The organism is Marinobacter sp. THAF197a (assembly GCF_009363275.1).
Taxonomy (GTDB): Bacteria; Pseudomonadota; Gammaproteobacteria; order Pseudomonadales; family Oleiphilaceae; genus Marinobacter.
The window spans coordinates 2,639,968-2,755,310 of sequence record NZ_CP045324.1; the positions used below are offsets into that span (position 1 = coordinate 2,639,968).

Genomic DNA, 115,343 nt, shown 5'->3' on the forward strand with positions numbered 1-115,343 from the left:
CGGCCAGGCCTTTCTCGGTGCCGTTCTGCACCGAAGTTATGACCTGATTATCCTGGACTGGCAAATTCCAGACATGACCGGTATCGACGTGCTGGAGAATGTGCGCGCCCAGCTGGACTGGCCCATTCCGGCCATTTTCCTGACCCAGCGGGACAGCGAGGCCGACATCGTCCGGGCGCTGGATGCCGGCGCCGACGACTACCTGTCTAAACCGGCCCGGGCGGCCGAGCTCACCGCCAGGATCAATGCCCTGGCCCGCCGCAGCAACCCTGACAGTGACAAAGAAGTGCTGGTTTACGGTCCGTTTGAAGTCAACACCCGGCAACGAGTCATCCTGCTGCACGGTGAACCGCTTACCCTGACCGACAAGGACTTCGACCTCACCTTGTTCCTGTTTCAGAACCAGGGCCGGCTCCTGACCCGCGAGATGCTGCTGGAACGCGTGTGGGGCCTTGCCCGGGATATCAACACCCGGACCGTTGATACCCACATGAGCCGATTACGCCGCCGGCTGGGTGTAAATCCGGAGAACGGATTCCGCATCAAGACCATTTACCAGCGCGGCTATCGCCTGGAAGCGATCAAAGCCACTGAAGCTGACGAGCCCCGGGAAGACAGTGCAACCAATGCTTGACCGAAAACGCCAAAGCGTCACAGGTTTGCTCCTGTTGATTGTAACCAGCCTGCTGCCCGGCGTGGCTGCCGCCGAGATATCGGTTGCCCGGGGCTCTTCCTCCGCCGCGCCCGCTCAGCAATCGGAAAGCGCCCAGGAATGGGTGTATACGCTCCGCTCCGGTGAGACACTCAGCGACATCGGCCAGTCCCTGCTGATGGACCGGGTAACCATTGGCCAGGTGCTGCAATACAATAACCTGCCCGGTAACGCCAGGCTGTCTGCCGGGGAACAAATTCGCATTCCTCTGGCCTGGTTGAAGCGCCAGCCCGAGCCCGCCAGGGTTAGCTCCGCCAGCGGTAATGTTATTCACGTATCGGGCACCACCGGCCAGAAAACGTCACTGACCGAAAATTCTGTCATCCGGGTGGGCGATGAAGTGATCTCCTCTGCCGGCACCGCCACCATTGTCCTGGCCGATGGTTCGGAACTGCGCATGGCGCCCAATTCCAGGCTCATCTTCAATCGCCTCACCCAGTACGGCAAGGCCGGAATGGCAGATACCCGTGTTCGCCTTCAACGGGGCGAGGTGCATACCCGAGTAAAACCGGTGCTGGAAGATGGTGCCCGGTTCGAAATCGAAACCCCATCAGCGGTCGCCGCTGTTCGAGGTACCGTGTTTTCCATGCAGACATCCGCCTCTGGCAGCAGCGTTCAGGTAACCGAGGGCGTGGTTGATTTCGGCCAGCCGGGCCAGGTACGCCGGATTCCTGCAGGCTATGGCGCCAGCGTGTCCACCGCGAGCGCCACCCCCATGAACATCCGCCGGCTACCACCGGCCCCGGTGCTCAACCCCATCACTCCGGTTCTCACACAGCTACCGGCTGAACTCAGCTGGCAGCAGGACGGCGCCAACCGGTATCGCGTCGATATCTTCGAAGAGGATGGCGGCACCTGGCTACAAAGTCGGGAAATGCCTGGCCATCGCTTTGACATTAGCCAACTGGACAACGGGCGCTACGAACTCCACCTGGCCGCACTGGATCGTCAGGGCATCACCGGAATGCCGGCCATCACGTCGATCGAAGTTGACCTGCAGGCACGAACACCTGATCTGCTTTCGCCAGAACCCGGTGAGAGCGTGAATGACGACATGCCAGAGTTCCAATGGCGCCTGAACGGTACCAACGAAGTTGCTCGGGTTGAAATCGCAGAAGATGAAGAATTCCGACGGCTGATTACCTCCAGTGAATGGGCGCCAGACAACCGAGCCCTCCCCTCCCGACCCCTAAGCCCCGGCCAGTACTACTGGCGAGTGGTCAGCGAGGCCGGCGGTAACTCCGTGGCCGCGTCCCAGCCCCGGTCACTGGTTGTGAACGGCACTTTGCCGCCGGTACGAATCATCAGCATCAACTACCTGGACAACCAGGTGCGCGTGTTCTGGGAGAAGGTGGATACCGCAAAAGACTATCGCCTCCAACTAGCGGAAGAGCCCGGATTCAACAACATTATCAAGGAAGCAAACGTGGCAGATACCACAGCGGCCTTGCGTCTGATTCCCGGAAGAAGGTATTTTGTGCGCGTCAAAGCTCTTTCTGATGGTCCGCTGGCAAGCCGATGGGGCCCGGGGAGGGAGCTTTACCTGGATTAAATACCTCCACAACAAGAACGAACCGCACGGCCCATGAGAAGGGATTGGTTAACCTTAAAGACGACACCCTGGTCTCTGGGCTTGCTGCTCACAGGCATCCTGCTATTACTCCAGATAACCACCCTGGAAGAGCGCATCAATTTCTGGCTTTACGACAAAGCCATCACCACCTGGTCCGCGCCCGTTGATGACCGCCTGGCTCTGGTGGGCATCGATGAACACAGCCTGGACGCGCTCGGGCGCTGGCCCTGGGACCGAAACCTCCATGCCCGGCTGATTGACCAGCTTGCCGATGCCGGCGCGGAAGTCATTGTGCTGGACATCCTGTTTCCTGAACCCTCCCCCAGCGACCAGGCCCTTGCAGACGCCATGGAGCGCCATGGCCGGGTTGTGCTGCCCATACACTACTCACCGGCAACACCAACACAACGGATGGCCGAACAACTGCCCGCACCGCTGCTGGAAAAGACAGCTTCTGCACTCGGGCACGTGCATGTTGAGCTGGAAGACGATGGCGTGGCCCGCGGCCTGTACCTTTACAACAGCCTGGGCAATCATCGCTGGCCCGCGCTGGCACTGGCGGCACAGGATCGGGTCAACCCCAGTGGCCACGCACCGGATGCGCCTGCCTATACCAACGTCCGCAGCGAATTCCGCTTTGTGCCACTGGCCGGCGGAGCAGATACAATCCCTGCCCATTCCTACGTCGATGTGCTGAACGGCGCCGTGCCCCTGGAGACCTTCGCTGGCAAGACCGTCTTCATAGGAGCCACGGCGGTCGGTTTTGGCGATATTCTTAGTACACCGTTTTCCGGCCTGGGCAGGCCCATGAGTGGCGTTGAGTTCCACGCCAACGTTTATTCCGCCAGTCGCCAGGACACACTGATCTCCTCCGCACCTGGCTGGGCCTCCATTGCACTGACACTGGTGATCCTCCTTGGCCTGGCCAACTCCCTGCCGAGACTCAAGCCCGCAGCGACCGTCCTCGCCTGTAGCACAGGTTTTGTCCTGGTGTTGATCACCTACTTTGTGGTCCTACGCAGCTTGCATTACCACCTGTCAGCCGCCAATGCCCTATTGTTGCCCATGATTGCTCTGCCGGTGGCCAGCGGTCTTCGGCTTGCGATGGCCAACCGCTTCCTGAACCGTCAACTGGATGACTTGGCCAGAACACCGCAACTTGCCTTGCCAGACCCCTCACGCAGGCACCCTCACCAACTTCTTGAACACCTGAGCGCGCTACTCCAGCCCCAGGGTTGGCTGCTGGCGGAAGGCAGAGACCTGCTGGCAGTCAAAGGCATGACACTGGCCGATGTCCCGACCAACATCCAAGTCGGGCAATGGAGTCATCATGGTAACCAGAGCTGGATACGCCTTATTCGCGGCGGCAGCGGGTACCTGCTCGGGCTCACCCTCCCGGATGACCTGAGCCGGGAAGTTATCCAGCTGTACTTGCAGAACCTTAAATTGGAAGACCCAAGCGCGCCCGCCCTTGAGCCGGGCGCCCAGGAGAACCTGTCCCGGCGTATTGAAAAAGTCCGAACCGCCACCGAGCGCCTCAGCCAGATGCAGGCATTCATCAGCCATAGCTTCGAGCGCATGCCAGACGGCATAATCGTAACGGATGAGCTGGGTGTTATCCGCTTCGCCAACCGGCACATTGAAGCCTGGTTCCGGGAGCCCATGCCGAGCCTCAGCGGATTACCCTTGACGCGCCTGCTGGAAGGCCATGACCCAAGGGACGCGGCGCCCTGGTATGAAACCGTGTCTGAGACGTTGACCCTTCGGCAAAGCCGAACCGTTGACCTCAAAATTCACAACAAGGACTTCCTGATTCACCTGGCTCCGTTCGCATTGCCAGACAGCAATCAATTCGGAATCATCGCCAACATCTCGGACATTTCCGAGCTTCGGGAGCAGCAGCGGCAGCACCGGGAAGCCATCGACTTTATTTCTCACGATGTTCGCTCTCCGCTGGTGTCTCAGTTGGCATTGATTGAGCAACTGAAACGAGACCCTAGCCATATTGATGAGCGCCAGCTTGAACAACTGGGCAGACTGGCCCGGCGCAGCTACCACCTGGCGGAAGAATTTGTGCAGCTGGCGCGGGCCGAGCAGCTGACGGAAACCCGGTTCTACGAGTGTGAGTTTCTGGCTATCGCAGAAAACGCACGGGACAGTGTGTGTGAGCAGGCACAGGAAAAGCAGATCAGCCTGCAGGTGATCGGCACCGAAGACCTCTGGCTGAAGGGGAATGCGGAATTGCTGGAGCGGGCAGTCATCAACCTGATGACCAATGCCGTTCAATACAGCCCGCCGGGATCTGCGATCACCGTTCAGGTATACCGCGCTGGCCACCTGGCATGCCTCGCCATCGCCGATGAGGGTAGCGGGATAGATCCGGCAGAACTACCGATGCTGTTCGATCGCTACCACCGGCAGAAACGCAGTGAGCTGGCAGGCACCCACGGCACCGGGCTGGGCCTGTCGTTCGTGAAAACCGTTGTTGAAAAACATCGGGGCGACATCTCTGTTGAATCCACCGCAGGCGAAGGCACCACTTTCATACTGAAACTGCCCATTGCCGACCCGATGCCGTGACTTGCTCACGCCCCTCAGGACCGAATGGTCTTGCTGACAGGCGCTGAGGGCTCGCTGACCAGACCCTGCTTATCTTGCACCTGGATCGTGAAGTACCAGGTACCGGAATCCAGATTGTCCACCGTGTAGCTCATCTCCGGGTAGACGTCGGCCTCGCCAATGATCACCTCACCAGACAGATTTTCGACGTCCTGGCCGTACCGGATCACATACTTGTCGAGCTCGCCCATGGCAATACCGTCGCCATTGACTCGGGTAGAGGGTGCTGACCAACTCAGGACAGCTGCACGGGCCGGCTCAGGCTGCACACCCGAAGGGCCTGACCCAACATTACCGGAGGTATTGGAGCCCGAGGTATTTGCACTACTCCCGGCATCGGAGCCACCTCCACCACACCCGGTGAGCAGAATCCCTAGTAAAAACGCGGCCGTCCATGCCTTTGACAATTTGATGACGCGTTTCATTGGCTATTTGCACCATTATTCCGTCGACTTTGTGAAATTCTATAAAATCGGATCGGATGATGATGCGAATGACGTCATTTTTGAAGTTAGAAAATTGTCATTTTTTTGACTTTACAGTTGGTGAAAAATTGTGCATCCGATCAGGCAAAACGCCAAACGCGGATCGTATAAGAGATGAGTTCAGGAGGTTATCGGGCGCGGAAAACGAAAAAGGCCGGCTAAAAAGCCGGCCTTTTTCTGATTGGTAGCGGGGGCTGGATTCGAACCAACGACCTTCGGGTTATGAGCCCGACGAGCTACCAGACTGCTCCACCCCGCATCAAAACTTTTAACGAAATCTTTTGTTTACCGGGGTTGCCCCGATCAACGTGGCGCGAATATTACAGCGCACCACCCAGCCTGTCAATCCATATTTTCAAACAGGTCGGTGGGATAACTCAATTCGGGAGCCACACTCTCGCTACCCGGCTGAAAGAAACCTGCGGAATCGATTGCCTCCTGAACCGGCCGAAAAGATCGGCGATGCTCCGGCGTTGCCCCCAGGCGCATCAGCGCTTCCAGGTGCACCGGCGTGGGGTACCCCTTGTGTTGCGCCAGGCCGTAACCCGGGTAAGTTTGCTCCAACAGCGCCATTTCCCGGTCACGGGTCACCTTGGCAATGATCGACGCCGCGCTGATGGCCGGGTGCCGACTATCCCCTTTTACCACCGGTTCTGAGGGCCAGCGCCAGTTCGGGCAGCGGTTGCCGTCTACCAGCACGTATTCCGGTGCTATGGAAAGGCCATCCACCGCTCGCTTCATGGCCAGCATCGTCGCCTGGTAGATGTTCAATTGATCGATCTCGCCAGGCTCACAGCGCCCCAGACACCAAGCCGCGGCCTTCTCAACGATCTCGTCATAAAGCGCCAGGCGCCGCTTCTCAGTGAGCTTCTTGGAATCCGCCAGGCCCTGAATAGGACGCTCCGGGTCCAGGATAACCGCTGCGGTAACGACAGCACCGATCAAGGGCCCCCGGCCAACCTCATCCACACCTGCAAGGCGCCAGCCTTGATAACGGCACTCAAACGGTGGGAGCTCTTTGCCAGCCATCAGCCCTGGCGCTCCAGCAACTCGGAAATCGCCATGGCAGCCCGTTCATCGGCATTCTGTTTAAGCGACTGGTGAAGGTCGGAAAAGGCTTGCTTCAGGTCGGCCCGCTCCTGCTCGTTTTCCAGCCGCTCAAGCACAGCAGCACCCAAACTTTCAGGGGTGGCATCGTCCTGCAACAGTTCCGGCACTAATGGTTTCTGGGCGAGCAGGTTCGGTAACGCCACCCAGGGCACTTTTACCAGCCGCGACAACAGCTTGTAACTGAAGTTGCTCAGTCGGTAGCCCACCACCATTGGCTTTTTGAGCAACATCGCTTCGAGGGTCGCGGTACCCGAGGCAAGCAGCACCACATCACTGGCAGCCATCACCTCCCGGGAGCGGCCACGAACCAGGGTGACCGGCAACTTGACTTCCAAGGACTCCACCAACCCCTGAACCTGCCGTTCCCGGTCCCGGTTTACACAGGGAATCACCAACTGGATATCTGGCCTGCGGGCCTGTAGCCATCGGGATGCCTCCAGGAACAGCGTTCCAAGGCGCTCCACCTCCCCACCCCGACTACCAGGCAAAACAGCCAGCACCGGCTTGTCTTGCTCAAGCCCAAGGCTCTCCCGGGCGGAACCGGTATCCGGTTCCATGGGAATACGATCAGCCAGCGGGTGCCCCACAAACGCGACCGGCACCTGGTGCTCTTCGTAGAAACGGGCTTCAAAGGGAAACAGCGTGAGCATCAGGTCCACAGACTTGGCAATCTTGAAAATACGCTTCTGCCGCCACGCCCAGACCGAAGGACTTACATAGTGAACAGAAGGAATACCCGCCTCCCGACACCGCCTCTCGATAGCCAGGGTGAAATCCGGAGAATCAATGCCAATCACGACATCCGGCGGCGTAGCGAAAAAATAGTCCAGCAAGCGGGCGCGGATACTGAACAATTCGCGAATACGCCCCAACACTTCCACCAACCCCATAACGGATAACCGCTCCATGGGGACCAGGGAATGAAAGCCTTCGGCGATCATTTCATCACCGCCAATACCGACAAAGCGGGCATTCGGATAGCGTTTCCGGAGAGACCGGATCAGCCCGGCACCGAGGATATCCCCCGATGCCTCACCGGCGATAATGGCAATGGTCAACTTGCGGGAACTGACCATGTCAGCCTGTGCGTGCGTCACCGGCAGCCTCCTGCCGGATCAGCGGATGATGCCGCGATCCGCTCCCCGGAGCGAGTCGATCAGCGGGCGAACCTCTGGCACGTCAGCAAAGCTGCTCTCAAGCTCTTCCAGTGCCTGCTCTGTGGTCAGGCCCTGACGGTAGATCACCTTATAGGCCCGGCGTAAGGTCAACAAAACTTCCTTGCTGAAACCCCGGCGCTTAAGACCCTCCACGTTCATGCCGTGGGGCTGGGCTGATTGCCCGCTGGCCATGACATAAGCGGGGATATCCTTGAGCACGATACTGCCACCGGCCGCCATGCTGTGAGGCCCGATATGGCAGAACTGATGCACCATGGTGCCGCCGCCGAGGATGGCGTAATCACCCACGGTAACGTGACCCGCCAGGGTGGCACAGTTCGCCAGAATGGTGTTGTCTCCAACGCAGCAGTCGTGGGCAACATGCACGTAGGCCATCAGCAGGTTGCCATTGCCAATGCGGGTTTCGCCCCGATCCTGGATGGTTCCGCGGTGGATGGTGCAGTTCTCGCGGATAACGTTGTTGTCGCCGATCACCAGTGTGGTTGGCTCACCGGCGTACTTCTTGTCCTGACACTCTTCCCCGATACTGGAGAACTGAAAAATACGGTTATTGCGACCGATAGCCGTCGGGCCCTTGATCACCACATGGGAAAGGATCTCGGTGCCCTCACCGATTTCCACTCCCGGGCCAATGTAACTCCAGGGACCTACCGTAACGTTATCCGCCAGTTTGGCTGACGGGTCCACAATCGCCTGAGGATGGACACCCGACCAGTCATTTGTCGCCATCAAACTTCTCTCTCAGCGGTCAATATTTCTGCAACGCACGCGACTTCTCCGTCCACCAATGCGCGGCATTCGAATTTCCAGATACCACGCTTGCCAGACACAAACTCGGATTCCATATCCAGGCGGTCTCCCGGCAGCACGGGACGCTTGAAGCGTACTTTACTGGAGCCAGCCAAGTATTGTATCACGCCATCAGACGGTTTCCGTTCCACGGTCACAAAACCGAGAATTCCGGAAAGTTGCGCCATGGCCTCAATAATCAGCACCCCGGGCATAATCGGGTTGTCCGGGAAATGCCCGGTGAAGAAAGGCTCATTGAAGGAGATATTCTTGTATCCCTTAATCGACTTTCCTTTTTCGACTTCGGTTACCCGGTCCACCAGCAGAAACGGATAGCGATGCGGCAAATACTCCAGAATTTCATCGATCTTCATCATCTTGCTTGGCCTCAGCCCTTTAGCTTCTTTTCCAGTTCCTTGATCCGCCTCGCCAGAATATCCAACTGCCTGAAGCGTACCGCATTCTTTCGCCATTGCCGGTTGGTATCTGCGCTGGTACCCGACGAATACACCCCGGGCTCTGCAATGTCCCCTGTGACCATCGTCATTCCAGTCAGTTGAACCTGATCCGTAATTTCCAGATGGCCGGCAACACCAGCGGCGCCTCCAAACACACAATGCCGACCAATCTTTGTACTGCCGGCGATACCCACTTTCGCGGCCATGGCGCTGTGGTCGCCAATGCGCACGTTGTGCGCAACCTGAACCAGGTTATCGATCTTTACACCATTGCCAATCACTGTGTCGTCAACCGCACCCCGATCGATCGTGGTATTGGCACCAATCTCTACATCATCTCCGAGCACCACGCCCCCAACCTGGGCAATGCGGTGCCACACACCACGCTCGTTGGCAAACCCAAAGCCATCTGAACCGATGACCGCTCCGCTGAGAACATGACAACGCTGCCCGAGCACCACATCATGGGCCAAGGTAGCTCGCGGGCGCAGGACTGACTGATCACCGATCCGGGAACGGGCTCCGATGAAACAACCGGCCCCTATGACAACCTGATCACCGATTTGCGCATCCGCTTCAATCACCACGTGCGGGCCGACACAGGCAGAGTCCGCAATCGTTGCCGAGGGATCAACCACGGCGGTAGGGTGAATACCGACAACCGGTGCAGGCGTGGCGTCAAACCAGTGACTGATGCGAGCGTAGCCCAGGTAGGGGTTGTCCAGTAACAGGACATTGGTCGGAGCATCGGCAGCATTAGCCGGCGACACAATCACCGCAGACGCCTTGGTCTGCCCCAGATACTTGGCATAGGCGGGATTAGCCAGAAAACTCATCTGCCCGGGGCCCGCAGCCTGCAGCGTTGCCAAACCGGAAATGGCTGTGTCCGGATTCCCCCTCAGCTCCGCTCCCAACGCCTCGGCCAGTTCCTGCAAACGAAAGGATTTTTGCACCATTGAACCTTCTCCCGATGCGTTAGTAACACGGCCTGGTCAGGTTTATCGGTTAAGCTTCTCGAGCAATTCCGAGGTCAGGTTCATCTCCGGCTTAACGTAGACAACCGCTTCGCTCGGCAGAATCAAGTCAAGATTATGCTCTTCCAGCAACTCTTTGACGGCCGCGTCTACTTCAGGGCGAGCGTTCTCCAGAAACTGCTGTTTGCGCTGCGCAACGGTCTGGTCCAGGCGCTGCTTGAGGAAGTTGAACTCCTGTACTTTCTCCTGGAACTCACCGGTTAGCTTGTTGCGCTCGCTTTCATTCATCATAGCGCCGTCTTTCTCGATCCGGTCCTTCAGCCTGCGGGCCTGTTCCTGGGCCTCACGAACCTTGGCTTCTTCGCCAGCAAAATCCTGCTGAAGTTTCTCACTGAACGACTGGGCGTCGTTGGACGAAAACAACGCCTGGCGCAGGTCAACCACGCCAATTCTGGTCTCCGCTGCGAGCTGCAGTGAGAATGCCATCAGAGTTGCGCCAACAATGGCAGATAGACGTTTCATCGGGAATCTCCTGTGTTTCATCCTTTGTTTTTCTGTTTACTGCAATCAGAAGGTTTGCCCCAGCGAGAACTGGAACACCTGAGTATCATCGCCCGGCTTGTCATTAAGCGGTTTCGCCAGGCTGAAAGCAAGCGGACCCACTGCGGTAATCCACTGGAAGCTCACACCAGCCGAGGTCCTAACCTCCTTCAGTTCCGGGTCGAAGCCGCGATCGGTATCGAACACCTGGCCTGCGTCAAGGAAGAAGGAAGTGCGCATGGAACGGGTGTCGCCCGCAAAAGGTGTCGGGAAAATCAGCTCCAGGCCGGCTTCAGTCAGCAGGTTGCCACCGAAGGGATCCGGACTGGAGAAATCAAACTCTGCCGGCTCAGCACGATTACCAAGGGAGTTTGCCCGGTAACCGCGCACCGAACCATAGCCACCCGAGTAGAAATGCTCAAAGAACGGCATCTGGGTACGGTCGCCATAGCCATCCCCGTAGCCCACCTCGGTGCGGGCCCTGACCACCCACCGCTGCGTATCTACCAGCGGGAAGTAAAAATCTGTTCTGTGGGTGGCCTTATAGAACGTGAGGTCACTTCCGGGCACCGCCACATCCAGCGACAGAGAATGACTATAACCGCGAGTAGGCAGTACGCCGCGGTTCAGTGTGCTGCGCCGCCAGCTGCCGAACAGGAAATAGTTGGTAAACGAATCACCTTCGTCGGCGATGAAGTCACGCACCTCAACCGACGAAAAGATGCCAGGTTTGAGATTGGATTGGGTGACACCCACACCGAAATTGAGCCGGGTGATGGCATCTGTCGGATACCCGAAGGTTAATCTGGCGCCATATTCATCCAGCAAGTAGGAGGAGATATCCTGCTCTTCAAAATCGGTTTCTCTGGCAAACAAACTGAAACCACGGCTGACACCGTCGACAGTGTAGTAGGGATCCAGATAGGAAATATTGGCGCTTTTAACAGAATCGCTGACGTTTACACCAAACGACACCCGCTTACCTGTACCGAAGAAGTTGTTCTCGGAAACTGCAGCACCAAGGATCACACCGGAGTTCTGGGAAAAACCAATCGACGCTGACAAGCTGCCCGTCGGCTGTTCACGGACACTGTAATTCACATCCACCAGATCATCGGTTCCAGGTACTGGGACGGTTTCAACGTCTACCGTCTGGAAGAAGCCCAGTCGCTCCAATCGGGTTTTTGAGAATTCAATGCGGTCAGATGACGCAACGCCCCCTTCCATCTGGGTCATTTCCTGACGCAACACTTCATCCTTGGTGGAGATGTTGCCCTCAAAATTCACACGCCTGACGTAAGCGCGCTTGCCCGGTTCGATAAAGAAGGTCACCGCCGCTGTATTGTCTTCGCCGGGTTCAGGGACCGCATTGACGTTGGCAAAGGCATAGCCTTCGCGCCCCAGGCGGAACGACAACGCCTCGGAGATGGAGGTCATCTGGGCGCGGGAGAACACATCTCCCTCCTTAACCGGGATCAGCTTGCGCAGCTCTTCTTCTTCGACGATCAGGTTGCCGCGAAGGCGAATGTCCGAAATCGTGTACTGGGGGCCCTCATCCAGGGAGATGGCGATGAATACCTGCTGCTTGTCCGGTGAAATGGACACCTGACTGGATTCTACGGTGAAATCCAGATAACCGCGGTCAAGATAAAATGAGCGCAACGATTCCAGGTCACCGCTCAGGCGCTCCCGGGCATACTTGTCTTTGTTGGTAATGGAATTCCACCAGCTGCTGGTGCGCAACTCAAACAGGCTGATCAGCTCTTCATCACTGAAATCCTGATTTCCAACAATATTAATGTGCTTGATTGAGGCAACAGTGCCTTCGTTGATATCGAGACGAACCGCTACCCGGTTTCTGGGAAGTTCTTCAGCCGTGGCCCGCACTCGAGCGTTATAGCGACCCTGTGCGATGTACGAGCGCAGGATCTCAAGCTCCAGCCGTTCGAGGGTCGCTCTACGGAACACCTGACCTTCTTCCAGCCCGGCGCCCGCCAGCGCATCCATCAACATATCAGTTTCAATGTTCTTGTTGCCTTCGATCTCGATGGACGAAATGGAAGGGCGCTCCTTGACCGACAGAATGAGTACACCGCTGTCACGGCTGGCTTCGATATCGGTAAACAGACCGGTCCTGAACAACTCCTTGATGGCATTGGCCAGACGAGTCTCGTCAATCTGCTCGCCAATGTTTACCGGAAAAGCCGAGAAGACGGAGCCCGCTGAAACCCGCTGAAGGCCTTCTACCTCGATATCCGCTACCGTGAATTCATCCGCCAGCACAGGCTTGATACCAGTTGCGGTAATGGCTAGGCCAACGGCTACAGCTAGAAGGGAACGTCTCATTCAGTTATATCGCCTGGTTAATGTGCGGTAAGGAGCCCGCAATTCTCACAACCGCATCAGGTCGTTGTAAAGAGCAAACACCATTAAAGTCAGAATCAAAGCCATACCAATTCGTAATCCAAGTGCCTGAACCTGCTCAGATACAGGCTTTCGGCGTATGGCCTCGATGGTGTAATACACGATGTGGCCACCATCCAATACAGGAATCGGCAAAAGATTCAGCACCCCGAGGCTGACACTCAGGTAGGCCAGAAAACGGATAAAATCTTCAAACCCGGAACTGACACTGGCCTCAGCCACCCGGGCAATGGTAATCGGCCCACTCAGATTGGTGGGCGACAACAGGCCCGTGACCATTTTCTTGATGGCCACCAGCGTCAGTCGGGTATCCGCCCAGGTTTCATGCACCGCATTCGGAATGGCTGCAAAGGGGCCGTAACGAACTTCACGCAGCAACTCGTCTGGCCAGGTGATCGCTTCGACACCTGCACCCACGAAGCCAATTTCCTGGCCATCGTCGAGGGTTCGGGTAGCCGGGCGAACGGTAAGCTCCAGGGGCGTCCCATCACGCTCTATGGACAGCTCAAGGTCGGTTTCAGGCGCATTCCTGATGTAGTCCACCAGGGCAAACCAGTCGGCCACCGGCTCGCCGTCCACGGCAACAATACGATCGCCGCTCCGAAGCCCTGCGATAGCAGCCCGGCCATCGCTGGTGACCTGCCCCAACACAGCCGGCACCGCCGGTCGCCACGGCGTGATACCGAATTCTGCCAGGGGGTTGGGCGTATCATTGCTCAGACGCCAGCCATTCAGGGCTCCGTCGACTGTGCCCCTTGATCCGTTCTGTGACACCTCAAGTGTCACCAGGCCATGCTCTCCGGTTCGCTCCAACAGGCGCATGTTAATATCACGCCAGGACGTCACCCGGTGACCATCCACAGCATGGATTTCCATGCCCTGCTGCAACCCTGCCCTGTCGGCCACACTGCCGGGCGTCACATCCCCTACCACCGGCGCAACGGTTGTTACACCCACTACGCTCAGCAACCAGTAGGCGAATATGGCAAACAGGAAATTCGCCAGCGGGCCGGCAGCTGCGATGGCAATTCTCTGGGACGGCGGCTTGGAGGTAAAGGCCTGATCTTTCAGCCCCTCCGGTACGGGGCCTTCCCGCTCATCGAGCATCTTGACGTAGCCGCCCAACGGGATCGCCGCCACCGCAAACTCGGTACCGTGGCGATCGTACCAGGAAAACAAGGGTTTACCGAAGCCCACAGAAAATCTGAGCACCTTGACCCCGCACCGCCGGGCCACCCAGAAGTGACCATACTCGTGCAGGGTCACCAGGATTCCCAGTGTTAACGCAAGTGCCAGAACGGTTTGAATAATCTGCATAGAGTTTCCGGTTTGAGGCCGTCGGCCAAGATGAACATTCCCGCAGGACTCAGACAGACAGCAGACTTATCTGTTCCCTGGCCCGGCTGCGAGCCTCGGCATCCTTCGCAAATATGGTATCGAAGTCGCTCGCCGGAACGACCGGCGTCGCCGCCAAAGTCCGCTCTATGATAACGGGGATATCGGCGAAGCACAGCTTACCGTCCAGAAACGCCTCCACTGCCACCTCGTTGGCGGCATTCAGCACCGCTGGTGCCGTGCCACCACTGGCAAAAGCCTCGGCGGCCAGCCGCAGGCAGGGGAAGCGCTGGAGATCCGGTCGTTCAAAATGGAATTTACCAATGGCAAACAGGTCCAGAGGTGCAACCCCCGCTTCGATACGCTCGGGCCAGGCCAGCCCGTTGGCAATTGGCGTACGCATGTCCGGGCTTCCAAGTTGGGCAAGAACGGAACCGTCCGCGTACTCCACCATGGAATGAATAATACTCTCCGGATGAACGTGAACCTCAACCCGGTCTGGCGTGGTATTGAACAGCCAGCAGGCTTCAATCAGTTCCAGCCCTTTGTTCATCAGCGTGGCGGAATCGACCGAAATCTTCTGGCCCATCGACCAGTTCGGGTGCGCACAGGCCTGAGACGGAGTAACGCTGCGGAGCTCTTCTGCTGCCAGGGTTCGAAACGGCCCACCAGAGGCGGTCAGCAGGATCCGGGTAATACCGGCGGCCTTCGGATCCCGAATTTTGTCTGCTGGCATACACTGGAAAATGGCGTTGTGCTCAGAGTCGATGGGCAGCAACTCCGAGCCTGAGGCGATTACCGCGTCCATAAACAACTGGCCAGACATCACCAACGCTTCCTTGTTGGCCAGCAGTACCCGTTTCCCGGCCCGCACCGCCGATAAGGTTGGCGCCAGGCCCGCAGCGCCAACAATGGCAGCCATGACTGTATCGGCATCGCTGGCAGCAGCCACGGTACAAAGGCCTGCCTCTCCCCCGAGCACCTGGATGTCCGGGCAATCGGCCAGCAACTCCCTGAGCTCGTCCGCAGCGCACTCACTGGCCATGACAGCAACCTTGGGGCGAAACTCCCGGCACAGGGTTGCCAGCTCCCATGCACGCGTGCCCGCTGTCAGCGCGTAGACCGAGAACCGGCCCGGGTGTCGGCGAATCACATCCAGGGTGCTGAGCCCGATAGAGCCCGTTGCCCCCAATACGGTAATGCAACGTGTTGTCATAGTTACCAGTGACCGGTGGTCAACCAACCCAGCAGGGTGATTATCAGGGCAAACACAGGAATGGCGGCGGTCAGGCTATCGATGCGATCCATGATCCCGCCATGGCCGGGCAGCAACTGACTGCTGTCCTTGATCCCCCGGAATCGCTTGAGCATGCTTTCAAGAAGGTCGCCCAGCACCGACACAAAACCGGTGACCAATGTGGCAACGATCAACAGAGCCATTTGAACAGGCGTGGCGGCAGCCAGCAGACTGGCAACAACGGCGAGCAAGGCGACCGCCGCCAGACCTCCCCACACACCGGCCCAGGACTTACCAGGGCTGACCCGGGGCGCCAGCTTGGCCTTGCCGAACGCTCTGCCCGCAAAATAGGCGCCAATATCAGCCACCCAGACCACAAGAAATATGTAGAGAATCGCCAGACGGTTATCTGCCAGGTCACCGAACTGAAAACCTCCGGTTCGCAGGTGGTTCAACCCCACCCAGGCCGGAATCAGCACCAGCAGGCCCATCACCGCCCGCACGGGCACGGCACCCCAGGAATCCGATCCAGCCGGATACCGGCGCACCAGCCAGAAGCACACCAGCCACCAAATCACGGCAAGCCAGAGCACAGCCACCGAAGGCACGTTCAGCAGCCCATAGAGTAACGCCGCAACAACAGCGGCGTAGATCACCCGACCCGGCTGCGCCTCAATGCCAGACATATTCGCCCATTCCCAGGCACCCAGGGTAATGATCGCGCCGGTGAACAGGGCAAACCCCAGGGGCGACGTAAAAAAGATGCCGCCAATCGCGATGGGAGCAAGAATAAGAGCTGTGATGATGCGGGTTTTTAACACGGTATAAGTCGCTGTATCGTTATTGTTGTGAAGCTCGCGCCGCAATCTGGTCGTCGGTTTGCCCGAAACGACGCTGGCGACGGCTGTAGGCTTCCAGTGCCTTGCGCATTTCCTCAGCCTTGAAATCCGGCCAGTAAACGCTGGAAAAGTAGAACTCGGTATAGGCCAGGTGCCACAACAGGAAGTTGCTGATGCGCTGCTCGCCGGCGGTACGGATCATCAGGTCCGGCATCGGCAGGTCGCCGATACTGAGGTGCTGCTGGATCAGGTCGTCGGTAATGTCTGACGGTTCAAGTTGACCAATCCGAACCTGCTCTGCCACTTTTCGGGTTGCCTGGGTTATGTCCCAGTGGCCCCCGTAGTTCGCCGCAATCACCAGAGTCATCGCTGTGTTGTCGCGGGTCAGGGCCTCGGCTTTGTCCATATGTTCCTGGAGCGCCGGATTGAAAGCCGAGCGATCGCCGATTATGCGCAAGCGGATATTGTTGCGATGGAGCTTCCGGACCTCGCGCTCAAGGGCAATCAGGAAAAGCCTCATCAAAGCCGACACTTCGTCTTTCGGGCGACGCCAGTTCTCGCTGGAGAAAGCGAACAGAGTGAGCACCTCCACCCCCTCCCTGGCGCAGGTTTCCACCACGGCCTTTACCGCATCCACACCAGCCTTGTGACCAGCCACTCCCTTGAGCCGATGAGCCTTGGCCCAGCGGTTATTGCCATCCATGATAATGGCCACATGCCGGGGACAGTTGTCTGCCATCACCGGAATTTCTGCGGTTATTTGTGCCGTCATGAAACCCTCTGTGCGGCGGAGCATCCACCCCGCCGCGTGCTTTCTACTGAATGGACCCGGCGATCAGACCGCCATCAGGTCCTCTTCCTTCGCCTTCAGCATCTTGTCGACTTCAGCGATGTACTTGTCAGTCAGTTTCTGGACTTCGTCTTCGCCCCGGCGCTGATCGTCCTCACTGATCTCTTTTTCCTTGAGCAGGTCTTTGATCATGCTGTTGGCATCGCGGCGAGCGTTACGGATGGACACCCGACCATGCTCTGCATCCGCTTTCGCCTGCTTGACCATTTCCTTACGGGTTTCTTCGGTCAGCATCGGCATGGGCACACGAATCACATCACCGCTGGTAGACGGATTCAGTCCCAGATCCGACGTCATGATGGCCTTTTCGATGGTGGGAACCAGATTCTTCTCCCACGGGGCAACCATCAGGGTGCGATTGTCTTCAACGTTAACGCTGGCAATCTGCTTCAACGGCGTTTCCTGACCGTAGTAGTTCACCATCACACTGTCCAGAATCGCAGGGTGGGCACGGCCGGTGCGAATCTTGTTGAAAGCCGAGTGCAGAGCCTCCAGGCTCTTCTTCATCTTCTTCTCGGCATCTGCTTTGATATCGTTAATCACGTCAGCATCCTCGAAACGTTCGTCTGGTTATAGTGCAGTATCCGGCCATCTTTCCGCAGCCGGCAACCAATTATTCAATCAATGTGCCTTCTTTCTCGCCGGTCACAATGCGGGTCAGTACGCCGGGCTGGCTCATGTTGAACACCCGCAGCGGCATACCGTGATCCCGGGCCAGGCAGATAGCCGTGAGGTCCATCACCCCGAGCTTTTTGTCCAGAACCTCATCGTAGGTCAGGTAATCGTATTTTACAGCGCTGGGGTCAAGATGGGGATCCGCATTGTAGACACCGTCAACCTTGGTGGCCTTCAGCACGGCATCGGCCTCGATCTCGATACCCCGCAGGCAAGCGGCGGAGTCTGTGGTGAAGAACGGGTTACCGGTACCGGCACTGAAAATAACCACGTCACCCTCTTTCAGGTCACGTACTGCGCGCCGGCGGTCATAGTGCTCAACAATGCCGCTCATTGGAATGGCAGACATCACACGGGTCCGGATATTGGAACGCTCAAGCGCATCACGCATGGCCAGACCATTCATGACCGTGGCCAGCATACCCATGTGATCCCCCGTCACACGGTCAAGGCCTGCAGCACTTAGCGCTGCACCCCGGAACAGGTTACCACCACCAATCACCAACCCCACTTGTACGCCAATGCCGACCAGGGCACCGATTTCAAGCGCCATGCGATCAAGAACTTTGGGATCAATACCGAAATCGTGATCGCCCATCAGGGCCTCGCCACTGAGCTTCAGCAGAACACGCTTGTATCTGGGCTGGTTTTTTGAAGATGTCGGCATGGTGATCCCCTTATCGTCTGTTGGCTATCCGGCGCAAACCCGTTGCAGGCTTGTATCTGACATACTCCTCGCAAAAGGGGTATCTCAGATACAAGCCCGCCACGAAAGCCGGGCGTACCCGACTGACGTGGCAGACTCAGGTAAGCGCTGCCACCTTGCGTGACAGCGCTCAGAAGAGGATCAGGCCTTGCCTGTGCCAGCGGCCGCAGCCACTTCAGCAGCAAAATCCACTTCTTCTTTCTCGATGCCTTCACCCACTTCCAGGCGAACGAAACCGACCAGCTCGCCACCGGCAGCTTTGATCAGGTCGCCCACTTTCTGGTCAGGGTTCTTGACGAACGGCTGCTCAATCAGGCTGTTCTCAGCCAGGAACTTCTTGATGCGGCCACCCATCATCTTTTCGATGATCTCAGCAGGCTTGCCTTCCATATCCGGCTGCGCCTTGATGATCTCTTTCTCTTTTTCCAGCTCTTCAGCCGGCATGTCGTCGGGCTTGCCAACGCGCGGGTTAACAGCAGCCACGTGCATCGCGATGTCGCGAGCCAGCTCTTCGTTACCAGCGGTCAGGGCCACAACAGAGGCAATCTTGTTGTTGCTGTGAACGTAACCGCCCACAACCGGACCTTCTACCTTGATGATGCGACGAACAGTGATGTTCTCGCCGATCTTCTGAACCAGCGCCTCACGCTTGGCTTCCAGATCGCCAGCCATCAGGGCCGCAACGTCGGTTTCGCCTTTTTCGAAAGCAACGTTCAGAACGTCGTTGGCGAAGCCCATGAAGTTGTCGTCACGAGCAACGAAGTCTGTCTCGGAGTTCACTTCCAGAATGTAGGCAACGGTGTTGTCGTCAGACACCTTAACCAGAGAAACACCTTCAGCAGCGGTACGGCCGGCTTTCTTGGCGGCTTTCAGACCGGAAGACTTGCGCAGCTCTTCGATTGCGGCGTCAACGTCACCACCAGCTTCAACCAGTGCCTTCTTGCATTCCATCATGCCAAGGCCGGTACGCTCACGCAGCTCTTTGACCATTGCAGCGGTAATTGCAGCCATGTTCAGTCCTCTTAATCGTTTCCGAATTCGGTGGGGAGGTATGCCCGGTTTAACGAGCGGGCATACCTTACAACTCAAACGTGAAGTTTAAGTGTTACTCGGCAGCCGGAGCGGCGCCCGCAGCGTCTTCGCTGACTTCAACAAACTCGTCAGCGCCAGCGCCTGCAGACTGGGAAGCTTCCAGGCAGGTATCGGCAACAGCCTTCACGTAGATCTGGATGGCGCGGATGGCGTCATCGTTACCCGGGATTACGTAATCAACGCCGTCCGGATCGCTGTTGGTATCAACAACACCGATAACAGGAATACCCAGCTTGTTGGCTTCCTTGATAGCGATACGCTCGTGATCCACGTCGATAACGAACAGCGCGTCAGGCAGGCCGCCCATATCCTTGATACCACCGATGGAGCGCTCGAGCTTGTCCATTTCACGGGTACGCTCAAGGGCTTCTTTCTTGGTCAGCTTGTCGAAAGTACCGTCTTTGCTCTGGGCTTCCAGATCACGGTAGCGGCGGATAGACTGACGGATGGTCTTGTAGTTGGTCAGCATGCCACCCAACCAGCGATGGTTAACGTAGGGCTGGCCGGAACGCTGAGCTTCTTCCTTGATGATCTTGGACGCAGCACGCTTGGTGCCAACGAACAGGATCTTGTTCTTGCTTTCTGCCAGCTGCTGAATCACATTCAGCGCTTCGTTCATGGCAGGAACAGTCTGCTCAAGGTTGATGATATGAATCTTGTTGCGGGCACCGAAAATGTACTTACCCATTTTCGGGTTCCAGTAACGGGTCTGGTGACCAAAGTGAGCACCTGCTTTGAGCAGGTCACGCATATTTACCTGAGCCATGATATTTACCTTTTAGCTTCGGGTTAGTCCTCCACGCGTCCGATTGCCCCAACCAGCCTCCTCTAACAGGAGCCGGCACCCTGGGACAACGTGCTGACACGTGTGTGAATTTGCCGGATTCGTTTCCGGCGGGCGCGTTTATACCATAAAGCGACACCGGGGTGCCATTATTTTTAGCGCAACCCTATAGTCACGATAGCAGGCAGCTCGCCTTGTACCTGACCCCTCAGCCCCTTAAAATGCCTGTTTGATGCAAATCAACAGGTATAGCGATGCAAGTATCCATCAAGACTCCCGAAGAAATTGAAAAAATGCGCGTGGCCGGCCGGCTGGCGGCCGAAGTTCTGGAAATGCTGGACGAACACGTAAAGCCCGGAATTTCTACCGAGGAGCTCAACAGCATCGCCCACGATTACATCGTCAACAAACAGCAGGCTATTCCGGCGCCGCTCAACTACAAGGGTTTCCCGAAATCCATCTGTACGTCGGTCAACCATGTGATCTGTCACGGCATCCCAACCGAAAAGAAAATTCTGAAAGACGGCGACATCATTAACATCGACGTCACCGTTATAAAGGATGAGTACCACGGCGACACCAGCAAGATGTGGGTTGTCGGCAAACCCAAGCCCGGTACCGAACGCCTGATCCAGATCACTCAGGAGTGTCTGTACAAAGGTATTGAACTGGTCAAACCCGGCACCCGCCTGGGCGACATTGGCCACGTCATCCAGCAGCATGCCGAGAAGCATCGTTATTCCGTGGTGAGAGACTACTGCGGCCATGGCATTGGCAAGGTGTTCCACGAGGAGCCGCAGGTCATGCATTACGGCAAGCCCGGCACCGGTATGGAACTGCAGGAAGGCATGACCTTCACCATCGAACCGATGATCAACCAGGGCAAATACCAAACCAAGCTGATGGCCGATGGCTGGACCGTGGTCACCAAGGACCACAAGCTGTCTGCCCAGTGGGAACACACCATCCTGGTGACCGCTGACGGCTATGAAGTGCTGACCAAACGATCGGAAGAGTCATTCTAAGTGGACCGAAGCGAGCTGGAATCCCGTATCAGCAACGACACCTCACCGGTATTTGCCGCCAGGGAACTGTTACGGGAAAGCTATAATGCTGACGCCGAAGCTTTCCGCCAGGGTGCCGATGTAAGAGCCCTGGTTCATGCCAGGGCCAACACCATAGACAAAGTGCTCCGGCTGATCTGGAATCGGTACCCGTTTTCCCGCTCCTCCGACATTGCCCTGGTCGCCGTCGGCGGCTACGGGCGCGGCGAACTACACCCCCACTCAGACATAGACCTGCTTATCCTGACCCGCCACGGTATAGAAGAGGCCTGGCAGGATGACCTGGGCGCCTTCGTTACCCTGCTCTGGGACCTCAAGCTGGATATCGGCCACAGCGTGCGCAGCATGGAAGAGTGCCTATCCTCGGCCCGGCAGGACATCACCATCCTGACCAACCTGCTGGAGACCCGAACCATCGCCGGCCCCGATGGACTGCGGGCAGAGCTCAGTGAGCTGGTCTATTCCGATGAGGTCAGCTCGGATCGTGACTACTTCCTGGCCAAGCGGGAAGAGCAGCAACAGCGCCACAAAAAATACGGCGACACCGAATACAACCTGGAGCCTAACGTTAAAGGTTCCCCCGGCGCACTTCGGGACATCCAGACCATCGGCTGGATCACCAAACGCCACTTCGGCCTGCAGAACATTGCCGACCTCACCCGCTTCAGTATTCTGACCGAAGAAGAACACCAGATCCTGCACCAGGGCGAAACCTTCCTGTGGCAATTGCGTTATGGCCTGCAACTGATTGCCGACCGCAATGAAAACCGGCTGCTGTTCGACCACCAACGTGCGCTCGCGGAAATGCTCGGCTACAAAGATGAAGGCAAACGGCTGGGCGTCGAGCTGATGATGCAGTCCTACTACCGCACCGTACTGGCCCTGGCGGAGCTGGCTGACGTTATCCTGCAGTACTACGACGAAGCCATTATCGGCGAGGGCAGTGAAGACGAAATCCGCCCACTGAACAAACGCTTCCAGATTCGCAACCTGTATATAGAAGCCATCAACAACCAGGTGTTCGCCTACGCCCCGTACGCCATCATGGAAATCTTCGTGCTGATGGCCCAGCACCCTGAAATCAAGGGTATCCGGGCAACCACCATCCGCTCGTTAAGGGCCCATCGGCACCTGATTGACGACGCCTTCCGGTCAGATCTGGCAGTCACCACCCTGTTCATGGAACTGTTGCGCACGCCACACGCGCTGGACCAGACTCTGTCTGCCATGAAAAAGTACAACGTACTGGGCCGCTACTTGCCGGAGTTTGGCCAGATCATCGGCCAGATGCAGCACGACCTCTTTCATATATACACGGTCGATGCCCACACCATGCGCGTGATCCGCAATATGGCGCGGCTGAACAGCACCGACGTGCGCAACGAATACCCCCTGGCGTCACGCCTGATTCATCGGTTGCCCAAACTGGAAACGCTGTTTATTGCTGGCCTTTATCACGATGTGGCCAAGGGCCGTGGCGGTGACCACTCAGAACTGGGCGCCATTGACGCAGAAGCCTTCTGTGAACGCCACCACTTGAGTGAGCGGGACACCCAACTGGTGTCATGGCTGGTGGAAAACCACCTGCTGATGTCGATGACCGCCCAGCGCAAGGACATTTCAGACCCGGACATCATCCAGGCCTTTGCCCGCGCCATGCCCAGCCAGGCCCATCTGGATTACCTGTACATTCTGACGGTGTGCGATATCAGCGCCACCAATCCAAAACTCTGGAACACCTGGCGCGCATCATTGCTGCGCCAGCTTTACATTGAAGCCAAGCGCGCCCTGCGCCGTGGCACCGACACACCAGTAGACCGCCAGGCCTGGATACGCGCCACCAGGGAAGAAGCCCGTCAGATCCTGCACGCACAGAATATGACCGATGAGCAGATTGATCCTATCTGGGAAACCGTAGACGAGGATTACTTCCTGCAGGATTCCACCGTAGATATTGCCTGGCAGACGGCAGCCATCATTCGCCACGGCGACAACCCGGACCCATTGGTGCTGATTCGTGACACCCGGGGCGGGCCGACGGACGGTTACTCACAGATCATTATCTACATGAAAGACCGGGTTGCCCTCTTTGCGGCAACCACGGCGGTGCTGGAACAGCTGAACCTGAACATCGTGGATGCCCGCATCAACTCCAGCGAAGGCCCCCACTCGATCAGCTCTTACGTGGTATTGGATGAACAGGGTCAGCCACTGGGCGTTGATCCGGCCCGCAAGGAAAGAGTGCGCAAGCGTCTGATCGAAGAACTCGATGACCCGGAAGACTACCCGGACATTATCCACCGGCGCACACCCCGGCAGCTGAAGCACTTCGCTTTCCCAACCGAAGTGACCTTCTCCAATGACACCATCAATCAACGCACCGTGATGGAAGTCATCACCCCGGACCGCCCCGGCCTTCTGGCCCGCATTGGCCAGGTGCTGCTGGAACATCGTGTGCGACTGACCAACGCCAAGATTGCCACCCTGGGCGAGCGCGTAGAAGACGTATTCTTCATCACCGACGAACATGGCGAGCCGCTGCGCGACCCGGGCGTGTGCCAGGCCCTGCAACAGGACCTTTGCCAAATGCTGGACGATATTGAATGAACCTGAATCTCGAAAGACTTCACCCTTACCCGTTTGAAAAGCTGGCCAAACTGAAAGCCGGCATCACCGTGCCGGACCACCTGAAGCCAATATCACTCGGCATTGGCGAACCCAAGCACCCGTCACCGGCGTTTGTGAAGCAGGTGATCGCCGACAACCTGGACAAACTGGCTAACTACCCCACCACCAAAGGTATCGATGAGTTGCGCGAAGCCATCGCCCACTGGGCCAGCAAGCGCTTCCAGCTGGCCGAAGGCAGTCTGGACCCGGCTCACAACGTGGTTCCGGTCAACGGCACCCGTGAAGCTATTTTCGCCCTGGTTCAGGCGGTGGTGGATGCCAGTAAACCGGCTACTGTTGTCAGCCCGAACCCGTTCTACCAAATTTACGAGGGGGCTGCGTTCCTGGCCGGCGCAGACCCCGTCTACCTGCCCTGCGATGCCAGCAACGGCTTTATTCCGGATTTCGACGCGGTGCCGGAATCGGTCTGGAAAGACTGCCAGATTCTTTTCCTGTGCTCCCCGGGCAACCCCAGCGGCGCAGTCATCCCCCGGGAAACCCTGGTAAAGGTTATCGAACTGGCCGACCGTCATGATTTTCTGGTCGCCTCCGATGAATGCTATTCCGAACTCTACCCGGACGAAGCCAACCCGCCCGAAGGCCTGCTGCAAACATGTGCGGCCATCGGTCGTCACGACTTCAAGCGCTGCGTTGTGTTCCACAGCCTGTCCAAGCGCAGCAACCTGCCCGGCCTGCGCTCCGGCTTTGTGGCCGGTGATGCCGAGGTACTGGCCGGCTACCTGAAGTACCGTACCTACCACGGCTGCGCCATGCCTGTTCACAACCAGCTGGCCAGCATTGCCGCCTGGAGTGATGAAGACCACGTGCGCGAAAACCGCGCCGCCTACCGGGCCAAGTTCGAAGCGGTGGTGCCCATCCTGCGCGAAGTGATGAACGTGGACTTCCCGGATGCCGGTTTCTATCTATGGCCGGAAACGCCGATGGATGATGAAACCTTCGCCAAGGAGCTGTCCGCACAACAGAACGTGCACGTGCTGCCGGGCCGTTACCTGTCCCGAACGGTAGATGGCCACAACCCAGGTGAGAACCGAGTGCGCATGGCGCTGGTAGCACCACTGGAGGAGTGTGTGGAAGCAGCCCGGCGAATCGTCGATTTTGTAAAAGGTTTCAAAGCATGAAGTTATATGGCATCAAAAACTGCGATACCGTCAAAAAGGCTCGCAAGTGGCTGGACGACAACGGCATCGCCTACGAATTCCACGACTTCAAGAAAGACGGCCTGACCAGCGAGAAGCTGAGCCAGTGGGAGCAGGCCATAGGCTGGGAAACCCTGATCAACAAACGGGGTACCACCTGGCGAAAACTTCCGGACGAGGTTCGTGATAACATTAGCGCCCAAAGTGCCCACCAGCTCATGCTGGAGAACACCTCCATCATCAAACGCCCTGTGGCTGAGCGGGGCGACGGAGTGACTGTGGGCTTTAACGCAGAAGAATGGGCTGTTTGGATTAACTGATTTTTTAGCCACGGACACTCACAGACGCTCACGGACAAGTGATTAAGAATTCTTGTTTTTGTCCGTGCAGGTCCGTGAGTGTCCGTGGCAAACATTTTTTCAATTATTGAGCACAGGAGCAGATCAGATGAGTTTTGCATTTGGCATTGGCATCGGCACCCAGAATAACCAGGGCGAGTGGCTGGAGGTGTATTACCAGCAGCCGATCATGACCCCAGGCAAAGACCTGATCGACGTGGTTGAAACCGCGCTGGACTACAAAGGCGGTAACCAGGCCATTGATGTTAAAGCCGAGCAACTGACCAGGTTTGCCAACGCCCTACGCCAGCTGGGCCAGACCGACCAGGCGAAACTGGCGGAAAAAGCGGCCGAGAGCAAACGCCCTGTGGTTGTTACCGTGCTGGCTACCGACGATACCGCCTCCAGCACCCCGGAAGTGTATCTGAAGCTGCACCTGATCTCCCACCGCCTGGCCAAGCCCCACAGTGTAAAGCTGGACGGCATTTTCGGCCTGCTGCCGAACCTGGCCTGGACCAACGAAGGCGCCATCGACCTGAACGAACTGCCAGAGCGCCAGCTGCAGGCCCGCATTGAAGGCCGCACCCTGGAAGTGAAATCGGTCGACAAGTTCCCGCAGATGACCGACTACGTCGTACCCAAGGGCGTGCGTATCGCTGACACCGCCCGTGTTCGTCTGGGCGCCTATGTAGGCGAAGGCACCACCGTGATGCACGAAGGCTTTATCAACTTCAACGCCGGCACCGAAGGCACCAGCATGATCGAAGGCCGCATTTCTGCCGGCGTGATGATCGGCAAGGGCTCTGACCTGGGCGGTGGCTGCTCCACCATGGGCACTCTGTCTGGTGGTGGCAACATCATTATCTCCGTGGGCGAAAACTGCCTGCTCGGCGCCAACGCCGGCATCGGCATTCCCCTGGGCGATCGTTGCACCGTTGAAGCTGGCCTGTACATCACCTCTGGTACCAAGGTGAACCTGCTGGATGACAACAACAAACAGGTAGAAGTCATCAAGGCCCGCGACCTGGCCGGCAAGAACGACCTGTTGTTCCGTCGCAACAGCCTGACCGGCGCCGTTGAGTGCAAGACCAACAAGTCCGCTATTGAACTGAATGAAGAACTGCACGCGAATAACTAAGGGCCGCAGCATGTCACTATCCCCCACCCTTGAACTCGCCATGGACCTCATTCGCCGCCGCTCGGTTACACCGGACGACGCTGGCTGCCAGGAGCTGATGATGTCCCGCCTGGCGCCGCTGGGCTTTGCAGGCGAGAACCTGCGGTTTGGTGATACCGACAACCTCTGGGCCCGCAAGGGCTCAGACGGCCCGGTACTGGCGTTTGCCGGCCACACCGATGTGGTGCCAACCGGCCCGGAGAAAAACTGGGCGCACCCGCCGTTTGACCCTGTCATCAAAGATGGCTATCTGTATGGCCGGGGCGCAGCAGACATGAAGGGCAGCCTGGCGGCCTTCATCACCGCCTGCGAACGCTTTGTGGCGAACAACCCTGAGCACCGAGGCTCCATTGCCCTCTTGATCACCAGCGATGAAGAAGGCCCCGCCCAGGACGGCACGGTGAAAGTGGTGGAAACCCTGGAAGCCCGCAACGAAAAGATGGACTGGTGCCTGATTGGCGAGCCTTCCAGCACCCATCAGGTGGGCGATGTCATCAAGAACGGCCGCCGGGGCTCCCTGCACGGCTACCTGACAGTACACGGCGTACAAGGCCACGTGGCCTACCCACACCTGGCAGAGAACCCCGTACACACGGTGGCGCCGGCGCTGGATGCACTGGCCAGGGAATTCTGGGACAACGGCAACGACTTCTTCCCGCCGACCACGTTCCAGATCACCCGGATTGAATCCGGCGTGGGCAGCAACATCATTCCCGGCGAGTGCCTGGTGCACTTCAATTTCCGCTACTGCACGGAAAACACCGCAGAAAGCCTGGAAGAACGTGTAGTGGCCATTCTTGACCGGCACCAGCTCAAGTATGATTTGCAGTGGCACCTCAGCGGCCGCCCCTTCCTGACGGACAAGGGTGCCCTGGTTGCCGCCAGCCAGAACGCCATCCGCTCCGTCACCGGCCGCGAGACCGAGCTGTCCACCTCCGGCGGCACCTCTGATGGTCGCTTCATCGCACCGACTGGAGCACAGGTCGTAGAACTCGGCCCCATCAACGCCACCATCCACAAAGTGGACGAATGCGTGAAAGCCGACGACCTGGATACCCTCTCCGAAATCTACGAACAGATACTGGAAGAACTGCTGGGCTAACTCTGAGGGGGCAGACCCCAGCGCGTCAGTGGGCCCTAAGGCCGCGCTGGGGTCTGACCCCGGACTTCAAGCCATACACCAAACTCAATAATGCGGAGGCGGAGTCTCATCCTCCTCCGCCTTGATGTTCGAGGGCGAAATATCCTTCAACTGCTTGTGCAGCACCTTCTTGGCATCCCACAGCTCCCGAATATCCATCTCCTGCTTCGCCACCTGCTCACTCAGGGTATTGATCACATCGTCCTGGAACGCAAGTCGCATTTCCAGCTCTGCAAGCCTGTCTTCCAGTGTCTTTTTGCTCATGAGATTTGGTCAGCCCTTTCGGTAATCTGGTATGATGCCGCCTTTTACCGCCAACATTGAACATTGGCGGCGTTCATTGGCCGGGCATGCCATGTTACCCGATGTCTGGCTTTTTATCGTTAGTGTTAACCCATGGAGAATATTCAGCCAATGCGTAATCCAGCCAAAGCGATCCGTCTTTCCCTTATGATCGCCATTCCGGCACCCCTGGTACTGTTTCTGCTGCTGTCTGTCACACCGCAATTCCTGGCCGCGCTGAGCGCTGGCAACCTCGCCGAGGCACTGGGCAGTGTTGGTGGCCTTGCAGCGTACCTGATTGCCTTTGTTATTTTTGCCATCACCGGTTTTCTGGCCATCGCGCTTGCCACCAAGCAGCCCTCCGCAGCGCCGGCTTCCAGAAGCCAGAGCCGCCCGGCACGCAACAGTCGCCAGAACAACGTTTATGATGACGAAGAAGACGATTTTGACGACACCACACCGGAAGGTGACGAAGAAGGCACCGTCAAGTGGTTCAACGTCAAGAAAGGCTTTGGCTTCATCGTCCGCGACAGCGGCGACGAGATCTTCGTACATTTCCGCGCCATTCGCGGTCGTGGTCGCCGCGTATTGCGCCAGGGCCAACTGGTTCGGTTCAACGTTGTGGAAGCCGACAAAGGGCTGCAAGCAGACAACGTGTCTATCCTGAGCGAGTGATTTCGTAGCTCAAGATACGAAAAAGGCAGCCTCCAGGGGCTGCCTTTTTACGTTCTGCTAGTCGGTTCAGTTCCAGACCACCAATTGCTCGCCCCGGTGGTCCAGGCGCCACCACTTCTCATCTTCCACCGGATCGCCTTCTTTCCAGTCACCGGTGCTGCACCGTATCTCCCCTTCCATGGCCCGCCAGGCACTGCGGGCGCAGTCCAGGTCACTGTTCCAGGGCAGGTCATCCCCCTCCATCAGCACAGAGGTAAACCTCTTTCCAAAGGCGCCGGGATACAGGGTGATCTGCAAACGGGTACCGTTGAACCACGCACTGCCCTTCACTACCGAAGTGACATCCGAATCGTCCAGCTGAACGTCATCCAGCTGGTTCTCCAGCCAACCGGATATGGCCGCCGGCTCCAGATCACGAATATAAATTTCCAGGTCCTGCACCCAAGGTATCTCCCTGCTGTTGTTCACAATTCAGCACATAGTGAACCGGCCCGGGCCTGGCTGCAACCCATCGTTCCAGTTCCTGGCGAAGATCCTCCACCAATAACCGACGCAGGGTGCCGGAACGCTTACGTTCGTGCCAAACCACCTCAGCAGCAGCCTGCTCAAGATCCAGTTGTTGTATCTGCAGCTCTACCCGCTCAGCACACTCACCCCGGGCGAGGGCCACCAGGGACTGACGCCGAAGGGTGTCGTGCTCTGCCGCCAGAGCCACCGCCTCCAGCGGTCCCCGGCTGGCAAACAGGTCAAGCCTGGCGGCTGCCCGGTGCAACCATTCGAGCATACCGCCGGGCGTTGCTATGCTTCGGGTTTGGCGGGACGCCGCATACTCCATCGCTGCCGGCGACAATTGCAGGTTCCAGCGCTTTTCGATGGCTGGCTGGTGTGCTGTCAAGATCGCTCTTCTCTGCGCCTCACTAACACCCGGCATCGCCATGGCTTCCAACTCCCGGCCCAATATGGCGGTCAGCCGGTTGCTGTCTGTTCGTCCTTTATCCCTGTCGTTTGATGCCAGCATCAGGATTGGCCCCTGCCATCCTGTCACCAGTTCGCGCACAGCGCCATCCGGCATGCTCATCAGTTCCAGTAGGTCGAGCGGTGCCACATTGTCCAGAATCATCGCTGGCCACGGTGCGACTCCGTCCCCGCCTGGCGGGACCACCGGCTGATCGGACGCCATCACCTCTGCCTGGCGTCGCAAGTCCATCTGCACCCAAGAGAATCCCGGCGTCGCCAGCAACATCCTCAGCCAGGCGGTTTTCCCGCTACCACGGGGGCCTGCTACCCAGATCAACCCATTCCGGTTTGCGGATAAAGCCACCACAACGTCCTCAGCCAGCTGCAACCAGGCTGGATCAGTCACCGTAACGGGGCTGAAAGGTTGGTCGGGGGAAACCGGAGGCGTGCAGGCCTCACCCTCCGCACTCGGCCAGTGGCTGACCAGTTCCAACACCGCCACATAGGCTTTGTCTTGCAGGCGCTCGGCAAGGTGAACCAGCCCGTGCAACAGCACAGGCCAGTCCAGCCAGGGCTGATCGGTCGCTTCACGGGTGCTGGAAATCCAGTAGATAAGCTGGGAAGACAGGTCCCCATCGCCACGAACTTCGGCAACAATGGGTTGTTCACCCTGGATGGTGCGAATCAGTTCGTCCAGGTCCACACCCTGCCGTTTCAGAAACGAAACGGCCTCAGGAACGGCATCGAGCAATGCCAACAGGTAGTCTTCAACCGTAATCACCGAACCACCGCGGCTGGCAACATTGTTGCGGGCCTGCAAGAGCGCAGTCTGACACTGGGGCGCAAGGCACCCTTGCCAATCATCCATCGGCATTCTCCTTCCTTGGGTTTGGGGCAGCATCATCCTGATGCATAGTTTGAACAGCGACGGATTTTAGGGGGAAGAGCGACCAACAGCAACGGTTAGCCGCCCGTTTTGCTGATTCGGCCTCACTATGTTCAGGTTGGGGTTGGGGCTGGGGCCGACGCCCAGGCATGCCAATCACAGGGCCAGGCTCTGCCCGACCCTGTGATCCTGATCACTCAGCGTGATTGGGTGACAGGGTGACCGCAAACGCCGGTGAAGCCCACCCTGGAACAGGCTCATCATTGCTGCTCAGCGGCACGCCGCCATGCACCACCGTCTCGGCATCACCATAGTGCATCCAGGTGACGGTTGGCACCTGGCCAACCGGTGGCTTGCTGTAGTCACACACACCGTTCGGGAAAATCTCCGCAACCTTCTGGGCAAAGTTCTCAGAGGTGAAAATACCCTGGAGCAGATTGGCGGGATAATCCGCAGGGTCAACCGGCTTGAGCTGACACTTGTTATTCAGGGTGCGAATATCATCTCCGGCCACTGTTCTTGGGGTACCAAACCGGGTTTGCACCAGCAGTGCCTGGGTCTCAACAATCGGGTCTGTGATCGGCGCCAACAGATCGGTCACCAGCGAGGGCAAGCCAAGGGCGCCAAGATCCAGGCCACACACCTGTCCGGTGGCCACGTCCAGGATCTCACCCATCTCTGCTGGCAATCGGTTGGTCGGCAAGTATTCCAGGCCGGGCAGAACCGGGTCCGGGTACAACAGGCCACCGGTGAGCGGCAGAATCACACCCCATTCGGCGGTAGCGCCCGACAACGACAGGCAGCGATCACGGGCGAAGCCGGGCCGATTGCGAATCACTTTCTCCGGCAGGCTATCCTGGCGCTCATCCGCCTCGATGCCCGCCAGCCACTGGTCCATGGTCAACAGGGCCTCGGTGGTAAACACGGTATCCCCGGCGATCGGGAAGGCGCCATACCAGATCACATGGTTGAGCGAATGGCCCTGAACCTCCTCAATGCGGGCACGGGTTTGCCAGGAGTGGAAGGCATCGTGGGCAAAGCCGGGATCTGGGCCTCGCAAGTCAATCATCGGCACACCGGCAAGATTCTCTGCAGTGTTGATGGCGCCGGTGCGATAGGCATTGGTGATGGCCTGGATATCGCCCAGGGTACGCTCTGGCTGATATTTGATGTCCACGTTGAAGCCACCAATCTCCCGGTTCAGATCCAGGAACTGGGAACCGGTAATCAACCCTTCCTGCAATGCTCTGAGGCCGTACTGAACCCCTTCGTTATCCAGCGGAATGCCGGCAAAACCCCGCCCCAAAAGCTGTTCATTCTCAGACCACACCTCCGGTGGCCGCTCGCCAAACTGGTTGACCATGTAATCGATCAACCCGCAGCGCAGGCCGCCCGGTCGTTCCTCCGGATTATAGACTTCAACGCCGTCTTTCAGGCGCCGGCAATCCTCCTGATCCGGGTAGGCCGCCGGGAAGAAGGCCAGGTCTGAAACCACTGGATTGATGGGCAGGTGCCCGTAGATAAAGGGCCACTGGGTTGGCAACAGGCCGTTGGTCAGCAGATCCGTCATGAAGGAGAAGAACCCTTCCGGACCCTCCGGCATCTGCAGCCCAAGGTAGTTGCTGATCAGGTTGTAGTCGGCAAACTGGGTAGCGGTGGTCCAGACATCCGGATAGGAACACTGAACAATCAACCCCTGATAGATACCGGGGTAGGCATTGGCAATGTGTTGCTGGGCAATCGCCCCACCAGAGCAGCCAGTGCCAATGGTGTAACGGACCGGGCCATAGTTCTCGATGATGTGCTCCTTGGCCATCATCAAGGACTCGGCAGCAGTAACCAGGTTCACGTTATGGCCAAGGTTGGCCTGGGCGGTGGACAAGGTTACAAAACCCCGGGCCAGCGCCACCGAAACACTGTCACCCAACAACAGTTCGTTGCCGTTGGTCGCGCCGGAGATATCGCCATTGGGGGGGCTGCCCATACCGTAACTCACCCCCACGTTACCGCCGTGATGAACCAGTACTTTCCCGTTCCACTGCTCCTGGGGATTCAGAGCGGTCCAGTCGTTTCCAGGCTGGAACAATGACATTACCTGGTAACGGTCGCGGTTCATGACACCGGTTTCCACACGAACGATGAACGGCATTTCAACGCCTTCGTCGGTGGTCACGGTGGCGATGTCGTCATCGGCGGGCGGGTTTTCCGGGTCGTAAGGCAAAAAAGCATCCGGCAGGCCGGGGTCTTGCGGATCAAACTCGGTGAACAATCGGGTAAAGCGCTCCGCAGGAACATATTTGAAGCGGTATTCCGCAGGCTGGTTGCATTGCTCGTCCATCGCAGCGGCGTTGGTGCAGGTCCAGGGTTGAACCTGGGGACCAGAGAATACCGGCCCACCTTTCGGGTGGTTAGTGATGGTCTTCACCAGCCGGCTACTGCGATTATCCAGCAGCACTTCCAGCGTGTTGTCGCCCAACGCCAGGCCGGTAACAAGGCCACGCAACTGACCAGCTTCCATCAAGGTAAACTGCCCGGTTACATCCTGGCCGTTCAGCAAAACACGGGCACCATCGGGATTGGCGACCTCGATGTCGATCAGGGCATCGCCACCGCTGATCAGATCGGCGCGATTGGACAGAACCCGCACCTCGCCCTCACCTGTTGGCAGACCTTTGTTGCCATCAGACTGACCGGGCGGCGTAGTGCCCGGAACCGTCGGCCCCGGGCCCTGGGCATTGGTATTATCGGAAGCGTTCTCTGAACCGGAACCCCCGCACCCCACCAAACCCAGCATAACGGCTGCAACCAGAGCGTTTCTGGAGAACATAACGACCACCTCATTTGTTGTTGTTTTAGTAACAGAGCGTTACTTAGTGCAACAAATGATAAGCGAGTGTTATGTTTCAGGGCCTTGGTCAAATCGCCCGGGGCCTGCGTCAAAAATGTGAATCAAGTCTCACTTTAGTCTGACCAGTGGACTCCATGGCTTCACCAGGTACCGGTGTTTTCCATACTGGCCCAGGGCTCCTGCGCCGGCAGTGCATCGCCCTTCTGCAGCAGTTCAATCGAGATATTATCCGGCGTGCGGATAAAGGCCATATGGCCATCCCGAGGCGGGCGATTGATAGTAACGCCGTTGGCCTGCAGCTTTTCGCACAGCGCATAAATGTTGTCCACCCGGAACGCCAGGTGCCCGAAATTCCGGCCGCCGGTGTACTCCTCCGGGTCCCAGTTATGGGTGAGCTCAATCATTGGCGCCTTGTCCTCACGGGCACGGGCTTCGTCTTCCGGGGCCGCCAGGAACACCAGGGTGAAACGGCCCTTCTCACTGTCTTTGCGGGAAATCTCCACCATGCCCAACAGGTCGCAGAAAAAGTGAAGGGTGTCGTCCAGATTGCTGACCCGAATCATCGTGTGCAGGTATTGCATATAGGGCTCCTGTGGTTTCGTGGCTCTCAAACACGCCCAGTTTACGTTATTCTCAGGCCATGACGACAAACGCAGAAACCGAAACCCTGCTCAACCTGCAGATACCAGCCATCCGGCATCTCGCCTGGCTGTGCACGGCACCCCAACTCCTGGCCGCCCCCGTGAGCTTTGAGCCACTGCAGTGGCTGCCCGATGATTACCGCGACAAACTCAAACACTGGGACAAGCACCCAGACACCATGCCAGCAAGACTCGCGGCCACCACCGAGCGCCGCCTTGGCCATTACTTTGAGCGTTTATACGAAGTGCTCCTAGTCGATCTGCTGGGTTGGGAACTGCTGCTGAAGAATCAGCAGATCAAGGCCGGCAACCGAACCATCGGTGAGCTGGATTTTCTGGTGCGGAATCCACACACCCGGTGCGTGGAACACCATGAAATTGCCATCAAATACTATCTGGGCGTCAACGAAGGCCCCGGAATGACCAAGTGGTACGGGCCAAACGCCAAGGACCGCCTGGACCTTAAAGTAGACAGAATGCTCAGCCACCAGAGCCTAATGGCGCAGCGAGTGGAAGCGCAGGCGCTGTTCGCAGATCTGGGGATTTCAGAGCCGATTATTCCGCGAGTGTTTCTGCCGGGGTATCTGTTCTATCCCGGTGATGAGGTGGAACTTCCGGACTATGTGCCGGCGGGCCATAGGCAGGGGCAATGGTGCTATGCCCGGGATTTGGTGAACTCGGATCTGACGGACTGGGTGCCCCTGAAAAAGCCACATTGGATTGGGCCTTGGAGACAGGATGAGCAGCCCGACACTGAGGCGGCGCGGGAGGCGGTGGCGTTTGTGGAGGCTAAGGGCGTGCCGGTGTTGTTCGCGCGGGTGGAGTGGCAGCCTGCGCTTGGGTGTTGGGTTGAGAGGGAGCGGTGGTTTGTGGTGCCGGGGAAGTGGCCTGCGCAATAGCGCCAGGCCAGAGGCCCGTACCCAAGCTGCGACTCCCTCAAATTATTGGCCGCTGCGAGAGCATCAAATAGGCCAAGCCTCGGCCGGGCGTAGTTTGCGGTATTCATCCATCGAAATCTTGCCCAGTTGCGGCGTAAGTTTGCAGCGGCGCTTATCCCACGGATACTCCACCTGGCGCTTCAACCACTCAGCACCCTCGCCTTTTTTCCAGGCTTCCAGATCCAAGTCTCGCCAGAACCGGGGATTACGCCCAATGCGCTCGTCATGCTCCGCAGTGACCGGGTCCAGATGTCGGAACGGCTCCAGCCTTGGCACATTCGGCAAGGGCTGGGAGGTATCCATGTATCGTTGAAGCATGTCCCACAGCGCCATCACCTCGGTTTTCTCTGCTTCGATGTTACTCAGAGAGGTTTTATTGAATTGCTTCTGGGTGTAACGATGTACGAACATCAGCCGGTAAAAGATACCGCCCCGCTGCACTACCCGTTCTACATAGGCATCGAACTCCACAAACGGGGCCTCAAAAGAACGCCCCTTGCCCAGGGCGAACTTTACCTGCCCGGTGACCCTATTGAACTCGCTGCAGCCGTCTCCCAAAGTCTCGTCCAACTTCTTTTCCAGCGTTTTCTCGAAAGGTTTCAGGAGGGCTCCAACAACGTTTGTCATAAGCCAGTTGGTGGTAGGGGGGATGATCCAAAATGAAAAGAATATCCAAGCTGGCACCAATATTAATAATAGCGATATAAACCAATAGGCACTTAAGTCAAGCTGCTTTGGAATGGTAACAAGCCCCCACCCCAATAACGCCAAACCGCCGACTAATACCAGTAGTGCCCACGCAAATGGCAACAACAATACCAAAATCTTAAGCCCCATTTTCTCGTTAAGAAAACGCAAGCGCTGGTGATCCCACCACCAGTGTTCCTTATAAAACTCCGGATCCTCGCGCTCACTGCACTGGACTGTATCAATATCCTCCACGGTTCGGTGGTACGGGTTAAGGTTGGCGTAGGCACCATACGGCTGAAGCTCGTCCCCAACTCGTTCCCGTTTAGCCCGGGTTTCGGGTAGCTCCACCGCCTGATCAGACCGATAGGCGGTCGAACCGTAATTTTGTGTCTCCATCGGCATGGTCATATAGGAACCTTTCCAGCCATCACTGCCTTATACAACACTGGCGGTTTCAGGCCTTTGTTGGCGATAAGTCAGCATATCTACTTTGCCCAGTTGCGGTGTGAGCTTGCACTGCCGGCGGCTCCAGGGGTGTTGCCTTTGGCTCCTCAACAGCTCCGCACCCTTTCCCTTCTGCCAGTCCTCCAGATCCAGGTCTCGCCAGTAGCGGGGGTTACGGCCAGTAGTCTGGTCGTACTTGGCGGTCACCGGGTCCAAGTGGCGAAACGGCTCCAACCGGGGCATGTCTGGCAGGGGCTGGGTGACGTCCATGTAGCGTTGCAGCATGTCCCACAGGGCCAGCACCTCGGTTTTCTCTGCTTCAATGTTACTCAGGGAGGTTTTGTTGAATTGCTTCTGGGTGTAACGATGCACGAACATCAGCCGGTAGAAGATACCGCCCCGCTGGACCACTCGCTCCACGTAGGCATCGAACTCCACAAACGGGGCCTCAAAAGAACGCCCCTTGCCCAAGGCGAACTTTACCTGCCCGGTGACCCGGTTAAACTCGCTGCAGCCATCTTCTAGGGTTTCGTCTAACTTCTTTTCCAGAGTTTTCTCGAAAGGCTTGATAATCAATCCAACGCCATTAATCATCAGCCAATTGGTGGTGGGGGGGATGATCCAAAAAGAAAAGAATATCCATGCTGAACCCAGAATTATAAGTGTTAAAACCACAGCAGTCGCCGGCAAAATAGGTATCAGGAAAGTCCCAATACTCCAACTGATAAGCACCAAGCCACCAATAAGTACCAACAACGCCCAAATGAATGGAACAATCAGTATTAACGCCTTTAATCCGAGCTTCTCATTAAGAAAGCGAAGCCGCTGGTGGTCCCACCACCAGTTTTCCTTATAGAACTCTGGATCGTCCCGTTCACTGCACAGGACCGTATCAATATCCTCCACGGTTCGGTGGTACGGGTTAAGGTTGGCGTAAGCACCATACGGCTGGAGTTCGTCGCCAATTCGCGTTCGTTCTTTTGGCGATTTCGGCAAGGGCCCGATGTCCGTCGCCCTGAACGCCGTGTCGGCCACTCCAGACAGCTGTTTCTGTTCAGTCATCCATGTCACTAAAATCGGCCAAGCCTCCGCCGGTCGTAGTTTTCGGTATTCCTCCATCGAAATCTTGCCCAGCTGCGGCGTAAGTTTGCAACGGCGCTTATCCCACGGATACTCCACCTGGCGCTTCAACCACTCAGCACCTTCGCCTTTTTTCCAGGCTTCCAGATCCAAGTCTCGCCAGAACCGAGGATTACGCCCGACTCGCTGGTCATGTTCCGCCGTGACCGGGTCCAGATGTCGGAACGGCTCCAGCCTTGGCACATCCGGCAAGGGCTGCGAAGGATCCATGTAGCGTTGGAGCATGTCCCACAGCGCCATTACCTCCTCTTTCGATGGCTCGACCCGGCTTAGTGACGTCTGGCTGAATTGTTTGGCGGTATAGCGATGCACGAACATCAGGCGATAAAAGATACCGCCGGCTTCAATGACTCGCTCCACGTAGGCATCGAACTCCTCAAAGGGTGCTGTCAGTTTCTTGCCGCCCGGCATTGCAAAGCTCACTTCACCCGTTTCACGACTGAAGTAGCTTTCTCCGGCTTCGAGGCCTCGGTCCAGGAGCTTACCGAGGAACTTGTCAAAGGGTCTGAGTAGCAGGGCGAAAGCGCCCATCACCCAGGGCATAGTTTTTATGAGGATATATAAAGAAAGAGGTATCCAAATTATCGCCGAACCTAAAACCACTACCATCCGAATTAAATCCATTGCATCCTCCGTCATTATAATCGAAAGGTATACAATAGAAATTCCACCGCCGGCTAAAACCACTCCTCCCCATGTATACGGTATTAGGAGAAGTAATATCGAAAGGCCGATAAACGCTTTTCCATTAAGAAACCGAATCCGACGCACGTCCCACCACCAATCACCAGCGTAAAACGCTTCCGGATATCTCTGGTCCTGATGTTGAACGGCCCCCAAATCCTCACAAACCCGGTAATAGGGCTCAATACCTGCGTAGTCACCAACCGGTTGCAAATCTTGGCCAAGGCGCCGTCTTTTGTTTCGAGGCTCAGGGAGCAACGGGAATTCATCCTTTCTCTCAACTGCTTTCAAGATCGCCCTCGCCCCCTATGACCCCACCATCCCATGAACAGATCCAAGCCAGCCAAAGCTCACTCAACTCGCTCCAAATTGAGTTTGCTATTACTGAGGTTGGACACCAGTACTGTGGAAATCAGAATAAAGGGTATCGCAACAAAATAAGTCGGAAAGCCGGCATCACCAAAGATATTGATCAAGGCCACAATCGCAACGACGGCCGCCCCTATCGTCAACGCAAATACCGAGAGTTTTGCGTTGCGCTCTGAATTTGCGTCAGGCGTGATCTTCAGCATGGCGTCGCATTCGCTGCAGGGGAGTGGTTCCGATCTTCCAAGCTGCGCCAGGTCCTTTTGTGACAGTGCAATGGTGTTGTTACAGGCATTACAGATTGCATCTATAGCCGTGGTCATAATGTCGTCCTTGATAATGATTTAGTCCTTAATCATAGGCTCGATGCCTGCGGCACTCGATCCTCTTCACTGTACACCTCCGCAAATACCTCATAAGGCAATCGCCCTGGGTTTGCTTTCTGCTTCTGGCGTACCTTTTCACTCAGCCGCTTCAGTTCGTCACTCGGTTTTGCCCACTTCGCCTCCGGTAGCGGCTCAGACCAGCGTTGGGCGGCCTCCGGGGTTGCCCGGCGGTTCAAGCGTTTCAGTTTGCGAACTTCCCACTCGGTCAGGTGGTTGGGTAAGGTCCATAGGGTCAACAGGTGGTAGCAGTACCAAAAGAACGGGTAATACCAACTCACCTCACCTTCACGTCGGCGGCGACGCATGCGGTCCCGAGCATTGTAGAAGGTATGGACGCCTTCCCAAGGCGGATCGCCGGGCTTTTGCAGTTCCAGCGGGTCTTGAATCTCTGCCAGGCTGTTCACTTCGTATTCCATGTAAGCGCGCAGCGCTTCCCAGGTGCTTATGGCCAGAGGTAGCCCCGCCGACATCAGCTCAAGTCTTGTGCCTTTGCCAGTCTTCGGATCCGTACCACCAAAGCCGAAGCCGAACTGCCGCTGAACACCATACTGGGTACCCCCCTGGGCCTGAACCACCCAGGCTTGCAACGCTTCCCAAGGCACGATCACAGGTGTATCCGAATCCGACGGCACCAGGCAGACTTCCCGGCGCTGGCGATTGAAGCGGGTGGGCACTACACCCCGGAGTTTGAAGTGAGCTTGCAGGGTAGGGAAAAGGGCTATCAGCAAGATAACGATACCAAATCCAGTTGCGTATTTAAGACCTTCAGAAAAAGCCAGAGCCACAATACCAATAGCATCCAGAATGCCCTCGCCCCAAACCAAACCACCAAAAAAACTAAGTACCGGGAGAGCAATGCATAAGGAGACAACCACAAACATCGGCATGGCCAAAGTTAACTGCCAACCAAACACGTTTGGCGTAAACGCTCCGAGTTCCAGGTATTCATCCGTGACCTCCGCCACAATATGGCTGTGATCAACGGGGGGCAATCCGGTGGGCAACGGAAGTGGCGAAAGATAGGTTACCTTGCCGCTTTTGAACGTTTCCGAGCTTCCGGCTCTGAGTGTCGTTATATCCGCTACTTTCTTCATGCAACTGCCTCAATGGGAACAAGTGGCCAATCGAGTTCCCACCACACCCGGAAAGAGTGGCCTTACACGACACAGGCTGTTTCAGGTCGACTTTGGCGATAGGTGGGCATATCCACACTGCCCAATTGCGGAGTGACTCTGCATTGCCTGCGGCCCCAAGCATACTGCCGCTGGTTTCTCAACAGCTCCGCACCCTTTCCCTTCTGCCAGTCCTCCAGATCCAGGTCTCGCCAGTAGCGGGGGTTACGACCAGTAGTCTGGTCGTACTTGGCGGTCACCGGGTCCAAGTGGCGAAACGGCTCCAACCGGGGCATGTCTGGCAGGGGCTGGGTGACGTCCATGTAGCGTTGCAACATATCCCACAGGGCCAGCACCTCGGTTTTCTCTGCTTCAATGTTGCTCAGGGAGGTTTTGTTGAATTGCTTCTGGGTGTAACGATGCACGAACATCAGCCGGTAGAAGATACCGCCCCGCTGGACTACTCGCTCCACGTAGGCATCGAACTCCACAAACGGGGCCTCAAAAGAACGCCCCTTGCCCAAGGCGAACTTTACCTGCCCGGTGACCCGGTTGAACTCGCTGCAGCCGTCTTCTAGGGTTTCGTCCAACCACTTTTCCAGAGTTTTCTCGAAAGGTTTCAGGAGGGCTCCAACAACGTTTGTCATAAGCCAGTTGGTGGTATGGGGGGTGACTCGGAGCGCGAAAAACCACCATCCAGCCCACGAAGCTAGCAATAAAACAACAAAAATAACCGGTGGTAGATCCCCCCTCAGTTCATTTACAAAAACATATCCAATTCCGAAACTGCCACCAATAAGAAGAGTGAAAATCCAAGTAAATGGGAGCACCAACATCAAAAACTTAAGCCCCATTTTCTCGTTAAGAAAACGTAAGCGCTGGTGATCCCACCACCAGTTCTCCTTATAGAACTCCGGATCCTCGCGCTCACTGTACTGGACCGTATCAATATCCTCCACGGTTCGGTGGTAGGGGTTAAGGTTGGCGTAAGTACCATACGGCTGAAGCTCGTCCCCAAATCGTTCCCGTTTAGCCCTGGTTTCGGGTAGCTCCACCACCTGATCAGATCGATAGGCAGTCGAAGCATATTCTTGTGTCTCTATCGGTATGGTCATACAGAAACTTCCTTAAGGAACCAGTAGGGTACCAATGGCTCGGAATGCGGATTAAAAACACTGCGGGACTTATCCGGTGCCCCGCCATGGCGGGTGTCATTATAGGGTTCGTAATTCTCCATCACAGGCGTTGGAAAGACCACAGGTCCCTGTTCTGTACCAACCACAGCCTGCAATCCAACCCGTATCGTTGTACTGACTTCTTCCTGATATCCAAAACTCTGGAATCTGCTGCTCTGGAGCTCCCGTTTAACCAGAAAACGCACGGCGGATTCATGAGGCAGGGACTGCCTCGCGACAATTTGTGTAAGGGGAGTAGTCGACAACATGACTTCCTGCTCCACTGTGCCAACCGCTACGTTGGAGGTTTCGGTACGGCTGTTCATGTACGCCACTTCCTGTACCACAATCTTGAAAGGCTGGGTTGGCTGGTCTGGACGGCACTCCTGGAGCACCTTCAACCGACTGACCACTGGAGTTTGTAAAGTGATGACATAATCATCCGGCTCTGGCGGATGGTCCGGGTTAGTCAACGCTGGGTCCGGGTCGACATCCCCATATCTTTGCGCGGAAATATTGACGGGGGAAAGTAATGTTAACAACTGCCCGTAATAGGCCAAATCGTCCAGGTTCACCAAGGAGTCCTGCGGGTGCGTCCCTAATGGCCCCTGTTTCAGCACCCTTTCGAAGAGGTCGTCTGTTACACTTCCCGCATACAGTGACCCGCCCAAAGCCACGCTCATTCCGAGGACGGCCCACCCCCAACCCGGAATCGCCAGCAGCCCGCCTATCAATGGTGCTGACAGGAAGATCAAACCACCAGCGACCGCTATTCCATGCCCACTCGCAGCATCAAGATCCCCCCGGGCTAGGCTGATCCTCATATCCCAATAGCTCAACCCAACTGCCACTCCTCCGGCTACGAAACTCGCAAGGCCAACCGTTCTGACAAGGGTGCTTGCTCCTACTGTTGCGAGCCTTTTCCCAATTAGCGGCACCCTCTTCATATCAAAGAGTGGACGACTGGAAACCCTATACAACTTAGACGAACTAGCCTGCTCAATTCCGGCTATTTCATGGATTACGGTGCTTAATTTCATAGACGCCGCCAGCAAATCGACAAAGGCGCCAAAGACCTTTGAAGCAGGCAAAGCGATTGACTGATCAGAACTTATTAATTTAATAAGCGCACGACTCTCCAAAAACACATTAAATACCGCCAATGCCACCAATCCACTAGACACGCCCGGGCCATCCACCACCGCCCCAACACGCTTGGCGAGGTCCACCTTCAATACACTAAGCTTCCTTGCCTCCGGGTGTCCGGCAGGCACCACGTAGACCCAAGTATTGCCAGCGATTTTCTTGATAGCTTCTTCCAGCTCACCAGAGGCACGGGCAGGGCTGGTGGAACCCTGGACCTGTCCAGACCGATCCACAAGATCCGCATAGAGGTAATCATTGGCGCGAGTGAGCAGCCCACCCTGGCTGCGGTCGAAGTCGGTCAGGCCGCGGCGAATGCCGTCACCCTCCACGCCAATAATGGTGTGCTTGGTAGGGTCTACGTCGCCTCGACGCATCAGATCCACCCCCCCCAGACCGGGGTCAGAAAGGATGGCATTGGCAGAAGCGGCCTGCATGATCCTGTGGACCTGGATGGCCTCCACGCTACCGTCTTCCATCAGCCTTCTGCAGGCGGTCAGTACTGAGGCACTCCACTCCCCCAGCACCCCACTTACCAGTGCCCCAACACGCCCTGCATCCTTAACCTCCCCGGCGACTTGCTCGCCAGTGGACTCCTCGTCGTACTGGAACTGTTTCTCAGTATACGCCAGGGCCTGGAGGTTGAGGCGGGCCAGGTGCTGATCGTTAATCTCCGTCTGGTCTCTGGCGAGCGACCGAAGTTGTTCGTAGGGAGATGACTGCGTGCCTTCCTCCCCTGTTGCGGCGGCGATTCCCGGCGACCACTTTGCCAACATTGATTCGTCCGATAGCCACTTTGCCAGAGCGCCAGGGATCCCCTGATCATCATCCACCCCCTGTGCTTTGAGTACCCCTGGGATTTGCTGCAGTACATTCAAGTTGTCCGCGCACAGCAAAAAGGCTTCACAAGCGGCTACATCCGGGCTTTGCAGATAATCGTCGAACACCGAGTTGAATGACGAGCTCTTCATCAATTTCTTCAGGCGGCGCGTCTGGTCTTCTATGTTCCGAACAGCGTGATTCCTTTCGGCCGTTTCCAGAATGTCATCCAGCTGTTCCCGGTTGATAGCGTTCCGGTAGTTCGCAAGGTCTCCACTCTGACCACTCGGCGCCGGGTCGAATACTGCCTGACGGATTAGCATTGCGGAATGGACCAGGGGTTTATCCTTTATAGCAATATCGATGGCATCCAGATAATGCATGGCCAAGTGCAACTGGGCCAAGGCGTGGCGGAACAGGAAAAAAGGGTCCGGGATGGCCACACAAACGACCCCCTTCTGCGAGCGAAGATGCTGCAAAAGATCCGCTCCAGGTGGGCAGGTAAGGTCAAGAATGTTCGCCACCTCACCCTCGTCGCTGTCATCCACCGGCTCTGGTGCAGTAGCATCCAGTGCGAGTTCGAGCGGGTTCTTCATCAATTGTTCAGTGTAAGCAATCGGGTCTTCTACTTCGCTTCGAGAGGCGGCGCGCCGGGCCGACTCCCTCGCCTGCTTTTCGTTGCTCTCTAATAACTTCGAGAGCTTGCTGCATAGTTCTTCTTCACCCGGCCCTTCAAAACTGAGCACGAAGTCGCAGGGATTCTCTATCATCAGTTCAATGCCCAGATCCCTGTGCCTGAGCTCAGGGGCATCCTCAACACGTGATGCAGGAAATCCGGTTTCAAAGCTCAGTGAATCAACCGATGTGACAGCCCAGGCGTGACCCACACCCGTCGTCCTTGCATTACGAGTCGCTGCACTCTCTTCAAGTTTTTGGATGTAGGCCCAATCCCACTGGATTTCACTGTAGGCCACGCGGAAATCGTGCATCACCGCTTGCCCCTGGAGAAACACCGGAACAAGCACATCATCCAACCACTGCCCGGCTGATGGGCGCACCATTCTCAAGTCAGATTCTGGGTCACCAACCTCCGCCCGCACTGCCTGAAGATCAATATCGCTGAATTGGGAGTTCTGACTGATCTCTAATTCTCGCCAGAGCTTGTCTTCGCGGAAAATATAAAGAAAGCCAGGCCGCAACAGTGCTACGCCTTTCCCTTGATAAACGGGGGCATTGGAGCCGCGTCTAACAGGCAAGTTGCTGGCGATCTCTGCCAGGGGCTTAATCCTTACGAGGGTATTATCCTGGTAATCTTCACGCTCGATGTTAGATCTTGCGTGCTTCAGGAGAGGAATCGAGATCGTGCCGCCATCGCGCTTGGGCACAGTCAGCACGAGATCCTTGGGGTCGGTATCGTCGTAATCTGCTGTTCGTAGAATCGAGCGATCCCGGGATTCATCTGAAAAATCCACAGTATCCGTCATACAGTTTCCTCCCCATCAGTCCCTTTAATCGCTTCCACAGAATCTCGCTCAAGATGCCCACCAATCACATCAATGATCAGTTTTCGATCAGAGCCCGGTAACTGATCAAACTCCTCTTGGTCAGGAGAGGCAGATTTGCGCTGGCCGACCATGGCCAGTTCGGGGGGCTGTGGCGTTGCCGCCCCATCTTTGCCAACAAGATTTGGTAGTTCCGGATTAGCAGAACTTTGCCCAGCCCCACTCCCCGGGCTGCCCCCGGAATTTATCTTGATCCCCGGCCCAGCCAAGGTAACCCCGCTCGGGTCCAGCTTGATAAAGCTACCACCACCAGAAATCGTCAGCTCCGCCCCGGCATCCAGCACCACTTTCGCACCGGCTTTGTGATGAACTTCTGTGCCGGCTTCCGAGGCCATGGTGCGGCCGGTCTTCTGGTGGAAACTGCCGGCGATGGTCTGGCTGCAATCGGCGCCGACGGAGGCTCGGCTTTCACCATCGGTGGTGCAGTGGTCTGCCGCTTTCACATGGCTGAACTGGTGGTTGTCCACCGTCAGGTGGCTATCGTTCTTGATGACTTCGGTGCGGTTGTTTTCCGTCAGCAGGTCCAGGTCTTTCTGGGCGTGGACGTAGATCTGTTCCTGGTCCGCTTCGTCTTCAAAGCGCAGTTCGTTGCTGCCCTCACCCTTGTGGGTTTTGGTTTTTAATGTGGTCCGGGTTTTGTGTTCCGGCAGCGCGTAGGGCGGTGTGTTGGTGGCGTGGTAAGTCCTGCCAGTAATAATAGGCTGGTCCGGGTCGCCGTCCAGGAAGCTAACAATCACTTCGTTGCCGATTCTAGGCAAGGCCATGAAACCGTACTGGCCGCCGGCCCAGCCCTGGGCTACGCGTAACCAGGCGCTGGAGTGTTCGTCGTTCTTGGAGTAGCGATCCCACGGGAATCTTACTTTCACCCGGCCGTACTGGTCGCAATGGATCTCTTCACCCTCGGGGCCGGTGACGATGGCCATCTGGGGGCCGTCCATCATGGGTTTATGTTCACACAGAGGCCGCCAGGTTTTGTCGGCCGGGATGGCGGTGAAGTCGTTGTGGTAGCTGGTGGGTTCGCTGCCACCCTCTTCTTCCATGGCCTGGGGCTGTTTGCCGGTGTGGGTGATGGCGGTCAGCAGCCATTCCCGGTTCAGGCTCTGGCTGTCGTGGTCCTGCAGCTCCACTTTGGCGCCGGGGGTGAAGTCCGGGCGGTTGCTTTCGCCCTGGGCCAGGGAGGCGTCGTTTCTCAGGGCGTCCAGTCTGGCCTGGGTGAAGGGCTGGCCACTGGCGTCGGCCTTGTAGCGACCGGGGTAGTCGTAGTGTTGGTAGTCTTCTCGGTGGTTCACACCGCCCGCGCTGTGCTCGTGCATCAGGGCGTAGGCGGGGTTCTTGAAGGTGTAGTCCTTCATGGCCACGGAGGCGGCTTTGATGCGTTCTTCGTAGGCGAAGCTGAACACGCAAGCCTGTTTGCTACTGCCGCCGGCCTGGGTGTTGCAGGGCACCGGGTCCAGCTTGGGGGCGTCGCCATGGTGGTCGGCGATGATCAGGGCCGGTTGTTCTTCGCCATCCACGCTGCCGTGCTGGTAACGGTAGTGCCAGCCTTCTTCGGCGGCCAGTCGTTCAATGAACTGCAGGTCGCTTTCCCGGTGCTGGACGCAGTATTCCCGTTCCTCAGGGGGGCGTTTGAAGTCAAAGACCGTATCAATAATGCCCCGCTCTTCGAGCAAGGTGCGCACGATGGCGTCGGTACTCTGGGTCTGGAAGATGCGGCTGTTGTGCATCAGGCCCAGGCGCCAGGCCGGGGGCTGGATGACCACTTCATAGGCGGTGCGGCGGTGGCCGGTGTTGCCGCGGACGAATTCGTTGACCACACCGGCAAAGCGCCGCAGGGGTTGGCCATCTTGCCAAACAACCAGGTCCACCGGCTGTTCCAGAACGTCAGCAGCGGCCACATCGGGGTCGGTGCTCGCCAGTTCTAACCGGCCATGAAACAAGGAAGACAGCTGTTCGGCCAGCTTAAAGCCAACTACCGAAAAGTGATCTGAGGGGAATTCGCCTACACGGGCGGTGAACTGCAATCCGCTTGCCTGGGGCATGACTTCGGTCCCTGAAGAATAGTGGTTTGTAACTGACTCATCCTGAGCCCGACCGATTATAACCGCACAGTCGTGGATTACAAACCACCGTTCCTTGCGCTACTCCTCAACAAAATCATAATTCCTGATCAGATGGCAGACCGCCGAACACGGTAGGTTTTCATCTCAAGCTGCTCTGCGGTGTCATCCAACCCCACCTGGCCACCAAACTGTTCCAGAAGCCCCTCAAGTACCTCACCCTGTTCTTCGTCACCTCGGTGTCCGAACACAATCGCCAGCGGATTAGGGCAATAGGATTGCTCCCACAACCGATACACCTCATTGCCATAGCTACGGTACCCAGACGTTGTATACCACTTCCAGTTCTCATCCTTACGGCTCACCTGGTTCAGCTTGGCCAGATCCGCTACAGACAATACCGGCCCGGGCGCGTCTTCTTTCTTGAGGTATCCGGCAAGGCTGTCTGCCAGTTTCAGAACCCGGGGTTTCTCGCAACCGTACGATTTGCTGCGGCTGATCACATAGAGATAGTCGCCAGGCTCGTTCGCGCCCTGCTCTTCATTGGTTTCCTTCGAATCGGCGCCGTTTTCAACCTTCGGGCCATGGTCGACCTCTTCGAGGCGAATGGTCTCGATGCCGGAAACATTGAAAGGCAGGGATGACTCCTCCGGTGTTTCAGTCAGGCCGGCCAGAAACTCGTGGATAGACTCCTGATCTGCGCGCCCTCTCCCAGCAACCACATGAGAGGGTACATCCGCGAAAATGGTCACTGTGCTGTAGTCAGAACTGACCACACTGTCCAACAGCGCGGCCTGCTTTAACCGACGTTCCAGATAAGGCCGCTCCGCCTCGCTATATCCGGGTTTGTCCGGAACCATCGGGTAGCTTTGCAGATAACCGTAGGGGCCTTGCAGAAGCAGATAGCTGAAATACCGGTCATCCCATACGGATCTGAGTTCCTTTAACGGTAAACCAGAGTCTGATCGAATCTCCTGAAAAAACTCTCCCATCCCGTTAAAAACGGCGGGGGTCAGCACATCATCCCCGGCGCCCGCTGCGGACAACGCTATCTCAACCCACTCAACCGCCCTGCCTGACTCCTGCCATTGGTAAGAACGACTGCCCGATTCTGCAAGCTGCAATACTGCCGATGTCTCAACCCGCCCCAGTAACGATCTCGCCATCAACTGGCCGGTCGCACCATTCTCAACACCATGGAACCAATACTGATTGTCCTGCCGATACCCAACTCCCTGAATACCCGCCAGCAACAACCGGTTGTTCTCACCCTCAGCGACCCCAGTCAGGGCCCCCAACGGGAGATCAAGCTCCGGATAAAACATCTCTCCGCCCGCAGCGCGCCGGGCCACGATACCCTCACTTCCAACCAGGATAACACTGCCGTCAGACAAAAGGCGCCCACCGAAATAACCCACCTTGCTGGCGCTTTTGATGCTATTCCAGCTCTTTCCGCCGTCAGGGCTCTGCATTACCGTGCCTTCTGCTCCAAAGGCCAGAGCCTCACTACCACCTAAGCCTATTACGCCCAATAGTGGCTTGTGCCCCTCACGAAACACCTGCCAGTCGGCGCCCCACTCCGAACGGGAAAGAATGTCACTGCCATCGGTAACAATCAGTTGATGCCCGCTCTCCAGAATGGCCACTCCGTTGAGGTCTGAGCCGTATGACCTCGCCGCCAGACGCTCCCGCGTCCAGTTTTCACCACCATCAAGCGTCGTGAGAATAAAGCGGTTGGGCCCAACGATAATGCCCTTGCCGTGACTATCGAAAGCCACGTCCATCAGCGCCTGATCAGCATCTATCTGCTGGTCCAGTTGAAGAGATTCCCAGGTGTCGCCCCCATTATCCGTTCGCAACACCGTGCCATCATGGCCAACGGCCCAACCAGTCTGATCAGACACAAAGCTAACCGCAGTCAAAGTGCTATTCACCCCGGAACTGACCACTCGCCAGGAACTACCGTTGTCATCCGAAACCCTAATCGCACCAGATTCACCCACTGCCACGATGCGGGAACCCGCACGATCAAGATCAATGAATACCTGCGAAGGAAACACCTCGGACGTTGCAGCCAGCCTGCTGTCAGACGCACCCCGCTGGTCATCGCCAGACGCATCCGTATTGTCACTGTTACTGCAACCACCCAATACCCCAAGCGCCAGCAGGCCTGCGGCAAACACTCCGATAGAGCGGATTTTCAACATGATACCTTTGTCCTCAAACCGTCCGTGTTCCTGCACAGCCTCAAACCATGCTTTTTCATCAGCGCACCCGCGAAGTCGACAGGGAGTCCAGGGTTATGTCGCCCTCACTGATGAGCGTTCCATTTTCGTAGTGCTTGCGAATCACAGACATACCGCCGTAACCCACTTCAATCCACTCCCCGTGGGGCTCGCCGTCGCGATAGCTGCGTTTCTTCAACATCTGGCCAACGCTGGAGAACTCGTAGTGAACGCCTTCCGGTTTCCCGAGCCGGTAATTGCCCTGGCGTACGATACGCCCGTTTTCGGTCGTTTCCAGATAGTCGCCATCCGGCTCGTCTTTGTAAAAGTTAGCCACCACGCGATGGCCATATCCGTCGCTGAAATCGGCCGGTCCATGTTTCTGTCCATTTTCATAATGGATGACATCTGAGCGCTCTCCGGTCTCGTCAAAGCGCTCGTAACGGCCGTGGCGTTTGCCGGCACGATAGTTCACTTTCTCGGTTATGCCATTGCTCTGTAGCGTTAGCCACGGGCCTGTTTTCAGGCCATTCTCGTAACGCCCTTCTTCGCGGGCACCACCACTGCCCTCCCGGAGGGAATCGCCATGTTTTTCCCCGTCCTTGTAGTGTTCCCGCACCAGGGTCGACCATTGCCGGGTCAGGAGCAGACCCTGTAGCCCTTTGTCATCCTGCTCCCGCCGGGCGATGAGCTCACCACTCTCGCTGTATTCTTCCTCAAGCTGCCAATCACCCACCTTGTGTTTAAGCTTGACCAGCCGCTCACCGTCGCCATATTGCTCATCCCGGGACTCAACAAGCCGGCCGTTGTCATCCAGAACGCGCATCACCTTGCGAGACAGACTACCGTCCATTCGGTAGTAAAGATCTTCACCCACCGGCTGAGACCGGAACTTACTGGCAATATACACACGCTTGGGTGTGCCGTCGGGGTAGTAGGTTTTCTGCAAACCCAGCCGGTTACCCTCGTGGTAATGCTCCTCACTGGCCAGAATTCCATCTCGATAGGTTTCCAGCACCCCCTGATATTTGCCATCCAAGAAGGTGGCTTTCCGGATCAGGTGGCCCTGTTCATCCAGCTCCCGGTAATTCCCTTCCCTGGCACCATTCACGTAGTGGGCCTCTTTGGTCAGCTGCCCATCTTTATACTCGGCATAATCGCCATGGCGCCGATAATTCCGGATGGAATAGCGACGGGTTACCCGGCCTGCCTCGTCATATTCGGTGTAGTCTCCATCGGCGATGCCGCCGCCATAATAATCAAGCGAGCGCTCAAGCTGGCCGTTCGGGTGATAAGCCTTGTAGGTACCGTGAAGCACCGGGTAATTGTTGCCGCAGTCGCAGATCTGGTCACGAACCACGTAACTGGCCTGCACTGAAACCTGCCCATCAGCGTAATATTCCACCACATCACCCAACAGGTCCTTGCGGTTAAAATCCGGCGTGGGTGAGAGGCCTTCCAGCGCAACCTGGCCGTCAGCGTAGAAGAGTTTGACCTGATAAAACTCATCCACCTTGGGAAGTGGCAGCTCAAGGTAACTCGCCTTCCGGTGCCAGGGATTGGCAGGGTCGTAGTAATCGCCATTTTCAGCAAACCATACCCGTTGGTCGGCTTGCACAATCAGCGGCATACAGAGCAATACAATAAACAACAGCTTTCTGGTCATGGTCTCATCCTGAGTTATTGACCGGTTGAATCAAGGCAGTGGCGGGAACTGCACAGACACCTGCCTGGCCTCCCGCTCCATACTCACGGGGTAACGGACCTCAGCGATTTCGCCCCAGAAACGGAGATCCATGCCATCACCATCCCAACCTTCCGAAGGGTTCCCTGAGTAGGCAGGAGACAGGGGCTCCAGAACTTTACCGTCCCGGTTGTAGGCGATCAAAGGCAGCTCTCTTAGATTGAATCGCTGCTGGATCTGCTTGAGAGTCTGGTGTTGGGACTTGCTCAGCCTCAGGGTGCTGGGATCTACCCGGAATAACTGACCGCTATCAGGAACGGTCCCCCTGTGCAGCACTACCTTGGTTATTCAGTCAACATTGACGTCAATCTCAAGGTCGTAGAAATATTTCAGGCCATGCTCGGTAACCAACTCACGGCCGGGCTGATCGTTATAGGCGCCGGATGCAAACAGTAGTTGCGACGTTCCATAGCTTTGCTCGGCAGAAAAACGGACAGGGCTGCCCTGGTACATTGGTTCGCCAGCCACAGAAATGTCGCAGCGCCCGGCGCCCTCACCAGGAACCACGGCACTGAGCCTGTTCTGACGAACGCCTTCGAGTACCACCTCATCCAACTCAAATGATGAAAACTCCAGCACCGGCTCCCGGTACTGCTCCAGAGTTCGCTCACCAACCACCGGCCCGCCATCTAACGTGGGGAGCGCGTTCGGGGCTACAAACGTACGCTGCTCCACCTCACGGTCGTACACATAAACCTGAACGCCTTCAATGGGCTGGCCACCCTCTGCCCCCAACTCATAGATCCAGTCACCGTAGCGCTCTTCCATAGGGGAGGTTATGAGTGTGTCGGTGGCTGAATGCGCAAATTGCTCGGCCCTGGCCCAGTGATCACCCTCATCCGAGGTTTCCAGAAAGGCATTCCGCAGAGGTTCAATCGCCGTATGAGTCAGCCGCAGGCTGAACGTCGGCAGAAAGTCGCCTTCGGCATTCACAGGAAAGGCGCCAATCAACGGAAAGCTGGTGGGTAGCGCCCCCCCGGGCTCATGGGCCCGAACCAGGAGCCCATCGGGATCCCAACTTTCAACAGAAAGCGTCAGCCCAAGGCTCTCGATGTGGCGGGATGGGGTTTCCGGCGTCAGCACAAAGCTGTGCAGCTCTCCGGGCACGATAACCGTGGCATCCACCTCCACCGAGGCAATCGCATCCAACTGATCGCGCGTTAACTCACTGGCGATAAACGGCACACGGCGATGGTCTGCGCTGTCAATCGAATACAGAGTGTAACGCGGATCACGCGGTACCGAATCGATCACTGGTTCACCCTCGGCATTCAGCAGCCGGACGGCACTCGCAGGCTCAAACTCAACGGCTGCGAAATGATAATGCTCAATCTGGAAATCCAGACCCAGGCGACCATCAACTTCCTCATTGCCGAACCAGAGCAGCGACCTCTCCAACTGTTCAAAGGATTCTTCGGGCGTGGCCAGGCCAAACGGCGGCAGGTAATAGGTTTCGAACTCCGGATCGGTGGTATCGACAACCCGGCTATCCAGCGCCCCCAGTGCCCGGTACCATGCTTGCCCCGCCTTGAATCGCGGCTCTATACCGGTCTGGGTCAACGTCATCGTGCTTTTCAACGCCAGGTGCTGGTCGGCGTATTCAAATACCCCACTGATTCGCGCAGCAGCGCGCCTCGGCCACCCGGTCAGGCGCTCAAGCTCCATAAAGCCCTCGATTTCAACGGCAGCAGAGTCAGTGGCTCCCTCCGTTGTCACCGAACGGAACTTCAAAGAAACGGTGTCGTCATTCACATGGCTGATTTCGTATTGCACCGCTGGCAGCGACTGACCGCCCATATCGCGTGCCGGCACCTGCCAGCTCACGCCTACTCGGGGCTTACCCGAAGGAAAAGCTGGCTGGTAGGTGTGCATCACGCTGAGATCGCGGCTCAGCATATCCCGAACGGGTTCAGGCAACCGGGAATCTTCCGTGAGCTCGGCCAGGGCGGCGTCATTCACGTAATTGGTTTCAAGTACCTGACCATCGCTGGCAACCCGTTCAACAATCCCGGCCTTGAGCAATGCCGCCATAGACTGCAGCCGGTCACTGTATTCCGGAATCTGCTCGGTATCGAGACCGAGTCGATCCTGCTCCCAAAGCTGGGTATGCAAAGAGCGGGATTGCAACTCAACCACATCGTTGTCTACCGCCAGTACGTCACTGCGCAGCAGGCTTTCCATTCGGACACGAGTCGGCTCCCTGCGAAACCCGCTGGGCGTTTGCAGTTCGGCGGTTTGTTCGAGAATAAAATGGCGGCTGTCGCCCGGCTCGGGCTTAAAGGCAAGGCTGTCGCCGGTGAACCAGAACATTCCGGCCAAACCTAACGACAGTAACAAAGCTACTGCGACGAACATCCTCATCGTCTCTGTCCCCTCCGTGGGTCATCAGTCAGTCAATGCGGCGGGATTATAGGGGCTGCCTCCACAGAACTCAATGCAACAGGCTCGCAATGGGGTCAGACCCCAAGACATTTCACCCCATCAAATGTTCTGGGGTCTGACCCCAACTTAGTTGGAGAGCCAGACGCTTTGGTAGGGTTTTAGGGTGATGACTCCGGCGAGGTCGTCGATGGCCATACCGGAAAGCAAATCGGTCCACTGGTCGGTGCCGATGAGGTTGATGTCGGTGAGGGCCACTTGCTGCACTTCGTCGCTTATGTTGTGGATGCAGAAGATGGATTGTTCCCGGCGCATGCTCTGGCGCCAGAAGCCGAACAGCTGCAGGCCCAGGTGCAGGGTGAACTGGGTGGCATTGGGGTGGAAGGCGGGTTGGGCGCGGCGGATGGCGATCAGGCGTTTGAGTTCAGTGAAGGCTTTGCTGTGGTGGCTGAGTGGGTCCGCCAGGGCGGCTTCCACGGTATCCAGCTGCCACTGGCCTCGGTTAATAGAGCGGAAGCGGCCGGTGTGTTCTACCCGGGCGTGGTCGTTTTCCGTGGCCAGCAGGCTGTGAATATAGAACGCGGGAATACCTTCCAGCGCCAGCATGATGGTGTGGGCACACAGGAATCGCTGTAACTGCCAGTGGTCTGCGCCACCCTCGGCGGTGCCTTTGAGGGCATCCCACAAGGCAATGTTCATTTCGTAGGGCTGGTCCCGGCCGTCGGCGGTGCGCCGGTAGGATACCTTGCCGCCAAAGGATTCCATGGTGTTGATCAGTCGCTGCTTTTCGTCCTCGTCCAACAGGCCGTCAGTGGGCCGCAAGCCAACGCCGTCGTGGGAGGCAATGAAGTTCAGGTAGGTGGTGCCCATCTGCGCCGGCGGCATGCTCATCAGCCAGGTTTTCAGGTGCCGGCAATTGCCGGTGACCAGGGTATTGATCAGCAGTGGCGGTAACGAGAAGTTGTAGATTGCATGGGCTTCGTTGGCGTTGCCGAAATAAGTCAGGTTCTCCCGGTTGGGCACGTTGGTTTCGGTGATCACCACCGCATCTGGCGTGTGGTGCTCAATCAGCAGGCGCAGAATCTTGATCAGCTCGTGGGTCTGCTGCAGGTGAATGCAGGGCGTGCCCGGTTCTTTCCACAAGAACGCCACCGCATCCAGCCGGAAGATCCTGACCCCACGCTCCAGGTAATAGTGGATAATCCGGGCAAACTCGATCAGCACTTCCGGGTTGGCGAAATTCAGGTCCACCTGGTCTTCGCTGAAGGTACACCACACATGGCGCTCACCGTCATCGGTCTGCACCGGCGTCAGCAATGGCGAGGTGCGGGGCCGCACCACCATGCTTAAATCGTCTTTCGGGTTGCCCTCAAAGAAGTAATCCTTGCCCGGTCCCACGCGCTTGCGAAAGTTCTCGAACCAGCGGCTGCGGGCCGACATGTGGTTGATCACCAGGTCTGCCATCAGTTTGTAGTCCGCGGCGATGGCCTCGATGTCTTCCCAGCCACCGTGAGACTCGTTCACCGCCAGGTAATCCATCACCGAGAAGCCGTCGTCCGAGCTGTAGGGAAAAAACGGCAGGATATGCACAGCGCTGATGGCATCCCGCAGGCTGTCATCCAGAAACCGCTTCAAAGTCACCAATGGCTTCTCACCTGGCTGCTGAACGGTATCGGCGTAGGTGATCAGGACAATGTCCGATGGGTCCCAATGGTTCTGGTGCGCCGGCGGGGCCTCGGCATCGGGCGCCAGTGCCATCGCATCCATCAACTGCTCTGCCACAAAGGCACAGTCCACCGCCGGGTAGACCACTTCCAGCATGGCCACCAGTTTGCTGTTCAGGGTCTGGCTCATGGCCGGAACTCCTGGTTATCCAGTTCCACCGCTTCCAGCAACTGCTCCCGGATATCCGGAATGGCACTGGTTACCCGGTTCCAGCTCGGGATGAACGGCGTGTCCATGGGATTGTCTAGGAAATAGGCGCCGGCGCGCATCACGTTCTGGGCGAACAGCTCCACCGCCTTCTCTTCCTTGTGACGATCGAAACTCAGGCCGTTAATGATGGCGTCGTTCTGGTAGGTCTCCACAAAATCCAGGGCAATACGGAAGTAGCTGGCCTTGATGGTGCGGAACTTCTCGTTGGAGAAAATCTCACCGTTAGTGGCCAGCTTTCGGAACAGCGCCTTCGAAATATCCACACTCATCTTGGACAGGCCACGGCTGGCGTCTTCCGGCGACAGCTCCTGATGCTTGTGGTCATAAACATCCGCCACATCCACCTGACACAGGCGGTTGGTGGCGTAGTTGCGCTTCATTTCAGACAGTACGCCGATTTCCAGACCCCAGTCGCTGGGAATGCGCAGGTCGTTGATCACATCGGTGCGGAAAGAGAACTCGCCCGCCAGCGGGTAGCGGTAGCTGTCCAGGTAATCCAGAAAATCGTTCGGCCCACACACTTTTTTGAGGGCGCGAATCAGGGGCGTGACCAGCAGGCGGCTGACCCGGCCATTCATGCTGCCGTCCGCCACCCGGGCATAATAGCCTTTGCAGAACATGTAGTTAAAACCGGGGTTGGCCACCGGGTAGATCAGGCGCGCGAGCAAATCCCGGGAATAGGTCAGGATGTCGCAATCATGCAGGGCCACGGATTTACTCACACCCGAGGCCAGCACGTAGCCAAAGCAATACCACACATTGCGGCCCTTCCCCATCTCCGTGGGTGCCAGGCCCTGCTCCCGCAATTTCATATCCAGTGCCCGCAACCGGGGGCCATCGTTCCAGAGCACCTTGAACGGCTGCGGCAGCTCGGAAAAATACTCCAGAGCATGGCGGTACTGGGCTTCATCGGCACGGTCCAAACCGATCACAATCTCATCCAAATACGGAACCTTGGTCAGCTCCTGGACGATGTTTTTAAGCGCAGGCCCTTCCAGCTCCGAGTACAAAGACGGCAACACCAAAGACATAGGCCGGGCTTTACGGAAGCTCATCAGGTCCGCTTCAACATCCTCCACGGGGCGTCGCACAAGGTTGTGCAGGGTGGTGATAATGCCATTCTGGTAAAAGTCGCCCATGGCGGCTCCTCCTTTACTGGTAGCCGTACTCGAATAGCAAGTTGAGCACGCATTCATTCCAACCCTCCGGGCCGGGCTTGAGGGAGCGCACGGCGTGCCGGGACGACGGCAACTGAACCTGGTCACTGTTCACCCCGCGAATCACCACCGGTACGTCGGCGGCCTCCAGCATGCACTGGTCGTTGGGACTATCGCCCAGAGCGATGCTCACAATGGGTGCTTCGCCATAGTGCTCCTGATAACGCTTCAGCAAGAACCGGGCCCCCTCGGCTTTATCAAACGCCCCCATGGCATGCCAAAACCGCCCTCCCTGCACCAACCGCAAACCTTCAAGCTCAAGCGCCGCGCGGAATTGCGCCAGCTCTTCCCCGGTGCCATCCCACAACAAAGGCACCGTCGCCAGCCGCTGTTTGGCGCGGGTCGCTTCCGCCACCGACAACCGGGTTAGAGCCGCCACCTCCGCTGCAGACAGGTCATCGAAGCTCCGAAACCGTGCACCTGATTTTCTTTGCACCAAAAGAGTGCAGACAACCTCCTCATAAGATCTGCCAACATGGACTACTTCTTCCTCGGCATTGCCCAGACAGCCGGCAGGGATCACCACCGCCGCGCCGTTTTCAGCGATAAACGGCGCCCGCAAGCCCATCATGTTTTGCAACTCACCAATCTCCGCCGCAGTTTTGCTGGAATTGAAAATCAACGGAATGCCATTGGCCCCCAATCGCGCCATCGCCGGCTTCGCCGCCCGCCAGCTATAGCTGTCGTGATCCAGCAAGGTGCCATCCAGATCCGTAAAAACAATCAACCGTGGTTGCATTTCCCCACCCCGCTCTGCAATGTAACTGGGGTCAGACCCCAAGACATTTGATGCGGTGAAATGTTCTGGGGTCTGACCCCAAATTAGATTCAAGAACCAGGCCAGACTATGAGCACGAATGCTTTCAAGGTGGAACACCGTTATCTGGAATTGCCGGACAGCTTTTATACGCGGGTGAAGCCGACGCCTTTGTCGCAGCCGGCTATGGTGTGCTTTAACCACAAATTGGCAGAGCAGATGGGGTTTCATGTTCAGGATGAAGCTGAGTGGGCCAGTGTGGGTGCCGGGGCGGAACTGCTGGAAGGCATGGACCCGGTAGCGATGAAGTACACCGGGCACCAGTTTGGTGTGTACAACCCGGAACTGGGCGATGGCCGGGGCTTGTTACTGTGGGAAACCGTGGCGCCAGACGGCACCCGCTGGGACTGGCACCTGAAGGGGGCAGGCACCACGCCCTACTCCCGCTTTGGCGATGGCCGGGCGGTGCTGCGCTCCACCATTCGCGAATACCTGTGCTCGGAAGCCATGCACGGTCTTGGCATTCCGACCACCCGCGCCCTGTTTATGATCAGCGCGAAAGACCCGGTGCGCCGGGAATCCATCGAAACCGCCGCTGCGCTGATGCGAGTGGCGCAAAGTCATATCCGTTTCGGCCACTTCGAATTCGCCGCCCACCATGAAGGCCCCGAGGCACTGAAAACCCTGCTGGAACACGTGATCACCCTGCACTTCCCGCACCTGATCAGCTTACCGGAAGAACAGCGCTATCAACGCTGGTTTGAAGAGGTGGTCGAGCGCACCGCCCGGCTGATCGCTGACTGGCAGGCGGTGGGCTTCTGCCACGGCGTGATGAACAGCGACAACATGTCCATCATCGGCGACACCTTCGACTACGGCCCCTACGCCTTCCTGGACGATTTCGACGCCGGCTTCATCTGCAACCACACTGACGAGGGCGGCCGTTACGCCTACAACCGGCAGCCGCAGACTGGCTTTGTGAACTGCCAGTACCTGGCCAACGCCCTGCTGCCAATCCTGGATGAGGACCACGTGCGCCGTGGACTGCGCCGGTACGAAACCACCTACAACGAACATTTCAAAAACAACATGAGGGCGAAACTGGGGCTGGAGGAAACCGACGACTCAGACATGAGCCTGATTATGGACACCTTCAGCATGCTGCACGAACACCGGGTAGACTACACACGCTTTTTCCGGGGCATCTCCAACCTGCACCGCCACGGCAACGCCCCGGTGCGGGATCTGTTTGCAGACCGAAGCGTGGCCGACGAATGGCTCGAACGCTACGAGGCCCGCCTGCAAACCGAAACCCGCGCCCACGACGAACGGGAATACGCCATGCGCCAGGTGAACCCCAAATACATCCTGCGCAACTACCTGGCCCAGCAAGTCATCATGGAAGCCCAGAACGGCGACTGCGCGCCCCTGAAAGCGCTACTAAAGGTACTGGAGCACCCGTTCGACGACCAACCCGAGCACGAACACTACGCGACCTTACCGCCAGACTGGGGCAAACACCTCAACATCAGCTGCTCCTCCTGAAGTTGGGGTCAGACCCCAGAACATTTGGTGGGGTGAAATGTCTTGGGGTCTGACCCCAATTTGGCTCGGCGGGTCATTAAAGCTCGCTCACTTGGCCATTGGGGTTTAATTCCGCATAATCCCGGTTCTTGTATTCCACTCAGCTCCGGACGGCCGTTCATGCCTCAGAGTTTTATCCTGAAGTTCCTTCAAGGCTTTCAAGTTTATCGAAACCCCCGGGTTATCGGCATGCTGTTCCTTGGCTTCTCCGCTGGGCTTCCGTTGCTGTTGGTGGGGGGTACGTTTACGGCGTGGCTTCGGGATCTGGGCGTTGAACTTGCCACCATTGGCTTTCTCAGCTGGGTGGGCATGGCCCATTCGATCAAGGTGTTGTGGGCACCGATTGTTGATCGCACCAGTATTCCGTTTCTCACCCGTTGGCTCGGGTGGCGGCGTAGCTGGATGCTGGTTTCCCAGATCAGCATTGCCGGCGCATTACTGGGCATGGCATTGACGGACCCAACCCAGCAACAGTGGCTGGTGGCCCTCTGGGCCGTGGTCGCCGCGTTCGGTTCCGCCACCCAGGACATTTCAGTGGATGCCTACCGGGTGGAAGCCGCGGAGCCCCATGAACAAGGCGGCATGGCCGCCAGCTACGTGACCGGTTACCGAGTTGCCATGCTTATGGCCAGTGCCGGCGCCCTGCATATTGCCGCCGTCGGCAGCTGGTCCCTCGCTTACGGCACCATGGCCCTGCTCATGGGCGTTGGCATGGTAACCACACTGATCAGTACAGAACCAAAACACCGCCAGTCTGCCGCAGTGTTTGCCATGGAGGCGCGGGTTATCGGGTACCTGGACCGCACCAAACACAGCGGTGCCCGCAAGAACATCACCGCCTGGCTGATCGGCGCGTTTGTCTGCCCGTTCGCGGATTTCTTTCAACGTTATGGCAAAGCGGCATTGGTGATTCTGCTATTCATCGCCACCTTCCGCATCAGTGACATCTTTATGGGGGTGATGGCCAATCCGTTCTATCTGGACCTGGGCTTTACCAAGTCTCAGATCGCCAACATCGCCGCCGCGTTTGGCTTGATCATGACCCTGAGCGGGGCCGCAGTCGGCGGCGCACTGGTAGCACGTTTTGGCATTGCCCGAATGTTGTTGTTCACCGCGTTTATGGCCCCGGCCACCAACCTCACCTTCGCCGGCCTGGCCATCATTGGCCCCCAACAACCGGGGCTTGTGGCCGCCATTATTGCCGACAACGTCACCGGCGGCATGGCCATCTCGGTGTTTATTGCGTACCTGTCCAGCCTTACCAACACCGCCTATACCGCCACCCAGTACGCGTTGTTCAGCTCATTGATGACGCTGCCCGGGCAGTTTGCAGCGGGCTTTACCGGATTACTTGCCGAGCACGTGGGCTGGGTGGGGTTCTTTCTGATCACCGCCGGAACTGGCGCTCCGGCCATTATCCTGGCAGCCTTGCTTTTCCGCATTGCTCACCCGGATAAGCCGGCACGAGTTGAGGAGGAAACTCCGCCAGGTCAGACAGCTCCCTAGCCATACAGGGCCCGCCAGGACTCAATCACGGAAGTTATTAAACTGCAGCGGAATATCCAGCTCCGCCTCGCGCAGCATGGCAATGACTTCTTGCAGGTCGTCCCGTTTCTTGCCGGTTACCCGCACCTTGTCGCCTTGAATGCTGGCCTGAACCTTCATTTTCTGGTCTTTGATCATCTTCACGATCTTCTTGGCCATATCGGTTTCGATACCCTGCTTCAGGGAAAAATGCTGTTTCACCAGCTTGCCGGCCTTGCTCTCACCGTCTTCCGCCAGGGCCCGGGTGTCAATGTTGCGTTTGGCGAAGGCCATGCGCAGCAGATCAATCAGTTGCTCCAGCTGGAATTCCTGCTCGGCGCTGACGGTAATGCGTTTGTCTTCCAGCTCGATATCCGCCTGCACGTTTTTGAAGTCCCAGCGGTTACCCAGATCACGCTTGGCCTGATCCACCGCGTTGGTGACTTCGTGCATTTCAATTTCTGAAACAATGTCAAAAGAAGGCATGGTCGTTATTCTCCAAAGGCCACACGGGGGTATACTGTGGCGACATTAAAAATACCGGATGTTCCGAAACCGCCAAAGCATACCAAGAGCCGCGGCGAACCGCATCTGACAATGGACTGGTAAGAAGTAGACAAACGATGCCAAACCTGGACCTACCCATACTCGTAGTAGACGACGCCAAATTCAGCAGTATGGTGGTCGGCCGCACCCTGCGAAATGCCGGTTACCGCGATATACGCATTGCCAACAACGCGCCAGACGCCCTGAAGCTGATGGAACAGCGGCAGGTCAGCGTGCTGATTGCCGACTGGCTGATGCCTGAAATGGACGGGCTGCAACTGACTGACCACGTGCGCCAGCAGGATGAGCAGGACAACCACTACACCTACGTGATCCTGCTCACCGCCCGTGAAAGCGTGGAAGCACTGTCGGAAGCTTTCGACCGGGGCGTGGATGATTTTATCTACAAGTCAGACATGACCAAGCAGCTGATCCCCCGAATCTTTGCCGCCGACCGAATGGCCGACCGCCAGAACACCTTGCTGCGGGCCAACGCACTGCTGGTCGAAAACAACCGGGAGCTGGAATCGACCAACATCATCGACCTGGAAACCGGCCTGTGCAACAGCAAGTATGCCCGCCAGCGCCTGCAGAAAACCTTGCGGCACGCGGAATCCCGAGGCGGTTCCACCTCCTACGTGATGTGCGGCATTCGAAACTGGCAAGACCTGAAACGCAAGCACCCACCCAGCGTGATGAGCGAACTGGCCACCGGCATCGCCCGCCGCCTGAGTACCCTGATTCGCCCCATAGACGCCCTGTGCCGCGTAGGCGACAACCAGTTTGCCATCGTCTCCTACTTCCCGAACAGCGACCACTGCTCCACCACCGCGTTCCGGCGAATTTTTGATGGTATCAACCACAAGGCCCTGAAAACCACCGCTGGCTTTATCTCCGTGGAAGCCGGCATGGTCCTGTGCCGCGCCGACGCCCAGGACGGCACGCCCTCGGTGCAGGATATGGAACGGGCGGCGGTGCAAGGCCTGGTTGACGCCTACGAAACCCGCCGCTTTACCGAAACCAAACCCGAGATACGGGAAGGTGTGTAGCCCTCACAAACGGTAACAACGGGACACAGATCACAAACAGACAGGAAGGGCGCGAGGGCTTATTCTGAAACTGTGGAATCAAGCAGTATCCGCCCATGGCGGAGGAGCCGAGTAGTAACTCCGCCGTATTATGGCCCCTGACTCCACAGGATTAACGAATTTTTCAGGCACTTTCGTTCTTTCCGAAGTAATTTCGAGCCAGCTCTTGTGAGCTGGCTTTTTTATTTAGGGGTCTGTCCCCGTATGGGGACTGACCCACTTTTGCCCGTCCCTGCCCCAATACTCGAGCCCATGGGTCCAAGGTGGGTCAGTCCCCATGCGGGGACAGACCCTTAGGGACAGCCCTTGGGAGTCCCTAATCCAACCACGAGTGGGATTGGGTAAAAGTGGGTCAGTCCCCGTTCGGGGACAGACCCTTAGGGACAGCCCTTGGGAGTCCCTAGTCCAACCACGAGTGGGATTGTGTAAAAGTGGGTCAGACCCCTTTGGGGTCAGACCCTGTGAGACCCCGGCGATAATCCCCAGGCGTCTTCCCGGCAGCCGCCTTAAACTTCCGATGGAACGATGTGGTCTCGCTGTACCCCAACCGCAGCGCGATGTCGGGAATACTCATCTCGGTATTCCGCAAATAGTCCTCCGCCATCTGCTGGCGCACATCATCCAGTAGTTTCTGGTAGGAAACACCTTCCTGGCTCAGTTTGCGTTGCAGGGTGCGGCTGGTCATGCCCAGGTCTTCGGCGATCATGTCTTGCCGGGTCACGCCGCTGGCCAGTTGTTTCTGGATGCCCTGTTTCACCCTGGAAGTCAGATCGGTATCGGTATCCAGCAGCGCCAACTGGGAAAGCGCATGGGCTTCAAGGGTCTTGCGCAGCAGCGGATCTGGCTGACGAAGGCGGGTGGCCAGTAACTCCTGAGGCATGGTCACCACATTCTCTGGTGCCTCGAACTCAACCGGGCAGCCCCAGCGCTCCTGATAATCGCCCTCATAGTCAGGGCCTGGCGAGGAGCGTTTCAGGGCAACCCGGATTGGAGAAGCCTCATCACTATCCGCCAGCCAGCGAGCGTAGTTGATCCAGGAAGCGAACACGTTATCCACCACCTGGGGCCACACCACCGGATCGGTAAAATTGCAGGTCCACACCAACGACACTTCATTCCCCTTCATCCGAAGGCCCGTGGTGCCCATGTCCCCCACCAGCTTTTCATAGGGCGCAATCCGGGTGACCGCCTCCCCCAGCGTGGCACAGCTCATGGTGATGTAGCCAAGCACACTGTAGGAACCGGGCTGAACGAAATCACCGGTTTCCAGGCCAAGGATGGGATTGCCGGATGCTTCGGCCAACAGGTGAATAAACGTCTGCAACTGCTCGCCCGTCAGGCGGCCGTCATCGGTATCAAGGATATTCGGCTCAAGGCCGGCTTTGCTGAACAGCTCTGAGGTACTGATGCCCTTGGCATCGGCATAGCGAACGTATTGGCGCAGGGCGGCGACAGAGGCGGTTCCAAGAGGGGTCATGAGACTGCTTTGGTTGTTGATTTTATGCAGCGAGTATAACCGAAAATGGGTAGGGCTGGGGTGTTATAGGGTCTGTCCCCGAACGGGGACTGACCCACCTTTGCCCGTCCGTAGCACTAAACACGAACCCATGGGTCCAAAATGGGTCAGTCCCCATTCGGGGACAGACCCTTGGGACAGACCCCTAGGACAGAGCCTACAGCTTCCGCCCTTTCCCAGCCGCAATCCGCAACCGCAGCGCGTTCAGCTTGATGAAGCCTTCGGCGTCTTTCTGATCATACGCACCCTGGTCTTCCTCAAAGGTGGCAATCTTTTCGTCGAACAGGGAGTCGTCAGACTTCCGGCCAACTACGTCCACGTTGCCTTTGTAGAGTTTCAGGCGAACGGTGCCGTTCACGTAGGTTTGGGTCTGGTCGATCAGTGCCTGCAGGGCTTCGCGCTCCGGGGACCACCAGTAGCCGTTGTAGATGACCTCGGCGTAGCGGGGCATCAGGCTGTCTTTCAGGTGGGCCACTTCGCGGTCCAGGGTGATGGACTCAATGGCGCGGTGAGCACGCAGCATGATGGTGCCGCCCGGGGTTTCGTAGCAGCCGCGGGACTTCATGCCCACGTAACGGTTCTCTACGATGTCCAGACGGCCAATACCGTTGGCGCCGGCCACTTTGTTAAGGGTTTCCAACACTTCGTGGGGCTTCATTTCCTGGCCATCAACGGCAACAATGTCGCCCTTCTTGTAGGTCAGTTCCACGTAAGTCGGCTTGTCCGGCGCGGCTTCCGGAGACACGCTCCAACGCCACATGTCTTCCTCGGCTTCCGCCCAGGGGTCTTCCAGGTTCATGCCTTCGTAGGAAATGTGCAGCAGGTTGGCATCCATGGAGTACGGGCTCTTGCCCTTCTTCATTTCCACCGGAATGTTGCGCTCTTCGCAGTACTTCAGCAGTTTTTCGCGGGAGTTCAGATCCCACTCACGCCAGGGAGCAATTACCTTAACGCCCGGCTTCAGCGCGTAGGCACCCAGCTCAAAACGCACCTGGTCGTTACCCTTACCGGTAGCGCCATGGGAAATCGCATCCGCGCCGGTTTCGTTGGCAATGTCGATCAAACGCTTGGCAATCAGCGGGCGGGCGATGGAAGTACCCAGCAGGTATTCGCCCTCATAGATGGTATTGGCGCGGAACATCGGGAACACGTAGTCGCGCACAAATTCTTCGCGCAGGTCCTCAATGTAGATTTCCTTAACGCCCAACGCTTCCGCCTTGGCGCGCGCCGGCTCAACTTCCTCGCCCTGGCCGATGTCGGCGGTGAAGGTCACCACCTCACAGTTATAGGTGTCCTGTAACCACCGAACGATCACGGAAGTATCCAGGCCACCGGAATAAGCCAGCACCACCTTTTTGATATCAGACATGCCCATGCTCCAGACTGAACAGAATGGATGTGTTGAAAAGAAGGTGCGTATTGTACGGGAGTGCGGGGGGAATGGCTATTGGGCGGAAGAAGTCTGGAAAATGCGCTGCAGCTCGCCGTTATCACGCATGTGTTGCAGCGCTTCTTTTAAAAGACGAGCGTGTTCCGGGTTGCCGCTGTCTGGTGACATATACAGCCGGGCCTTTTGGCCCTTTACATGCTCCTGCAGACGGAACTCTTCTGCAGGAAAGCCGTAAGCGTCAATCGTCATCGCGATGTTGTGATCGCTGGCAAGCACCGCAGATATCCGCCCCAGCATCAGCATTTCAATGGCTTGCCGAATGTTATAAACCGGCACTTTCATCACAGCCTCATCCGCTTTGAACGACTCACCAAGATAGGTACCCCGCACATAGCCAACACGCTTGCCGGCCAGGCCATCCAGGGTCAGGGGGAAATCGGTGTCACGCATCGCCATCAGCATCAGGTTGAGCTGAAGTATGGTATCGACGGGAAAAGCGTTCTCGTCCAGGTCTGGACTTTGAAACAGAAAGGCAAATTCCGCGCGCCCCCTGAGCAGATCAAGGATTACCCGCCGCAGAGGAAGCAACTGCGCACTCACGGGCACACCCGAGAGTTCTGACAACCGGTCCATAAGCGTAATCAGGCTGCCTTGCAACTCGCCCTTGTCGTCCTGAAAGCCCCAGGGCCAGACATCTGGAATCGCAAAGATAGCCGGCGAGGTGGCAGGAACGCTCTCACCTGAAGCAACTTCATCATTAGCGCTAACGTGGGCCGCTGCAACCAGAAAGGCAACCAACAACCCACGAAAGAACGCCATATGCTTGACCAACGCTAAGTTCAGACCGCCTGCTGCTGGTTCACCACCTCATCACGAATGCCATCCCACCCGTCTTTCACAGAACGCAGCAGGTTCAGCACTTCATCCAGCTTGGCAACGTCATTCTTGGCGCTGGCTTCAAGCAGGGTGCGTTCCATGTAGTCGTAAAGAGCTTCGAGACGAGTAGCCAGCTCACCGCCTTTTTCGAAATCCAGGAACGCCCGCAGGCCGCCGATGATTTCGATGGCCTTATTGAGCAACTGCCCCTTAGCCGCGTAATCCTTCGCCTGAATCTTGGACTTGGCCATATTGATGCGCTCGATGGCCCCGTTATACAGCAGCTGAATCAGCTTGTGCGGGTCTGCATCGGTGATGCTGGTTTGGGTATTAACGCGCTGATACGCCTGTAAACCGTTCATATATAACCTCGTTTCACCGTTGTCCGGTATGCCATGGTTGGCTGGCCAACCATCAGTATAGCTGAATTAATCGTTCTGCCGGTTCGGCGCCAGGGCCGCCAGCTGCTGAGTCACGTAATCCCGGGTATTATTGAGCTGGGAGATCAGGGAATCTGCCGCGCTGAACTGGGCCACCAGGCGGGCCTGATAGCTCTCAACCCGCAAATCCAGCTTGATTCTGTCTTCCTGAATGCGCTCCAAATCCCGGTTCAGGGCATCAGTCCGGGAGCTCAAGGCACCCTCTGCACCCAGAATGCTGGTAATCGTATCTACCGCACGTTCACTCACGCCTTCAATAAACTTCACCGAGCCGCGATTACCAACGTCACCGCCGGTAATGCGCACCTGCAGACCAGCGGCATCACCACCAGCATTGTTTGCCAGGAACAGCACCTGGCCATCGCCCTGGGCAGTCTGGCCGTTAATGGTGCCTTGGACATCCTGGCCGGCGGTGCCGGTGGCGGTGTTCAGCCCCGTGACGTTGCTCAACCCCGCCAGGCTTACATTGGAATCACTACCAAAGCGATTGGAGGTGAAGGTCAGACCTTCGGTGGCATCATATGCCACCTGAACCGACCGCCCAGCTGCACTCAACGCAGTATTCTCACGAAGGGCAGTCTGAATGGCAGCGGCAAAATCCTCGCCGGAATAATCACCTGCAGCAATCGAGACCGTTGCGGTGGTTTCACCATCCACCTGGAACGTGAAACTGTTATCGGCTTGAACCTGTATCGCATCTGCGGTGTTTGGGACAGAGTAATTAAGGCTGCCCCGAGTCGCCATCTGGGTTACGTTAATGCTGTAATCACCCGGGCGAGTATTAGAGCCGCTACGAACAAACTCCACCTGGGAATCATTGGTTCTGCCCTGCTCGGCAAACAGTGCGGTAACATCATCCGGGTTTTCCCGAAGCTGCTGCTGAAACTTCTGACTATCAAACTCCAGCTCACCGGTGCGGAAATCCGTGCCAATGCCCACATCCGCCAGACTGCGAACGCTGGCGTTTTCCAGCCCGGGAATAATATCCGTCAGCACTCGCTTCAACTGGTTCTGGATATTCCGAACCGTAGAATCCCCGGTCAGGATACTGCCTTGCCCCGTCTCGCTATCAAATGAGGACAGCTCACGGATGGTGCCCTGCAGCTCGTTGAACTTGTCTACGAACGCCTGAACACGCTCGGCAACCGCCGCCGTGTCCTGCTCCACTTTGATCGTGGACTTACCCTCACCGGTAATGTTGAAGGTCAGCCCATCCACCACGTTTTCAATGCTATTGGTGGCACGGCGAATTTCCACGCCGTTGATTTCCATTACCGCATCGCTCGCCGCAATGGTCTGGCGCATGCCATCCATATTGTCGGGATCCGCCGTATCGAAAGCGAACCGGCTTAATCCTGGGGCGGCACCATCTTCAGAAACAGAGATATTGACGGCGTTTGCTTCACCGGTTTCATCCGCAGACAACACCAGCTGGAAACCGTTGCCGGTATCAATCACACCGGCAGACACGCCCGCATTGGCCTCGTTGATGGCATTCGCCAGGCCTTGCAGCGTGTCGTTGGAAGAATCGATGGTGATGTTGGTGGTCTTGTCACCCACCTGAAGCGTCATGGTGCCACGGCCAACGCTGGTGGCATCCCGGTCGGCGAACACATCCCGGCTGGCCAGGGCCTGGGACTGCGCCAGACTTTTCACATCGAGGCTGTAAGAGCCGCGGCTGGCCTTGCTGGCATCCACCGACACATCAATATTGCTACCCGAGGAAGTGGCGGAAAACGACTTCATCGCATCCGCAGAACCGAGCTGACGCATAGGCAGGCGCAGCTCCGTAACAGCGCTGCGCAACTTGCCGTAGGCAGAAATAAGCGCCTCGGTGCGTTCCGTTCTCTGATCCAGCCGAACTTCCGTGGGCCTGCGCTCCGCAGCCACCAACTGGTCGACAAGATCCGACGTCAACACGCCGGAACCGATACCTAACGATGAAATACTGGCCATAACCGTGCCTCCTCAGGGGGGCGAATCTCTGTACTGATCAGTTTATCGGCAGCAGGCGGCAAAACTTTGCCCTTTTCCGGAAAATTCCTATGCCGATTTGTAACAGTGCGTAAACGCAGAACACCGCCGGCTCTTCTCAGAGGCGGCGGTGCTGAAATACCGTCGTTTTCACCCGCGCAAAAGCGGCAAGCTTTTACACCTTGATGTTAAACAACGTCAGCGGTTCATCCTGCTGCAATTTTTCTGCCAACCTCAATGCTACTTCATCCGGCATCTGGCGGATAACTTCCTGGGTTTGTTGATCAACCACCCTTACGATGGTCTGGCCCATTTCATTATCCACTTCAAACTGAAGATCCCGCTGCACGGTTTGAACAAAGTCGTTCAACTGGCTAACCGCCTCATTCAGCTCCTTGCGCTGCTCTTCATTACGGGCCTGCAGCTTTTCAGCCTGCGAAGCCTGTTGAGCAACCTGGGGAGCCTGCACCTGGCGGGTACCGGCAGCCGAAGCAGCAAGGTCAGGGGCGTTCCGGCCCTCGGCCTGAGATGACGACATTGCCTTGGCCGGAGCCTGGGCGCCAGAGCGCACCAGTTTCAGGTCCGGGCTGTTCAGGTTAACGTCATTCATAGCTTTACCTCGCTATCCTTCAACGGCGGAAGGCCGGAACCCGAGGGTTCCGGCCGTTACCGCTATGCCCCTTACTGCAGGAGGGACAGAACCTGCTGCGGACGGGCGTTCGCCTGAGCCAGGACGGAGATACCGGCCTGCTGCAGTACCTGGGATTTAGCCAGGTTGGCGGTTTCCGCCGCGAAGTCAGCGTCCAGGATACGGCTGTTGGATGCGCTGAGGTTCTCTACAGACGTTGCCAAGTTCGCAATCGTGGACTCGAAGCGGTTTTGGATCGCACCGAGTTCGCCGCGCAGGCTGTTGACGGAGGTCAGAGCTGCGTCAACCCGAGCAATTGCCTCGTTTGCACCCGGGACGTTACTGATATCGATATCCCGGATGAATCCCTCAGCATTGAATGAGTTTTCACCACCTACCGATGCAACATCAGCACCCGCGACCGTAACGCTGTTTTCAGCGGTAAAGCTAACGGTACCAGCAAAGGTTGTCTCGGCAGTGAAGCCAGCCGAGGCCGCATCGTTCAGGCCTACTGCGGCCAGATCAGGATCAGTGGCGGCGCCGGTCGAACCGGATGCTTCCTGCAGGGTAAAGTTTTCGCCGCTAGCCTGCTGAATGACCAAGTTACCACCGTCAAGCGAAGCAGAAATACCAACAGATCCAAGGATCGAATTGCTGTTAATTTCGTCTCTGACCATTGCCGCAGTGATAGTTGTCGAGCCGTCCGCTGCTGGGCTGGCAAAGGCGAGCTCCACCGACTCACCACCAGCGCCAATTGTGATGCTATAACTCTGCGTATCAACACCACTATTCGCTGTAGTAAGCGTTACGTCGCCTGCCCAATCAATTGTCTGGGAGTTTTCGGCTGTCACACTTGACACCCCGTCGACGGACGACCGAATAGCATCAGCAATACTCGCGGCACTGCTATCCTCACCTATCTCAAGGGTTTGAATCTCGCCTGCACCAACACGCAGAGTAAAGTTCTGGTTGTCAGCCAGGGCTTCACCATCAATGTTCAATTCCGCCTGAGCGATGGAACCGATCTGGGAAGCCCGGGTACCTTGGGTAAGGTTAATACCGATGGTTTCCCCAGCATTAGCGCCTACTTGGAAGTCTTGCTGTCCAAAAGAGCCGTCGAGCACACGCAACCCGTTGAACGCAGTCTGGGACGAGATACGGTCGATTTCTTCAAGGCGCTGCTGAACCTCATCGTTCAAGGCAGCTCTGTCTGAATCACTATTAGTAGCGTTAGCAGACTGGACCGCTAGTTCCCGAATCCGCTGCAAGTTGTTAGTAATCTCGTTCAAGGCGCCCTCAGCCGTTTGCGCCAGGGAAATGCCGTCATTGGCATTACGAGTAGCCACGTTCAGACCAGAGATCTGAGACTGGAAACGAGTAGAAATCGCCAGGCCAGCCGCATCATCTTTCGCAGAGTTAATACGCAGACCAGAAGACAAACGCTGCAGAGCCTGGTCGTTCATGCCCTGAGACTTGCTCAGCTGGTTCTGGGCGTTCAGTGAAGCGACGTTAGTGTTAATACCGAGAGCCATATTGCTTCTCCTTCGACAGATGTCGTTATTTCATGGAAAAGGTCTGGCGCCCGGTTCTCAGTTGGGAGCGCCGCCCTGTTACTCCACTTAACGGCACCCTACCCGGTTGCTTTAGAAAAAATTTCAACGATTTTGTAAAGGAATGTAAAAAATCGAATTCGACAGCTGCCACCAGCTAACCGTCACTTGAAAATCACACTCTCGCTCGGAATTTGAGGACCGCTTTCTTGCCCCAACCAGTACTTATGCCCTGGGGGTACCGGCCCACTGCCAGGCTCTGGACATAGAAGACGCTTCAATTGCTTCGCTTCCTCGCGATCACCTACTTCGGTTAATCTGGCAACAAGCTTCTGATGAGATACCTCCACAAGTAGCACACGCTCAACCAACGACAAAAAGGCGTTAAGGTATAAACGCAAAGCCTTCGAATTTCGGTTACTGCCATATTTTTTCTTGGTGTCGGGCAAGTCAAACTCAGGCTGAACGCCCCGAGACACCTCGATTGCTGCAACCAGTGGGTCGAGCAAAGCACTGCGATAGCCCTGCCTCGATTGTTGTTTTTCCTCTCCGTAGACTCCCCTCATTACGTTAGGGAAATAGAGCCGTCCCTGATCAACGAGAATCGAAAGAGAAAGAACCAGCTCCCTCGATCTTTCAATCGCTTCTTGGTGACTCGAATGTTCAAAATGGGCATGCATGCGATTCATCACGTCGACAACCTCTGTGGCCCACTTCTCGACACTCTGATTCAGGCGCCCCCTATCTGCGTCCACCGCCAGCCGATAATTCCTCTGCTGCCAGCGATGACTGATAAACCACCCACAGACAGCAGATATAAATGCTATTCCCGAACCGATTAGAACTTGAAGCACGTTATCTCCCTAGCAGCAATAGATCGCCTTATGGATTCAAGCCGCATATAGCTCTCTCTGAACAGCCAACACGGATTGCCGAAAACACGGATTTGTTAAAGAGGCCTTGGTGATCAGGTCAACGGGCCGATTGAAAAGTGCCTCCAACTCAAGTTTCAAATCAAAGAAAGCAGCGGCTGTTTGTCGAGCTGACAGGTCTGTTTCAAAAGACACAAGAAAATCCAAATCACTTTCCTCCCGGAAACGATCCGTTGTGGCCGAGCCAAAAACCGCAATGCGGCTGACATGATGACGCCTACAGAGTTCTGCAAGGTCGCCGGCGTGTTCTTTGAAGATATCTGGAATGGGGGTCTCTGCCATGATGCTCTACCCGGTCACGAGAACGCGTAGACTCTATCATAGCCCGATAACAGAGCCCCATGTACCTTTGGGGCCAGACCCCAGGACATTTGGTGGAGTGAAATGTACCAACGCAACTCCACAAAACCGGCAACCCTTTTCCCATCCCCCACGCCAACTTTCCGGCAGCGTACAATACCCTGCTCGAAACCTGATCTAAAAACCATCAATTAAAACAGCAATATAACGCCACTTTCTTAAAACTGGCACACCCTTCGCTTGGTATCCGGCAAAACGGCAATTTAACGAATTTCCGCCGGTAAGGGTTCCCCTCTCAGTGGGCACCAGGCTACCGGCACCTCTGAGCAGGAGAATAGATATGCCTCAGGTCATTAACACCAACATTGCGTCGCTGAATGCTCAGCGCAATCTGAATGCTTCGCAGGGCGATGCAAACGTGGCACTGCAACGGTTGTCTTCTGGCCTGCGGATTAACTCTGCCAAAGACGACGCCGCTGGCCTTGCCATTTCCGAGCGCTTCCAATCCCAGATCGCCGGCCTGAACCAGGCCCAGCGGAATGCCAACGACGGCATCTCCCTGGCGCAGACGGCGGAAGGCGCGATGGACGAGATTACCAATAACCTGCAGCGGATTCGGGAACTGGCGGTTCAGTCGGCTAATGCGACGAACAGTATTTCTGACCGACAGGCACTGAACCAGGAAGTGCAGCAGCGGATTGAGGAAATCAACCGGATTGCCAGCCAGACTTCCTTTAACGGGTTGAAGGTGCTGGATGGGACGTTTGGAACTCAAACTTTTCAAGTTGGCGCAAACACCGGCGAAACAATAGGAGTTAGCGGACTGGATTCGCGGGGTAGCCAGCTGGGTGCGACAGTTGGCAAAACAACGAACTTCAGCTCACAACTTGTCCCATTCCCTCCAGTAGAAACAAATGCCCTCGGTCTTGATTACGAGACAAACGTGAGCGGGGACCTAATTATCGACGGCACAACCGTCCCTATTGCTTACACTGGTGCCGTCGGAAATGACATTGAGGACCTGGCGGCAGAGATACAAGCACAACTCACTACGCCATTCCCGGGACTTACGGTGACCGGAGACACTGCGAACGATACCCTTATCTTCACAAACGAATCAGGGGAGACCGTGCAAGTCGCCATTGACCTAACTGACAACGACACGCCAGCTAGCACCTTCGCTCAGTCTTTTGAGTCTACGGGAGGATCACTCGCAGACTTTTTTACAGCGAATGAGGAGGCGTCCATCGACTTTACGGTAAATGGTATATCCTTCACGGCTGATAATGTCACCTCACTCAACGACGTTATTGGCGCCATCAACGCCCGCTCAAACGAAACGGGTGTCGAGGCTAATCTTGATCGAACCAATCAAGAGATAATTTTTGCATCTCAGTTCGGCGAGGATATCGCTGTTCAGTTCACCGCTGATCTTGACGGTGATGGGGTGGATGATATTGATGTAGACGAAACATATGCTGCAGCGACCAATACCGCCTCGTTGAACACCACCGATATATCGACTCCAGACGGTGCTGACCTTGCAATGATCACCATCGATTATGCGATCGACAAGATTAACAGCTTCCGCGCCGAGCTAGGCGCCGTTCAAAACCGCTTCGAGTCCACCATCGCCAACCTGAGCACCACCTCAGAAAACCTCTCGGCCTCCAACAGCCGAATCCGTGATGCCGACTTCGCAGCAGAAACCGCCGAACTGGCTCGCACCCAGGTGCTCCAGCAGGCTGGTCTCTCCGTACTGGCCCAGGCCAACGCCAGGCCCCAGCAGGTGCTCCAGCTGCTGCAGGGCTAATCTCCTGCAGCACAACCAAAACGGCCGGGCTAATCACCCGGCCGTTTTGCTTTTGGGGTCAGACCCCAAGACATTTCACCCCATCAAATGTACAGGGGTCTGACCCCAAATTTCGCTTGCCTCATCCTAGCTACCATTAGCCAATAACGACCCCACGCGCTAAACTAAGTCAATTGAACTAAGCAGCACCGAAGGAGGGCTAGATGGAATCCGTCAACATGCACGAGGCTAAAACCCGGCTGTCACAACTGGTCGCCCGCGCCGCCAAAGGCGAAGCTTTCATAATTGCAAAGGCGGGCAAGCCTGTTGCCAGGGTAACCGCCTACGATTCTCCTGAAGAGAGTCAACAGAGACGATTGGGTTTCTTGGCGGGCGAATTCAAAGTACCGGACGATTTTGATCGGATGGGGCAAGACGAAATAACCGAGTTGTTCGGAGGGTGACATGAACCTTCTTCTGGACACTCACCTACTGCTCTGGGCCGCAGCGGAGCCAAATAGGTTATCCCCCGAAGCGGCAGCCATGATCAGTAACGAAAATAACAGGCTGTACTTCAGCGCCGCCAGTATCTGGGAAGTCGTCATCAAAAATGGCCTGGGGCGGCCAGACTTTCATGTTGACCCACATCTGCTCCGACGCGGACTGGTTGATAATGGCTATACAGAATTGGCAATTTCGTCACTGCATACCTTGGCCGTTAGCCACCTGCCGGAAATCCACAAAGACCCATTCGACAGAATTCTCGTTGCCCAGGCCGAGACAGAGGGCTTCCTGTTGCTGACGGCCGATGATTTGGTAGCGCGTTACCCCGGCCCTGTTCGCCGAATCTAATTTGGGGTCAGACCCCAAGACATTTCCCGGCTCCAAATGTACTTGCGTTCTCCGGCATTCACCGCCGGTTAACCTGACTCCCCATATATTGTCTGAGCAATTTATTAATCCGGGTTTGATAGCCTTTACCCTGGGCCTTGAACCAGGCCAACACATCCTCATCTATCCGGAGCGTTACAGGTTGCTTGGCTGGCAATCGCAGTTCAGCCCTCTCGAAGAATGCATCATCCAGCTCTGGTATATCGCTGGTATCGATTTGCTCGTCGCCATGTTCTGCCATTCGTTGCCAGTCTGTTTTAGATGTTCTGTTCATAGAGCCTTACCTCCCGACGAGCTGCTTTCCGAGCTGAAATAATCCGGACAGCGTCCCCACATCTCTCGACATAAACCACCACCCCGATAAACTGCTTGATCAGACCAATGGCAATCCAACGTTCTTCACCATAGGCATAAAGATCATCTATAGCCGTCAGCATTGGGTGAGTAAAAATATCTTTGCCTCATCCCACTCAAAGCGCATCACACATCCCTGTATTTACTTCTGTACGTACAAAATACCGCATTCTGGGGTCAGACCCCAAGACATTTCACTCCACCAAATGCACTGGGGTCTGACCCCACCCTAACCCTTAGCAAACACCCCCTCAAACAAAGCCGTTCTCCGAAGCCGTTGCTCAGCCTCCTCGCGGAACAGCACTCGCTCCGGGTTCAACTCAATCAACCCCAACAGCCTAAACAGGCGGATTACCCTGGAATCCAGTGCCCAGCGGGTTTGTTGTTCTTCGCTGGCATACGGCCGCGGGAGCGCTGAAAGGGGCAATTGCGGGAAGGCCGCCAGCATGTCGTTTATGTAGCCATCCACCGGCAACCAGTCGCCGCCTTTCTCTGCCAGCAGCCAAAAGAAGAAGGGGCCGACGGTTTGTATATCGTCCAGCCCGTCGTAATGGTCCATCCAGGCCCAGTTAAATTCAGAGAACGCCGCGGCCAACATGTCCTGGTACAGGGTTAGCCAGCCTTTGGTATCGAGGCGTTTGGCGGCGGCTTTCTTCAGCAGCAGGCGGCCCTTTTCCTTTCGGGTGTAGCCGGCCAACTCCAATAGCACACGGGTAAGCTGCACGCCAAGAATGTCCTCCTCGGAACGCACGGAACCGTACCCGGCAAAAGGCACCACAACCTCCTCGCCGGCGGCCTCAATCATGGCCTTCACCTGCTTAAGCGGCAGGTTACCTTTGCCGGTCAGGCGAATGCCCTTCTCGCCCAGCTCGTTGAACAGCACTTTTGCCATTTGCAGGATGGGTGCGGCATCCAGTTCCTGATCAACCGTTTTTGCATTGATCAGCGACTTGAACACAGACGGGCAATGCAGCGGGCTCTGCAGCAGCTCATGCATCTGGCTGGGACTTAAACCGCAAAAATCAACAGGTGGCAACGCATCAACGTCGCTCTCCGCAAACAGGGCATCCCGCTCTGGAAGCAGCTGATTGATCTCCTCCAGGTTCACAAACTCGGGATCAAACTCCCCACCCCACCACTCCTTCACACCCTCGTGTTCCGGGTGCGCGGGGTCATGCATTGCATCCAAAAACTCATAGTAGCCATGCACCCCACCCACATCCTCCGGTGGGCACTGGCGGGCGGCTTTTATACAATGGGGCAATTGCCCTTCATCGCCTACAGGCAGAATCTTCTCCAGCTTCACCTGGTGTTCCCAACTGTCGCCAAAATCATACTCATATTTGATGGCCTGGCCTTCGCGCTTCAGAACACTGCCCACCCGCAAGCGGGTTTCATCCAGAAACCCCATCATGTCATCTTCATCCTCCGCCGGGTCGCCAATCAGCCTGCCATCGGCCGCCTGAAACAAATGCAGATGCGACGCCCGCCACCCCATGGCAATCTGAATAATCCGGTGCAAATCCTGAAACGTCGCCTCCGGCGAGATCAGCAACCTCCGCCAAATAGGCGGCCTGATGCCAGAAAGCGTGACCTTAACCTGATAAACACCTTTACCCTGCGCACCCATAACCGCTCCTATTTTTGGGGTCAGACCCCAAGACATTTCGAGGCTGCAAATGTATTGGGGTCTGACCCCAAATTCAAATGTCCGGGGGTCAGCCCCAAATCTCCACACCTTACCTAACCACCCCTGCCAAGTTATGATAACTTTCACCTTGCACCTTCCTGAAAACGCATGAGGTAATCGCTATGCAACTTGAAGAGCTAATCAGCATGGTCAGCCGTTTGCCGCCGGCGAGACAACAGGAAGTCATCGATTTTGCGGCCTTTCTCGAACAGCGATACGCTGCCAAGAACAATCAGCAACAAACCGACTGGTCTGAGGAAGACTTCAAGGCCATGAGTGCTGAGCAAGCCATGCGAGGCATCGAGGATGAGCCAGAACTCTATTCAGATGAAGATATTCAGGAGCATTGGCAGTGAAGCAGGCTGGTGATATCGCTTTGATGCCATTCCCATTCACTAACCTGGCCAACGCAAAAAAACGGCCTGTCCTGCTGTTACGAAAGCTGGATAATAGTCACGACGACTGGTTAGTTTGCATGATCTCCTCCCAGTTACATCAGTTTAATCCAGATCTCGACTGGAAACTCGACAGTACCCACCCAGTAACAATCTGGGGTCAGACCCCAAGACATTTCGAGGCTGCAAATGTATTGGGGTCTGACCCCAAATTCAAACACCAAACTGGCACACCTTTCGCAACACCTCCCTCAAAGCACGGCAAACCGTCAAAAAACTGCAGACCTTTGCCGCATCGAATCATGGCTGGTAACGAGGTGTTCCATGCACGTACAACATCACAATGCTCATCTTCCCCGCTCGGTTCAGGCGCAGGCGGCGCGGTTGGTTTTGCAGGCGAATCTGGCGTATGGGGAGTCCAACAGTAACGGGCTTTCCTATGTGCAGCGGCTGAAGGCGCGGTTTGAATGCCGGGAGTACCTGGACCAGGCGCTGGCGCTGGAGCCGGAAAACGCGGCGGCCCTTGGCCTGCTGGGCCGGGTGGAGATGGACGACGGCCAGCTGGAGAAAGCCCATGCGCTGTTCAATGCCAGCCTGAACAGCCAGCCGGGGCAGGCGCAGCAGTATTGCAACCTGGGTTACTGGGCGCTGAAGAGCGAACGGCCCGCCCTGGCTGAGGAATACTTCCTGCGGGCGCTGGAGTGCGACCGGCAATCCGCCGCCGCTTTCTGCGGTGTCGCCCACGCCAAGCGCTTGCAGGGGCAATTCGATGTGGCCTACCTGCATTACCGCAAACTGCTGCAAACCGGTTCCCGTTGGGATTCGGTGTATTCCGGCATGCTAACCTGCGCGCAGCACCTGCAGATTCACAAGGCAGACACCGACCTGGCGCAGGATGCCATCGCCCTGCTTCGCAAAGACGGCCTGCCCCATCAGGAAATCGGCCGCTTTGTCGGCGCCATCATCCAGCAGCAGTACGATCTGGATAACCCGAACGCCGAAGTGTTCCTGGATGCCGCCGCTGAAGACGAACTGCTGATTCTGGCCCTTCAGAAAACCCTGATGCCGAACGCGTCGGTGGAAGAATTGGTGGTCATGCTGCGCCGGGCGATCATGGCGGAAGTGGCGCAAACCGCCAGCCTGCGGGATGAACTGCAGCCCCTGTGCCTGGCCATTGCCGAGTACGCAGACCGCACCGGTTACGCCCTGGCCGCCGAAGACGATGAAGAGCGCCTGGCGGCCACGATTAACGACAGCATTGTGGCCCAATTCGCCGTGCGCGAACCACAAGAGGCCCTGATTGGCTCGCTGATGATCAGCGCCATGTACGGTGCCCTGTTCCATCAAAGCTTTGCCATGCAGCTGGGGCAATGGAACCTGGTAGACTGGCCCCTGGCCATGCAGCCGATGATAGCCGCCAGCTATTACAGCCGCGCCGAAGAAGAAGCCATCAAACAGAATTTTGACGAAAAAGCGGAAGAGCTCTGCCTGGCCAAAACCGACGTGCCACAGGCCTGGCCAGCGTGGAGCCAGCTGGCCTACCGCACCGAAACCAGTTTGAAAGCGGTGATGGCCCAGGAACTTGGACTGAATACAGACAACCTGCCCGCCACCCTGCGCATTCTGGTGTGCGGCGCCCAGTCCGGCCAACGTGCCATGGAACTGGCGCAATACCTGGACGATGTAGAGGTAATCGCGGTAGACGAATCCCTGGCCAACATCGCCAAGGCCACCCGCATGGCGCAAACCCTGAACATGGATAACATCGTGTTCTGGCCCTGGTCCATCGCCCAGCGCTTCGTGGCCGATGGCCATCAGGTACATTGGGTGGAAGTGGGCCGCCTACCATCACCGGCCATGACCGAGCTTTCCCTGGCAGCACTCATCAACAGCGCCTCCATTGCCGGTGCCGTGGTGCACATGCACACCAGCATGGCCGAGCAAACCGCCGGCGACAAACAGATCCGCCGACTGATTGCAGAACACCAACTGCAACCCACCCGCACCAGCCTGCGCCAGCTACGCCGTATGGTACTGGCGAACAAACAAGACGCGGTATGGGCCAACCTGCTGAAAGACGACGACTTCTACAGCCTCGGCGGCTGCCGCGACCGCTGGTTCCGCCCACAAGACGCCGCCCAGCTCAAAGAGCTGCTGGCGCTGGTCAGTAACGAAGTGGAATGGAAACTCGTCAAAGCCCGGGACGAAGACGGCCACAGCCTGGCCACCGCCCCGGTACAACGCCAAATCCAGGCCGAGGCCCTGGGCAGCGAAGTGCAAAGCCTCATGGGCCAGAACCTCAGCGTCTACTTCCAACGCCGGAGATAAACGTTGGGGTCAGACCCCCGGACATTTGGCCGCATCAAATGTCTTGGGGTCTGACCCCAAATTTACATGTAGGGGATGAGGGATTCGCCGTAGAGATGGAGGTCTTCGAGGATTTGCTGGTTCCTGGGCGTGAGCTCCGGGTCGGCGGCGAGTTTTTGCAGGATGCGGCCGTACTCTTCCAGTGAGCGCCAGCCTTTCTTGGGGTGCATAAGGCGTTGGCTGCGAAATTCTTCCCAGCGTTCCATTTCTTCGCCGCTCAGAGTGCCCGGGTAATTTCGGGCGCGGTAACGAAACAGCATGTCTGGCAGGCGTGCGTCTTCAAAATTCACATCCTGCTCACCCAGGGTATCTGCCGGCTGGGTCAGCAGCCAGTTCAGTTTCTCCCGGTCGGTTTTGCTGATGAAGCCACCGGCGTAGAGTTGTTCGTCCGGGTCGGTCAGGTCGCTGCCGGCGAAATCCTGCTCGAAGGCTTGAGCGATGCGGCCTGGCAGGTCTGGCGCTTGCCGCAGTTTGGCCAGGTTGGCGCGCAGCACGTCGCCGTCCAGCTCCAGTTCCGCCAGCCGTTCCGGCGACAGGGTTGACAGCATGTTGGCCGGGGCCAGCACCGGGCACTTGTTCAATTGCACACCTTTCAAAGGGAAACGGCTAACGCCCTCACCCAGCTCCGCCTGTGACGTAAATACCCGCTCACGAATCTGCTCCACGGTGGCGTTGATCAGTTCAGTGGGGTCTTCCCGCAGGTCGTACACAATCACCTGGTTCTTGTTGCTCAGACTTTCCGCCACCGGCGCCACCAGGGCACAGCATCCGCGGGTGGCCGGGTACTTGGCGGAAATATGGAACACCGGTTTCATGGCAGCGGTGTCCAGCATTTGCCGGGCGGAGTGCTTGTCTTTGTTGCTCAGAACGAAATCAAACAGCTTGGGCTGCTTCTCTTTGATCAGCTTGGCCACGGCGATGGTTGCCAACACATCAGACATCGCATCGTGGGCAGCCTCGTGGGCAATACCGTTAGCCACCGTCAGTTCCTCCAGCTTGAAACTGGGGCTGCCATTTTCTTTTTTCGGCCAGTTGATGCCTTCCGGGCGCAGGGCGTAGGTCAGGCGCACCATGTCGATGATGTCCCAGCGGGAGTTGCCGTTCTGCCATTCCCGGGCGTAAGGATCACGCAGGTTTCGGTACAGGGTGTGGCGGGTAACTTCATCATCAAAGCGCAGGCTGTTGTAGCCCACGGCGCAGGTGCCGGGCTGGCTGAAGGCTTCGTTGATCTGGGCGATGAATTCCGCCTCCGGAAAGCCGTCTTCCAGTGCTTTCTGCGGGGTAATGCCGGTAATCAAACAGGCTTCCGGGGAAGGCAGGTAATCGTCTGTCGGTTTGCAGAAGATCACCAGAGGATCTTCGATCACGTTCAGATCGGCATCGGTGCGTACGCCGGCAAACTGGGAGGGGCGGTCATGAACCGGGTCCACACCGAAGGTTTCGTAATCGTGCCAGTAGAAAGATCTGATCAAAACGCGGCTCCTGCAACCCGAAGAAATACCAGAAGCAGGAGTTTAGCAAACTTACGCGGCGCTTGAGCCTGTAAACCAAATTGTGTAACTGCCCACGACTGAGTAATCTTTTCAAAAGGATACCATCGTGGGTACACAAGTGGATCAAGAAAAACTCAAAGCCATGGCCGCCGAGCTGGCCAAGGACATCAAGTCCGAAAGAGATCTCGGAGCCCTCACTCAACAGCTGGTCAAGCTTACGGTCGAGACCGCCCTCAACGCCGAACTGGACGCACATCTCGGATACGAGAAGCACGCGCCCGAAGGCCGTGGCACCGGCAACAGCCGTAATGGCTATTCTGCCAAACGCCTGAAGGGCCAGCACGGCGAAGTACCGATAGAGGCCCCTCGTGACCGGGACGGTTCCTTCGAGCCTCAGTTCGTCCGCAAAGGCCAGTCCCGCCTGACCCAGATGGATGACCAGATCCTGGCGCTTTACGCCAAGGGCCTGAGCACCCGGGATATCGTGGATGCCTTCAAGGAAATGTACGACGCGGACATCTCGGCCACTCTGGTATCCAAAGTGACGGAGCGGGTGATCGAGCAGGTTCAGGAGTGGCAGAATCGTCCGCTGGATCCGATCTATCCCATCGTCTATCTGGACTGCATCGTGCTGAAGATCCGCGACAACAAGCGGGTCATCAACAAGTCCCTATACCTGGCCCTGGGCATCAACATGGACGGCCAGAAGGAGCTGCTAGGCCTCTGGCTGGCCGAGACCGAAGGCGCGAAGTTCTGGCTATCAGTACTGACAGAACTGAAGAACCGTGGTCTGGAGGACATCCTGATCGCCTGCGTGGACGGCCTCAAGGGCTTCCCGGATGCTATTGCTGCTGAGTACCCTCAGACCAAGGTGCAGCTGTGCATCGTGCACATGGTTCGCAACTCGCTGCGCTACGTGTCCTGGAAGGACTACAAAGCCGTGACGGCCGACTTGAAGCAGATCTACCAGTCTGCCACAGAACATGAAGCCCGGCAGGCGCTGGAGGCCTTTGGCGAACGCTGGGACGGCCAATACCCACAGATCTCTCGCTCCTGGCACAGCCACTGGGACAATCTGATTACCATCTTCGAGTACCCGCCGGCGATCCGGAAGGTGATCTATACCACCAATGCCGTTGAGTCACTGAACAGCGTGATCCGCAAAGCGACCAAGCGCCGGAAGCTGTTCCCAAGTGATGACTCGGCGCTGAAAGTGGCCTTTCTGGCTATCCAGCAGGCCTCGAAGAAATGGACCATGCCGATCCGTGATTGGAAGCCGGCCTTGAATCGCTTTATTATCGAATTCGGTGACCGCCTGGACGGCCACCTGTAATGGGGTGGGCAGTTACACAGATTTATTTACAGGCTCCGGCGCTTTGACGGGCATTACCCGACAACATGGCCTCAATACTCAAATGATAATCCAAAGACTCCCACTCGATGCCCGTGCCATCGCAAATAAAACGATACTCGCGAACCTGGGCAATGGAAGCTTCCTCAAGCTCCGGATACCAATGCACGGGTGTCGAAATAACACGGCCATCATCCAATTCAACATGCAGATGGCGATCATCAATGTGGACGGACTTACCTCTGAAACCAGGCATTCCAACTCTCCAGAAAATCAGACTGATGACGCTCCACAATACTTAAGCACTCCCGCAGCTCCTGATTCTTCAGATTGCTGTACTTCACTGCAAGCGTCGGCACCTCAATCTTAGCCCAACGCTCGCCTTTAAGCACATGCACGTGTGCAGGAGGGTGATCATTTGCATAAAAGAAGAACTTGAAGCCATTCAAGAGCAATAATGTGGGCATCCTTGCCTCTGTGTATATCTTAGTCACTACAACTTGTGGAATTTCCGGAAACAATCAAAACAACTTCGTCCCCATATCCACCTGATGAGTCCGCAACCGGTCCACGCCCTCACCCGTTAACTGGCTCAAGTCCACTGTCATATTCGTAGGCAGGTTAATGAACACCCCCTTACCCACGCTGATGGTGTTGGCGCCATCCAGGCTTTGCCAGTCAACATTCTCATCACGCTGGAACCCGATGAAAAAGCCATCGGTGAAGGCTACCTCGCCCTCTGCCGCACCTTCGTCACCCACGATGATGGAACGCAGGTTGGTGAGCGGCGCGCAGTTCACGCCAGAAACACAAGACAAGGGCTCATCGCCATTGGGCACAATACCAATGTGGGATGCGCGGTAATTCGTGGCTGTTTCACCCTCACCGGCAAACAATGCAGTATCGTAAATGGTGCCAGACTCGTCTTCCCGCACCTTCAGGCCGGGCATGGCTCCACTGAAGCTGGTGGTATGAGAAGACACCGAACCCCGCGCCTGCTGGAATCCCAAACGGAAGCCCGCCAGGCCCTGAGCATCTTCAGCCAGTTCGATATAAGGCCGCTGGGCCTCAAAGGGAATAACCTCACCTTCATTATAGGTTCGGCCATTGAATACTTCGCCGTCGGCACGGGCGATATGCCCCAGCGCCAGGTGGCTTGCTGAAAAATCGGTGCCGCCATCAATCTGGCCCACCTGAATATCATCCACATTGACTCGCGTTTCCACGTCCATACCCAGAGTCATCCGGGTGAAGTCATGGTTTTCGCCGGCAATGTTTTCTATCTGCATAAAGGCCTGCCCGGTCACCTCGCCCATTGCATCATCTGAAATGGGCTTAAGATCGGCCTGGGCAACGGGCGAAATACCCAGGCAGAACGTGGCAAGGGCAGCGTATCCATACGCTTGCGTCTTCATATTAGTGTCTCTGATTGTTTTTGTGAGTCAGTTTCCGACGCCGACTCATGCCGCCCGCTTATTTTGTTATTTCGGTGCTGGCATACGGCCACGTTATTCTTTGTAACGTTATGTGTCTTTTTGACCGTCACCAGACTATAACGGAGGCCCGCGCGTACATAGAGTGACCAAAATCACATTCACTCATTACGTAGATGTCATTTCCTCGTTAAGCATGATCGCCATCACAAGATTACACTTATCCTCACCTGCCCACAGCACGGAAGAAACAATAACCAGCGCACCGGAAATCAATGATGTAGCCTATAGATACATATCATCCGGCACTGCTATACTGAATCACTTTACCCATGGCACTGATCAACCACCGATGTCTACCCAGATCCTGATTTGCGACGACTCTGCCCTCGCCCGCAAGCAAATGGCCCGGGCACTGCCTGCTGGCCTGGCGGACGACATCCTGTTTGCGACCAATGGCGAAGAGGCCCTGCAAATTCTTCGCGACCACAAGGCCGAGCTTCTGTTTCTGGATCTCAACATGCCAGAAATGGACGGCTATCAGGTACTTGAACATATCCGCAAGGAAGACCTCCCCGTCTTGACCATTGTGGTCTCCGGCGACATTCAGCCCGAAGCCAGGGAGCGTGTGCGTAAACTCGGCGCCATCGACTTCATCAAAAAGCCCACAGACACCGGCCTTGTTACCAGATTGCTCGAGGAGTACGGCTTTTATCGCCCCGGCGAACTGGAAACCGCAGCGCTGAAGGATTCCTCTCTGCGCAGCAGCGTCAGCAAAGCCCGGGAAATCTCCGTCAGCCTGAACGACTACCTGCAGGAAATCGCCAACGTGGCCATGGGCCGCTCGTCTGACCTCCTGGCCCGGCTACTCAGGGTGTTCGTAAAGCAGCCGATCCCGAAAGTGGCGTTTATCGCCAATTCCGAACTCCACATGGCCATTTCCGCTGCCCAGCAAGGCGAAGCCTACTCCGCCGTGTGCCAGGGATTTACCGGCGCCGGGCTTGCTGGTGAGGCCCTACTGCTGTTCCAGGACGCCAGCTTTCAGGAAATGGCCGAACTGCTGCATTACGATGTAGTCGAGGGCGAAGCCGTTAACGTGGAGGTGTTGATGGACATGTCCAGCATCCTGTTCGGCGCTTTCCTGAACGGCATTGGCGATCAGCTGGATCTGAAACTTGGCCTGGGCCATCCCAGCGTTCTGGGCCAACATCGCCCCATCAACGAACTGCTGGAACACCATAGCAAGCGGGAAGAACAACTTCTTTGTATTGAAATCAGCTACGCCATCGAAAACCGCGATATTCATTGCGATATGCTGATACTGTTCACCGAAGACTCGGTGCCCTTCCTCGAAAAACGCCTCGAATACCTGGTGGATTGACCATGGCCTTTCAGAACCCCGAAGCAGGCGCCTTTCACTGGCTGGTAGACATGCTCGAATCGGTCGAGGTTGGCCTCGTGGTGCTGGACCTCGATTTCCGCGTGCAGGCCTGGAATGGCTTTATGGAGCATCACAGCGGCATTACCGGCAGCCAGATCCAGAACAAAGTCCTGTTCGACGTGTTTCCGGACATCCCGCAAGCATGGCTTACCCGCAAAGTCGATGCCGTCGCCATGCTCAACACCCGGGCGTTCACCTCCTGGGAGCAGCGCCCCTACCTGTTCAAATTCCGGAACACCCGGCCCATCACCGGCACCGAAGAGTACATGTTCCAGAACCTCACCATCAGCCCGCTAACCGGCACCAACGGTGAGGTCGACAAGATCTGCCTGCTGATTTACGACGTGACCGAATTCGCCAGTAGCAAGCGGGCCCTGGAGCGGGCCAACGAACAGCTTGCCAAACTGAGCATGACAGACCGCCTGACCGGCTTGCTCAACCGTGGCACCTGGGAGAACCTGGTAGATGCGGAATACGAACGCTACCGGCGCTACGGCCAGGCCACCAGCCTGGTGATGTTCGACATCGACCACTTCAAGCCAGTCAACGATACCTACGGCCACCTGGCCGGCGATGAAGTCATCCGCCACACCGCCCAGATTACCCGCAGCAGCATCCGCCAATCCGACAGCGCCGGGCGCTACGGTGGTGAAGAATTCGGCATCATCCTCCCGGAAACCGATGCCGAAAACGCCCGCCTCCTCTGCGAGCGCATTCGTGAAGGCATCGAAAAAAGCACCGTGGAAACCAGCGCCGGCAACATCACCTACACCATCAGCATGGGCATCGCCCAACTCACCGACGAGCCGGAGAACTATATGCAGTGGATGCAGAAGGCGGATGAGGCGCTGTATGCGGCCAAGGAGAGTGGGCGGAATAAGGTTGTTGTTGGGGAGTGATTTTTGGGGTCAGACCCCCGAACATTTGGCACCACCAAATGTCTTGGGGTCTGACCCCAACTTAAAAGAGGCGGTCGATGAGGCCGGTGATGGCTCCGGTTATCGGCGACAGCAGCCGGCCCAGCAGGCTGTCAGCAGTAGTCAGTGCGTTTTGGTCCAGTTGCTCGGTGACCTCACGCACCACGGTGGCCAGGGCGTCCGACAGAAAGTTGGTAGGCAGGGTGGCGTTCTGGTTGATGGAGTCCGGCGCTTCCTCAAGCAGCAGCACTTCCAACACCAGAGTATTCAACGCAGCGTTGATTGAACCGATCAGCGCATCAGAAGCGGCCGAACTGTCCAGCTTGGAAACTTCCTCCAACGTGCCACCCACACCCCGCAAAGTGGTCGCCAACAAACTAGTGACACCCCGCAGCACCGGCGCCGGTTCGGCCTGCTGATCCACCGCATCCAGAATGTTCTCCAGATTAATCACCAACTGTACGACCGGCCCAAGCAGGAACGCGGTGTCTTCCGACAACCCCTGGCCAGAGCTCTCATCGCCCTCCCCCCCGAAACCAAGGCCGAAGGCTTCAAACGCCGCCCCCAGGCGGTCAAAGGGGGCTGGCAGTTCAGAGGTATCAATAACCTGCAAACGCTCGGCGGCCGCTTGTACCGCCAACGTAGCTTGAGCCATATCCTCCGGAGAGCCGGCTTCAGAGACGGATGACGCCGCCGCATCCAGCGTCACCAGCAGAGTATCCAGCCCGTTGATCAGCTGGGCAACGGCTTGCTGGGTTTCAGCGTTCGGATTGGCCATATTCAGGGTATTCAGACCACTGACCAGCTCCTCCCGGAACAGCTCTAACGGGCCCGTGAAGTTGCCGTCAAAGCCCGCACCGCCAGCCAGGGGCACCGGCAGGGAAACCGGCGAGCCGGAGAAATCCTTGCCCCGGGCGATGTTCATTGGCCCGACCTTTTCCAGGCACTGGCTGTAGGCCGGGGTAAGCCCACCATCAGCACCCAGCACACCAAAGCCTTCCAGCTCCGGGTCTACGGTGTAGGCCTCAAAGCACATTTGTGCAGGCGCGCCCGTGGCCGGGTTGCTTTCCATCGCCTGCACCCAGAAAAAGCCGTAGGTATCGCCGGCCTGGTACATGGCCTGGTTTCGGCTTTCATCCTGCAGGGAGCGGGTTTTGCCGGCGGCGCCGCTCACCAAAAAGCGAGTTCGACCACAGCTTTCCACCGGTTCCAGCAATTGCAGATCGTGATCGTGCCCGGTCATGATGAAATCGGCGTAGTCGCACACCCCCTCTTCCAGAAAATCTTTCCAGCGCTGGCCGGAGATCACCGGCAGAATGTAGGAGGGAATGAAATCGTAATTACCCGCGTTGCCATGCAAACCGTTGGACAAATACGGGTGATGCGCCATCGCGATGTTAAACAGAGCCTGCGACGAGATCAGCTCGTCCTGGGCCCACATCAGTTGGGTCATGCCGTAGTTTTGCCAGGTAAACCGGGAATCCGCGTCTGCTACCAGCGAGGCAATCGGGTTGGAATCCAGCGACACCACCGTCAACAGCGGTTTACCTTCCCGGGTTTTCGGCATCAATGCGGTGGGTATTTCGCCGCTATTGAACGCATAGTAGCGGGCAGGCATGCGCCAGCGGGGGCTGTTGCCCTCGTAGTGGTAATCCACCTGAACATCGCCCCGGCTGTTGTTGGCGCCATCGCCACCCACATAGCCGGTGTTGTCGTGGTTACCCAGTACCATATAAAACGGGCGCTCCCCCATGGGCTCAAACGGCTTTTCAAACTTCTCGATAAACTGAATGTCGTCTACCGATGTGGCTCCGTCTTCATAGATATTGTCGCCAAACCCCAGCACAAACTCGCAGGGGCCTGCTTCTGCAGACTTAAGCTCGCAAACCTGCGCCATGGCCTCGCCCACCGCATACTGGCCGGGGCTGCCGGAGCCGGAATCGCCCATGGCGATAAACTGGGTTGAGGCCACCGCACGAGCACCATCCTCGTCACCCGGCGCAGTCACATCGGGTTGAGTACCCGGCGTGGTGGACTCGGCCTCGTCATCGCCGGAACCGCCACAGGCAGCCAGGGTGAGTGGCACCACCAAAAGGGCGATCAACTTCAATTTAGCGTTCATACAACAGACTCCAGGGAATGAACGGCGCCCATCACAGCCGCCAGTTCCTGTTGATGTTCAGGCGTGGCAGCCGGCGCCAGCAGGCTGGTTTGCGTGGTTCTGGGGCGGGATGGGGTAAGGTTGTCTGTGATCAGGCGATACCGTTGGCCAGGCTGTTTGGCAGCGACTTTCACCAGTTTTCGCTTGCCGGTGTCCAGCTCGCCTTTGCGGGTTTCATCGGCAATCGACGCCACATAATGAAACTCCGCCTGGGCGCCGAACCGGTCCACATCCATCAGAATAAACCCTCGGGTTTGCAGCTCGGCGTACTTCACGTGCGGGTTGGTGGTGCGCACCGCGACCGCAGCCAACTCCGCCAAGCCTGCCGGAAAGCCCGGCGAAGTTACCGACGGGCACACAAACTCCACCGCCAGCGCTTCCGGCGCAAACAAGTCACCCACCACAGACGCCGGGTTCCGATAGATCTCATTGGCCCAGGAGGTATGAATATCACCGGTGAACACCACCACGTTCTCCACATTGTTCTGCTCGATGGCGTCCAGAATGCGGGTGCGGCTTGCGGTGTAACCATCCCATTGGTCCATATTCAGGCCCTGTTGGGTGGTGCCGTAAGGCAGCTGTTCGGAGATCAGTTCCGGCTGGGGCAACTCCGCCAGATTCAGCTGCCCGAACATCACCTGCTGGCCAATCATCTTCCATAAACTGCCTGAGCTGGTCAGGCCGTCCGTCAGCCAGTTCATCTGGGCATCGCTGATCAGCTTTCTGTCCGGGTCTGTGCGTTCAGGGCCGAAAGGTAAAGACGCCTGGGCATCCCGGCCTTCGATCCGGGTATCCAGCATCCACAAATCAATCAGATCGCCATACCGGAACCGACGCCACAGCCGTTGACTGTCTGCACCAAAGTCCCGCACCGGCATCCACTCAAAGTAGGCGCGAATGGCTGCCTGCTTGCGGGTTTCCCAATCCCCTTCCGTGGCCGGGTCGTGGTTCTCCGCGCCATCCATGTAGGCGTCATTGGCAATCTCGTGGTCGTCCCAGATGCAGATCATCGGGTATTGCTGATGCGCCGCCTGCAAATCGGGGTCTCGCTTGTACTGGCCGTGGCGCACGCGGTAATCGGACAAGGAAAGGATTTCATTCGCCGGCTCATGAACACGATTCGGCACAGCAGCGGGATCATCGTATGTGCCCGGCTCGTACTCATAGAGGTAGTCACCCAGGTGCAGGACAAAATCCAGATCCCGCTCATCCACCTTCGCCAGAGCGTTATAAACAGAAAAGTGGCCATACGGCAGGTTGGAACAGGAAACCGTGGCAAACCGGGCCCGCCGCACACGTTGGTCCGGCGCCGGGAAAGTGCGGGTACGCCCAACCGGAGAAACATTAGGGCCGCAACGGAAGGCGTAGTAATACCAGGTGTCGCTGGCCAGGCCAGTGGCATCCACCTTCACGCAGAAATCAGAATCTGCCTCAGCAGTTGCGGTAAACACCTGAGGCTGCGAAAGATCCGGCTGACGGCTGACCAACACCTGAACCGGCACCGAGGTTTCCGTAGGCAGCGCCGGTGTCACCCGCGTCCAAAGGATGACCCGGTCATCCAACGGATCGCCGGAGGCAACCCCATGCTCAAAGAACCCCACCACCTGATTACCAGGCTGCCCGTTACCCCCGGAGCCAGGCCCTGGCCCGGCAGGCAACTCCCCCGAAGAACCAGAGTCACCACACCCAACCAAAGAGAAAGCCGGCAGCGCCAGCGACGATGCCAGGAAAGATCGACGTTTCATTGTTTTCACCCAGAAGCTCTATTCAGACCAGGATTTTATGGAGCGATCGTTGCAAAATTATTGCATAGAGCACTCTATGCTGAATATTTCCTGAAAAAATCCGAAGGACACGCTCTACCGGGTTAAGGCTGTGAATTCGAAAAGATGGAAATAAACAAGGAAGGCTTTGGAGACTGACGCTGGCAGAAGGGTGGGGGTTGCCCTCTTTGTAGGCTGCGAATTTTGGTGGCGAGGGGCGCCTTTGCAGCCTGATTGTTTTTGTTCAGCCACCAAACTCAGCTACGGGGTCTGTCCCCACGGGACTGACCCCAAACGCACCAACTCAAACCAAGGTGCGCAAGCTTAATAGGGCCACCAAACCTCAGCGGCCCCATCTAATCAATCCTGCTGCCAGCTCTGAACAGCTTCCTTACCGTGCTTTTCACGCCACTCATTCAGAGTCTTGTGATTACCGCCACGGGTTTTAACCACTTCACCGGTGTGCGGGTTCTTGTAGGTTTTCATCGGGCGCTTGGCGCGGGTGCCGGTTGAAGCATCCGCTTTGGCAACAGCAATCGAGGGGTCAATCGCCGCCAGAATCTGCAGAACATCCTTGGGAGATTTGTCATATTCCTTCATCAAAGCGCGAACCTTGTTTTCAAATTCCAGTTCGCCTTTCAGTGCCTGGTCCTTCTCGAGCTGTTCCAGCTCAGCGGCCAGCTTTTCCATCAGCTGTTTCTTCTGGTAGTAATCGTTAATCTTTGCCATGGAAATAAAACCTTATTCGATGGGTTTTAATAAAACATTGAATATGACGAGAAGTCGCGACCAATCATAATAAACAATTCACACATTGGCAAAATAAAACGCTTACAGCCAATTAATAAAAAAGCCCGACAACAATGCCGGGCTTTTATTTTGTCGAGTTCATCAACACTCACACTTGGTCGGGCGCAACTGCGATGAGCTCGTTCAATGAAATTGCAGTTCCGACATGACGGCTCGAAAGCTTCTCATCATCAGTCACCAGAACAAAGTCTCCCTTTATGGCGGTTGACGAAATTATTGCATCCGGGAGTTTGAGAGATGTGTTCCTGCGAATCTTAATTGCCGTTTCCTGAATCGCGGGAAGCAATTGCACAACTGTGATCCGCTCTATGACCTCACGCAACTTCACCTCATCATTAGCCGTCAGTGCCGGCCAAGACAACAGCTCCATTTTAGTTATTACTGAAACTGCATAGTGCGCTGGGGGCAATTTTAAATTGCGACCAAGTGCATAAATAATGGCGTTGGTATCCAGCAGGTATCTACCACTCATCCCTCATTTCCCTCTGCATGACCACGGCATCCTTTTCCTTGAATGCCTGAATATCAACATTACTGAAATCCAGCGAGGACTCCTCAATAGCCAACGATGCCTGGTCACTAACCATTACAAGAATCCGAGCGTGACTGTCTTCCAGTTGCGTGTACTCTGATGGAATTTTAACCATGCCATTCTTGATGTCTGCTTCAAATTCGATAGCGTACATCGCTACACTCCTCATCAAATAGCCGTCAGACAACTATATCAGGTATCCGATCCGAACACCGATTACAGCCGCAAGTCTGCATGCCCCAACGGCAATATACCTTTCAAATCAAACAGCACACCGTTGCCATTGGTATAACCACGTAATTCATCCGCATTCAAAGCCGCGTATTCCCTGTGCGGAACGGCCAGCAAGACAGCGTCATAGTTTCCTTTCGCCGGCTCTGGTACCAATGAAATACCATATTCATGCTCTGCTTCGGCATTATCTGCCCAGCAATCGGTAACATCCACCTGGCAGCCATAATCCTGAAGTTCGCGCACCACATCAATCACACGGGTATTGCGCAGATCCGGGCAATTTTCTTTAAAGGTAAAGCCCATAATCAACACCCGGGAACCCGCAATGGTGTGGCCTTTTTTAATCATTGCCTTCACCAGGACCGAAGCAGCATAAGGTCCCATATTGTCATTTACCCGACGGCCGGCCAGAATAATCTCCGGGTTGTACCCGATGGCCTGGGCTTTATGGGTCAGATAATACGGGTCCACACCAATACAATGCCCTCCCACCAGGCCGGGTTTAAACGGCAGGAAGTTCCATTTAGTTCCGGCGGCGGCCAATACTTCATTGGTGTCAATCTTCAAACGAGCAAAGATCATCGACAACTCATTCATCAAGGCAATGTTCAGATCCCGCTGGGTGTTTTCAATCACCTTGGCGGCTTCCGCCACCTTAATGGAACTGGCCTTGTGGGTGCCGGCGGTGATGATATCCGCGTATAAGGCATCCACTTCCTCAGCAATATCCGGCGTAGAGCCGGACGTCACCTTCATAATCGTCGTCACCCGGTGTTCTTTATCGCCCGGGTTAATCCGCTCCGGGCTGTAACCGGCGAAGAAATCCTGGTTGAACACCAGGCCAGACAGCTTCTCCAGCACCGGCACGCACACCTCTTCGGTGGCACCCGGGAACACCGTGGATTCGTAAATTACGATGTCGCCCTTCTTCAACACCTTGCCCACACTCTCGCTGGCCTTCACCAGCGGCGTCAGGTCCGGGCTTTTGTATTCATCAATGGGCGTAGGCACCGTCACAATGTAGATCTGGCAATCCGCAATGCCCTCCAGCGAATCCGTAAACGACAAGTGCTTCGCCGCCGCCAACTCATCCGAAGACACCTCACGGGTGAAATCCACCCCATCCTTCAGCTCGGCAATGCGCTTGCTGTTGATATCAAAACCAACCACCTCGCGCTTCTCACCAAAAGCCGCGGCCAAAGGCAAGCCCACATAGCCAAGACCTACCACTGCGATCTTCTTCATTAATCCTCCAATTTTGGGGTCAGACCCCAAGACATTTTGATCGGTCAAATGTTCTGGGGTCTGACCCCACATCTGTTAGTTCGGTATCAACACTGCAGCCTCAGGCACGCTATCACGCAACTTCCCCTGTAAAGCCCGCTTCGCCGCCTCATCCCCATGCACAATCCGAATCTCGCTGGGCGGTTGTGGAATGCCCTCCACAAAGCGCAGCAAATCCTCCTGCCCGGCGTGGGCGGAATAGCCGCCTACAGTGTGCACCTGGGCGCGGATGTCGTAGCGTTCGCCATCCAGCTCTACCCAACCGCCGCGAGGGCCATAAGTCAGGATATTGCGGCCCGGGGTGCCCGCAGCCTGATAGCCCACAAACAACACATCGTTGCGGGCATCGCCCAGCATCGCTTTCAGATAATTTACCACCCTGCCGCCGGCGCACATACCGGAACCTGCAATCACCACACAGGGGCGGTGAGATTTGGCCAGGTATTCCACGGCGTTTAGGTGGTCTTCGTGTGAATTGATAACGGTAAGCTGTTCGAAAGAAAGCGGGTGTCGGCCCGCTGCCACCAGGGCACGAGCTTCTTCATCCCAGAAGGGTTTGAGGTTTCGGTAGATTTTGGTGAACTCGGCGGCCAAGGGGGAATCGACGACGATTTCCAGATTGCTCCAGGTCAGAGACCCGCTACCGGGTCTGTCCCCTTGGGGACTGACCCCAATGGCACCAGCTTTGGAGCTCGGCGCTGGCAGAAGGGTGGGGTCTGACCCCAAGGGGTCAGACCCCTTTGAAGCCTGCGGAATCTCTTTATCACCAAACTCCGCAATCAGCCCCTCAATCTCATACAACAACTCCTGAGTACGCCCAATACTGAACGCCGGTATCAACACCGTACCGCCGTCTTCCAACGCATGCTCCAGAACCGCCTTCAGCCGATAACGCCGCGTTTCCCGGTCTTCGTGGTTCTTATCGCCGTAAGTACTCTCAATCACCAGGCGGTCAGCACGTTCCGGGGGCGAAGGCTCCGGCAGCAAGGGGGAATGAGGCGCGCCGAGATCCCCGCTGAACACAATACGCTCAGCCGCCGAGCCGGATACCGCATCACACTCCACATAAGCCGACCCCAAAATGTGCCCTGCCCGCTGCAGGCGCACCTTCAAACTCCCGGCCTCTTCCTCAAACACCGAATGCCAGCGGCCGTAAGGCAGCGGCACCACCCTCGCCCGTATCAGCTCCAAAACACGGGTAATCAAAGCGCGATCCCGAGTGAAACCAATCTTCAGAGCATCTTCCAGGATTTCCGGGAGCATGATGGCGGAAGGTTCAGAGCAGATGATGGGGCCGTCGAAACCGGCGGCAAGCAGGTAGGGAATGCGGCCTACGTGGTCGATGTGAACGTGGGTAACCACCAGGGCGCGGATGTGGTCGATGGGGAAATCGATGGCGAGATCTGCGGCAGAAGAGCCTCGGGATTCTTCCTGGCCCTGGAACAGGCCGCAGTCTATGAGGATGCCGGCGTGCGAAATTCTAAGCTCATGGCACGAGCCCGTTACGCCATTCACGGCGCCGTGGTGAAGAATTTTGATCATGCAACAATCCTTGTTGTGACAACATCAGTTCAGGTGCAACACCTTGCCCTCATTAGCGGCTGGCGGAGTGTTCTGCACACCATTACACCAAACCAGATCTGCCGTATCTCCGTTCGGGGTATAACCGGTCTTGGCTTCCTTGAGAATCTGTATGACACGCTGACAGTCGAAGGCATGGCTGGCTTGATTCAATGCTGAAAGCAGCTCTTCAACCTGCCCCCAAGGCAACGAAACCTCACGGGCCATCATAATTCTTGGGTGAGACGTACCCTGAGGGTCGTCACCAATCAGCAACTCTTCGTACAGTTTCTCTCCAGGCCGGAGGCCTGTGTAGACAATTTCGATATCCCCGTTCGGGCGGTCCTCGGTTTTTTCTGTCAGCCCCATCAGGTGAATCATCTTACGGGCAAGGTCGGCGATCTTCACGGGCTCGCCCATGTCTAACACAAACACCTCACCACCCTGGCCCATACTACCGGCCTGCAACACTAACTGGCTGGCTTCGGGGATGGTCATAAAATATCGGATGATATCCGGGTGGGTCACCGTCAATGGCCCGCCGTCACGGATCTGGCCACGGAACAATGGCACCACGGAGCCAGATGAACCCAACACATTTCCAAACCGCACCATGGAAAATACCGTTTCACTTTGGCGCTGAGCCAACCCTTGTAACACCAACTCCGCCAATCGTTTACTGGCCCCCATGACATTGGTGGGGCGCACGGCCTTATCCGTAGAGATCAGAACAAAGCGTTCCACGCCCGAGGCAATGGCCGCTTCCGCCACGTGGAAGGTACCGAACACGTTATTCTGAATGCCTTCGATGACATTGTGCTCAACCAATGGCACATGCTTATAAGCTGCAGCGTGATAAACCGATTGCACCCCAAACGCCCGCATCACGGTTTCACACCGGCGGCGATGCGTCACACTGCCCAGCAACGGCTGAATCTCTACCCCCAGGTTCTCCACCTGGTTAGTCACCGTTAACTCGCGCTCGATGTTGTACAGCGAGAATTCACTCTGTTCGAACAGCACCAACCGCTTGGGCTTATGCCGTAGAATCTGTCGGCATAACTCAGAACCAATAGAGCCACCGGCCCCCGTTACCATCACAGATTTGCCAAACAAACTTGCCGAAACCACGGCCGAATCCGGGCGCACGGTGTCTCTGCCCAGCAAATCTTCCAGCTCCAGGTCACGGATATCATTAATCCGCGCCTGGCCGGCCACCAACTCAGTCATGGAGGGCACGGTTTGCACCGGCACCTCTAACGCCTCCAGCGTGTGCAGTAAACGCTTGCGGTCTACACCGGAATTCGAATCCAGTGCCAATAAAATACGGCGAACACCATACTTGGCAATATTCTTCGCCACCAAATCAATGCTCACAACGGGCAGGCCGTCAATCATCGTTTTATGGTGACTCTTGTCAAACGTCACAAACAGTACCGGGCGGTACTCCGTGCCCTGCCGCAGTGCAGACGCCAAAGCAATACCTGTTTCCCCGGCCCCAACAATCGCTACCGCTTCCTTATTACGCTGCCCGGGATGATTAACCAGCATACGCACGCCCATCCGGGTACCGCTTACAAACAAAAACGCCAAAGAACCATAAATAATAGGCACAGACCTGGGCACGGGTACCTGCAGCATATAGCCCAGAATAATCAGCGCCACCGCCGAGGAGACCACCCCATAAACAATGGTTAGAAACGCCTTATCTCCCAGAAACCGGATAACCGCCCGGTACAAGCCCAACCGGATAAACACCGCAATGGTAAACACCACGGTGATGCCAGCCACCATCAAATGGCCCCGGGTGGGAATCCACAGTTCCTGCTCCAGCCGTAGGGCAAACGCGGCCCAGATGGCGAAAAACAGAACCACCATGTCTGATGCGACAGAGATTATTCGTTTTTGGACTCTGGGGAGGTTGAGGAATCTCTTGAGCACGAAAAAATCCTTATCAAGTTTACCTAAAATTCACTATAGGACCGCGGTGCAAAAAAGGTTCATCGCGCTTTACCGGGAAATGCTGCTTTTATCTTCAGAAAGAAGTAGTCGTTATCCCGGTAGCCGTAGGCCACCCGCTTGATCACCTTGATCTTGTTGTTCATTCCCTCCAACACACTGGTGTTCAACCGGTAGACCGCGCTGGCGATAATGCCGTCGACGTAGCCCTTGAGGCGCCTGGCAAACTGCTGCACGGGGGCCAGCCCACTACTCATAGCCAGATTTAGCCAGTCTTGCCAGCGTTGTCTGGCATCGGCCTCTGAGGGAGCGTACCAGAGCTCTTTGAGCTGGTCTTTCAGGACGTAGACAGTCATCAGGGGCTGGTTGGCTTGCAGCAGTTCTTCGAGCTTCAGAGCCTGCTCATCCTTGAGGTTGCCTCGGTTTCTGAGCAACAGCCAGCGACTTCGTTTCACTACTTTGCGAGCCGGCTTGTCGTGTCGAAGCTGATTGGCCTGATCGACCCGGACACGGTCAATCACTTCCCGTCCGAACTTTGCTACAACGTGGAACAGGTCATAGACCACCCGTGCTTGTGGGCAGTGGTGCTGAACTTCCAGGTCCATGGCGGTATTCATATCCATCGCCACGGCTTCGATCTGGCCACAGGTTTCCGGCCCCAGCCATTCAAAGAAGGGGCGTACCGCTGCTCGACTGCGACCTTCTCCAACCCAGAGGACTTGTTGAGTATCCGCATCAATCGCCACGGTGGCGTAGCGGTGTCCCTTGAACAAGGCGAACTCATCCATGATCAGTCGACGAATCCGGCGTTTATCTGGCTCAGTCACTTCTCGTTTGAGGCGCCGATGGTCGATGGCCTTGACCGTATGCCAATGCAACCCTAGCAGCGTTGCCACATGTTGGATCGGCATCAGTCGTACCAGGGATTCAATCCAACTGACCATGCCTGCCGTCAGACGCTGTCGCCCTGGTAACCAGCGAATCTGTTCAAGCTTGGGGCCACAGGTCGTACAACGAACTCGGCGAACTGGCACGTCCAGCCAGACGCGGTATTGGAACAGGTCGCGTTCTCGGACTCGTCGGGTGCTGATGTCATGGATGGCAAGCGTGTGCTGATTACAACCACTGCAGCATGGCAAGTAATCGTCGGCAGGTTGCAGTCGGATGAGCAGAGATTGAGCGTCAATCTGGGCATACGATTCTATCGTGAATCCTTCCCAGAACAGGGCAAGAGGATTAGCATTCATAGGGACGGCGGTGAGTCGGTCAGGTTTGTTGTTTTGGCGAACTCAAAACTAACCGGTTTTACCGCCGTCTCCTACTTTTTCACGCTAACCCGCGATGAACCGCAAAAAAGGGGTAAGGACCCGACAAAAGAATACCCCTTATGCATACGCTCAAGAGCCGCCTCGGTTAGAAAAGCGGAACGGGAGCGAACCTCAGCAGGGTGCTCTTCAACAAAGCCCCCAAATTGCCTCTCTTGCGCTATCCTAGGCGTCATCTTCGTTGTCGGCAGCAGAAAAACAGCCGGGGACATCCGGCACGGTAACCGCGAACTGCTTACCATCACCTATGTGCGCCAACACGCCACTGCATCACTTTGTTCAGCAGCTGGCGAGTGCCGGCATCGTTCACTAAACCGCTATCGGCGCTGTCGGTGGCTGACGGCGCTTGCGACAACGTGTGGTACAAACGGGTGGCCAGTTTTTTGCCCAACTCAACCCCCGGCTGATCAAACGGATTAATACCCCAAAGCACCGATTGCACAAACACCTTGTGTTCATACAAGGCCAACAGAGCCCCCAGGTTCCAGGCGTCCAGGGTTTCCAGCAGAATCACCGTATTTGGCTGATTACCCCGGTACCCAAGTGGCGTATGGCTGCGTAAATCGTCGGTGATGGCGGCATCCCCCAGGGCGAACAGCTGCGACTGCGCCAGGCAGTTCGCCAGCGTTAACGTTTCCTGGTCTTTAAAACACCGGGCAACATACTCTGGTACAGACGCCTCACGCCGGGCCACCGCCACAAAGTCAGCGCTTACTGTGTGGCTGCCCTGATGCAATAACTGGTAAAACGCATGCTGGGCATTGGGCCCCACATCACCCCACACAATCGGGCAGGTTACATGGGCAACGGCTTGGCCATCCGGTGTGGTGCTCTTACCGTTGGATTCCATTTCCAGTTGTTGCAAATACGGCGAAAGGCTTTTCAGCCGGCCATCGTAAGGCAGCACCAGGTGGCTGGGTATCTCCAGAAACTGCGTGTTCCAGGCCCCCACCAACCCCAACAGGACCGGCAGGTTTTCAGTGAGCGGCGCGTCCATAAAGTGACGATCCACCGCGTGGGCGCCAGCCAGCAACTGGTTAAACGCTTCCACGCCGAGCTCCATCGCCACGGTAACGCCAATGGCAGACCATACTGAAAAACGCCCGCCGACGGCCTCCGGAAACACTAATTGGTGCTCCTCCGGAATACCGAATTCGGCCATCTTGTCTGGCCGGGCAGACACGCCCAGCAGTTGGTGGCGGCACAGGATTTCTGCATTTACCGCCAATGCGTCAGCCAACCAGGCCAGCGCCGTGCGCACGTTGAATTGAGTGTCTGCCGTAGAAAACGATTTGGAGGCCAGCACCAACAGGGTGGTGGCCGGGTTCAGGGTTTGCAGCAAAGGCAGCAGCTGGGAGCCATCCATGGTAGACACATAGTGGGCCTTTACATACCGGTGGCCCAGGGTGTCGCCCAACACTTCACTGGCCAGGTTGGGGCCGAGGTCTGAACCGCCAACGCCAATGTGAATTACATCGGTAATGGCATTGCCGGTCACTCCACGCCACTCACCGCGATGCAACTTACCTACCAGGGCGGCTAACTTTTCATGCTGTGTCTGGCACAGGGCAACCGTAGGTGCCATACCGGTAGGCGCCATCACCTCACGCGGCCATCGGGCCGCCATATGCAACGCCGCCCTTTTTTCTGAGGCATTAACCGGCTCACCCGAAAACAACGCGTCCCGCTTTTGTTCCAGGCCGCAGCTACCAGCCCATTGCGTGAGCAAATCGAGAGTGCCTTCCGTTAACCGTTGCTTGCTGAAATCCACGTGGACAGAGTGAAAAGCAAACTGAAGTGCGTTAGCCCGGGATTCTGCTACTTCGCCACAGAGTAAATCGTACAAAGATTGCTGCTTCACGGCTTTAGCGTGTTGGTGAAGCGCTTTCACAAAACCACTATGCGTATCGCGGGAAACGTTCTGGTACTGACTCATGATCTGCCCACCCTTTAGTCACTACCAAACAAATCGCGGGTATAAACCTTATCCCCAACATCCGCCAGATTCTCACTGCGCCGGTTGGCGACAATCACATCGGATTCCTGCTTGAAGGCCTCCAGGTCACGAATCACGCGGGAGTGGTAGAACTCGTCCTCATGCAGCTCCGGCTCGTACACGATCACTTCAATGCCCTTGGCCTTGATGCGCTTCATAATCCCCTGAATGGCCGAGGCGCGGAAGTTGTCAGAGCCGGATTTCATCACCAGACGGTACACCCCCACCACATTCGGTTTGCGGCTAAGAATGTCGTCAGCGATGAAGTCCTTGCGGGTGCGGTTGGCATCCACCACGGCTTTGATCAGGTTGTTGGGCACGTCTTCGTAGTTGGCCAGCAGCTGTTTGGTATCTTTGGGCAGGCAGTAGCCGCCATAGCCGAACGACGGGTTGTTGTAATGGTCGCCAATGCGCGGGTCCAGGCCTACGCCGTCGATAATCTGGCGGGTGTTCAGGCGGTGGCGGGCAGCGTAGGTGTCCAGCTCATTGAAGTAAGCCACGCGCATGGCCAGATAGGTGTTGGAAAACAGCTTGATGGCTTCGGCCTCAGTGCTATCGGTGAACAACACCGGAGCGTCCTGTTTAATGGCACCCTGCTTCAGCAAATGGGCGAACACTTCAGCTCGCGCAGAACGCTCACCGACAATAATGCGAGATGGGTAAAGGTTGTCGTGCAGCGCCTTGCCTTCGCGCAGAAATTCCGGCGAAAAGATGATGTTCTTCGTCTCGAAACGCTCACAGAAATCCCGGGTATAACCCACCGGCACCGTGGACTTAATCACCATTACCGCGTCCGGATTGATGGCCATCACATCCTGAATCACCGACTCCACTGTATTGGTATTGAAGTAATTGGTCTGCGGATCGTAATCCGTAGGCGTGGCAATAATCACATAATCAGCGCCCTGGTAGGCCTGTTCTTTGTCTAACGTGGCGGTGAAGTTAAGCTCTTTGTTGGCCAGGAAGTCTTCAATCTCCACATCAAAAATTGGGCTTTGGCGGTTGTTCAGCAGTTCGACTTTCTTCGAGTCGATATCCAGAGCAACTACTTCATTATGCTGGGCCAGCAGCATGGCATTGGAAAGGCCCACGTAGCCCGTGCCGGCAATAGCGATTTTCATTTAAAACTCCTGAGGTTACTCTTTCCCTGGTACGCGATCCCCTGCGCCCTTACCAGCAACCGTCATAAAAATATATTTGAAGTAAGCCCCGACCGTCAGGTTGGCCAACATCTTCTGGTCCGTCTCCGCTAACAACACGGGGGTAGACATATCAATATCGTTCACCTGGGCCAACCCGGTGATCCCCGGCCGAGCCGTCAACACACCCCGTTGTTCCCGCTCGGCAATCAACTCTTCCTGATTAAACAAGCAAGGCCTTGGCCCCACCAGGCTCATCTCGCCTTTCAGGACGTTCCACAGCTGAGGCAGCTCATCCAGCTTGGTACGGCGAAGGAAGTGGCCAAAAGGCGTAATGGCACTAGCGCTCGCCAAGTGGCTGGCCACAGACGCCGTGTCTTTCTTCATGGTGCGAAACTTCACCAGCGTGAACGCCTTTTTGTTGCGCCCTACCCGCTCCTGACGAAATACCGGGGAGCCGGTGTCGAAAAAACCAATCACCAGGAGAATTAACAACAACGGAAAACCGAACAACAACCCGAACAACGAAAAGAAAAAATCAAACAAACGAATCAAAATGAAGTCTCCGAATCAAAACAGCGGCGAAGCCCTTCCTCAACGGAAAGGGGTGGCTCCCAGCCCAATAAGTTACGTGCTTTGGAAATATCGACCTGCAAAGAACCCAACACCCGCTGAGCGACGGCTTTTCTGCCCAACAGCGCAGCGCCGAACATCAACATACCCGCAGGCACAGGAATCAAACGAGCGGGCTTACCCATAGCGTTACCAACACCGCGAAGCAGCTCAGTAGTGGAAATATCTTCCCCATCACCAGCCAAAAACACCTGGTTGGCAGCGCCGGGGTGATCTATAACCGTAACAATCAAATCCACCAGGTTATCCAGGGCCACCAGAGTTCTGCTGTTGTTTATCGCCCCCAAAGGCAGTGGCAACCCCTTACCGACCCAATTTACCAAACTCCCAAAATTACCGGGAGCGTTCGGCCCATATACTAATGGGGGCCGAATAATCACCACCTCCATTCCAGTTGCCTTCTCAACCTCCCAAAGCCCTTGCTCTGCCTCCCACTTGGATAATGCATAGGGCTCAGTGGGATTTGGCTCATCGCATTCACGGAAGGGGACGCTATTGCCAGTTCCGTTTACCCCAATGGAGCTAATGAACACAAACCTTCGAGCACCTGCCTGGGCTGCCTGTCGCGCGAGATTCAAAGTGCCCTCGACATTAACCTTTCGGAACTCCGCAAGGGGATCCGTTGAACTATCCCGGAGAACATGCGCTCGCGCCGCAGCGTGAATCACCACCTGACCGTCCTCGACCGATGACGACCAGTCACTTTCCGCGCTCATGCTGTTCAACACCACTTTACAACAACCAAAGCCCGGCCTTTGCTCCCTTAACACACAGGTAACAAAAAAACGGGAATCGTTTGAAAGCGCATTCAACAGCCTGCCACCAATAAACCCCGTGGCGCCGGTCAGCAATATCTTTTTCTGGAGCACGTTCAGGCCTTCCGTCGGGGGTCAAAGCGGCTAAGCATTTTGTATAGAAGATGTTGTAACGTAGAGGGTAGCAAAGATCGAACAAACGGAAGGAAACAGGCAAGCCTTTGGTAGAACGGCATGCCGAGTCGTTTTGCACCTCGGTAACCAATCATTGCCTGCTCCCAGGCCAAGCTTGGTGATTGCTTTTTGTGCGTATGTTTCCCGAACCGGTAGTACAGCAGCGGTTCGGGTAAATTGTAGAAACGCAATCCCTTCTCAGCACACCGAAACCATAATTCATAGTCTTGTCTGCGCCGACAACTGGCATCGTAGTTTCCCGCTTCCAATACTCTGGATCTGCGCATCATGATAGTAGGGTGCACCATAGGCGATGCCCATAAACAAGAAACTATTTCATCATGGCCGATGGGGGCATTCCTGATGCCCAAAATGTCGCCCGCATAGGTCATTTCCCGCACAAAGCTTCCGAGAATATCGACTTCAGGATTCGCGTTCAGGTAATCCACTTGCTTTTCAAAACGTTCCGGCAACGCAACGTCATCAGTGTCCATCCTGGCAACCAAGTCATACCTGCAAGCCTGCATACCTGCATTCAGCGCAGCCCCTAACCCACGATTTTCCGCAAATACAACTAGCTCAAACACTGCCCCTAAATCGCGTTGCCATCGGGCGATAACAGCATCAAGTTGAGGAGATAATGGCCCATCCTTAACTACAACTAGCTGAGCCGGCTTAATTGATTGGTTCTCCCAGACACTTTCAAACGCCATCTGTAGATGCGAAGGAGATTCACTTTTGTAGACTGACATCAAAACCGAAAACGTCACTCAAACAATCCCATACGGTAGAGTTTTTCGCCTGCCCGAAAATACTGAATCAAAATATACCGAATTACCGTCGGGCGTAAAACGAAAATGTAAATCGCACCGATCTCTTTTGATTCACCCACAATCCAATCACATGGAAATAAATACTGAACGATAACCGTCTCTAACCCCCTGTCTGTCAAATGTGGGCTGATCTCTAGGCTTTCAGCAACTGATTTTGGGGTTGTCCCGCGCCTTCAAGGACCAAAACATCCATGCTTTCTGGGCCGAATTCTAACTTAGCGTTCTCATTCGCACCAAAATTTCCAGCTACTGTTATTAGCAGTTAAGCTGAAGGGCAGTGACTGTCAGGAAAAGCAACGCCTCCGAACCCGAATTAAATAATATGAAATAAAATAACACTTACATTAATGAATTAACGAGACGCGGGACGGGACACCATACTAAATATTATTGTATACTCGTGGACTTCAAATCCAACGAATCATAATGAAAGCCTTGATGAGTTGGGACACAAAAAATCGCGCAAATACCAAGCGACCTAATCTCTATCAAACCGATCCAATTCTCTATCCAAATTTAAAACTACTCTTTAAGCTTGCCCAGTTGACCAATGAAACCATGATAGATGCCCTTCAAAATATAGCGAAATCGCAAATAGCCGTTATCAAGCAAAAAAGGATAGAAAACTAATTTTAAAAAAATTTTTGGCATTGAAAGAACCTTCCACTTAATTGGTATGTAGGGTTTTCGAACCAAATAGATAGTATTTCTAACAGAATAATAGTGCCGGAAAGGCGCGGGAATACCTACAGAAACCAATCCTAGTAATTTTCTCCGACCGTCACCAAGCCTATGGGGCAAACGCACATAATTCGCTCTAATCACATCAAAATCAGCAGCTCTAAGTCGCCAACAATACTCATGATCAACAACATCAATAAATAGTTGATCAAACATACCCCCGACTTTATTATATGACTTCTTAGGTATGAGACTTCCAGAACTTAGAGTAGAATCAACTAAAGAATACTTCCCAGAAAAAATCGAAACACCCTTATTTACCCTTGCCCGATTAACTTCACCGGTGATCTTGTCATAATCTAAAGGACCAATAAGACCCACATTATAACCCAGCCCTTCCAACTCATAATATGAATTTAAAAGATCAGGAACTATATTTTTTGGCACCAAACTATCCTGATCCATCTGAAAAACAAAATCGGCACCATTTTCGAAAGAAGCCTTCATACCAACTGATTGCGCATATGCAATACCGAAATTCCCCTTAAGATTAATAACCTCAACACGCTCAATAGGTAAATCTATATCGAAATCTGAGTTATTGCATATAATAACCTTATCAACCATAGCGGAAAGCAACAACATATTCTCATGAAGATCATCTAGATCAGGCTGAAATGTTACAACAACAGCGTATACGGTATCCAATCAACCACTCCTTATAGATGAACGATAGAGAATAAGTGAAACAAAGTATAAAACAGGAAAAAAAATAAAGAAAGATAACAATTTATCTAATGCAAGCCCAGGCAAATCCTGAGCAAAAAAAGGTGCAATCATTGCCAATGAAACATAAGATATGAGACCTGTTACACTACCATTAACTCTATAAAAGATGACATTTCTAAAGAAACTGGAAAGATAGCCAACCAAAAACGAAAATATAATCGAACCCAAAAATCCGAAATAAAACAAACCGAAAACATTATGTCGCGAATTCGGACCGGTCATTATGTCAACATCATAATGATACTGAAATAACTGAAACCCCAAATTCACTGGTAATTGATCCCAATCGACAATTCTAAATGCACCTAAAGGCGCCTTAAAAAGGGCAATTAGTCCATTATCTTTAGGCAAAGATTCAATCGCATTACCGATATACGCCATATAAAAGACATCGCCAGTATTTACGAAACGCATTAAGAGAGCAACAACAGTATAAAGAAAATCACCCTCACCAGTTTGAATCGTTATTATCAGTAACGCAGCAGGAATCGAAATCAAAAAACTTAAGAATAAAAATCTATCTAATCTTGACTCATGAATTCTAGCGCCTTCAAATCTACGCAAAAATATCAAAGTCAGCCCCCCTATAAATACAATCTCTAGTGCTGCAGATTTACCCCCACTCAATATCGAAAAAACGAATGCTAACAACAATACTAAGCAATCAAATATCTTTAACGCAACACCAGACCGCGCATAAAAGATTCTAAATATCGAAACTGAACAGATTATAGTAAAAGTTACAAACGCAAGCCTCTTAAGAAGACCATATCCGGTCCCACCAGAATAAACCTCCAGTCTCGAATCCATAAAAAGAGGCACACCACTCACAAAAAAAACATAAAGCTGACTAGAAAAAAATAGAAAAAAGCTAAGAATATACAAGAAAAATGATGGACTTTTATTCAAACGCAAATCATCAATCGAAAACTTTAAATAAAGTCTATTGAAATTTATTGGCTTATTAACAAGAAAACCAACAACAAACGCAATTTGCGTTATCACAAAAGAATAAAAATAGTATGAATCAATCAACCCAAAATAATAAATATACAAAACCACTGCATTTGCTGATGCAGAGATAAGTATATAAAAAAGCATTGGATCAAACAAATGATATATATGACGACGATAAATCATTAAAGATAACAGCGTAGAAATCAAAACAAAAAAAACCCCAAGCACCACATTATCATAAAAGTGTATAGCAAATTCGTGCTTTTTCATTTAATTCCAATACAAAGATGAAGACTTAAGGAAGACCCGAATAACCATTACTTATTTTTACAGCGCGCACTTGAGCCGGCATAAACTGGATAATTTAGGCATAACCTTCCATTTATTTATATGGGATCTGACCGTTTACCGCCATTTTGGCACGAAGCAGTCAAGCCAGCTCTCAAGCCTGCAGGTATCTTTCACCGATCAGCAGGTTGCTAAATACGACTAGCAAGTGAATCCGATTGCTGTTTCTCAACAGCCCCCAACAGCAGACATTCAAGCAGCGAAACACCTGCTTTATCTTGCGGCAGTTTGCCCCATCGCATAATCTCATGAACGTCGACTATGCTGGCACCAATGCTGAGGGTAAGCCCCAGCGTGCCACCTACAGCGATGCGCATCTTCATACCGAAGTGCCATTCATCGCCCTTTCTAGTCTGAATCACCCTATATTGAGCTGTTCTTTGTGGAGCAAGGCATAATTAATAGTCGAACCCAAAAAAATACTACCTTAACGCAGCGTAACGCCATATTTCTCTGACCGCTTGTTCACCTCTTCGAACGGCACGTTGCCAGGGCAATGATGCTACAGAAAGTGACGAAGCTTAAGGATCTGGATTGCGCCCGACAAACGACTAAGTTTCAGGCCTGCGAAATGACGTATCAACTCAATCTCATACCCAACATCTTCCTTGGCGGGTATATATTAAATTACAGATACTCGGCTTCGGAGAAGGCGCCTGCCCCATACTCCATCAATTTTATACCATTAACGACGGACGTATCTTTGCTGAATCTGAAGACTTGTTCAGAGCATCCTTAAATTGCTTTTTTTATGTTTTCGTATTCCCCGAGCTGTCGAAAATCCAGCCTGCAATCTTCTCATAAAGTACCGAAGACACCCAGAGTAAAACACAATCAAAATTGCAAAGCACTGTTTTAGGATGTACTTTCTGTTTTGTGTTTTTTAATTGAAAAAAATTGAACATTCGACGTTCATATTTTGTGAATGGAACATTTCTCTTAATCCATTTCCTTGCCTCACTGAAATCGTGTTTGAGAGCCGGATGCATCTCTTTCTGATTGCGGCTACTAACCCCACCGACCTGGTGCTTCATTGTGATGCTATCCAAGAAACCGATAGCATGGCCTTGGTTAAGAGCTCGCAAGTAAAAAGGATAATCTTCAAGCAAGACATAGGATTCATCAAAACCACCGATTTCTTCCAGAAATGCCCGTCGGTAGTATGTACAGGCTCCGCTGATAAAATTTCCTCTTATTGCCAACGTTTTTAGCAATTCGGGAACACTCTGTTTTTTTAACTTTTCGGCACAGCGTTTATTTGGACGAATGGCCAGCCTTTCTCCATTACTCGAGATTTCACGACGGGCCGTTATAATAGGTGCGCTACATTTTTTGAATTCTTTAACTATCGATGATACTGCCATAGAGTCGTAGAACTCGTCAGAAGCACTCAATGGTACTACGATATCACCGTGGCTAATTGATATAGCTTTATTAAACGATTTTACTGTGCCAACATTTTTAGTATTCGAGTAAATTATCACTTTCACCGGCGTATCGTTATTGCTTTGGTGTTTCTTGACAGCCAGATCTACCAATTCTTTATTGAAGTTCTCAGATCCGTCATCAGCTATAACGTATTCTACGCTTTCAATTTCTGAAAAATCTTGTTCAAATACCGACTCTATTGTTTTATTTAACTCAGAAAAATCCCTGTAAGTGAGGGTAACAATAGTTACCGAGAGATTAGTTGTCTGGTGGCTATTATCCAGCATTTAAAATTTTTTCTCCGAGCATCAAATTTAATCAGCATTCAAAAAAACATGCCTTAGCTTTTCTATTAAAGACAAACCATCAAACTTATCAAAATGAAATTTATTTATTGCTTTACCACTTTTAAAGTGAGATTTTTTATACATTTTAGAATGTTATAAATATTAATAATCTGAAATTTAGAAAATCAAGACACTCTATTCAGTGAATATCCAATAGCGAAAATCATGATAACCCAGTACAAAAAATAGTTGACCGCATGAGCAATTGCCACGCCCTCAAGCGAATAGAGATCACTCAATATTACTGTCAGAACAAAAAACAGAATCGAGAACGATACTTCCGATACAATGAACAGCTTCATCATTGCCTTACCCAACATTAGATAAGACAGAATCCAACTCCCTATCTTTAATGTATCCCCTACAAGTTGCCAGGCGAAGAGCACTTCCATTTCAGAAAATTCTTCGGAGAATAGAAGGTGAATAATCAGGTCACGGAAGTAGTAGATTAGTAGCCCGAAAAGTGCAGCAGATGGAAGTATTACCTTGTAACCTCCCAGTATTTCTTTTTTTATTTCAGCGGGACACTTCAATTCAGATAATTTTGGAAGATAATATACACTTAAAGTGGTGGTCACCAACATCAGGTATGCTGCGCTTAGTCTCCACATTGCCTCCCAATGTCCAGCTGCATCCCAACCTAAATTTTCACCAATGTGGTTACGGATCAGAATATGGCTTAAGGGTACACATAACGCGCCTGTTAGAGCCATGGCAGTAAATTTTGCTAATTTCTTTGCCGCTTGCCGGTCTATTCTTCCTATCAAGAACTTTAGCTTAAACCAACTCGCTTTGTAGATCAGCGAAAGTGTTACAAAAAAAGTGAGTGACTGGTAGATAGCCAATGCAACCAAGGCACCATATAGTCCAAGCTGAATCGTCATAATGGTCGTAATTGCTAAAGCAAAGAGACTTCCTGCTATGTTGGCAGTGACGTAGCGATAGATTTCTTTTTTGCCATTTAGAATGGCCAAAAACAAGGTATTAAATACAAAGAATACCAAAGTCACCGAAAACCAGACAAACACACTTCCTAAGCTCTCATCCTTGAGAAACAGACCAGCCAAAGTCCGATTAAAGACGATAATCACGGCTGCCATTATTAATGAGCCAAGCAGAGATACTGTCCCAGCCGTGCGCCAGACGGCATACTGTTTTTCCTGCTCGTCGTAATATTCGGCAGTGTATTTTGTTACACCAGTATTGATTGCCCCGCTCGCAATTGTAGTTATCATTTGTACGGCATTCTGAAACTGGCCTAAAGCAGCATAGCCAGAAGGCCCCACATAAATCGCTAAAACTTTATTTATACCGAGCAGTGTGATCATTTTAATCACGACTGCGATGCCATTGAGTAGACTTGTTTTAATTAAGGTCATTTTTCAGATAACGACAAATTCATTACAAGCCTCAATAACGTCCACCACCTGTTTTTCAGTTATAACTGGACTAATGGGTAAGCTAAGCACAGTTCTATGGATTGATTCTGTCTGTGGCTGCGCACCTAGCTTAAAGTGCTCATATGCTTTTTGCTGGTGCGGCGGTATCGGGTAATGGATAAGGCTCTGAATACCCAGTCTTCCCAAATGATTTTGCAAATCACTCCGGTTACGTGAGCTAACCACAAATAGATGCCAAACGTGGCCTTGAGGATCGGTTGCCGTGGGAAGCCTGATATTCGGGCTTTTAATATTTTGTCTGTAGCGTTCTGCTACTTTGCGGCGATTTTTGATTTCTTCATCTAAATGACCCAATTTTACTCTGAGCATCGCCGCCTGCAGTTCGTCCAATCGGCTGTTTACGCCCTGGTATAGATTCTCGTATTTCCTGTGGCTACCGTAGTTACCTAATGCCCGGATAGTCTTGGCCAGGTCTTCGTCGTCTGTCGTTACCGCCCCTGCATCGCCCAATGCGCCCAGATTTTTTCCTGGGTAAAAACTGAAACCAGCTGCGTGGCCCCAACTTCCCGCTTTACGGCCGTCTATAGAGGCACCATGGGCCTGCGCAGCATCTTCCAATATCAACAAACCGTATTCATCCGCCAGTTGCATCAACTCTCGCATTGGGGATATCTGGCCGTAGAGGTGAACGGCAACGATGGCTTTCGTGTTGGGGGTGATGGCCGCAGCGGTTTTTTCAGGGCACAGGTTGAAGGTAACCTCGTCCGGCTCAACCAGTACGGGCTTTAAACGGTTTTCGGTGATCGCCAAAATGCTAGCGATGTAGGTGTTTGCTGGCACGATCACTTCGTCGCCCTCATTCAGCTTGCCCATTTCTTTCCAGGCTCTGAGAGTGAGAGTGAGCGCGTCCAGGCCGTTGGCTACGCCTATGCAGTGTCTGCTGCCGCAGTAGTCGGCAAATTCTTCTTCAAAGGCTTTCACTTCGGTGCCCTGGATGTACCAACCGGAGTCGATGACTCGGGTGGCGGCGGCAACGAGTTCGTCGCGGTATTGGGCGTTAATCACTTTTAGATCAAGAAACGGAATCACGGATTACCCCTCGGGCAGAAAAATTTGTGCGGTTCCCGACGTACTAATTCGAAATAAAGTAAGCGAACATTACCCGGAGATATAAGCCAAATCCGGATGGCCAAAAAACGATTTCAATAGTCGTGGCAATTTTTGCAAACGTCGAAGCTGCCGGTAAACAGTGCTCCGAAGTTGTTCTTTGCTGTTAATGATCTTTTTACCGACGTGATGGTATTTGATATAGCCCCAAACAGACTCGTCAGGATTCAGCTCCGGCGAGTACGGCGGCAGGAAGAACAACCTGAGCTTGCCGTCGAGACTCTCAACATAGTCTCGAACCCGACGAGCATGATGAACCGGGTGGTTATCGAGGATCAGGAAAACCGGCTTGTCAACGTCTTGCACCAGAGCCTTGAGGAAACCAAGAAACGCATCGGTGTTCATGTTGCCCTGAATGGTCTTAAAGCGAAGCTCGCCGCGAGGCGAGATGGCCGAGATCAGATTGATGCTGAAGCGACTGCCCGTATTACGGATGATCGGAGTTTCACCCCTGGGTGCCCAGGTGGTGCCACTGTGATAATCAGACCGAATGCTGGCTTCATCGCCGAAATAGATGGTGGCGCCGACTTTTTTTGCTTCCTTGCGAATTTCCGGGTAGGTCTCTTCTTTCCATTGTTTCACGGCCTCTGGCTTTTGCTGGTAGGCCCGATGCAGGGGTTTCTGAGGCGTCAGCCCCAGGTTTCGAAGCAGACGACCGACCGAGACATCGCTTAACCGGACGTTGAACTTTTGCCGGATGAGCTCACGCACTCGGCCCCGAGTCCACAGGGCAAAATCAAACTTCAACTGGTCCGGCGTAAAGGTCGTTATCCAGATATACAGCTCCCGGATCTGAGCACCGCTCAGTTTCTTGGGACGACCGGAAATCTGCTTGGCCTTGAGCGCGTCAAAGCCACCCTCGCGGTAGGCAGCCAGCCATTCATAGATTCGTGCTCGGCTCATCCCCAGCGCTTTGATGACGACTTCTGGACTCTCGCCATCCATGACCCGTTGAACGGCGCGAACGCGAATGGCTTCTAATGTTTTGTGATCAAGTTTACGACCGTCATCGTGGCGCATGTGTGTAAATATCCGATAAGCTTGGCGAACGGAGCCTACATTATAAATGATGTTCGCTTACTTTCGAACCCATTAGTAACAACCTTGTTCCGTACTTTACATACAGTTTCAAAGTCTACTTTCTTCGACTGCAGATCAATTCCAATTACTGTCACTGACGCAGTAACTGTGTCCCCTAGATATACTGGGCGTTTGAAGTTCAAGCTTTGTGAGGCATATACACAGCCTTTCCCAGGTAGCTGGGTTCCGAATATTGCCGAAAAAAAGCTGGCCGAATGGAAACCATGAGCAATTCTTCGCTTAAAACGAGATTTGGCCGCATATTCATCATCGATGTGAATGGGGTTATGGTCTCCGGAAATCCCTGCAAATGCTTTAACATCATAATCAGTAATCGTTTGGGAGTAACTCGCCGTCATACCTTCGCGAAGGTCTTCTATTCGCCAAGATCGCATCCTATCTCCCCCCACTCTTTGATGACGTCTTCTGGATACCCTCTTTTAAAGTGCTTTCGCCATGGATAAGCCACACCACTTCCATCAGTGAGTTTTATTCGAGAAGTTGGGCAGATTTTCTTGGCAGGTGAACCAGCATATACTGTGTCTGGTTCTGTCGTACCTTTGATTGACGAGTGCGCTCCAATAAGACAGCCTTCCTGAATCTCTGCGCCAGGCAGCACGACGCTCATTGTTGCAATTACAGCAAAGTCGTGGACCTTTGCACCAATGAGTGTTTCGCTAGGTGGATGTGGATCATTGGTTAGAACGACGTATGGGAATATCCACACAAAGTTACCAATTTCACTTTTTTGACCAATATGAACATTGCTATGGAATCGAACGTAATCTCCAATTTGGCAATCGCCCTGAATGTCAGACAATGTACCAATCTGAAGATTTTTTCCTGCCAAGGTCTTTTCGCGAACCGTAACTCTGTGCCCGGTCACTAGCCCGTCTCCGAACACCGAGCCCTCATAAAAAACACTGTGAGATCTTATAAGAGAGTCTTGCCCGATCTTTAATAATTCGCCACCAGAGATACCATTGGTAACGCCCAACTCGCAAAAGCTTTGAATTTCAGTTCCAGCCCCTAGAACGACATTGTCGTGAATGATTGAATAGGGGCCAACGATGACGCCTTCAGCAATTGTGGCCTTAGGCGAGACGATCGCCGTCGGATGGATTTTCATGAGCGGGCCACCTCCAGAAAGTGCTCGTAATCGCGGATGTAATCCGATTCGTCATAATGTTCACTGGCAAGCACGAGCAGTACACAATCTGTACTGAAATCATGCATTTCTCGCCAGACCAGATCGTCAATCACCAGGCCCTTGGTGGGGCAATCCAGCCAGACTTCCTCCCGGTTTGTGCCATCATCCAGCACCATTCGGCATTTACCGGCTACGCAGATGGCAACCTGCTTGAGATTTTTGTGGGCGTGGTAACCGCGGCTTACGCCCAGTTCGGTGTGGTAAATGTAGTACACACGTTTGATGTCGAACGGGACGGCTTTGTCCATGCCGATTTCGACGGCCACCAGGCTACCGCGCTCGTCACCAAGGCTCTGGAAATCGATCCATTTCACCAGGCTCATGCGCTTTCACCTTGCTGCGGGTACTTTTCAGCCTGCGCAAAGGAAACGGCCTGTTTGTCTTTCTGAGATACAAGTGGTTCTGCGCTGTTGTCCAGAGGCCAATCAATCGCAAGCTCTTTATCTGCCCAATGGATGGAGCGTTCGTGCTCCGGCGCGTAGAGGTCTGTGCACTTGTACTGAAAATCCGCCGTGTCACTGGTTACCAGAAAGCCATGGGCAAACCCAGGTGGCACCCAGAGCATGCGGTTGTTCTCTTCAGAGAGGTACTCCCCTACCCACTGGCCAAAGGTGGGTGAGTTGGTGCGCAGGTCTACGGCTACGTCAAACACTTCACCACGGGTCACTCGAACCAGTTTGCCCTGGGGCTGTTTGATCTGGTAATGGAGGCCGCGCAAGGTGTTTTTAACAGAGCGGCTGTGATTGTCCTGCACGAAGGTGGCATTGATGCCGGCTTCGCGGAAGGCTTTTTCGTTCCAGGTTTCCATGAAAAAGCCGCGTTCGTCTCCGAACACTTTGGGCTCGATGAGTTTTACGGCGGGAATCTTGGTTTCGGTGATTTTCATAGAGTTGGCTTACTTAGCTGTTTTGACCAGTTTTTTCAGGTAGGCACCGTAGCTGTTCTTTTTGAGGTTTTCGGCCTCGGCCAGCAGTTGTTCTTCGCCGATGAAGCCCATGCGGTACGCGACTTCTTCCAGGCAGGCGATTTTCAGGCCCTGGCGCTTTTCCAGGGTTTCGATAAAGCCGCTGGCTTCGTGCAGGGAATCAAAGGTGCCGGTGTCCAGCCAGGCGAAGCCTCGGCCCAGCAGCTCTACGTTCAGATCGCCCCGTTCCAGATAGGCCTGGTTGACGCTGGTGATTTCCAGTTCGCCCCGGTGGCTGGGTTCTACCCGTTTGGCGATGTTGACTACGTCGTTGTCGTAGAAGTAGAGGCCGGTTACGGCGTAGTCGGATTTCGGGTTGGCCGGTTTTTCTTCGATGGAGATGGCACGTTGGTTGTCATCAAACTCTACCACACCGAAGCGTTCGGGGTCGGTTACCTGGTAGCCAAAGACAGTGGCGCCCTTTTCCCGCTTGGCGGCGGTTTGCAGCATGTTGCTTAGGCCCTGGCCGTAGTAGATGTTGTCTCCCAGTACCAGGCATACGCTGTCGTCACCAATGAACTCTTCGCCGATGATGAAGGCCTGAGCGAGGCCATCTGGGCTTGGCTGGGCGGCGTAGCTCAGTTTAATACCCCATTGGGCACCATCACCAAGCAGGCGTTTGAAGCCATCCTGGTCTTCCGGGGTGGTAATGACGAGAACGTCCCGAATGCCCGCCAGCATGAGGACCGACAGCGGGTAGTAGATCATGGGTTTGTCGTACACCGGGAGGAGCTGTTTGGAAATGCCTCTTGTGATTGGGTACAGACGGCTGCCGGAGCCCCCGGCGAGGATGATGCCTTTCACTGTTACTCCTTTAAAGACTTTTGACACACAGTATCCACGGAAGGACACAGAAGTAAAACACAGGAAATATCTTTTATTTCAATCTTTTTCCCGTGCTCTTCCGTGGCTGATAACGGATTTTCAGACGGCTTGCTGGAATGCTTCGAGTTCAGAGCGGGGGATGTGGCCGTGGTTTACCATTACTGTATTGATCATCAGTGGTGATACTTCAAAGTGGTCTGCGGCCGCTTCCATAAGTTCTTCGTCCGGGGATGTGGTGTTCATCCAACCAATCAGGTCGCTGTAGGGGCACAGAAACTCTTGGGCGAAGGCTCTTTGAAATTTTTGCCGCACCGTGGTTGCATCGGTACAGGGTAGCCAGTTTCCGGTTTCTCCGGCGTAGATGCCGTCTGCGACCAGTCGTGCGGCCATGAAGCGCCGGGCATCTTTACGTTTTCTACCTAATACAACTTTAGCCCTCCCACTATCCGCTACTTCACCAATACCAATGGGCAACCTTTCAGCTGTCTGCTGATTTTCCAGAAGCTGTGGCGGTGTTTCTAACAGATCAGCAAGCTTTCTGTTATTTAATGGGCCTTTGTCTAACCCGAGGTGACTACGCATTTTATTAGCCGCGTCCTGCCCCAACTCCCACGGTTGGCCGGGTTTACCGCTTGAAATCAGCTCGACTACCTTTCGAACACTTTTCATCGGTAACTTGATGGCGTCTGTTGTAGCTGAAAGGCACTGTTGAGCATTATGTATGGCTCTCTCGGCCCTGTCCCCACCAAGACAGGCCAGCTCCTGAATCGCGCCCTTGCCATGGACCGAGATGAGCCTGGTCAGCATGCTCAGAAGTAACTCTGGGGCTTCTTCCGGATCGTAGCCCAGTCTGGCTTCCAATTGCCGCTGTTGTGCTACGACTGGACTGGCCCTTTCTTCACACACCGTCTGCCAGAGGTCATGAAGCGAAGTTTGTTTAGCGCTGCCGTTCAGTTTTTCCAGAGTTTGGATGATAAACCGGTCAACACTCGCTTCGTATTCCTCTGCCGCAAGCCAATCTTCGAACCTTTCAATGTAACGCACCGGCCCGGTGCTCTCCCGGCTGGGCTTCAGGTTAACCAGAATACTCTCACCATCAGAACTGAATGTAAGGTTGGGCCATGCGTAACCGTCGCCAGCAGCGGAGAGCATGTGGCTCATTTTCCAGTCGTGCAGAGCAGGTGCGCCGTCCGTAGTGCGGTTCGGCTCCCATCTTAACCGCCACCAGTTTGCAGCAAACCAGAGCGCCAGCGGGTAGGCTGAGACCGTGATTGAATCCCTTACCTGGTGCTCGCCGAGCAGATTCTCATGGCGAAAGAGTTGCTGATCGCTGAACGTCAACCCCAGATGGCACCGGGTCAGCCGTTCTTCGGACGCTGGTTGCTGCTGGTGTTCAATCCACTCAATGTCAAATCGCATGATCTGGCTCTCCGCCGGTGGTCTGCTGGGACCAGCGGGCGAGGACTTCATCTCTCATTGGGTCTGTCTCTGGCATCGGATAACCATGATAAGTGCCTTGAACCCGGTTTTC

General features: G+C 55.4%; 103 protein-coding genes and 1 tRNA gene (2 of these 104 only partly in view). 22 read left to right on the plus strand and 82 right to left on the minus strand.

The genetic code is table 11. The features are described 5' to 3' along the window. The 3 genes in view from FIV08_RS12295 to FIV08_RS12305 are tightly spaced (at most 33 nt apart) and all read left to right on the plus strand, a layout consistent with a single transcriptional unit that may run on beyond the window. Positions 1–634, plus strand: the 3' portion of a protein-coding gene (locus FIV08_RS12295; RefSeq protein ID WP_058090244.1) for a response regulator transcription factor. 95 nt of this gene lie to the left of the window's left edge; 634 of the gene's 729 nt are visible here — the last part of the coding sequence; the start codon falls outside the window, past its left edge; its stop codon occupies positions 632–634. After that, entirely contained in the window at positions 627–2,264 is a 1,638-nt protein-coding gene (locus FIV08_RS12300) for a FecR domain-containing protein (RefSeq protein ID WP_152438522.1), read from the plus strand. The genes FIV08_RS12295 and FIV08_RS12300 overlap by 8 nt, the downstream gene beginning before the upstream one ends. A 33-nt stretch (positions 2,265–2,297) precedes the next feature. Further along, the gene (locus FIV08_RS12305; RefSeq protein ID WP_152438523.1) at positions 2,298–4,865 is read left to right on the plus strand and encodes a CHASE2 domain-containing protein; all 2,568 of its coding nucleotides are present in this window, start codon (positions 2,298–2,300) and stop codon (positions 4,863–4,865) included. A gap of 14 nt (positions 4,866–4,879) precedes the next feature. On the opposite strand, the gene FIV08_RS12310 is transcribed toward FIV08_RS12305, so the two are convergent. The 17 genes from FIV08_RS12310 to rpsB form a co-directional block, all read right to left on the minus strand. After that, complete coding sequence (locus FIV08_RS12310) at positions 4,880–5,173, minus strand: fibronectin type III domain-containing protein (protein WP_228715412.1); 294 nt, start codon at positions 5,171–5,173, stop codon at positions 4,880–4,882. Positions 5,174–5,571: 398 nt separating this feature from the next. Further along, positions 5,572–5,648 (minus strand) — tRNA-Met (locus FIV08_RS12315). 83 nt (positions 5,649–5,731) lie between these two features. Further along, complete coding sequence (gene rnhB, locus FIV08_RS12320) at positions 5,732–6,418, minus strand: ribonuclease HII (protein ID WP_152438524.1); 687 nt, start codon at positions 6,416–6,418, stop codon at positions 5,732–5,734. Then, a complete protein-coding gene (gene lpxB, locus FIV08_RS12325) occupies positions 6,418–7,575 on the minus strand; it encodes a lipid-A-disaccharide synthase (protein WP_058090290.1) in 1,158 nt (385 codons plus the stop codon). The genes rnhB and lpxB overlap by 1 nt, the downstream gene beginning before the upstream one ends. A 39-nt stretch (positions 7,576–7,614) precedes the next feature. Beyond that, positions 7,615–8,406: an acyl-ACP--UDP-N-acetylglucosamine O-acyltransferase gene (gene lpxA / locus FIV08_RS12330; RefSeq protein WP_152438525.1), complete on the minus strand. Its 792-nt coding sequence runs from the start codon at positions 8,404–8,406 to the stop codon at positions 7,615–7,617. Then, complete coding sequence (fabZ, locus tag FIV08_RS12335; RefSeq protein ID WP_058090249.1) at positions 8,406–8,843, minus strand: 3-hydroxyacyl-ACP dehydratase FabZ; 438 nt, start codon at positions 8,841–8,843, stop codon at positions 8,406–8,408. The genes lpxA and fabZ overlap by 1 nt, the downstream gene beginning before the upstream one ends. A gap of 11 nt (positions 8,844–8,854) precedes the next feature. Next, positions 8,855–9,877, minus strand: coding sequence for a UDP-3-O-(3-hydroxymyristoyl)glucosamine N-acyltransferase (gene lpxD / locus FIV08_RS12340; protein WP_374787608.1), 1,023 nt, complete (start codon positions 9,875–9,877; stop codon positions 8,855–8,857). 45 nt (positions 9,878–9,922) lie between these two features. Next, positions 9,923–10,420 (minus strand): OmpH family outer membrane protein, encoded by a 498-nt coding sequence (locus FIV08_RS12345; protein ID WP_061333431.1) that lies wholly within the window; start codon positions 10,418–10,420, stop codon positions 9,923–9,925. Between the two features lie 45 nt (positions 10,421–10,465). After that, positions 10,466–12,784 carry an outer membrane protein assembly factor BamA gene (gene bamA, locus FIV08_RS12350; RefSeq protein WP_152438527.1) on the minus strand — a complete coding sequence of 773 codons (2,319 nt, stop codon included), beginning with the start codon at positions 12,782–12,784 and terminating at the stop codon, positions 10,466–10,468. Between the two features lie 45 nt (positions 12,785–12,829). Then, positions 12,830–14,179: an RIP metalloprotease RseP gene (gene rseP / locus FIV08_RS12355; RefSeq protein WP_152438528.1), complete on the minus strand. Its 1,350-nt coding sequence runs from the start codon at positions 14,177–14,179 to the stop codon at positions 12,830–12,832. 49 nt (positions 14,180–14,228) lie between these two features. Beyond that, positions 14,229–15,413: a 1-deoxy-D-xylulose-5-phosphate reductoisomerase gene (gene ispC, locus FIV08_RS12360; protein WP_152438529.1), complete on the minus strand. Its 1,185-nt coding sequence runs from the start codon at positions 15,411–15,413 to the stop codon at positions 14,229–14,231. Positions 15,414–15,415: 2 nt separating this feature from the next. Next, on the minus strand, positions 15,416–16,255 hold the full coding sequence (locus FIV08_RS12365) for a phosphatidate cytidylyltransferase (RefSeq protein WP_072678178.1): 840 nt from the start codon (positions 16,253–16,255) through the stop codon (positions 15,416–15,418). 19 nt (positions 16,256–16,274) lie between these two features. Next, positions 16,275–17,045 carry a polyprenyl diphosphate synthase gene (gene uppS, locus FIV08_RS12370; RefSeq protein WP_058090256.1) on the minus strand — a complete coding sequence of 257 codons (771 nt, stop codon included), beginning with the start codon at positions 17,043–17,045 and terminating at the stop codon, positions 16,275–16,277. Positions 17,046–17,108: 63 nt separating this feature from the next. Beyond that, the gene (gene frr / locus FIV08_RS12375) at positions 17,109–17,666 is read right to left on the minus strand and encodes a ribosome recycling factor (RefSeq protein WP_061333437.1); all 558 of its coding nucleotides are present in this window, start codon (positions 17,664–17,666) and stop codon (positions 17,109–17,111) included. A gap of 70 nt (positions 17,667–17,736) precedes the next feature. Next, a complete protein-coding gene (gene pyrH, locus FIV08_RS12380; RefSeq protein ID WP_058090258.1) occupies positions 17,737–18,465 on the minus strand; it encodes a UMP kinase in 729 nt (242 codons plus the stop codon). Between the two features lie 180 nt (positions 18,466–18,645). Further along, on the minus strand, positions 18,646–19,515 hold the full coding sequence (tsf, locus tag FIV08_RS12385; RefSeq protein ID WP_058090259.1) for a translation elongation factor Ts: 870 nt from the start codon (positions 19,513–19,515) through the stop codon (positions 18,646–18,648). Positions 19,516–19,609: 94 nt separating this feature from the next. Continuing rightward, positions 19,610–20,362, minus strand: coding sequence for a 30S ribosomal protein S2 (rpsB, locus tag FIV08_RS12390; protein ID WP_058090260.1), 753 nt, complete (start codon positions 20,360–20,362; stop codon positions 19,610–19,612). Between the two features lie 272 nt (positions 20,363–20,634). Here rpsB and map point away from each other — a divergent pair, with 272 nt between their 5' ends. The 6 genes from map (at position 20,635) to dapE (ending at position 27,885) form a co-directional block, all read left to right on the plus strand. Next, positions 20,635–21,405, plus strand: a complete 771-nt coding sequence (map, locus tag FIV08_RS12395) for a type I methionyl aminopeptidase (protein ID WP_106695231.1) — start codon at positions 20,635–20,637, stop codon at positions 21,403–21,405. Next, positions 21,406–24,051 carry a [protein-PII] uridylyltransferase gene (locus FIV08_RS12400; RefSeq protein WP_152438530.1) on the plus strand — a complete coding sequence of 882 codons (2,646 nt, stop codon included), beginning with the start codon at positions 21,406–21,408 and terminating at the stop codon, positions 24,049–24,051. Then, positions 24,048–25,250 carry a succinyldiaminopimelate transaminase gene (dapC, locus tag FIV08_RS12405; RefSeq protein ID WP_152438531.1) on the plus strand — a complete coding sequence of 401 codons (1,203 nt, stop codon included), beginning with the start codon at positions 24,048–24,050 and terminating at the stop codon, positions 25,248–25,250. The genes FIV08_RS12400 and dapC overlap by 4 nt, the downstream gene beginning before the upstream one ends. Then, the gene (locus FIV08_RS12410; RefSeq protein WP_152438532.1) at positions 25,247–25,588 is read left to right on the plus strand and encodes an ArsC family reductase; all 342 of its coding nucleotides are present in this window, start codon (positions 25,247–25,249) and stop codon (positions 25,586–25,588) included. The genes dapC and FIV08_RS12410 overlap by 4 nt, the downstream gene beginning before the upstream one ends. A gap of 127 nt (positions 25,589–25,715) precedes the next feature. Further along, the gene (gene dapD, locus FIV08_RS12415; RefSeq protein WP_058090265.1) at positions 25,716–26,744 is read left to right on the plus strand and encodes a 2,3,4,5-tetrahydropyridine-2,6-dicarboxylate N-succinyltransferase; all 1,029 of its coding nucleotides are present in this window, start codon (positions 25,716–25,718) and stop codon (positions 26,742–26,744) included. Positions 26,745–26,754: 10 nt separating this feature from the next. Further along, the gene (gene dapE / locus FIV08_RS12420; protein WP_152438533.1) at positions 26,755–27,885 is read left to right on the plus strand and encodes a succinyl-diaminopimelate desuccinylase; all 1,131 of its coding nucleotides are present in this window, start codon (positions 26,755–26,757) and stop codon (positions 27,883–27,885) included. Between the two features lie 84 nt (positions 27,886–27,969). Here dapE and FIV08_RS12425 read toward each other — a convergent pair whose 3' ends face one another. Next, positions 27,970–28,188 carry a SlyX family protein gene (locus FIV08_RS12425; protein ID WP_058090267.1) on the minus strand — a complete coding sequence of 73 codons (219 nt, stop codon included), beginning with the start codon at positions 28,186–28,188 and terminating at the stop codon, positions 27,970–27,972. A 150-nt stretch (positions 28,189–28,338) separates the two neighbouring features. Here FIV08_RS12425 and FIV08_RS19940 point away from each other — a divergent pair, with 150 nt between their 5' ends. Next, positions 28,339–28,881, plus strand: coding sequence for a cold-shock protein (locus FIV08_RS19940; RefSeq protein ID WP_058090268.1), 543 nt, complete (start codon positions 28,339–28,341; stop codon positions 28,879–28,881). Positions 28,882–28,947: 66 nt separating this feature from the next. On the opposite strand, the gene FIV08_RS12435 is transcribed toward FIV08_RS19940, so the two are convergent. The 4 genes from FIV08_RS12435 to FIV08_RS12450 form a co-directional block, all read right to left on the minus strand. Next, entirely contained in the window at positions 28,948–29,322 is a 375-nt protein-coding gene (locus tag FIV08_RS12435) for a hypothetical protein (protein WP_152438534.1), read from the minus strand. Beyond that, on the minus strand, positions 29,294–30,706 hold the full coding sequence (locus tag FIV08_RS12440) for a hypothetical protein (RefSeq protein WP_152438535.1): 1,413 nt from the start codon (positions 30,704–30,706) through the stop codon (positions 29,294–29,296). Before FIV08_RS12440 ends, FIV08_RS12435 begins: the two co-directional genes overlap by 29 nt. A gap of 211 nt (positions 30,707–30,917) precedes the next feature. After that, on the minus strand, positions 30,918–33,551 hold the full coding sequence (locus tag FIV08_RS12445) for a DUF6351 family protein (protein WP_152438536.1): 2,634 nt from the start codon (positions 33,549–33,551) through the stop codon (positions 30,918–30,920). Positions 33,552–33,712: 161 nt separating this feature from the next. After that, entirely contained in the window at positions 33,713–34,153 is a 441-nt protein-coding gene (locus tag FIV08_RS12450) for a VOC family protein (protein ID WP_044384638.1), read from the minus strand. A 59-nt stretch (positions 34,154–34,212) separates the two neighbouring features. On the opposite strand from FIV08_RS12450, the gene FIV08_RS12455 reads away from it, so the two are divergent. Next, the gene (locus FIV08_RS12455) at positions 34,213–35,112 is read left to right on the plus strand and encodes a DUF1853 family protein (protein ID WP_152438537.1); all 900 of its coding nucleotides are present in this window, start codon (positions 34,213–34,215) and stop codon (positions 35,110–35,112) included. A gap of 63 nt (positions 35,113–35,175) precedes the next feature. Here FIV08_RS12455 and FIV08_RS12460 read toward each other — a convergent pair whose 3' ends face one another. The 14 genes from FIV08_RS12460 to FIV08_RS12530 form a co-directional block, all read right to left on the minus strand. Beyond that, on the minus strand, positions 35,176–36,249 hold the full coding sequence (locus FIV08_RS12460; RefSeq protein WP_152438538.1) for a hypothetical protein: 1,074 nt from the start codon (positions 36,247–36,249) through the stop codon (positions 35,176–35,178). A gap of 27 nt (positions 36,250–36,276) precedes the next feature. Continuing rightward, entirely contained in the window at positions 36,277–38,400 is a 2,124-nt protein-coding gene (locus FIV08_RS19760) for a hypothetical protein (RefSeq protein WP_216646147.1), read from the minus strand. 59 nt (positions 38,401–38,459) lie between these two features. Continuing rightward, entirely contained in the window at positions 38,460–38,798 is a 339-nt protein-coding gene (locus FIV08_RS12475) for a hypothetical protein (protein ID WP_152438539.1), read from the minus strand. A gap of 32 nt (positions 38,799–38,830) precedes the next feature. Then, complete coding sequence (locus tag FIV08_RS19830) at positions 38,831–39,955, minus strand: hypothetical protein (RefSeq protein ID WP_152438540.1); 1,125 nt, start codon at positions 39,953–39,955, stop codon at positions 38,831–38,833. A 62-nt stretch (positions 39,956–40,017) separates the two neighbouring features. Beyond that, entirely contained in the window at positions 40,018–41,088 is a 1,071-nt protein-coding gene (locus tag FIV08_RS12485; protein WP_152438541.1) for a hypothetical protein, read from the minus strand. Then, entirely contained in the window at positions 41,085–44,594 is a 3,510-nt protein-coding gene (locus tag FIV08_RS12490) for a toxin VasX (RefSeq protein WP_152438542.1), read from the minus strand. Before FIV08_RS12490 ends, FIV08_RS12485 begins: the two co-directional genes overlap by 4 nt. Beyond that, positions 44,591–46,711: a type VI secretion system Vgr family protein gene (locus FIV08_RS12495; protein WP_228715413.1), complete on the minus strand. Its 2,121-nt coding sequence runs from the start codon at positions 46,709–46,711 to the stop codon at positions 44,591–44,593. Before FIV08_RS12495 ends, FIV08_RS12490 begins: the two co-directional genes overlap by 4 nt. Before the next feature lie 128 nt (positions 46,712–46,839). Then, complete coding sequence (locus FIV08_RS12500; RefSeq protein ID WP_152438543.1) at positions 46,840–48,936, minus strand: YCF48-related protein; 2,097 nt, start codon at positions 48,934–48,936, stop codon at positions 46,840–46,842. A gap of 58 nt (positions 48,937–48,994) precedes the next feature. Beyond that, entirely contained in the window at positions 48,995–50,620 is a 1,626-nt protein-coding gene (locus tag FIV08_RS12505) for a toxin-antitoxin system YwqK family antitoxin (protein WP_152438544.1), read from the minus strand. A 30-nt stretch (positions 50,621–50,650) separates the two neighbouring features. Beyond that, positions 50,651–50,974, minus strand: a complete 324-nt coding sequence (locus FIV08_RS12510; RefSeq protein WP_152438545.1) for a hypothetical protein — start codon at positions 50,972–50,974, stop codon at positions 50,651–50,653. A 12-nt stretch (positions 50,975–50,986) separates the two neighbouring features. Beyond that, positions 50,987–53,008: a hypothetical protein gene (locus tag FIV08_RS12515; protein ID WP_152438546.1), complete on the minus strand. Its 2,022-nt coding sequence runs from the start codon at positions 53,006–53,008 to the stop codon at positions 50,987–50,989. 198 nt (positions 53,009–53,206) lie between these two features. After that, positions 53,207–54,931: a sugar phosphorylase gene (locus tag FIV08_RS12520; protein ID WP_152438547.1), complete on the minus strand. Its 1,725-nt coding sequence runs from the start codon at positions 54,929–54,931 to the stop codon at positions 53,207–53,209. Then, the gene (locus FIV08_RS12525) at positions 54,928–56,151 is read right to left on the minus strand and encodes a glycosyl transferase (protein ID WP_152438548.1); all 1,224 of its coding nucleotides are present in this window, start codon (positions 56,149–56,151) and stop codon (positions 54,928–54,930) included. Before FIV08_RS12525 ends, FIV08_RS12520 begins: the two co-directional genes overlap by 4 nt. A 13-nt stretch (positions 56,152–56,164) precedes the next feature. Further along, complete coding sequence (locus tag FIV08_RS12530) at positions 56,165–56,968, minus strand: HAD-IIB family hydrolase (protein ID WP_152438549.1); 804 nt, start codon at positions 56,966–56,968, stop codon at positions 56,165–56,167. A 108-nt stretch (positions 56,969–57,076) separates the two neighbouring features. Between FIV08_RS12530 and FIV08_RS12535 the strand changes: the two genes are divergently transcribed. Together FIV08_RS12535 and FIV08_RS12540 are read left to right on the plus strand one after the other, a co-directional pair. Beyond that, entirely contained in the window at positions 57,077–58,531 is a 1,455-nt protein-coding gene (locus tag FIV08_RS12535) for a protein adenylyltransferase SelO (protein WP_152438550.1), read from the plus strand. Between the two features lie 159 nt (positions 58,532–58,690). Further along, positions 58,691–60,076 (plus strand): AmpG family muropeptide MFS transporter, encoded by a 1,386-nt coding sequence (locus FIV08_RS12540; RefSeq protein WP_152438551.1) that lies wholly within the window; start codon positions 58,691–58,693, stop codon positions 60,074–60,076. A 21-nt stretch (positions 60,077–60,097) separates the two neighbouring features. On the opposite strand, the gene FIV08_RS12545 is transcribed toward FIV08_RS12540, so the two are convergent. After that, positions 60,098–60,580 (minus strand): YajQ family cyclic di-GMP-binding protein, encoded by a 483-nt coding sequence (locus FIV08_RS12545; protein WP_152438552.1) that lies wholly within the window; start codon positions 60,578–60,580, stop codon positions 60,098–60,100. Between the two features lie 137 nt (positions 60,581–60,717). Between FIV08_RS12545 and FIV08_RS12550 the strand changes: the two genes are divergently transcribed. Then, entirely contained in the window at positions 60,718–61,689 is a 972-nt protein-coding gene (locus FIV08_RS12550) for a response regulator (RefSeq protein ID WP_058092390.1), read from the plus strand. 475 nt (positions 61,690–62,164) lie between these two features. Here the strand turns inward: FIV08_RS12550 and FIV08_RS12555 are convergent, their stop codons facing one another. From FIV08_RS12555 to FIV08_RS12595, 9 genes are all read right to left on the minus strand, one after another. Then, entirely contained in the window at positions 62,165–63,205 is a 1,041-nt protein-coding gene (locus tag FIV08_RS12555) for an AraC family transcriptional regulator (RefSeq protein WP_152438553.1), read from the minus strand. A 196-nt stretch (positions 63,206–63,401) separates the two neighbouring features. After that, entirely contained in the window at positions 63,402–64,613 is a 1,212-nt protein-coding gene (locus FIV08_RS12560; RefSeq protein ID WP_061333619.1) for an argininosuccinate synthase, read from the minus strand. Positions 64,614–64,688: 75 nt separating this feature from the next. Beyond that, positions 64,689–65,453, minus strand: a complete 765-nt coding sequence (locus FIV08_RS12565; RefSeq protein WP_152438554.1) for a substrate-binding periplasmic protein — start codon at positions 65,451–65,453, stop codon at positions 64,689–64,691. A 20-nt stretch (positions 65,454–65,473) separates the two neighbouring features. Further along, complete coding sequence (gene fliS / locus FIV08_RS12570; protein WP_152438555.1) at positions 65,474–65,872, minus strand: flagellar export chaperone FliS; 399 nt, start codon at positions 65,870–65,872, stop codon at positions 65,474–65,476. A gap of 66 nt (positions 65,873–65,938) precedes the next feature. Then, positions 65,939–67,906 (minus strand): flagellar filament capping protein FliD, encoded by a 1,968-nt coding sequence (fliD, locus tag FIV08_RS12575; protein WP_152438556.1) that lies wholly within the window; start codon positions 67,904–67,906, stop codon positions 65,939–65,941. 193 nt (positions 67,907–68,099) lie between these two features. Continuing rightward, positions 68,100–68,534 (minus strand): flagellar protein FlaG, encoded by a 435-nt coding sequence (locus FIV08_RS12580; protein WP_152438557.1) that lies wholly within the window; start codon positions 68,532–68,534, stop codon positions 68,100–68,102. Between the two features lie 71 nt (positions 68,535–68,605). Then, entirely contained in the window at positions 68,606–70,084 is a 1,479-nt protein-coding gene (locus FIV08_RS12585) for a flagellin (RefSeq protein WP_152438558.1), read from the minus strand. Positions 70,085–70,266: 182 nt separating this feature from the next. Next, on the minus strand, positions 70,267–70,956 hold the full coding sequence (locus FIV08_RS12590; protein WP_152438559.1) for a hypothetical protein: 690 nt from the start codon (positions 70,954–70,956) through the stop codon (positions 70,267–70,269). A gap of 36 nt (positions 70,957–70,992) precedes the next feature. After that, entirely contained in the window at positions 70,993–71,316 is a 324-nt protein-coding gene (locus FIV08_RS12595; protein WP_152438560.1) for a nucleotidyltransferase family protein, read from the minus strand. Positions 71,317–71,674: 358 nt separating this feature from the next. Here FIV08_RS12595 and FIV08_RS12600 point away from each other — a divergent pair, with 358 nt between their 5' ends. The 3 genes from FIV08_RS12600 to FIV08_RS12610 all read left to right on the plus strand — a co-directional run bounded on the left by FIV08_RS12600 (position 71,675) and on the right by FIV08_RS12610 (position 73,978). Further along, entirely contained in the window at positions 71,675–73,147 is a 1,473-nt protein-coding gene (locus FIV08_RS12600) for a flagellin (RefSeq protein WP_152438561.1), read from the plus strand. A 203-nt stretch (positions 73,148–73,350) separates the two neighbouring features. Beyond that, on the plus strand, positions 73,351–73,590 hold the full coding sequence (locus tag FIV08_RS12605) for a type II toxin-antitoxin system Phd/YefM family antitoxin (protein ID WP_061333890.1): 240 nt from the start codon (positions 73,351–73,353) through the stop codon (positions 73,588–73,590). Position 73,591: 1 nt separating this feature from the next. Continuing rightward, on the plus strand, positions 73,592–73,978 hold the full coding sequence (locus tag FIV08_RS12610) for a type II toxin-antitoxin system VapC family toxin (protein ID WP_152438562.1): 387 nt from the start codon (positions 73,592–73,594) through the stop codon (positions 73,976–73,978). A 58-nt stretch (positions 73,979–74,036) separates the two neighbouring features. Here FIV08_RS12610 and FIV08_RS12615 read toward each other — a convergent pair whose 3' ends face one another. From FIV08_RS12615 to FIV08_RS12625, 3 genes are all read right to left on the minus strand, one after another. Next, complete coding sequence (locus FIV08_RS12615) at positions 74,037–74,291, minus strand: BrnA antitoxin family protein (RefSeq protein ID WP_152438563.1); 255 nt, start codon at positions 74,289–74,291, stop codon at positions 74,037–74,039. Then, entirely contained in the window at positions 74,275–74,469 is a 195-nt protein-coding gene (locus tag FIV08_RS12620; protein WP_228715552.1) for a BrnT family toxin, read from the minus strand. Before FIV08_RS12620 ends, FIV08_RS12615 begins: the two co-directional genes overlap by 17 nt. Before the next feature lie 131 nt (positions 74,470–74,600). After that, on the minus strand, positions 74,601–76,001 hold the full coding sequence (locus tag FIV08_RS12625) for a plasmid pRiA4b ORF-3 family protein (RefSeq protein WP_152438565.1): 1,401 nt from the start codon (positions 75,999–76,001) through the stop codon (positions 74,601–74,603). Positions 76,002–76,183: 182 nt separating this feature from the next. On the opposite strand from FIV08_RS12625, the gene FIV08_RS12630 reads away from it, so the two are divergent. Continuing rightward, positions 76,184–76,417, plus strand: a complete 234-nt coding sequence (locus FIV08_RS12630; protein ID WP_152438566.1) for a DUF2281 domain-containing protein — start codon at positions 76,184–76,186, stop codon at positions 76,415–76,417. A 363-nt stretch (positions 76,418–76,780) separates the two neighbouring features. Continuing rightward, positions 76,781–78,784, plus strand: coding sequence for a tetratricopeptide repeat protein (locus FIV08_RS12640; protein WP_152438567.1), 2,004 nt, complete (start codon positions 76,781–76,783; stop codon positions 78,782–78,784). Between the two features lie 62 nt (positions 78,785–78,846). On the opposite strand, the gene sbcB is transcribed toward FIV08_RS12640, so the two are convergent. Then, positions 78,847–80,295 carry an exodeoxyribonuclease I gene (sbcB, locus tag FIV08_RS12645; protein ID WP_152438568.1) on the minus strand — a complete coding sequence of 483 codons (1,449 nt, stop codon included), beginning with the start codon at positions 80,293–80,295 and terminating at the stop codon, positions 78,847–78,849. A gap of 139 nt (positions 80,296–80,434) precedes the next feature. Between sbcB and FIV08_RS12650 the strand changes: the two genes are divergently transcribed. After that, entirely contained in the window at positions 80,435–81,649 is a 1,215-nt protein-coding gene (locus FIV08_RS12650; protein WP_152439654.1) for an IS256 family transposase, read from the plus strand. 22 nt (positions 81,650–81,671) lie between these two features. Here the strand turns inward: FIV08_RS12650 and FIV08_RS12655 are convergent, their stop codons facing one another. The 3 genes from FIV08_RS12655 to FIV08_RS12665 are packed head-to-tail and all read right to left on the minus strand — an operon-like array spanning position 81,672 to position 83,082. Further along, positions 81,672–81,923, minus strand: a complete 252-nt coding sequence (locus FIV08_RS12655; protein ID WP_152438569.1) for a DUF2442 domain-containing protein — start codon at positions 81,921–81,923, stop codon at positions 81,672–81,674. Further along, a complete protein-coding gene (locus tag FIV08_RS12660) occupies positions 81,904–82,134 on the minus strand; it encodes a DUF4160 domain-containing protein (protein WP_061333902.1) in 231 nt (76 codons plus the stop codon). The genes FIV08_RS12655 and FIV08_RS12660 overlap by 20 nt, the downstream gene beginning before the upstream one ends. A gap of 54 nt (positions 82,135–82,188) precedes the next feature. Further along, positions 82,189–83,082, minus strand: coding sequence for a DUF6160 family protein (locus FIV08_RS12665; RefSeq protein ID WP_152438570.1), 894 nt, complete (start codon positions 83,080–83,082; stop codon positions 82,189–82,191). Between the two features lie 370 nt (positions 83,083–83,452). Here FIV08_RS12665 and FIV08_RS12670 point away from each other — a divergent pair, with 370 nt between their 5' ends. Beyond that, the gene (locus FIV08_RS12670; protein WP_152438571.1) at positions 83,453–84,481 is read left to right on the plus strand and encodes a response regulator; all 1,029 of its coding nucleotides are present in this window, start codon (positions 83,453–83,455) and stop codon (positions 84,479–84,481) included. A 2-nt stretch (positions 84,482–84,483) separates the two neighbouring features. Next, positions 84,484–85,440 (plus strand): GGDEF domain-containing protein, encoded by a 957-nt coding sequence (locus FIV08_RS12675; RefSeq protein ID WP_152438572.1) that lies wholly within the window; start codon positions 84,484–84,486, stop codon positions 85,438–85,440. 61 nt (positions 85,441–85,501) lie between these two features. On the opposite strand, the gene FIV08_RS12680 is transcribed toward FIV08_RS12675, so the two are convergent. The 29 genes from FIV08_RS12680 to FIV08_RS12820 all read right to left on the minus strand — a co-directional run. Continuing rightward, positions 85,502–87,580 (minus strand): metallophosphoesterase, encoded by a 2,079-nt coding sequence (locus FIV08_RS12680; RefSeq protein WP_152438573.1) that lies wholly within the window; start codon positions 87,578–87,580, stop codon positions 85,502–85,504. Continuing rightward, complete coding sequence (locus FIV08_RS12685; RefSeq protein ID WP_152438574.1) at positions 87,577–89,364, minus strand: alkaline phosphatase D family protein; 1,788 nt, start codon at positions 89,362–89,364, stop codon at positions 87,577–87,579. The genes FIV08_RS12680 and FIV08_RS12685 overlap by 4 nt, the downstream gene beginning before the upstream one ends. Positions 89,365–89,742: 378 nt before the next feature. Beyond that, on the minus strand, positions 89,743–90,111 hold the full coding sequence (locus tag FIV08_RS12690; RefSeq protein WP_152438575.1) for a histone-like nucleoid-structuring protein, MvaT/MvaU family: 369 nt from the start codon (positions 90,109–90,111) through the stop codon (positions 89,743–89,745). A gap of 169 nt (positions 90,112–90,280) precedes the next feature. Continuing rightward, positions 90,281–90,664: a type II toxin-antitoxin system VapC family toxin gene (locus FIV08_RS12695; RefSeq protein ID WP_152438576.1), complete on the minus strand. Its 384-nt coding sequence runs from the start codon at positions 90,662–90,664 to the stop codon at positions 90,281–90,283. Next, entirely contained in the window at positions 90,654–90,878 is a 225-nt protein-coding gene (locus tag FIV08_RS12700; RefSeq protein ID WP_152438577.1) for a hypothetical protein, read from the minus strand. Before FIV08_RS12700 ends, FIV08_RS12695 begins: the two co-directional genes overlap by 11 nt. 62 nt (positions 90,879–90,940) lie before the next feature. Then, a complete protein-coding gene (gene tviB / locus FIV08_RS12705) occupies positions 90,941–92,203 on the minus strand; it encodes a Vi polysaccharide biosynthesis UDP-N-acetylglucosamine C-6 dehydrogenase TviB (protein ID WP_152438578.1) in 1,263 nt (420 codons plus the stop codon). Positions 92,204–92,278: 75 nt separating this feature from the next. Then, complete coding sequence (locus FIV08_RS12710; RefSeq protein ID WP_152438579.1) at positions 92,279–93,784, minus strand: MBL fold metallo-hydrolase; 1,506 nt, start codon at positions 93,782–93,784, stop codon at positions 92,279–92,281. A 24-nt stretch (positions 93,785–93,808) separates the two neighbouring features. After that, positions 93,809–95,743 (minus strand): polysaccharide biosynthesis protein, encoded by a 1,935-nt coding sequence (locus FIV08_RS12715; RefSeq protein WP_152438580.1) that lies wholly within the window; start codon positions 95,741–95,743, stop codon positions 93,809–93,811. Positions 95,744–95,802: 59 nt separating this feature from the next. Further along, positions 95,803–97,008: an ISL3 family transposase gene (locus tag FIV08_RS12720; RefSeq protein ID WP_011785425.1), complete on the minus strand. Its 1,206-nt coding sequence runs from the start codon at positions 97,006–97,008 to the stop codon at positions 95,803–95,805. Between the two features lie 243 nt (positions 97,009–97,251). Next, positions 97,252–97,347 carry a type II toxin-antitoxin system HicB family antitoxin gene (locus FIV08_RS19945; RefSeq protein WP_152438581.1) on the minus strand — a complete coding sequence of 32 codons (96 nt, stop codon included), beginning with the start codon at positions 97,345–97,347 and terminating at the stop codon, positions 97,252–97,254. Next, on the minus strand, positions 97,328–99,022 hold the full coding sequence (gene pgi, locus FIV08_RS12730; RefSeq protein WP_152438582.1) for a glucose-6-phosphate isomerase: 1,695 nt from the start codon (positions 99,020–99,022) through the stop codon (positions 97,328–97,330). The genes FIV08_RS19945 and pgi overlap by 20 nt, the downstream gene beginning before the upstream one ends. 14 nt (positions 99,023–99,036) lie before the next feature. Beyond that, positions 99,037–100,203, minus strand: a complete 1,167-nt coding sequence (locus FIV08_RS12735; RefSeq protein WP_152438583.1) for a nucleotide sugar dehydrogenase — start codon at positions 100,201–100,203, stop codon at positions 99,037–99,039. 15 nt (positions 100,204–100,218) lie between these two features. Continuing rightward, the gene (locus FIV08_RS12740; RefSeq protein ID WP_152438584.1) at positions 100,219–100,776 is read right to left on the minus strand and encodes a sugar transferase; all 558 of its coding nucleotides are present in this window, start codon (positions 100,774–100,776) and stop codon (positions 100,219–100,221) included. Continuing rightward, entirely contained in the window at positions 100,773–101,723 is a 951-nt protein-coding gene (locus FIV08_RS12745) for a UDP-glucose 4-epimerase family protein (protein ID WP_228715414.1), read from the minus strand. The genes FIV08_RS12740 and FIV08_RS12745 overlap by 4 nt, the downstream gene beginning before the upstream one ends. Before the next feature lie 2 nt (positions 101,724–101,725). After that, positions 101,726–102,553 carry a glycosyltransferase gene (locus tag FIV08_RS12750; protein ID WP_216646148.1) on the minus strand — a complete coding sequence of 276 codons (828 nt, stop codon included), beginning with the start codon at positions 102,551–102,553 and terminating at the stop codon, positions 101,726–101,728. A 585-nt stretch (positions 102,554–103,138) separates the two neighbouring features. After that, the gene (locus FIV08_RS12755; protein WP_152438585.1) at positions 103,139–104,005 is read right to left on the minus strand and encodes a glycosyltransferase family 2 protein; all 867 of its coding nucleotides are present in this window, start codon (positions 104,003–104,005) and stop codon (positions 103,139–103,141) included. Beyond that, complete coding sequence (locus FIV08_RS12760) at positions 104,006–105,313, minus strand: O-antigen polymerase (RefSeq protein WP_152438586.1); 1,308 nt, start codon at positions 105,311–105,313, stop codon at positions 104,006–104,008. A 209-nt stretch (positions 105,314–105,522) separates the two neighbouring features. Then, positions 105,523–105,714, minus strand: coding sequence for a hypothetical protein (locus FIV08_RS12765; RefSeq protein WP_152438587.1), 192 nt, complete (start codon positions 105,712–105,714; stop codon positions 105,523–105,525). A 426-nt stretch (positions 105,715–106,140) separates the two neighbouring features. Continuing rightward, positions 106,141–107,106 (minus strand): glycosyltransferase, encoded by a 966-nt coding sequence (locus tag FIV08_RS12770; protein ID WP_152438588.1) that lies wholly within the window; start codon positions 107,104–107,106, stop codon positions 106,141–106,143. 185 nt (positions 107,107–107,291) lie between these two features. Next, positions 107,292–108,545: an O-antigen translocase gene (locus tag FIV08_RS12775; protein ID WP_152438589.1), complete on the minus strand. Its 1,254-nt coding sequence runs from the start codon at positions 108,543–108,545 to the stop codon at positions 107,292–107,294. Positions 108,546–108,548: 3 nt separating this feature from the next. Continuing rightward, positions 108,549–109,655, minus strand: coding sequence for a DegT/DnrJ/EryC1/StrS family aminotransferase (locus tag FIV08_RS12780; protein ID WP_152438590.1), 1,107 nt, complete (start codon positions 109,653–109,655; stop codon positions 108,549–108,551). Positions 109,656–109,724: 69 nt separating this feature from the next. Beyond that, positions 109,725–110,753: an IS630 family transposase gene (locus FIV08_RS12785; protein WP_054645368.1), complete on the minus strand. Its 1,029-nt coding sequence runs from the start codon at positions 110,751–110,753 to the stop codon at positions 109,725–109,727. A 35-nt stretch (positions 110,754–110,788) separates the two neighbouring features. After that, positions 110,789–111,208 carry a MaoC family dehydratase gene (locus tag FIV08_RS12790; RefSeq protein ID WP_152438591.1) on the minus strand — a complete coding sequence of 140 codons (420 nt, stop codon included), beginning with the start codon at positions 111,206–111,208 and terminating at the stop codon, positions 110,789–110,791. Next, complete coding sequence (locus FIV08_RS12795; RefSeq protein WP_152438592.1) at positions 111,190–111,942, minus strand: N-acetyltransferase; 753 nt, start codon at positions 111,940–111,942, stop codon at positions 111,190–111,192. Before FIV08_RS12795 ends, FIV08_RS12790 begins: the two co-directional genes overlap by 19 nt. Further along, complete coding sequence (locus tag FIV08_RS12800) at positions 111,939–112,346, minus strand: sugar 3,4-ketoisomerase (RefSeq protein WP_152438593.1); 408 nt, start codon at positions 112,344–112,346, stop codon at positions 111,939–111,941. Before FIV08_RS12800 ends, FIV08_RS12795 begins: the two co-directional genes overlap by 4 nt. After that, positions 112,343–112,909 (minus strand): dTDP-4-dehydrorhamnose 3,5-epimerase, encoded by a 567-nt coding sequence (rfbC, locus tag FIV08_RS12805; RefSeq protein ID WP_152438594.1) that lies wholly within the window; start codon positions 112,907–112,909, stop codon positions 112,343–112,345. Before rfbC ends, FIV08_RS12800 begins: the two co-directional genes overlap by 4 nt. 9 nt (positions 112,910–112,918) lie before the next feature. Then, positions 112,919–113,791 carry a glucose-1-phosphate thymidylyltransferase RfbA gene (gene rfbA / locus FIV08_RS12810; RefSeq protein ID WP_152438595.1) on the minus strand — a complete coding sequence of 291 codons (873 nt, stop codon included), beginning with the start codon at positions 113,789–113,791 and terminating at the stop codon, positions 112,919–112,921. Positions 113,792–113,911: 120 nt separating this feature from the next. Beyond that, the gene (locus FIV08_RS12815; RefSeq protein ID WP_152438596.1) at positions 113,912–115,231 is read right to left on the minus strand and encodes a hypothetical protein; all 1,320 of its coding nucleotides are present in this window, start codon (positions 115,229–115,231) and stop codon (positions 113,912–113,914) included. Further along, on the minus strand, positions 115,221–115,343 hold the 3' end of the coding sequence (locus FIV08_RS12820) for a hypothetical protein (RefSeq protein WP_152438597.1). The gene runs 330 nt beyond the window's last position; only the last 123 of its 453 coding nucleotides appear in the window; its start codon lies beyond the right edge, outside the window — the gene reads right to left on this strand; the stop codon is at positions 115,221–115,223. Before FIV08_RS12820 ends, FIV08_RS12815 begins: the two co-directional genes overlap by 11 nt.

Bases quoted from the DNA above. Each gene is read 5' to 3' on its own strand.
- FIV08_RS12300 (WP_152438522.1), top strand. From the start codon at position 627: ATGCTTGACCGAAAACGCCAAAGCGTCACAGGTTTGCTCCTGTTGATT.
- FIV08_RS12305 (WP_152438523.1), top strand. From the start codon at position 2,298: ATGAGAAGGGATTGGTTAACCTTAAAGACGACACCCTGGTCTCTGGGC.
- rnhB (WP_152438524.1), bottom strand. From the start codon at position 6,418: ATGGCTGGCAAAGAGCTCCCACCGTTTGAGTGCCGTTATCAAGGCTGG.
- lpxB (WP_058090290.1), bottom strand. From the start codon at position 7,575: ATGGTCAGTTCCCGCAAGTTGACCATTGCCATTATCGCCGGTGAGGCA.
- lpxA (WP_152438525.1), bottom strand. From the start codon at position 8,406: ATGGCGACAAATGACTGGTCGGGTGTCCATCCTCAGGCGATTGTGGAC.
- fabZ (WP_058090249.1), bottom strand. From the start codon at position 8,843: ATGATGAAGATCGATGAAATTCTGGAGTATTTGCCGCATCGCTATCCG.
- FIV08_RS12345 (WP_061333431.1), bottom strand. From the start codon at position 10,420: ATGAAACGTCTATCTGCCATTGTTGGCGCAACTCTGATGGCATTCTCA.
- bamA (WP_152438527.1), bottom strand. From the start codon at position 12,784: ATGAGACGTTCCCTTCTAGCTGTAGCCGTTGGCCTAGCCATTACCGCA.
- rseP (WP_152438528.1), bottom strand. From the start codon at position 14,179: ATGCAGATTATTCAAACCGTTCTGGCACTTGCGTTAACACTGGGAATC.
- ispC (WP_152438529.1), bottom strand. From the start codon at position 15,413: ATGACAACACGTTGCATTACCGTATTGGGGGCAACGGGCTCTATCGGG.
- uppS (WP_058090256.1), bottom strand. From the start codon at position 17,045: ATGACGGCACAAATAACCGCAGAAATTCCGGTGATGGCAGACAACTGT.
- pyrH (WP_058090258.1), bottom strand. From the start codon at position 18,465: ATGCCGACATCTTCAAAAAACCAGCCCAGATACAAGCGTGTTCTGCTG.
- tsf (WP_058090259.1), bottom strand. From the start codon at position 19,515: ATGGCTGCAATTACCGCTGCAATGGTCAAAGAGCTGCGTGAGCGTACC.
- rpsB (WP_058090260.1), bottom strand. From the start codon at position 20,362: ATGGCTCAGGTAAATATGCGTGACCTGCTCAAAGCAGGTGCTCACTTT.
- map (WP_106695231.1), top strand. From the start codon at position 20,635: ATGCAAGTATCCATCAAGACTCCCGAAGAAATTGAAAAAATGCGCGTG.
- dapC (WP_152438531.1), top strand. From the start codon at position 24,048: ATGAACCTGAATCTCGAAAGACTTCACCCTTACCCGTTTGAAAAGCTG.
- FIV08_RS12410 (WP_152438532.1), top strand. From the start codon at position 25,247: ATGAAGTTATATGGCATCAAAAACTGCGATACCGTCAAAAAGGCTCGC.
- dapD (WP_058090265.1), top strand. From the start codon at position 25,716: ATGAGTTTTGCATTTGGCATTGGCATCGGCACCCAGAATAACCAGGGC.
- dapE (WP_152438533.1), top strand. From the start codon at position 26,755: ATGTCACTATCCCCCACCCTTGAACTCGCCATGGACCTCATTCGCCGC.
- FIV08_RS12425 (WP_058090267.1), bottom strand. From the start codon at position 28,188: ATGAGCAAAAAGACACTGGAAGACAGGCTTGCAGAGCTGGAAATGCGA.
- FIV08_RS19940 (WP_058090268.1), top strand. From the start codon at position 28,339: ATGCGTAATCCAGCCAAAGCGATCCGTCTTTCCCTTATGATCGCCATT.
- FIV08_RS12440 (WP_152438535.1), bottom strand. From the start codon at position 30,706: ATGGATGATTGGCAAGGGTGCCTTGCGCCCCAGTGTCAGACTGCGCTC.
- FIV08_RS12445 (WP_152438536.1), bottom strand. From the start codon at position 33,551: ATGTTCTCCAGAAACGCTCTGGTTGCAGCCGTTATGCTGGGTTTGGTG.
- FIV08_RS12450 (WP_044384638.1), bottom strand. From the start codon at position 34,153: ATGCAATACCTGCACACGATGATTCGGGTCAGCAATCTGGACGACACC.
- FIV08_RS12455 (WP_152438537.1), top strand. From the start codon at position 34,213: ATGACGACAAACGCAGAAACCGAAACCCTGCTCAACCTGCAGATACCA.
- FIV08_RS12460 (WP_152438538.1), bottom strand. From the start codon at position 36,249: ATGACCATGCCGATGGAGACACAAAATTACGGTTCGACCGCCTATCGG.
- FIV08_RS12475 (WP_152438539.1), bottom strand. From the start codon at position 38,798: ATGACCACGGCTATAGATGCAATCTGTAATGCCTGTAACAACACCATT.
- FIV08_RS19830 (WP_152438540.1), bottom strand. From the start codon at position 39,955: ATGAAGAAAGTAGCGGATATAACGACACTCAGAGCCGGAAGCTCGGAA.
- FIV08_RS12485 (WP_152438541.1), bottom strand. From the start codon at position 41,088: ATGACCATACCGATAGAGACACAAGAATATGCTTCGACTGCCTATCGA.
- FIV08_RS12490 (WP_152438542.1), bottom strand. From the start codon at position 44,594: ATGACGGATACTGTGGATTTTTCAGATGAATCCCGGGATCGCTCGATT.
- FIV08_RS12495 (WP_228715413.1), bottom strand. From the start codon at position 46,711: ATGCCCCAGGCAAGCGGATTGCAGTTCACCGCCCGTGTAGGCGAATTC.
- FIV08_RS12500 (WP_152438543.1), bottom strand. From the start codon at position 48,936: ATGTTGAAAATCCGCTCTATCGGAGTGTTTGCCGCAGGCCTGCTGGCG.
- FIV08_RS12505 (WP_152438544.1), bottom strand. From the start codon at position 50,620: ATGACCAGAAAGCTGTTGTTTATTGTATTGCTCTGTATGCCGCTGATT.
- FIV08_RS12515 (WP_152438546.1), bottom strand. From the start codon at position 53,008: ATGTTCTGGTTCACCGGCGACAGCCTTGCCTTTAAGCCCGAGCCGGGC.
- FIV08_RS12520 (WP_152438547.1), bottom strand. From the start codon at position 54,931: ATGAGCCAGACCCTGAACAGCAAACTGGTGGCCATGCTGGAAGTGGTC.
- FIV08_RS12525 (WP_152438548.1), bottom strand. From the start codon at position 56,151: ATGGGCGACTTTTACCAGAATGGCATTATCACCACCCTGCACAACCTT.
- FIV08_RS12530 (WP_152438549.1), bottom strand. From the start codon at position 56,968: ATGCAACCACGGTTGATTGTTTTTACGGATCTGGATGGCACCTTGCTG.
- FIV08_RS12535 (WP_152438550.1), top strand. From the start codon at position 57,077: ATGAGCACGAATGCTTTCAAGGTGGAACACCGTTATCTGGAATTGCCG.
- FIV08_RS12540 (WP_152438551.1), top strand. From the start codon at position 58,691: ATGCCTCAGAGTTTTATCCTGAAGTTCCTTCAAGGCTTTCAAGTTTAT.
- FIV08_RS12545 (WP_152438552.1), bottom strand. From the start codon at position 60,580: ATGCCTTCTTTTGACATTGTTTCAGAAATTGAAATGCACGAAGTCACC.
- FIV08_RS12550 (WP_058092390.1), top strand. From the start codon at position 60,718: ATGCCAAACCTGGACCTACCCATACTCGTAGTAGACGACGCCAAATTC.
- FIV08_RS12555 (WP_152438553.1), bottom strand. From the start codon at position 63,205: ATGACCCCTCTTGGAACCGCCTCTGTCGCCGCCCTGCGCCAATACGTT.
- FIV08_RS12560 (WP_061333619.1), bottom strand. From the start codon at position 64,613: ATGTCTGATATCAAAAAGGTGGTGCTGGCTTATTCCGGTGGCCTGGAT.
- FIV08_RS12565 (WP_152438554.1), bottom strand. From the start codon at position 65,453: ATGGCGTTCTTTCGTGGGTTGTTGGTTGCCTTTCTGGTTGCAGCGGCC.
- fliS (WP_152438555.1), bottom strand. From the start codon at position 65,872: ATGAACGGTTTACAGGCGTATCAGCGCGTTAATACCCAAACCAGCATC.
- fliD (WP_152438556.1), bottom strand. From the start codon at position 67,906: ATGGCCAGTATTTCATCGTTAGGTATCGGTTCCGGCGTGTTGACGTCG.
- FIV08_RS12580 (WP_152438557.1), bottom strand. From the start codon at position 68,534: ATGAATGACGTTAACCTGAACAGCCCGGACCTGAAACTGGTGCGCTCT.
- FIV08_RS12585 (WP_152438558.1), bottom strand. From the start codon at position 70,084: ATGGCTCTCGGTATTAACACTAACGTCGCTTCACTGAACGCCCAGAAC.
- FIV08_RS12595 (WP_152438560.1), bottom strand. From the start codon at position 71,316: ATGGCAGAGACCCCCATTCCAGATATCTTCAAAGAACACGCCGGCGAC.
- FIV08_RS12600 (WP_152438561.1), top strand. From the start codon at position 71,675: ATGCCTCAGGTCATTAACACCAACATTGCGTCGCTGAATGCTCAGCGC.
- FIV08_RS12605 (WP_061333890.1), top strand. From the start codon at position 73,351: ATGGAATCCGTCAACATGCACGAGGCTAAAACCCGGCTGTCACAACTG.
- FIV08_RS12610 (WP_152438562.1), top strand. From the start codon at position 73,592: ATGAACCTTCTTCTGGACACTCACCTACTGCTCTGGGCCGCAGCGGAG.
- FIV08_RS12615 (WP_152438563.1), bottom strand. From the start codon at position 74,291: ATGAACAGAACATCTAAAACAGACTGGCAACGAATGGCAGAACATGGC.
- FIV08_RS12625 (WP_152438565.1), bottom strand. From the start codon at position 76,001: ATGGGTGCGCAGGGTAAAGGTGTTTATCAGGTTAAGGTCACGCTTTCT.
- FIV08_RS12630 (WP_152438566.1), top strand. From the start codon at position 76,184: ATGCAACTTGAAGAGCTAATCAGCATGGTCAGCCGTTTGCCGCCGGCG.
- FIV08_RS12640 (WP_152438567.1), top strand. From the start codon at position 76,781: ATGCACGTACAACATCACAATGCTCATCTTCCCCGCTCGGTTCAGGCG.
- FIV08_RS12655 (WP_152438569.1), bottom strand. From the start codon at position 81,923: ATGCCTGGTTTCAGAGGTAAGTCCGTCCACATTGATGATCGCCATCTG.
- FIV08_RS12660 (WP_061333902.1), bottom strand. From the start codon at position 82,134: ATGCCCACATTATTGCTCTTGAATGGCTTCAAGTTCTTCTTTTATGCA.
- FIV08_RS12665 (WP_152438570.1), bottom strand. From the start codon at position 83,082: ATGAAGACGCAAGCGTATGGATACGCTGCCCTTGCCACGTTCTGCCTG.
- FIV08_RS12670 (WP_152438571.1), top strand. From the start codon at position 83,453: ATGTCTACCCAGATCCTGATTTGCGACGACTCTGCCCTCGCCCGCAAG.
- FIV08_RS12675 (WP_152438572.1), top strand. From the start codon at position 84,484: ATGGCCTTTCAGAACCCCGAAGCAGGCGCCTTTCACTGGCTGGTAGAC.
- FIV08_RS12680 (WP_152438573.1), bottom strand. From the start codon at position 87,580: ATGAACGCTAAATTGAAGTTGATCGCCCTTTTGGTGGTGCCACTCACC.
- FIV08_RS12685 (WP_152438574.1), bottom strand. From the start codon at position 89,364: ATGAAACGTCGATCTTTCCTGGCATCGTCGCTGGCGCTGCCGGCTTTC.
- FIV08_RS12690 (WP_152438575.1), bottom strand. From the start codon at position 90,111: ATGGCAAAGATTAACGATTACTACCAGAAGAAACAGCTGATGGAAAAG.
- FIV08_RS12695 (WP_152438576.1), bottom strand. From the start codon at position 90,664: ATGAGTGGTAGATACCTGCTGGATACCAACGCCATTATTTATGCACTT.
- FIV08_RS12700 (WP_152438577.1), bottom strand. From the start codon at position 90,878: ATGTACGCTATCGAATTTGAAGCAGACATCAAGAATGGCATGGTTAAA.
- tviB (WP_152438578.1), bottom strand. From the start codon at position 92,203: ATGAAGAAGATCGCAGTGGTAGGTCTTGGCTATGTGGGCTTGCCTTTG.
- FIV08_RS12710 (WP_152438579.1), bottom strand. From the start codon at position 93,784: ATGATCAAAATTCTTCACCACGGCGCCGTGAATGGCGTAACGGGCTCG.
- FIV08_RS12720 (WP_011785425.1), bottom strand. From the start codon at position 97,008: ATGAATGCTAATCCTCTTGCCCTGTTCTGGGAAGGATTCACGATAGAA.
- pgi (WP_152438582.1), bottom strand. From the start codon at position 99,022: ATGAGTCAGTACCAGAACGTTTCCCGCGATACGCATAGTGGTTTTGTG.
- FIV08_RS12735 (WP_152438583.1), bottom strand. From the start codon at position 100,203: ATGAAAATCGCTATTGCCGGCACGGGCTACGTGGGCCTTTCCAATGCC.
- FIV08_RS12760 (WP_152438586.1), bottom strand. From the start codon at position 105,313: ATGAAAAAGCACGAATTTGCTATACACTTTTATGATAATGTGGTGCTT.
- FIV08_RS12765 (WP_152438587.1), bottom strand. From the start codon at position 105,714: ATGAAGATGCGCATCGCTGTAGGTGGCACGCTGGGGCTTACCCTCAGC.
- FIV08_RS12770 (WP_152438588.1), bottom strand. From the start codon at position 107,106: ATGCTGGATAATAGCCACCAGACAACTAATCTCTCGGTAACTATTGTT.
- FIV08_RS12775 (WP_152438589.1), bottom strand. From the start codon at position 108,545: ATGACCTTAATTAAAACAAGTCTACTCAATGGCATCGCAGTCGTGATT.
- FIV08_RS12785 (WP_054645368.1), bottom strand. From the start codon at position 110,753: ATGCGCCACGATGACGGTCGTAAACTTGATCACAAAACATTAGAAGCC.
- FIV08_RS12790 (WP_152438591.1), bottom strand. From the start codon at position 111,208: ATGCGATCTTGGCGAATAGAAGACCTTCGCGAAGGTATGACGGCGAGT.
- FIV08_RS12795 (WP_152438592.1), bottom strand. From the start codon at position 111,942: ATGAAAATCCATCCGACGGCGATCGTCTCGCCTAAGGCCACAATTGCT.
- FIV08_RS12800 (WP_152438593.1), bottom strand. From the start codon at position 112,346: ATGAGCCTGGTGAAATGGATCGATTTCCAGAGCCTTGGTGACGAGCGC.
- rfbC (WP_152438594.1), bottom strand. From the start codon at position 112,909: ATGAAAATCACCGAAACCAAGATTCCCGCCGTAAAACTCATCGAGCCC.
- FIV08_RS12815 (WP_152438596.1), bottom strand. From the start codon at position 115,231: ATGCGATTTGACATTGAGTGGATTGAACACCAGCAGCAACCAGCGTCC.